Source organism: Polynucleobacter sp. UK-Kesae-W10 (assembly GCF_018881575.1).
Lineage (GTDB): Bacteria > Pseudomonadota > Gammaproteobacteria > Burkholderiales > Burkholderiaceae > Polynucleobacter.
The window spans coordinates 789,394-900,603 of the sequence record NZ_JACVQB010000001.1; the positions used below are offsets into that span (position 1 = coordinate 789,394).

Consider the following 111,210-nt stretch of genomic DNA (forward strand, 5'->3'; position numbering starts at 1 on the left):
CAGGAACATGCTGTCAGCCGTATTGAAGGGCGTTTCCTAGAGCGCGATGAGGATGGTGAATCTTGGTTGTTCACAGGTTTTGAATTAAACCTCTTTCCTGATGAGGCAGAGGGCTACTACTTAAATGTCTCTGCTACCAAGCCTTGTTGGTTTGTGATGTGGCGCCTTGAGGAGGATATCGAGCGATACATTGAGCAGTCATCTCTCCCATTAGCGAGAACTGAATCTACTATTGCGGTGCCTCACCGTATCTGCGTGAGTTACAACGAAGCAGCGCGCTTACTAGATGGTGGTGAATCAGTCGACACTATTCCAATGAGCGAAGAACATGCGTCCTGGTTGCAGGAGTATGTCAATGATCAATACCGACCTGAACCGAAAAAGCGCAACAAACCCGCATCATTCCAAGGTGCCCACCGTCCTGCGGAGGAATGATGGCCGATGGTTTTCTCAGTCGCTGGTCGCGCCGTAAATTAAGCAAAGTCGATCAGGCTATCGAGCCAAGCAAAGAGCGGGAAGAGCTTACCCCTGCCCCACAGGGAGCTGTACCCTCAGCGGAAGATACCCCTCCTGCCGTAACGCTCGAGGATGTTGAAAAGATTGATCGTTTTGCCCCAGATTTTTCTGCTTTTATGCAAGCGGATGTGGATCCTGCCGTTCAGCAAGCGGCACTCAAGAAAATGTTTACCGATCCCCACTTCAATGTGATGGATGGCCTGGATATCTACATTGATGATTACTCCAAGCCCGATCCAATGCCAAAAGGCATGTTAGAGCGCATGGTGCAAAGTGACCTATTGGGCCTTTTCCGTAAAAATACCGATGGGCTTACTGAAGATGACAGAACCCTTGGCTCGAGATCAGCAGCACAAGACGCTACTCGCACGACTTTAGAGGCTCCCGCCCAAACTGATTTAACATCCTCAGCATTGCCATCGGAAGGTCAGTCTGGTGAATCGAATGCGACACCGATAGTGTCAGACAAGCAAAAAACCTAAAAAGGTTGTGAATGAGTCAAAAATTAGTATGTAACTGCAATGGCACCATGCCTTTGGATGCAAAGGCGTTGGGTGTTCCAGTGCATCGCTCTTTGTGTAGACAAGAGGTTGGATCCTTTTTGAAAGCGCTCGATGGGTCGGATGCCTTAGTAGTGGCATGTACACAAGAGGGTGCTTTATTTTCTGAATTGGCAGAGCAATCTGAAAAGCCGTTGGTGGCACCGTTGCGTTTTGTCAATATTCGTGAGGTAGCGGGCTGGACTCAAGAAGCCAAAACTTCTGGCCCTAAGATCGCTGCATTATTAGCTTTGGCTGATGCGCCAGAAGCCGAGCCCGTGCCAGTGGTGAATTATGAAAGCCAGGGCCGTCTTTTAATTGTGGGTCCCGGCAATCAAGCATTGCCTTGGGCAGAAAAATTAAATGCTTCTTTGGATGTATCGGTGCTGTGCACTGAGCCAGGCGACTTGCCTTTGACGCGTGCATATCCGATTTATAGCGGAGTAGTCACTAGGCTAGAGGGTTATCTTGGCAATTTCTCAGTGGATTGGGAATTACAAAATCCAATTGATCCCGAGATGTGTACCCGATGCGGCGCCTGTGTTGAGGTCTGCCCAGAGAATGCCATTGACCTCTCATTTCAAATTGATTTAAACAAATGCAAATCTCATCGATCTTGTGTAACTGCCTGTGCAAGCATTGGCGCTATTGCTTTTGATAGGGCGGATAGAAAGCGCAACGCTGAATTTGATTTGATTTTGGATTTACGGGTTGACCCATCAATGCGCATGAGTCAAACACCGCAAGGTTACTTTGCCCCTGGTAAAGATCCCCTGGAGCAAGCGTTGGCTATCAACCAATTACAAGAGATGGTTGGTGAATTTGAGAAGCCGAAGTATTTTGTCTATAACGAAAAAGTCTGCGCTCATGGGCGAAATGGAAAAGTAGGCTGCAGCTCCTGTATCGATGTTTGCTCTACTGGCGCAATCCAATCGCTATTTAAAAATGGTCAAGGTAGTGTGGAAGTTAACCCCAATCTTTGTATGGGATGTGGAGCATGCGCCACTGTCTGTCCATCGGGTGCGATGCGATATAACTATCCCAACGTGCCGCACCAGGGCAAAGAACTCAAGACTCTAGCGACAGTGTTTGGTGCTGAAGCAAAAAAAATCAATTTAGCATTAGCCCCTAGTTTGCTCTTGCATAGCTTGAAGGCTGGCACCCAAATGCTAGATGCTTTGGGCCGTTCTGCCCATGTGATGCCAAAGCGCTTTGAGGGTTTACCGGCGTTTATGCTGCCTTATGGCATTGAGCATATTGCTTCTACTGGCATTGATTTGTGGCTGGCTGCGCTCAGTTATGGTTTTGCTGAAGTCGTTTTGCTCTTGAGTGGTGATGAAGATCCATCGTATCGTGCTGCTTTAGAGAGTCAGGCAAATTTAGCCAATACGATTTTGCAGGCTTATGGGTTTGACCAAAGGATTCGTTTGATCTTGGCTGACTCTGTAGAGGAATTGGGAGCGGTTTCGCAAGTGATGGGTCAATTACGTCAGCGCGGTGCGCTCAGCCCGCTTTGCCCGCCAGCGAGCTTCGCCTTATCAAATCAAAAGCGTGAAACCTTAGAGGCCGCTCTTGAGCATCTGCAAAAGTATGCCAAGACATCATTACCCGAAACGGGCTTTGCTTTGCCGAAACCTTCATTGCTTGGTGGTCTAGCGATCAATCGAGATGCCTGCACACTTTGTATGTCTTGTGTCAGCAGCTGCCCTGAGGGCGCGCTTTTGGATAATCCGGATGAGCCTATCCTGTCATTTATTGAAAAGCAGTGTGTGCAATGTGGCATCTGTACGCAAACTTGCCCAGAGCAAGCTTTGGCATTGAATCCACGCTTACAAACAGTGGAGCAGCGCAAACAAAAGGTCGTGCTCAATGAGACCCAAGCGTTTCATTGCATCAGCTGTGGAAAGCCATTTGGTACTACCAAAATGATCGATGTGATGATGGCAAAGCTTGGTGCCCATAGCGCATTTGCGGGAGCGGCGATGGATAGATTGAAGATGTGCGGCGATTGCCGTGTAGTAGACATGGTGAAGAAAGAGCTATGAGCGAATTAGGAAATCAGGACGTATCAAACAACCCATCGACGGAAGTAGGGGATGTGGGCCTGCCGGAGGACTTGGCTAGAGCCGATCTCTATGGTTTGATCGCACGTTTTTTTCATCTGCCGCCGGATCAGGAGTTGCTAGATCAAATCGCCGCCACAGCAGACCAGCAGGATGCCGCAGACGAAGCGCCCTTGGCAAAGGTTTGGATGGATGTGGTGGAGGTTGCAAAAAATAACCCTGCCAAGGCTTGGCATGATGAATTTGACTTGAATTTTATTAGTGTGGGCAAGCCCAATGTAGTCCTTAATGGTTCTTTTTATTTGGCAGGCCACCTCAATGAGCGGCCTTTAGTCAATATTCGTAGGGCGCTCGAGGAGTTTGGATTAGAGGCGGCTGAAGAAGTTACCGAAACCGAGGACCATATTTCAGCGCTATGCGAGGTGATGCGCTACCTGATCGCAGGTGATGATGTCGAGGTCTCTAACCTTACAAATCAGAGGGTCTTTTTTAACCAACATATTCGTCCCTGGTACGACGAGTTGTGTGATGCGATTGAGGGCATTCCAGAAATGCACCTCTACCATCCAGTAGCAGCATTAACCCGAGAATTTCTGGCGATCGAAGGCCAAAGTTTTGACATGATTTAATGCTGCATTGCATCAAAAAATTCGATTAGCAGTTCGCCATTACGCCAATATGTCAAAAATGCGATTACGGATTACACTTGACCTTAGTCAAGAATAATTACATAGGAGCATGCTCGTGAGCACTAAATCCAAAGTTGCTATTAGCGAAGAAAATAAGCCATCACGCCGTAAGTTCTTTATTGGTGCAGGCGCTGCCGTTGGCGCAGTTGCTGTGGTGTCGCAAACCTCTGTCGGCAAAGCCGTTATTCAGGAAATTGGCAGCACCGTCAAAGGCAAAGAAGAGGGCAAAACCATCACGGCCCACATGCGTAAGTATTACGAAAGCACCATGCTCTAAAACGGTACCTCATTCTGAATTCATCACTAGTAAATAAATAAAAAACTTTTTCAGGGACAACATATGAGTCTGACTCGTAAATCCAATACCCCACAAAGCAGTCGTACGACATCACGCCTCATTGGCAGTCTATCGCGCGGCTTAAAAGCGGCTGTTCCAACAATGGATCGTCGAACCTTCTTAAAGCGTTCTGGTGTTGGTGTTGGTGCCGGTATTGCTGCTAGTCAACTCAGTTTGGTACAAAAAGCAGTTGCAGAGCCAAGTAAAGCAATGTTGGATGGCAAGGGCAAGATTGAAGTGAAGCGCACTATCTGTACGCATTGCTCGGTAGGTTGTGCGGTCGATGCCACTGTTGAAAATGGCGTGTGGGTTCGTCAGGATCCCGTCTTTGATTCTCCTATCAATATGGGTGCGCACTGCGCCAAAGGTGCTGCCCTGCGCGAGCATGGTCACGGTGACTACCGCTTGCGTTACCCAATGAAATTGGTTGACGGTAAATATCAGCGCATCTCTTGGGATCAGGCATTAACCGAAATCACTGCGCAGATGAAGAGCATTCGTGAGAAATATTCTCCCGATGCGATGTTCTTTATTGGTTCATCAAAACATAACAACGAACAGTCCTACTTACTCCGCAAGTGGGTCTCTTTCTTTGGTACTAACAATACAGACCATCAGGCGCGTATCTGTCACTCAACCACTGTTGCGGGTGTTGCTAACACCTGGGGCTATGGTGCGATGACCAATAGCTACAACGACATGATGAATGCCAAGGCTGCTTTGTACATTGGTTCCAATGCAGCAGAAGCGCATCCAGTTTCTATGTTGATGCTGTTGCATGCAAAAGAAAATGGCTGCAAGGTGATTGTGGTGGATCCACGTTACACCCGAACCGCAGCAAAGTCTGATCAATACGTACGTATTCGCTCTGGTACTGACATTCCTTTCTTGTTTGGTGTTCTGTATCACATCTTTAAAAATGGTTGGGAAGACAAGAAGTACATCAACGATCGCGTTTACGGAATGGATGAGATTCGTAAAGAGGTTATGGAGAAATGGACTCCTGCGGCCGTTGAAGAGGCTTGTGGTGTACCTGAAGCGCAGGTCTATCAAGTGGCCAAAACCATGGCGACAAACAAGCCAAGTACTGTTGTTTGGTGTATGGGTCAAACCCAGCACACAATCGGTAACGCCATGGTACGTGCCTCCTGTATTTTGCAGTTAGCCTTAGGTAACGTTGGCAAGTCCGGCGGTGGTACTAATATTTTCCGTGGCCACGATAACGTTCAAGGCGCTACCGACGTTGGTCCTAATCCTGATTCATTGCCTGGCTATTACGGTCTTGCAGCAGGTTCATGGAAACACTTCGCTACCGTATGGGGTGTTGACTATGACTGGATTAAAGGTCGTTATGCCCCAGACATGATGGAGAAGTCGGGTACAACCGTATCCCGTTGGGTAGATGCCGTTCTAGAGAAGAACGACATGATTGATCAGCAGACGAACGTGAAGGGCTTGTTCTTCTGGGGTCATGCACCAAACTCACAAACCCGCGGCTTAGATATGAAGCGCGCAATGAATAAGCTCGATCTCTTGGTAGTGGTAGATCCATTCCCAAGCGCGACTGCAGCGATGGCTGCGATGCCAGCAGCAGAGGGTGATGCGGTTAATAAAAATCGTAATGTGTACTTATTGCCAGCAACTACACAGTTTGAAACTACTGGTTCTGCAACAGCTTCAAACCGTTCCTTGCAATGGCGCGAAAAAGTCATTGATCCCCTCTTTGAGTCAGTACCAGACCATGTGATCATGCAAGCGTTTGCAGATCGCCTAGGCTTTGGTGAAGAGTTGTCCAAGAACTACAAGATGCTCAACTCGAAGTTTGCTGGTAAGCAATGGCGCGAACCACAAATTGAAGACATCTTGCGTGAAATTAATCGTTCATGCTGGACGATTGGTTATACCGGTCAAACACCTGAGCGTCTAAAAGCGCACATGCGTATGGTCGCCACCTTTGATCCGAAGACCTTGAAGTCTCGTGGTGGTGTGGATCCAGTTACTGGTTACGACACGACTGGCGACTACTATGGCTTGCCTTGGCCTTGCTACGGTACGGCTGCAATCAAACACCCAGGATCGCCCAATCTGTATGACACTAGCAAGAGCGTCATGGAAGGCGGTGGTAACTTCCGTGCCAACTTCGGTGTAGAGCGTGATGGTGTGAGCTTGCTTGCTGCCGATGGATCTCACTCTAAGGGTGCTGCGATTACTACTGGTTATCCAGAGTTTGATCATGTATTTATGAAGAAGCTGGGCTGGTGGGATCAGTTGACCGACGACGAGAAAAAACTCGCTGAGGGCAAGAACTGGAAGACCGACCTATCCGGCGGTATTCAGCGCGTTGTAATGAAAAATGGCTGCCATCCATTTGGTAATGCCAAGGCTCGCGCTATCGTGTGGAACTTCCCGGATCCAATTCCAATTCACCGCGAGGCGCTTTACAGTACTAATGCGCCAATGATGCGTAAGTATCCAACCATTGCGGATAAGAAGAATTTCTGGCGCTTGCCAACCCTGTATAAGACTGTTCAAGATCAAAACTTGAACAATAAGTTATACGAGAAGTTCCCAATCATCCTAACCTCTGGCCGTTTAGTGGAGTATGAGGGTGGTGGTGATGAAACCCGTTCAAATCCATGGCTGGCAGAATTGCAGCAAGAAAACTTTGTGGAGATTAACCCCAAAGCGGCTGCAGATCGCGGCATCAAGAACTGGGATTATGTATGGGTGAAGTCGCCTACAGGTGCCAAGATCAAAGTGCGCGCATTGGTTACGGAGCGTGTTGATCAAGGTACAGCCTTTGTGCCATTCCACTTTGCTGGTTGGTGGCAGGGCGAGAATATTCGCAAGTACTACCCAGAGGGCGCTGCCCCAGTAGTTCAGGGTGAGGCTGTGAATACTGCGACTACTTATGGTTATGACATGGTGACGATGATGCAAGAAACTAAGACCACCATGTGCCAAATCGAAAAATTTGCCTAAGTCAAAAAATAAAGTCAGGAGAACACAATGGCAAGAATGAAATTTATTTGTGACACGGAACGCTGCATTGAGTGCAACGGTTGTGTCACTGCTTGTAAAAACGAAAACGAAGTGCCATGGGGCGTCAATCGCCGTCGCGTTGTCACTGTGAATGACGGCATCATTGGTCAAGAGAAGTCTGTGTCTGTTGCCTGTATGCACTGTACAGATGCCCCTTGTATGGCGGTCTGCCCAGTGGACTGTTTCTACCGTACTGATGAAGGCGTAGTGCTGCATGACAAAGACATTTGCATTGGTTGTGGTTACTGCTCTTTGGCTTGCCCATTCGGTGCGCCACAGTTCTTAAGCAAGGGCGCTTTTGGTACACGCAGCAAGATGGACAAGTGCACCTTCTGTAGTGGTGGTCCAGAAGAGAATGGCAGTGTTGCTGAGTTTGAGAAATATGGCCGCAATCGTTTGGCAGAAGGTAAATTACCGCTTTGCGCAGAGATGTGTTCTACCAAGGCATTGATTGGTGGCGATAGTGATGTCATCTCCAGCATCTTCAATAATCGTGTTGCTACACGTGAGAAGAACGGTAAATATGCTGGCGCCCAAGCGTTTGGTTGGTCCACAGCCTACGGTGGTCCAGGTACAGCTGAGCCAACTCCAACACCTGCTGACAAAATTCCAGGAGCTAAATAATGAAGGCTTTTTTCAAAACGTTGGGTTTCTGTTTTGCAGTGGCTTCTTTGTTGGTAGCATGTTCAGAACCTCCTGAAATTGCCGCTAAAGTTGCTAAGCGTCCTGATGTCGCTCCTTACATGGGTGCTAATAATGGCTTCATGACTAAGGGTTGGACTCCAGGTAATCAGGCTAGTTGGACTGAGTCGATTGATAAGCGTAACCAAGGTCAAAACGAATACAGTCGTATTAAGTGATCACCTAAAAAACAATAAATAAAACGATAACGTTTAAGGATATTTTTATGAAACGATCATTTTCTAAAGCGCTTCGCACCTTGGTGATGGCGGCAGGATTCTCGCTAGCGCTAGCAAGTGGCATGAGTTTTGCAGAGCGTGCACCGATGGCGCCATTGCCATCTCCTAGTGGGGTGGACATTCCGCCTACATCTGTGCCAGCCAATCCCAATGCTTTGGCCAATGGAACTCAAGCGCAGGCCCAACCTGCTAACCCATCTATTTTTACGGTACCGAATAGCGATCCGCAGAACTACGTGAGCATTCCTGATAAACAGGCTGGGGTTTTGATTCAGCGATCAGGTCAAGCATGGCGCGTGTTTCGCAATGGGGTAATCACAGTTTATGGTGGCTGGTTATTGGCTATTGCCTTCTTTGGCATCATCGGCGTGTATGTTGCTAAAGGCTCTATCAAGTTGCACGAGCCAATGTCAGGTGTAAAGATTAAGCGTTTTAGCGCGCTTGACCGCATTGTTCATTGGGTGATGGCATTTAGCTTTTTGGCTTTAGCTTTCACTGGCTTGATGATTTTGTATGGCAAGTATTTTGCAATGCCGTTAATGGGCGGGGTAGCGTACGGCTCCTTCCTGATGGTTTGCAAGAATATCCATAATTTCACTGGCCCATTATTCACTTTGAGCATTGTGATTTTCTTCTTGTTGTTTGTTGGTAAAAATATTCCAGAAAAAGGCGATCTCCAGTGGTTGCTCAGCTTTGGCGGAATGTTTAGCGGCAAGCATGTGCCAGCCGGCTTTTTTAATATGGGTGAAAAATTCTGGTTCTGGTTTGGTATGACCTTCTTAGGTTTGGTCATCTCAGCTTCAGGATTTGTGCTCGATATGATTGTTCCATTTATGGATATGGAGTATCTGCGTGGCACGATGCAGGTTGCTAATATGATTCACGGCAGCGCGGCGATCCTGATGACAACGATGGCGATGGGTCACATTTATATCGGTACGATCGGCATGCAAGGTTCTATTGACGGCATGAAGACTGGCTATGTAGATGCTACTTGGGCTAAAGAGCACCATGAGCTCTGGTATGACAAACTCAATAAATAAGGACAAAGCCATGAAGAAGATCATTGCTTTCGCATTCTGTGTATTTGCATCGGCATCTGCTTTTGCCACTTTGCCACCATTGAGCCCTGAAGCTCAGGCTGCAGCAGATTTGGCTAAGGCAAAAACTGCTTATGGGGATAAGGTTTCTGCTTACCAGCTTTGCCAGGCTCAAAATCGAGTGGCAGACCGCTTTAAGGTTGCTGGAACTGCAGCGCCAGCAGCATGTGTTGCGCCGCCACCTTTTGTGCCACCAGTCGCTGCGGCTCCGGTAGCGCCAGCAGCACCTGCCGCCAAGTAACTACTCTGACAGTAATTCTTGATGAAGGTAGTGTTTAGCTGCTGAAGTTTGGGGATTAGAAAAGAAGGGGCCTACGGGTCCCTTTTCCTTTATTTCTCCATCATCGATAAAGATGATGTACTCAGCTAGCCTTTTTACTTGTGCAAGTTGATGGGAAGAAAAAAGAACATCTGTGCCTTGAGTATTGAAGTCTCGAATAATTTTTTCTACTTGCTCTGTGGCGCCAGGATCTAAATTCGCAGTCGGCTCATCTAACAATACCAAATTCGGCTTTTGTAGGATGGCTCTAGCCAAGCAGAGTTTTTGACGTTCACCAGCAGAGAGTTTTTGTGCTGGGCTGGATGCTAAGTGGCTTAAGCCCACTCGCTCAATAACCCATTCAACATCCTGATTGAGGATACTGCGGTCGGTATCTTGTACAAGGGCTATATTGGCTCTAGCTGTAGCCTTCATCATCGGCGTGTGATGAAGAACCAAGGCGGTTTTGCTGGGGGATGAGTAAGTGATGGTGCCGGTATTGGGCTTAATCAAGCCATCAATTAACTTTAAGAAAGTTGTTTTGCCGGCCCCATTGGGGCCGATACAAGCAGTAGGGCGGTCTGCAGGAATGACGGCGTGTGGAATATTGAGAATAGTCCGGCCATTGCTGGTCACCGTAATGTGATTGAGTTCAATAAATCGCGTAAATGGCATCTTCATATCAACCATAAAGACGCTCCGCAATTTGGCGCACAACAAAGGTAACGATATTGGCTAGCAAAACAATTCCCAGCAAGACGATGCCGAGTGCCAAAGCAAGCGGTAAATCACCTTTGCTAGTTTCGAGCGCAATCGCAGTGGTCATGGTCCGCGTGGAATGATCGATATTACCGCCAACAATCATGACGGCCCCGACTTCTGAAATGGCTCTGGCTAGGCCAGCTAAAACGGCGATAGTCAGGGAGAAGCGACAGTCCCAAATGAGCCACTTATAACGAGAAAGCAAAGGGAGACGCAGGCTTAAAAAGGAATCCCGATGAATTCTCCAGGAGTCCTCGAGAATTTGACGGCTTAGAGCGGCAATTAAGGGGGTTGTAAGCAGGATTTGAGCCACGATCATGCCCTTGACCGTAAATAGCCATCCCCACGCTCCTAGGGGTCCTGAGCGTGATAAGAGTAGATAGACAATCACGCCTACGATCACTGTGGGGACGCCCATTAGGGTATTTAGGGTCACGATGATCCATTTTTTTCCTTGGAATTCTTCGGTGGCCAAAAAAGCGCCAATCGGTAAACCTAGCAAGATTCCCAAAATAAGAGCGCTTAGACTCACCTGGAGGGATACCAGGACTATTCCCAATACGCCAGCATTCAGCTGGGTAAGCAAGGAGATAGCGTCATGAAAGGCAGTCAACATGCTATTGATTCTATCAAGGCGATGGCAAAATGGGGTTTATGACATTTATTGAGCAAATTTAAGACTTATGGCTGAAGTGGTTTGTCTCTGCAATGAGGTGCTCGATGTTGATCTGCGCGAGTATTTAGACGCCCATCCCATCAGCTCTATCGAGGAGTTGCGAGAGCAGGCGTCTATTTGTAATAAGTGCATGCAATGCCAGGAGCTGGTTGAGGCTGAAATTTATCAGGCACGCGTTAGACGTCAGCAAGCCACAGGGCAATATTGATGACGTCTAGCAGGGAAACTCGTTTTACGGTCATGAGTATGAATGTCCATAAAGGTCTTTCGCCTTTACATCGGCATTCAACGATTTATCAATTGCGCCAAAAAATGCGCACTCACCATCCAGACCTACTTTTTTTGCAAGAGTTGCAGCAAGAGCATCGCGGGCGGGTGAGGCGATTTTCTCAATGGCCCCTCACCGAGCTTACGCATTTCCTATCGGAGGATTTTTGGCGCGATTGGCATTATGGAAAGAATGCGGAGTATCCGGATGGCCACCATGGCAACGCCATTCTGTCAAAGCACCCCCTGCAAAAAGGCAATAACTACGACATCTCTGCATATCGTTTCGAAAAGCGGGGTCTGTTGCATAGCGTGATCGAGTTGGGTGATCTCAAGCAATTGGTCCACTGCTTTTGTGTCCATCTGGCATTATTTGAACGTGGCAGAGAGCGCCAATTAGAGGAGATCATTCGCTATATTGGTGAGCTGACCGGGGATGCGCCTACTATTGTGGCGGGCGACTTTAATGATTGGCGTAATCGAGTGAGCGCGCCAATGCGACAGGCTGGCTTTAGTGAAGTATTTGAGATGCTCACGGGTGCTCCAGCAAGAACCTTTCCGAGTATCAAGCCCATCTTGCCGATGGATCGCATTTATATTCGTGGACTCAAAATCCATTCAGCAGAAATTTTGCATGAATGGATGAAATTATCTGATCACCTTGGTATTACTGCTGAATTGGGATTGCTATGAATAACTTGTTAGGATTTTTTATCAATACACAATCTGAGCTCAATTTGAGTCTACTTCTATTGGCTCACTTCTTGCTAGTAACGTATTTTATTGGCGTCATTATTTCCGTGAGAAGGAATGTTGGTGTAGCTTTTGCATGGATATTTATTGTGATGACATTCCCTCTGCTGGGAATTGGCTTATATATTTTGATTGGTGAGCGTCCAGTTGGTAGAGCTTTGACTCGGAAAATTGTTCGCATGAATCGCGAATACGAGAACATTACAAAAATCATGAGGCAGCAATTTATTGGCGACAGAGAGAAGCTGCCTCTTGAGGGTAGGGCCCTCAGTCTCTTGGCGGAATCTAAGAATGGTTCCCCAGTGGTTGCGGGAAATAAGATTGAGTTGCATACAGACTCTTTAAAGATCTTACAAAATTTTGTTGATGAAATTAACCAAGCTAAAAAAAGTCTGCATTTAGAGTTCTATATCTGGGCCTTAGGTGGTGATGCGGATCGAGTGTGCGAGGCCTTGATAGTTGCTGCTCAGCGTGGCGTGGCATGCCGTGTATTGTTGGACTCTTTAGGCAGTAAAGATTGGTTTAAATCCTCTTGGCCTGCGCGTTTTAAGAAGGCGGGCATTCAGGTAACAGAAGCTCTCCCTATTCAGGTAGGCCGCTTTCAGTTCAGGCGCGCTGATTTACGACTACATCGAAAGATATTTGTGATTGATGGCGCTGTGGTTTGGACTGGAAGTATGAATTTGGTAGACCCCCGAACTTTCAAGCAGGACTCTGGCGTAGGTGAATGGGTGGATGCCATGGTACGCATCGAAGGCCCAGTTGCATCCCAGTTTGAGCTCACTTTTTCCTTTGACTGGAGTGTTGATAATCCTAAAATTACCCACTTCAATGATCGCCAGCCACCAGTATCACCCCATGAAGGCGGCGTAATAGCCCAAGAGTTTTCATCAGGCCCGGTATATCGAGACGATATTCTTTATCAAGTGCTGTTGTCTGCGATTATGGATGCGCGTGAAGAGTTAACTATCACTACTCCCTATTTTGGTCCTGACGATGGCTTGCTGCAGGCTTTGATGGCGGCGGCTGCTCGTGGTGTCAAGGTGACCTTGATCGTTCCTAAGCTCAATGACTCCAAATTGGTTGCTTGGAGCAGTAGAAGTTTCTACGGTGATTTACTGAATGCAGGAGTCGGGATTGCAGAGTTTCATGGAGGTCTACTACACACCAAGAGCCTGTTAATTGACAAGAGAATTGCCATTTTTGGCTCGGTTAATTTTGATCAACGCAGTCTGCGTTTGAACTTTGAGATTAGCCTCATTGTTTATAACAATGAATTTTGCTCTAAGCTTGAAAAATTAATTGAATCTTATTTGCAGCAGTCTGATTTTGTTGATCCAAAAGTTTGGGCAAAGCGACCGCGTTGGCATCATTATTTGGAAAATGCTGCGCACTTAACTTCGCCGCTACTTTAGATTGCTCCACTTGCACGCATACTGGTAATTTCAGAATCAGCCATACCAATTTCTCTGAGAATTTGGTCGGTATGTTCGCCAACTGCGGGAATCGCATCCATACGATAGCTATAAGTGCTGTTGAGCCCGGGAGGTAAAAGGGCGGGAATACTACCTTCAGACGTATTCACTTGCGTCCAGCGCTCGCGTGCCTTGAGCTGTTGATGCTCCCAGAGACCCTTCATGTCATTGAGGCGCGCATTAGCAATTTGAGCCTTTTCTAGGCGCGCAATCAGTTGCTCGGTAGTAAGCTTCTGAAAGCAAGCATCAATAATAGCTAGTAGCGCTTCACGCTTTTCATTGCGCTTGAAGTTTTTATCAAAGCGTTCATCTTGCGCTAGGGTAGGACTTTCTAAAACCACCTCGCAGAATTGAACCCACTCCCGCTCATTTTGTAAGCCCAACATCACTGTTCCACCATCACCAGCTTTGAATGGTCCGTAAGGATAGATGGTGGCATGAGAGGCGCCATTACGCGGGGGTGGCTCTGCGCCATTAAAGGCGTAGTACATCGGAAAGCTCATCCATTCGCCTAGCGACTCAAGCATAGACACATCAATGACTGATCCTTTGCCTGTTTTGCCTCTTTGCAAAAGCGCAGCGAGGATATTAGTGTAGGCATACATCCCGGCGGCAATATCAGCGATTGAATTGCCCGCCTTACTTGGGTTTTCAGGAGTGCCAGTGACTGATAAAAACCCGGCCTCACTTTGAATCAGTAAATCGTAGGCTTTCTTGTCCCTGTAGGGACCATTGTTTCCATAACCGGAAATATCACACAGTATTAAGCGAGGATTATCTTTGTGTAGTAGCTCTGCGGTTAAGCCCATCCGTGCAGCTGCGCCGGGAGCGAGATTTTGAACCAAGACATCAGCCGTTTTGAGTAGGGTATTTAATGCATCTAATGCCGCAGGCTGTTTTAAATCCAGCGTCAAGCTTTCCTTTGAGCGATTTACCCAAACAAAGTGGGAAGATAAACCTTTAACCTGTTTGTCGTAGGCTCTAGCGAAGTCTCCACTACCGGGTCGCTCGACTTTAATGACCCTTGCACCAAGATCCGCTAGCTGGCGAGTGCAGAAAGGGGCGGCGATAGCGTGCTCAAGGGAGATAACGGTAATGCCATCTAAAGGGCGAATGCTCATTTTCAATTTCTAGTGGAGGAATCAGAAGGATCTTGGTAAGCCAAGGATATGCTCGGCCACATAAGAATAGATTAGGTTTGTCGAGATCGGTGCCACTTGATAGAGGCGGGTCTCTCTAAATTTACGCTCAACATCATATTCATTGGCGAAACCAAAGCCACCATGAGTTTGCAGGCAAACATTGGCAGCTTCCCAAGAGGCTTTTGCAGCCAAGAATTTCGCCATATTGGCTTCCGGTCCACAAGGCTGATGGTTATCAAAGAGTTCGCATGCTTTGAAGCGCATCAAATTGGCGGCCTCTGTTTCGATGTAGCAATCGGCAATTGGAAACTGAATCCCTTGGTTTTTACCAATCGGGCGATCAAAAACGACACGATCATTGGCGTAGCGTCTAGCGCGATCAATAAACCAGTAGGCATCACCAATACATTCGGCTGCAATGAGTGTACGCTCCGCATTGAGGCCGTCGAGAATGTATTTGAAGCCCTGACCTTCAGTGCCAATCAGGTTTTCCGCGGGGATTTCTAGGTTATCGAAGAATACTTCATTGGTTTCATGGTTGACCATATTGGCAATTGGTCTTACTTCCATGCCTTTGCCGATCGCATCTGCTAGGTTGACGATGAAAATTGACATGCCTTCAGATTTGCGCTGCACTTCACTAATCGGAGTAGTGCGGGCCAATAAAATCATCAGGTCGGAGTGCTGAATGCGTGAGATCCAAACTTTTTGTCCGTTGACAACATACTTATCACCTTTTTTAACGGCGGTAGTTTTGAGTTTGGTGGTATCGGTGCCTGTTGTAGGTTCGGTGACTGCCATACTCTGAAGACGCAATTCTCCCGTAGCAATCTTTGGCAGATACATTTTTTTCTGCGCTTCAGAGCCGTGTCGTAAGAGAGTGCCCATGTTGTACATCTGACCATGACATGAGCCAGAGTTTCCGCCAGAGAAATTGATCTCTTCCATGATGACTGAGGCTTCAGCCAAGCCCAATCCTGAACCACCATATTCTTCGGGAATTAAGGCGGCTAGCCAGCCTGCTTCCGTCATGGCCCTTACGAAAGCTTCTGGATAGTCGCGCTCATGATCAATTTTTTGCCAATAGGCGGAGTCAAAATTGCCGCACAGGTCACGTAAAGCCTCGCGCATATCTTGATATTGATCTGGCTTCGGAATGGGGTGATTCATAGATGTCTCGTTTTAATGGAAAAAGGGCTATTTATTGCCGTACACCCCTTAGTTTAAGCAAGAAATGAATTTCCTGGGAAATGAGAAAAACAGGGCAAAATAGCTCAAATGCGAACGAATACCTCATCTATCAATTCAATCAGGAAAGTTTGCTCATGCAAATCCTAAAACAGCAAATGACTCCTGGAGTGTCTGCCTAGTGGAACACGCGCTGGCACATTTTTTTGATTGGTTTGGTCTGCCTTCGGTAGGTCTGCCTGCGGTCTTTATTAGCGCTTTTGTTTCGGCAACTCTGCTACCGGTAGGCTCTGAGCCAATTCTGTTTGGCTACATCTCCCTTAATCCGCACCTCTATTGGCTGGCAATCGTCGTAGCGACCATTGGTAATACGCTAGGAGGCATGTTGGATTGGTGGCTTGGCCTAATAGCCCGCAGGAGTATGAAGTCGGTTGGCGAGCCCAAAGATGCGCGTCTTAAGAACTGGCTAGAGGCTTGGGGACCCAAGATTTTATTGCTCTCTTGGTTGCCTGGGTTTGGGGATCCCCTCTGCCTTGCTGCGGGATGGTTAAAGTTGGCTTGGCAACCTTGCCTGATCTATATGTTTATCGGCAAACTTTTGCGCTACCTGACGCTCACTTGGCTGTTGACCTTGGTGCCCGATAGCTTTTGGCACCAATTAGGTCACTGGTTGCATCTGATTTAAATACCTTATTACACCGCGCAATACTTTTGTTGAATCTCGTCATTGTTTAATAAGTTTTGGGCGGTGTCATGGAATACGATTTCACCCTGATCCAAAATATAAGCACGGTCAGAAATCTTGAGCGCCTGCTGAACATTTTGCTCTACCAATAAGATAGTTAAGCCTTGCTGCTTTAATTTCGCAAAAAGATCAAACATTTCCTCTACTAGTACCGGCATGATCCCTTCAGAAGGTTCATCCAACAGAATTACTTTAGGCTTTGCAATCATGGCACGAGCAATCGCCAGCATTTGTTGCTCGCCGCCAGACATAGAAGTGCCATCTTGATGCAAGCGCTCTTTGAGTCTTGGGAAGGTTTCTGCAATCTCATCCACTAAGGCGGCCATGTCGCCACGATTCTTCTGAGCAATCACGCCTAACTCAAGATTCTCTTTCACGGTTAGCCCAGGGACGATGCGGCGGTCCTCTGGAACATATGCGAGCCCGAGATGAAAGCGATCATGCGCTGGTAGGTCTAAAAAAGACCTGCCATCGATAGTGGCCTTACCCTGACGCTTTGAGAGGAGACCCATGAGCGAGCGCAGGGTAGTGGTTTTGCCAGCGCCATTGCGACCCATCAAGGTCACAATTTCTCCCTTATTGACCTCTAAAGATACGCCCTGTAGAACGTGGCTACGGTCATACCAGGCATTTAAATTTTCAATATGCAACATAGGTGACTTTCAAATTAACCTTGGCCTAGGTACACGCGACGTACCTCAGCATTATTTTGGATTTCTTCTGGCGTACCTTCAGCCAAGAACTCGCCATGATGAAGAACAATGATGCGTTTGCATAAGCCCATAATGAGTTTCATCTTATGCTCCACTAAAATCACAGTGCGCTCACTGGCCAATGTGCGAATGAGCTCCATCATGACCAAGGTTTCTTCAGGAGACATACCTGCGGTAGGCTCATCAAGTAGCAATAAACTGGGATTGCAGGCTAAGGCCATCGCAATTTCTAAAGCGCGCTGCTGACCATGGGCCAGATCACCCGTTTTCTTATTTCGTAGATGTTCTAAATTGACTCGATGCAACAGCTGGTCGGCAATTTCAATTGGCCCTGGGTAGCTTTGAGCATTACGTAAAAAGTTATAGCGTGCTGTTTCCATTTGAGCAGCTACACGGACATTCTCGTGAACGCTTAATTGCTTAAAGACGTTCGTAATTTGAAAGCTTTTAGAGATGCCGATGCGAGCGAACTCATATTGCTGCATCCCAGTAATATCTTTACCGTTAAAGAGGATCTGTCCACTTGTTGGGGGGAAGGCACCACTTAAAACGTTGAAGAATGTGCTTTTGCCAGCGCCATTGGGACCAATAATTGCCGTTAATGTGCCGGGCATAAAGCTGGTAGAAACGTTTTGTAGTGCCTTGAATTTCCCAAAGCTCTTGCTGACGTTACGCGCCTCTAGAATGGGGGTTGTGCTGACGCTATTCATTATTTGGAATCCTGATTAATTGACAGCTTGCTCAGAATGGTTCCCCAGATACCCTTTGGGAAGAACAATACAAAGAACATAAATACCAAGCCGACTACCGCCATCCAATGTTTTGTAAAGGTTGTCACGACATCTTCGAGATAGAGCATGACAGCTGCACCCACAAAAGGACCAAAGAAGGTGCCCATACCACCCAAAATGCTCATCATGACGGCTTGGCCAGATTGCAAGTAGTGCAAGGAGTCAATTGGCACGATGGATAGGTGTAGGGCACGCAGTGAGCCTGCTAGGCCACAAATGGCTGCTGACAATACAAACACAAGCAACTTTGTTTTTGCGACATCAAAACCACAGGCTGCAGCACGCTTTTCGTTTTCCCGAATCGCCTCCATTACCGCGCCAAGCGGGGAGTTGAGGATGCGTGAAATCAGCCAAATGGCCGCCACTACAAACACCAGAATGATGTAGTACTTCACCAGGGGGTTGAGAAAATCTATTGGGATCCCAAAAATATTGAATGAGTCAACGCGTACGCCGCGTAAACCATTTTCTCCGCCGGTAAAACTTTCTGCTTTGTAGAAGATGTAATACACGATCTGGCCGAGGGCTAAGGTCACCATAGAGAAGTAAATTCCTCGTGTACGGATTGCTAAGAAGCCCATGATCAATCCGCCAATTGCCGCACCCACCACGCCTACTAGAATTGCTGTACCCCAAGGCATGCCATAGTGCACGATGCCAATGCCAGTGAGATAGCCACCAATTCCCAGGAATGCGGCATGACCAAAAGAAAGTAGCCCCATGTAACCAAAGAGCAAATTAAAGCCCATGGCAAAGAGGCCAAAGATCAAAATATTGATTGCTAAAGCCTCATAGGGCATCACAAATGGGAAGATGGCCAAGAAGAGGGCGCTCGCTAAGACGCGATGACGAGCAATGAGTTGAATAAATGAATTCATATAGATTCGGGGCATTAGCCCATCGCCCCCGCTTTACCAAAAAGGCCTTGTGGACGAATTAATAAGACCACTGCCATTAATACAAAAATAGAAAGCTCCGCCAAATCTGGAAAGAAAAGAGAGGTCATGCTGTAAACGACCCCTACCAATAAGCCGGCAATGACAGCGCCGACAGGAGAACCCATTCCGCCAACTACGGTCACCACAAAAGACTCAGCCAGAATCGGAATCCCCATTTCAGGATTGACGGAGCGAGTAGGAGAGGCCAGGATTCCGGAGAGACCCGCAATTGCGCAACCTAAGCCAAATACCAGAAGCCAAACCTTGGCAATATCAACGCCTAACACTTTGACAATTTCTTGATCAGCGGCGCCTGCTTTAATGATTAAGCCATAACGCGTCTTTTGAATTAAATACCAAACGCCAAAAATAATGATGGCAGTAGCGCCAATTAAAAAGAGTCTGTATTTTGGAAAATATCCAAAGCCTACGTTTACCGTTCCACTCAAACCATCTGGAGTGATAGATGGCAAGCCTTCAATACCAAAGGTGATGCGCATGACTTCAATCAAAACATATGACAAGCCAAAGGTCAGTAGTAGCGGGTAATCAAGACCGCGTCCATATAGGGGTCTGACCAAGAAACGCTCGGTCAATAAGCCAAGACATCCAGTCAATACAGGTGTTAGCACTAGGCTAAACCAAAAGTTACCAGTCACGCCCAGGAAGTAAACGCCTAGAAAGGCGCCAACCATAAAGAATGCGCCATGCGCAAAATTCACTACGTTGAGCATGCCAAAAATGAGGCATAAGCCAAGCGCTAGGAGGGCATAAATACTACCTAAGGCAATGCCTGTCAGTAGTTGCATGCATAAAAGTTCGAATGTCAGACCAGTCATAAATGTACTCAGAAAAACTCCCCAAAGCGACTAGCAATGGGGAGTGGTTCAGGGGAAATCGGGTGATCTCCCCTGATTTTTACATTAGGCTTTGTGGCCCAGCTCTGCGCAGGTGCGCATATTTTTCTCAGTAGTAGGTTCAATCGTCAAAATATTGAAGACGTCATACTTATCTTTCATATTCTTAGATTTGGACTCTACGATGATGACAGTTTGAACCGCTTGGTGGTCGCACTTGCGGTAGTACTCAGGACCCTTGTACCAGTCGTACTTTAAGTTCTCCATTGCGGAGACCACTTTCATGGTGTCTGTCGACTTAGCAATCTTGATGGATGCTAATACGCTCTTAATGCCGGCATAACCTAATGCACCGTAGTCTGATGGAACTGAGCCGTTATACATTTTGCGGAACGCATCATTGAAGGTTTTGGCGGTAGGAATACGATCCTCAAGACCCCAGTAATAACCTGTACCACCAAGAATGCCCTCGAAAGCTTCTGGGCCACCCGCTAAGCGAGAGGTATAGAGCAATACAGGCGTAACAATCTTCATGCTCGATTTGAGACCAAAGTCAGTGCATTGCTTGGCTGCATTCACTAAGTCACGTCCAAAGTTACAGAGCACCAAAATATCTGGGTTCAATGCCTTGATGCGTGGCAAGAAGGCAGAGTAATCTGAGGCACCAAGCGGATGACGAATATCTGCCAGGGTAGTTGCACCTAATTCTTTACCGGCACGTTCAAAGGCGCGCACCATTTCATGGCCATAGGCGTAGTCAGCGGTCAAAAAGACAATCTTTTTGCCATAGCGGGGGATGGAGTAACGAGCAACAGCACCAGCAGTCATTGTCGGGTTCAATGATTCGTGGAATGTGTAAACGCTCCAATCTTTTGCTTCATTAATCGCATCAGATTGGCTGATAGAGTTAAAGAGCACTTTACGTTCTTTACATACTGCATTGATAGATAGTTGGGTTGCTGCAGAAAGAGAGCCAACGACAAAGTTCACTTTATCTTTTTCAATCAATTCGAGCGTGCGAGTTGCCGCTTCGCCTGGATTGAGCTTGTCATCGCGTACCAAGAGCTCAGCTTTGCGGCCATTAAAGCCGCCAGCATCATTGAATTCTTTGATGGCAAGTTCCGCAGCTTTCACTTGATCTTGCGCTTCCGCAGAAAAAGGACCTGTTAAAGGAGTTGGGAAACCAATCTTGATCGTATCTGCTTGCGCATTGGCTACGTTCAACCAGAGTGGTGTGCTAGCAGCGGCAGCACCACCAATCAACATCTTTCTTCTTGTTTGATTCGTTACTTTTTGTTTCATGGTTGTCTCCTCCATATAAAACTTTGTTTAAATAAGAATGCTTTTTTGTTTCACAAATCTTAACTGAATGCGCTTGTTAATGTGCGGATTCAGGCACTGCTTTTCCTTGGGCTAAAAGATCACTTAAATCAATCGCAGTTTCAGCCATGACCGTACCGGCATTTCTTTTGAGATTCTCATTGTCTCTTGTGCCTTTGCTGCCCTGAGCTTGCATGTAGCGACCCAAATACTGCGCTCTAGCTACCACCTGCTGGCCGAGAATCAGGCGTTCATCGCTATAGGCTTGCAATGCCTCTGGCGTTGCTCCTAGGGCGGCAATGTGCTTGGCGATCACAATGGCTTCATCACCAGCCTTGGTGACGCCCATACCCACATGGGGTCTGCCTACAAAGGCAGCATCTCCCATGAGGGCGATTCTGCCAAAGACGATTTGCTCAGAGCGGACATCGTAAATTGCCTGCAAGAATGGCATAGCTGTTTTTTCTAGAATTTCTGCGTACTGCGGCGCCAATATTTCTTGAGCAACTTTGCGCATATGCGCAATGTGTTTCCAGGATACTTTTGATGGCGGGATGCCGATAGGGTAATGGTGACCATCATCATCGGTTAATAGGCTAACTAGCTCCTCATGCTCAGAAGCTGGTCGATACCATACGAAGTTGTAGCGACGTTTTCCTGGGCGGGTATCATTGCCGGAGCCCGCAACTGGATAACCTAGCATCTGCTCTCCATTGGGTAAGCAAAAGCCAAAACGATTAAATAATGTGTCTAAGGTGTATTGAGATAAATAAGCCTCATCACAGACGCCACGCCAAGCAATATAACCAGCATATTGAGGCTGAATCTCTGGCGCTACTTGTGCACGCACTCCCGAGCGTATGCCATCAGATGCAATCAGCAATTCCGCTTCAAATTGGCTGCCATCCTCACAGGTGACTTGTACCGATTGCGCATCTTGTTTGACCACTTTGACGCTTTTACCCTGTAAATAGCGCTGGGCTGGAAAGCTTTCTTTCAGCATGTGGTACAGACGACTCCAGGAGGTGAGTACTTGCGGTAACTCCATTTCCCCCAGGCTTTGACCATCAGCACCTAAAGTCACTCGTTGTGTGACGGGTACTCCTAGGGTGTGGTCGACAGTCACTCCAGCAGCTTTTAGGGCTGCAGCTAAGGCATCATGCGTAACAATGCCTGCGCCACGACCATCAAGGGAGCCGGTAGCTTTTTCTAACAGGGTGACGTCATGACCTTGGCGCAGCAAAATATTGGCTGCAAACAGTCCACCCAAAGATCCCCCGACTACTAGTATTTTTGCCATAGGTATTTTCGAATATGTTCTTAAGCCGCTTTGGCGTCTAACGCAGCTTTTTCATCGGCTGGGTAATTGAGCTCAATCACAACACCGTTGGGATCATCAAGGAACACTTGATGAAGCTTTAATACAGGCACAGTGCGTTCCCGATAAGGAATATTCAATTGCTTGAGCAGTGTAATTTTTTCCTCCAATCCCTTCGCAAAAAAGGCAATGTGATCTATTGCACCTGAGCCATGTAGAGAGCTTGGATCACGGTCACCGAGATATTTTTTTAATCCATTGGGATCATTTTTATCAATTGCAATTAAATGCAAGACGGCGTTTGCCCAATCACTGTCATCGCCGTTATAGAGCCACACGCCAGGGAACGGAAACTCTGGGCGGGGGCCTACGGTCAGGCCTAAAACTTTGCTAAAAAATTCTGTAGTTTTTTCAATTTCCAGGCTGCGGATTGAGAAGTGATTGAGGCTAAGGTTAGTCATGGCGGCCTTTGGTGTTAAGCAAATAGGGTTTTGGCGGACTGCAAATAGGATTGCACGCGATCGCGAATAATTTCTTGTTCAGTATCGGGGCTTTCGGCTGCATAGATCGCCTGACCATAGATCCAGCGGCGCATGCCGATATAAAAAATGCCACCATGAAGCCCCATTAAAAATTCCAGCTCACGCTGCGTAGGCTTCGAGCTAGTGGGGCGATCACAGTATTTGCGTGTCTCGCGAATTAGTCTGGGCAGCAAACGCACTCTTAGGAGTTCAAAGAAGCGGTCACTGATAGAGTGGTCACTCAAACCCGAGAAAATCAAAATGCGTACAAAGTCATACGTCAATACGGTATTGGTGTAGTCCAGGTAAAAAGCATTGAACTTTTCTTCTGGCGTAAGCGTCTCATCATCGAGTAATCGCTCCCACTCGGGCTTCCACCGTGATTCGAAAACCTCTTTATAGACTTCCTGAATCAGTGCATCTTTGGTGGGAAAGTAGTGATAGAGCAGAGTATGGGTTACGCCAAGTTCCTTGGTGAGGTTACGTAGCTGTCCATCAATCCCATATTTTGCAAAAAACTGAATAGCCCGATCTAGGATCTGACGCTTCCGCTCGGCAGTATTCATTCTCCTGCGGGCAGGGGTCTGCGCTTGAGCCTGATTTTCGGCCTGATTTGGGCTGGAAATACTATCTTCGCTAAAACGCATGGTTTCTCAGGGTTTATCCGAATTTGGACTTATTGACCAAAAGTTAAATAATGGTACATTGTTGAACAATTGGTAGATAAGACTCTATTCGTACAAACCCGAAGGAAAAGTAATGGAATTAAACGGCGAACAGCTCATAGCGGCTCCAATCCCAGATGTATGGAAGGGATTGAACGATATTGACGTCTTAGCCAAGTCCATTCCAGGCTGCGAAGAGATTAGCCGGGTATCTCCTGAAGAAATCCACGCAAAGGTGATGTTCAAGATTGGGCCTGTACGGGCGCGTTTTGCCGGAAAGCTGCTGCTAAGCGACATCATCCCTGATCAATCCTGCTCAATGGCTTTTGAAGGTTCCGGTGGGGCTGCAGGGTTTGCCAAGGGACGCTCGCGAGTAGAACTAAAAGCTGCAGAAGGCGGCACCTTAATTTCTTATACGACAGAGGCTTCCATTGGTGGAAAGCTAGGACAAATTGGTGGGCGCTTAATTAGTGCGTCAGCTAAAAAAATCGCAGATGACTTTTTTCAAAGGTTTGCAAAAGAATTAGGCGGGGAGACAGTAGCGCTGGAGTCTGGCGCTAACGATGAGTAGTAGGTAGTTAAAAAATAAAAAAATAGCAGTAGAAAAAAAGTAGTGAAGTACTAAAGCAGTAGTAGTGATGTAGTGAATATAAAAAACTATAAAAGCCGCAAAGGCTTATATTAATTAAGCGGTGGAGGAGACTCAATGAAAGCAGCAGCATTTGACTATGTAAAGCCAACAGCATTAAGCGATGCTTTAGCTTTGCTAGAGCAAGGTGGGGACGACGCAAGATTAATTGCTGGCGGCCAAACCCTCCTGGCTACGTTGAATATGCGTTTATCAGAGCCCACAATTTTGATTGACATCACTGATGTGGACGAGCTCAAAGGAATTTCTGTTGTGGGCGACCATCTCAGAATTGGTGCTTTAGTAACACACACTGAAATTGAAGATTCTGAGTTGGTGGCCAAGCATGCTCCGCTGTTAAAAGCAGCGGCACCGCACATTGCACATCGTGCTATTCGAAATTTAGGTACCTGGGGCGGCTCGCTGGCTTATGGCGATCCTGCTGCTGAGTGGCCTGCTTGCAGCCTCACTCTCCAAGCCACCATGGTCATTCAGGGCCCTAGTGGAGAACGCAAAATTGCTGCAAAAGATTTTTTTATTGATCTGTACACCACTTCACTAGAGCCAGATGAAATTCTGGTCGCTACTGAAATTCCATTGGCCGCAAGTAATCAAGTGTTTTATTTCCATGAGCTTGCAAGACGCCATGGCGATTATGCTGTTGCGGGCTTGGCTGCAGTAGCGCAAAAGCAAGGCCATGTTTTAAGCAACTGCGCATTCACTTTTTTCTCTGTGAGCTCCACACCGGTCATGGCAGTTGCTGCACAAAATATCGTTGATGGCCAGCCATTAAATGATGAGTTAATTGTCAAAGCGGTTGAGGCTGCACGTGCTGAAATTGATGCAATTGCTGACATTACTAATAGCGCTGAAGCGAAGACGCATTTAATTGGCGTGCTACTTGAGCGTTGCTTAAAGCATTTAGCTGCCTAATTACTCCAACTGTTCGAGGATTTAAAAATGACTTTGAAGAAAAAAGTATCCATGACCGTGAACGGAGTTGCAGTAAATGCAGAGATTGAGCCGCGCCGTCATCTGGTGGATTTCTTGCGCGAGGATTTGCACCTTAAGGGACCGCACTTAGGTTGTGAGCAGGGCGCTTGCGGCGCTTGTACTGTGAAGGTGGATGGTCAAATTATTCGGGGCTGCTTATTTTTGGCGGTACAGGCCGATGGTTGCATAGTTGAGACGATTGAGGGGCTCACTAAAAGCGGTGCCTTGGCTGATCTCCAGGAATCCTTTTTGCGCCATAACGCGATGCAATGCGGTTTTTGTTCATCTGGCATGTTATTGGCTGCTGCCGAACTCATTGAGACTTCGCCAAAGGCGAGTCGTGAAGAAGTGCGCGAATGGATTTCTGGTAACTACTGTCGCTGTACTGGATACCACTCGATTGTGGATGCAATTGTGGATGTACTAGAAGCCCGCGCTAGAGGTCAAAAAATTAAACCAGTCGTTGCTCACGTTTAAGGGATTAGGGAAACGTATTATGAATAAGCCAAGTGATTTAAAAGGACTCGTTCTCGATCCCGTTACCAATGATCAGCGCTATATCGGTAATAGTGAACCTAGACATGGCGCTCGCCGCTTGCTTGAAGGTCAGGGCACCTACATCGATGATATTCAATTGCCCCGTATGGGACATGTGGTGTATTGGCGCTCCCCAGTAGCGCATATGAAGATTGGCAAAATCCATATTGAGCAAGCCAGCAAGATGCCAGGAGTATTGGCGGTAGTTGATGGTGTGCAAATGGCTAAAATTTGTAAGCCTTGGGTTGCTACCCTAGGGCATTTGACCGGTATGAAATCCGCTCCTCAGCATGCATTAGCGATTGACCGCGCATGCTGGCAGGGTGAGCCCGTCGTAGCTGTCGTGGCCGAGACCAGAGCGCAGGCGGAAGATGCATTGCAGTTGGTAGATGTCGAATGGGAAGAGTTGCCCGCAGTGATTTCCATGGAGTCTGCGTTAGATCCTGCCACGCCATTAATACATCCCGAGCTTGGTGATAATTTGTGCTTTACACGTAGCCTCGATGTCGGCAATGTGGATGAGGCATTTGCCAATGCCGATGTTGTCGCTGAAGCCACTTTTGGATTTGGCCGCCATACAGGCGTTACCCTCGAGCCGCGGTGTCAAATTGCTGATTACAACCCAGGAGAGCGTCGTCTGACGGTGTATCACTCACAGCAAGCGCCACATATGATGCAGGACTTGTACTGCCGTCAGTTTGGGTTTTCTGAATCTGATGTCCATGTGATTTGTAAGGATGTGGGCGGTTCATTTGGTATCAAAGTACATGCTTATCCAGACGACTTTGCGACGGTAGGCTTGTCGATGATGCTCGAGCGCCCAGTCAAGTTCGTGGCAGATCGCTTAGAGTCATTTACGAGCGATATTCATGCGCGCGAACACCGTATCCAGGGGCGTATTGCTGCAAATAAGGCAGGTGATATCCTCGCTTTCGAAATTAAGGATTTAACTGGTATTGGTCCTTATTCCATGTTCCCAAGAACCAGTGCCATTGAGGGCAATCAAGTAGTGAACTTGGTTGGTGGCCCTTATAAGCATCAACATTATCGCGCCCATTTGGATGTCGTTTTTCAGAATAAAACACCAACTTGTCAGTATCGCGGTGTGGGGCACCCAATTGCCTGCGCAGTGACTGAGGGACTGGTTGACTTAGCTGCACAAAAATTGCGGATGGATCCATTGGAATTCCGCAAGCGCAATGTGATTCCAGATGATGCGTATCCATGCTCTGGAATTTCTGGAATCAAATTAGAGGTGCTTTCGCACGAGCAATGTTTGCGCACGATTGAAAAAATGATGGATTACTCCGCTTTGCGCAAAGAGCAGGCTGAGTTGCGTAAAAAAGGAATCTATCGAGGTATTGGTTTTGCAACCCTGATTGAGTTAACCAATCCAAGTCCTGCGTTCTATGGGGTAGGGGGTGCCCGTATTGCCTCTCAAGATGGCGCCTCTGTCCGTTTAGATCCCAGCGGTGTCGTTACTGTTTTGGTGGGTGTTGGTGAGCAAGGCCAGGGTACTGAAGGTATCTACGCCCAAATCGCAGCCGATGCGGTTGGTGTTCCTATCAACCAGGTGCGGATTGTTACTGGAGACACTGACGTTACTCCTTACGGTGGTGGCACTTGGGCTTCTCGTGGTGCAGGTGTGGGTGGTGAGGCGGTATTGCTGGCCTGCCAGGCTTTACATGAAAATATTCTCAAACTTGCTGGTGCAATTTTGAATCGCCCTGTAAATGAATTGTCGATTCATCGTAGTCATGTATTAGATAAAACGACTGGTGAGCAATTGCTGCCCTTTAGCGAAATTGGTCGCATTGGATATTTCCGTACCGATACATTGCCAGCTGGATTCTCTGCTGACTTGATGGTAACTCGCCACTACACGCAAAAAGATTATCCATTTATCTTTACGAATGGTGTGCAGGCTTCTTACGTTGAGGTTGATCCTGATACTGGTTTTGTAAAACTCTTGAAGCACTGGGCTGTTGAAGATTGCGGTCGTGTGATTAACCCTATGTTGGTTGATGAGCAGGTGCGGGGTGCAATCGTTCAAGGTATTGGTGGCGTGTTGTTTGAAGAGTGTCTCTACGATGACAGTGGCCTATTGCGCAATGGCAGTATGGCTGATTACTTGGTGCCTATGGCAAATGAAATGCCAGACATCGAGGTGGCCCACGTGGAAACGCCTACCCAATCCTCCAAGTTAGGCGCCAAGGGTGCTGGTGAGGCTGGTACAGCAGGCGCTCCAGGCGCAGTACAAAATGCTATCAATGATGCGTTGGCGCCATTTAATGCCACTGTATTTGATCAGCCCATTACCTGCGAAAAAATCTTACGGGCCCTCAAGAAAATCTAATTTTCTAGGGTTCCCGCCTACTTTGGTGCAAACCCGGAGTTCGGGTTTGCACATCCTGTAACATCCAGTTTTAGGGCTCTGGCAGGACTCGTCCCGTCACCCCTCTTCGTCAACTTGATACGGTACACATCGATATGTCTTCATTAAAAGGTAAAACAGCGCTTGTTACGGGCTCTACTAGCGGTATTGGTTTGGGTATGGCAATTGCTTTAGCGAAGCAGGGCGCCAATATTATGGTGAATGGTTTTGGTGAAAAAGATGATGCGATTGCCAAGATTAAAGCGTGCGGTGTTGAGGTGGATTATCACGGTGCTGACATGAGTAAGCCCGCTGAGATTGAGGACTTAGTAAAGCAGACTGAGAAGCGCTTTGGCTCATTGGATATTTTGGTTAATAACGCTGGTATTCAATATACGGCCAATATTGAAGAATTCCCGACAGACAAATGGGATGCAATTATTGCGATTAATTTAAGTTCTGCGTTTCACACAACCCATCATGCTTTGCCTGGAATGAAACAGCGTAACTGGGGGCGCATTATTAATATTGCCTCAGTCCATGGCTTAGTGGCATCTACCCAAAAAGCCGCTTATGTAGCCGCCAAGCATGGCATTGTTGGATTAACGAAAGTCACTGCACTTGAAAATGCGCGCACCGGTATTACTTGTAATGCTATCTGCCCGGGCTGGGTGCTCACTCCGCTGGTGCAAAAGCAGGTTGATGCACGTGCTGAGCGCGAAGGCATATCCAATGAAGCTGCTAAGACTGCCTTGGTCTCTGAGAAGCAACCTTCCGGTGAGTTTGTCACCCCAGAGCAGTTGGCTGCATTAGCGGTCTTCCTTTGTGGGCCTGATGCTTCTGAAGTTCGTGGAGTTGCCTGGAATATGGATGGTGGCTGGACTGCCCAGTAAATACAAAGCCGCTATACAAGCGGCCTGTGCATCACTAAATAACCGCTGATGTAGTCTTACTCAGCGGTTATTTTTCTATCGGCAATAATTTTTCCCCACAGCGCAGATTGACTAGCAATATATTTTTGTAAGTCTTCTCTGCTGCCCGGGTTGGGTGTCAGGCCATGCTCCGCTAACTGCGCATTAGTCGCTTTATCTTTCAGCACGGCAACCAGTGCTTTATTCCATTTATCCAAAATCACATCAGGCGTTTTGCCCGGCGCTACAAAGGCATACCAGTTGCTGGCATCAAACCCGGGGTAGCCAGACTCAGCAATCGTGGGCACATTAGGCAGTGTGGGTGCACGTTTTAAGCCTGTAGTTGCAATCGGAATGAGCTTACCGTTTTTAATGTACGGGTCAGCAGTTGCTAAGGCGGAGTAATAAGAAGAAACACGTCCGCCGAGGAGGTCGACCATGGCGGGGCTTCCACCTTTATAAGGCACATGCACCGTATCAATATCTGCACGCACGTTCAGCAATTCTCCTTGCAGATGTGAGGCAGATCCGCTGCCAGTTGAGGCGAAAGTAATCTTGCCAGGATTCTTTTTGGCCAGAGCCACATACTCTTTAAAGTTTTTGACGCCTAATTCGGGAATCACTACCAAAACATTGGGAAAGGTTACGCCCATAGTGAGCGGTGCCAAATCCTTCTGTGGATCATAAGGCAGCTTCATAAGATGGGGAGCAATCGAAAGCGGACCTACTGAGCCAAACAGAATGACAGAGCCATCTGCTGGGGCGTTGGCCGTGTAAGCGTGTGCAATATTTCCACCAGCGCCAGGCTTGTTATCCACAATCACGTTTTGCCCAAGATCTTCACTCAGTTTTTTTGCGATCACTCGGGCAGCGCTATCAGCTGAACCACCTGCTGCAAACCCTACGACGATGGTGATGGTTTTCTTGGGTGGAAATTCTTGTGCATTGACGCTAGAAACAAAGCTCATGCAGCCCAACGCAAGGCAGGCAAAGGCTTTGGCAAAAAGAGGGGTGGGCATAGTCTGTCTCATATTGTTTTATTGATTGATTTTGCATCCCAAAGGGTGCTAAGTCACTATTCTAAGTAAGAATTCTCGATTTTTGGGGGTCTGAACAAAATTAGCAGAATCGTTTATAGTTACATCGCATTCTTATATATAGGAGAACCTTTCATGGCTTCAATTTTGACCTCATTGGGACGCACAGTATTTGCTGGTTTTGTGCTTCTTGTTTTGATTATTTTGGCTTTAGGCGGTAATTTCAGCTCTGCTGAATTGCCATTTGTATTCCGTTGGTTGCACGTGATGTTTGGTGTGATGTGGATTGGCTTGCTCTGGTACTTCAACTTTGTGCAAATTCCTTCCATGCCAAAGATTCCTGATGAGCAAAAGCCAGCCATTGGTAAAGTGATTGCTCCTGCAGCCTTGTTTTGGTTCCGTTGGGCAGCGTTGTTCACTGTATTGACTGGTTTGATTGTGGCTACATTGAATGGTTATGCACATCAAGCATTTACCTTGCAAGCTCCATTCCGCGCAATCGGTTTGGGCATGTGGATCGCTTTAGTGATGGCGTTCAACGTATGGTTCATCATCTGGCCTAACCAGAAGCGTGCACTTGGTATCGTGACTGTCGAAGCCGATGTAAAAGCAAAATCAGCTCGTGTTGCGATGTTGACATCCCGTTTAAACACATTGCTCTCTATCCCAATGTTGTTCTTGATGGTTGCTCAGTCTCATAACACTACTTGGTTTGTGATCGTTTCTTAATCACCTGCTTGTAGTCATGAAAAAGGCCCGCTCTGCGGGCCTTTTTCTTATCTGGCTGGGCCGCAGAGGGCTTAGGCCAAGATGGGGGGCAATTCTTTGGTCAGCGCTCCACGCTGCGTAGTAGCGCTACCCATCAATACAAAGCCAAGCAACTTGCCATCACTCGCTTCAAAGCGGGACTCTAATCCACCGTCTGAAGCAGTGGTTTTCCATTGACCCTCAGCACCTTTTGCTGGTGGCGAAACTACAGTAGCCAAGGCTGGTGTTTTGACCATTACTGGCATTGCAGGATATGTCAATACAGTTGTGGTTCCGGTAAGTGTTGCTGCTAAGGCTCTTGCAGCTTGCATGATGGGCATTACGTAGGGCAGTACTAGACCTTCTACTTCAGCGCAATCACCAAGTGCATAAATATCTTTTGAGCTAGTTTCTAATTCGCGATTGACTTGAATGCCAACATTGCATGCAAGTCCGGCTGCTTTGGCTAAATCCAGTCTTGGTTTTAGTCCTACAGCAGAGAGCACTGCATCGCTAGTAAGCGTAGTGCCATTAGCAAGCGTCAGTGAGAATTGATCGGCATTTCGTTGAACGGATTGCACGGTAGTGCCAAAGTGCCATTTGACTCCAGCAGCGCTTAATTTATTTTGTAGATCAGTAGCCGCAGCCTCTGGGATCAGGCGCCCTAAGGCTTGAGGCGCTAAATCAATCACGTCAACCTCATAACCGCCGATGACGAGATCGTTTGCAAACTCACAGCCGATCAAGCCTGCACCCAAGATGGCTACTTTCTTTTTATCGGCAATGGCATTGCGAAACCGAGCGTAATCTTCTAAGTCATTGACAGTCAACACCTCTTTAGCAGCATCTCCCTGTAGCGGAATCCGAATTTGGTCAGCACCAAGCCCTAAAACTAGTTTTCCATAAAAGATAGTGCCTTTGCTAGTTTGGATAGTGTGTGAGCTCGCATCAATCGCGCTAACATCCGCTTCAGCAACGATATTGATTTCCAGTTGAGCAGCCATGGCATCGGCTGGGGTGGAAACGAGTTGTGCAGCATCTTTCTTGCTCGCAAGGGCAGTAGAGAGCATCGGCTTAGAATAAAAATAGCCAGGCTCTCTTGTTACCAAGGTGATCGGAATGGTTTTATCCAATTTGCGGATTTCGCGGATGACGGTATAACCCGCCAATCCGCTGCCAATAATCACGATGGCGGATGAAGATGTAGTTTGATCCAAGACTAGGCTCCTAAGGATGCATTAATTGCGGTAAGACGTTGTGCTGTAGATGGGGGAAGACTTAGATCTGAACCATTTCAAAGTCAGACTTTGCCACACCACAGTCTGGGCACTCCCAATCTTCTGGGATATCCGCCCAGGCTGTACCTGGAGCGATGCCATCTTCAGGTAAGCCTTTTGCTTCATCATAGATAAAGCCACATACGATACATTGCCATTGTTTCATGTTCATTCCTTGAGTAATAGTTGATAGTGTAAATTCAGTTTCGTTTTATTTCTGGCCGCTTATTGAGCGGCAAATACCTTAGCTTTCTCTAATGCCTGCTTATAGTGATTAGCGTGACGCTCTTCCACATTGGCCAAGGCGGCAAAACGCTTGGCTGCTTTAGCTAAAACCGCTTGGAATTGCTCAGCGTGCTCCTTAGATTCCGCGATCTGCTCATCAATCTCTTGGATGGCTGCAGCATTGCCTTCTTCAACTGCGGTCTTGCGAAATGACGGATACATTTCGGTGTATTCATAGGTTTCGCCCTCAATCGCAATTTCTAAGGCGCGTTGTGGGGTAATGGCATTAGCGGGGTAGAGCAAGTCTAAGTGGCCAAATGCATGCATTACCTCTTGGTCTGCAGTAGCTTCAAAGATTTTTGCTGTTTCTTCGTCACCTGCTGCGCGTGCCAATTTTGCAAAATAACGATATTTAATGTGGGCCATAGACTCACCAGCAAATGCCGATTCCAAGTTTTGGATAGTTTTAATTTCTGGACGTGCCATTTTCAACTCCTTTGATTTCATGATAAAAAGTGTTGGACTTGCGTAAGACTGTTAACTGCTTGTCCAACCATGAAATGGATTGTGGACTTGTTTCTTTAATCAGTCCAATGAATAATTATGCTACTATTAATCAAATTATTCGATAAGGAGCTGTTATGGCTTATTTACCGTCCCTAAGGCAGTTAAGTTACCTCCTGGCGCTAGCAAAAGAGCTCAACTTCACCCGGGCTGCTCAAGCTTGCTTTGTGGGGCAATCGACTCTGAGTGCAGGTCTAAAAGAGCTCGAAGAAGGTCTAGGCATTCAGTTGGTTGAGCGTGATCGTCAAAACGTTTCCATTACCCCTGCTGGCTTGGAGGTGCTCGAGCGCGCCAAGGTCATTTTGACTGCATCAGAAGATTTGGTGGAGTTTGCAGGAGCCTCTGGCAAGCCGATGACAGCCACCATCCGTTTGGGAGTGATCCCAACGATTGCACCTTTTTTATTGCCAACGGTATTGCCAGAAGTTCGCAAACGCTTTCCGGATTTAAAAATTACTTTAAGAGAAGACTTAACTGCCAATTTGCTAGCCAGGCTAGCAGAGCATAAATTGGATTTCGCATTAATTGCATTGCCTTACGATGTGACTGGCCTTCTCGTCGAAGAATTATTTGACGATGAATTTTGGTTGGTGGCACGAGAGGGTGACCCAGCTCTAAAGGGCAAAGAGGTAACCTTGCCCGCCAAAATGGCAGAGCGTTTGCTTTTATTGGAAGAAGGGCACTGCTTGCGCGAGCATAGCTTGCAGGCTTGTAGAAAAGCGGATATCCGCAAGAATGAAGCCATGGAAGCAACCAGCTTGCTCACTTTGCTGCAGATGGTGGAATCAGGTTTTGGTATTGCTTTGCTGCCGAATATGGCAGTCAATAGTAGTCTTCTTAATCATTCTGATCTGGTGGCTAAAGCAATGGCCGCGCCAGCACCCAAAAGAGTGATTGCGCTAGTCGCAAGATCTTCCACTGCGCATCGAGAAGAGTTTGCCGCGCTTGCATCTTGTATTCGTGAGCGCTTTGGGGCAAGCCTCAAAGCAAAGTAAAGAAGCGCATTAAAAGTATGTCAACCATTTCAATCGTTTCACTATCTACTTAGAAAGAATTCCATGTCCGGTAAAGAAATCATGTTCACCCCTGTTCAGTTGGGAGCTATTCAACTCAAAAATCGCTTAGTAATGGCGCCTTTGACAAGAATGCGTGCGGTCGCAGGCGATGTTCCTAATCCTTTGGCACGGATTTACTACGCGCAGCGTGCTAGTGCTGGACTAATTATTTCAGAGGCTACCCAAATTTCTCCGCTGGGTATGGGTTATCCAGCTACCCCAGGTATTTATTCTGCCGAGCAAACTGCAGCCTGGAAAGAGATCGTCGATGCAGTTCACGCAAAAGGCGGCTCTATCGTGGCGCAGTTATGGCATGTGGGCCGCATTTCACATTCATCGCTACATCCCGAGCAGGGCGTGCCAGAGGCACCATCTGCAATTGCTGCTTCGGGCCAAACTTATGGAGCCGACTGGAAATTGCATGACTATGAAACACCTAAGGCGATGAGTCTGGAAGATATTGCCCGCCTACTCAAGGAGTTTGAAGCAGCGGCGCAAAATGCCAAGGCGGCGGGCTTTGATGGTATTGAGATTCACTCGGCCAACGGGTATCTACTGGATCAATTTTTGCAAGATAAAACCAATCAACGCCAGGATCAGTATGGTGGCTCGATTGAGAACCGTTTGCGCTTGTTGGGCGAGGTCATTGAGTCTGTCAGCAAAGTATTCCCAAGTAATCGAGTAGGTGTTCGTCTCTCACCATATGGCACATTTAACGATATGGCTGATAGTGATCCGGTTGCTTTATTCACAGCAGCAATCCATCAATTAAATACCTATGACTTGGCTTACGTTCACATGATTGAACCTCGCTCTACAAGTGCGGGTGGTAATGATCAGGTTAATGAAGCGGCGCCAGTAACCTCAGAAATCTTCCGCAAGGCCTATCAAGGTAAATTTATTACTGCAGGTGGGTACGATCAAGCAATGGGAGAAAAGGTGCTCGAAGAGGGTCTGGCGGACGCAGTCGCATATGGCCGCTTGTATATCTCTAATCCTGATCTTGCAGAGCGTTTTCAGCAAGGCGCCGCTCTTAATCCCTATAACCGGGCTACGTTTTATGGCGGCCAAGAAGTTGGGTATACGGATTACCCAAGCTTATAAAGGTAGCTGCATTTATTGGGCTGCAACTATAAACCCCGCCTCTCAAACGCGGGGTTTATTTTTTATCCTTAGGCCCATCTAGAAGATTGTATTGATTGGCTATTAATAAGATTGCGATCGATGCACATCCAAGAGCAAAAAACTGCCATTGGTGCAAAACTGCGGTGCCTACAACAGTCATTAGGGCGGTCCAGCTGACTACTAGCTTGGCTTTTTTGGAAAGTGGCTTCATCTTGATTGGGATTTTATGAATTCAGAAGGTTTAATTTTATTCAACATCCGGCGCAATGTCTCATCTTTCAAAATATAGTGGTGCCACAAGGCTGCCAGGGCATGTAAGCCAATCAAAAAATATAAGGCGTTGCCTAGCCACTCATGCGCCTCTTTAAATAGCTTCTTGAGTTCGGGGTTCAGAGAAATCCATTGTGGCCACACCCAATTGAGGAAGTGAACTTCCTTTCCACCCGCTTGGAGAAAAATGAACCCCATGATCGGCAGCATTAGCAAGAGCAGGTATAGCAAGTAATGCGCAAGCTTAGCTAGGGCAGTAAGTGTTTGATTCGGATTGATGGGGTGAGGGGTTCCGAATGCCCAGCGCGTTATAAGTCGGACTACCATCACCACAAAGATGATTTGCCCCAATAAACCATGAATCGTTTTGCATAGTTCGCGTGGTTCGCTACCTTTGGGAAATTGCCCTTTGAGTTCAATGACGGCAAATGCCGCAATCAGCAAGGCTACTACTAGCCAGTGGAAGAAGATAGAAGCGGGGTGATAGCGGGGTTGAGTCATACCGTGCAAAGTCAAAAAATGAGATTTGCTTTAAATGATAATGAATCTCATTTACGACAACAAGCCCAAATCGATTTCCCCTTCGCTTGAGGGGGCTTTGACTTAATTGAGTCTGACTTTAGCGCTCAGTTCGCTGGCAAGGCCTCGCTTATCGAGCTGAGAGAGACGTAGTGCTTCAACTTCAAAATCCAATTGCCCAGGATGAAATTCATCATCATTTTGCAGGTGAATGACATAGGTCCAGACTAACTCGCGGCCGCGATTCTTAAATACATCTACAACACGTTTCATGCTTACCGCCTATGTGGTGATGCTCAAGGATTGGTGGAAGACGGGCTACTCGAGCTGATCTTTGGATTTATTGTCTGTTTGAGGGCAATCAGATTTCGCGCTTCAATCCGAATGACACCACTACGAGGGCTATCGATATCTGCAATTAAGAAGAAGGAAACGGAAGTGATGAATGGGAAGATCATGAACAAACCAACATTCTTTTTAAAATTGCGCGCACCAAAGCCTACCAATAAATTGGCGCATAAGGCGATGGCTCCCATTAGTAGCCAAGCAGGGTAGGGAATGCGATTGTGCCAAGCCGCTTGAACATAACCTTGAGAATTTAATACGTCATTCATTCCCGAAATGACTAAAGCCATACTGGGGGTGGTTTGTGTCCGCGCAACTGGGAGAATTTCATTCCAAAGAGCATTCTGCAGCTCATTCGTTTTTTGTGTAATCTCCTGCACTTTTTCAGAGCTTTGTTTGGAGTAATAGAGAATACGTTGATCTAAGTATTGATTCAGTAGATCTTTGGTGCGAGCTGAAATATTGCTGGGAAGTAGATCAGCGCGCAGGTATTCTGTGCCAATAGCATTGGCCTCAGCTTCTTCAAGGGTTTCGCGATTGTCATGGCGATCAATGGCCATCGAAAACGTAAAACCAATGATGAGTGCCAGTAGCGTCAGGGTCGCCGTTTGAATGACGCCCAGATCCTCTGAAGTTTCGGTGTCCTTAGTGCGATAGCGGCTGAGTGCAGCATTGCCAAACCAGACGGCTATAGCAAAGACGACTAGCGAAACTCCAAAGACTAAGACGGGGTGGTTTAGTAGAGCGTGAATTTAAAAAGTTCCTGGATACAAAATATCTTTAGTCACGTTATGAATATCGCGATGACCGGTAAATGCCATAGTGATATCTAACTCATTGTGGATCAACTCGAGGCATTTAGTAACGCCAGCTTCGCCCATGGCGCCTAAGCCATACAAGAAGGGGCGGCCAATCATTGTGCCGCGTGCACCCAGTGCCCAGGCTTTTAAAACATCCTGACCCGAACGAATGCCACCATCCATCCAGACCTCAATATCCTTACCAACGGCATTGACGATTCCAGGGAGCGCTTGAATACTCGATACAGCACCATCTAGTTGGCGACCGCCATGGTTTGAAACGATTAATGCATCTGCGCCTGAGTTGGCAGCAAGGCGAGCATCCTCTTCATCCAAAATGCCTTTAATGATTAGCTTTCCGCCCCAGAGTTTTTTGATCCATTCGACATCGCCCCAATTTAAACCTGGATCAAACTGCTCTGCAGTCCAAGAGGAGAGGGAGGACATATTGCCTACGCCAGTTGCGTGCCCCACAATATTGCGGAAGGTGCGACGTGGTGTCATAGCCATACCAAGGCACCAGCGCGGCTTGGTGGCCATATTGATCATGTTGGCAATCGTCAACTTGGGCGGTGCAGAAAGACCGTTTTTGAGATCTTTGTGACGTTGGCCGAGAATTTGTAAATCCAAAGTCAACACCAGCGCTGAGCATTTCGCTGCTTTTGCGCGCTCAATAAGGCGCTCAATAAATCCTCGATCTTTCATGACGTACAGCTGGAACCAAAATGGCTTAGTAGTTCTTTCTGCCACATCTTCAATAGAGCAGATGCTCATGGTCGACAAGCAAAAGGGTACGCCAAATTTTTCCGCCGCCTTAGCAGCCAAAATTTCTCCATCGGCATGTTGCATGCCGGTTAATCCGGTTGGGGCTAAAGCCACAGGCATAGCAACTTCTTGTCCCACCATTTTGGTTTTGGTGGTGCGATTGGTCATATCAACAGCTACCCGTTGACGCAATTTGATTTTCTGAAAATCCGATTCATTCGCACGATAGGTGGATTCTGTCCATGAGCCAGAGTCGGCGTAGTCATAGAACATCTTTGGAGTGCGTTTTTGGTGGAGAACCCGTAAGTCTTCAATATTGGTGATGATTGGCACAATTCGTCCTTGTTTTCTTGTTCTTTTGACAAGTATTTGTCTATTCAAGCTCTATCTTAGCAATACCGAGCATTTGTTTCTACAATGCTAGGGTATCCCTAATATAGACGCCCTCAAGCTGCCATTCCTCCTGCTCAATGCCTAAGCTCACCCTTGCCACAGTCCTGTATTTGCTCACTGCCACGTTTTTATGGGCCGGCAATGCCATTGCGGGACGTTTACTTGTGGGCAGCGTTTCCCCCATCACCCTAAGTGCGGTGCGCTGGGGTCTGGCTGCACTGCTTCTTTTGCCGTGGGGATGGCGTGTTTTTAAGTTTAGCAGCCCGCTATGGCAAAACAAGCGGCGTTTTTTGCTTCTCGGTTTATTCGGTGTGGGTAGCTATAACGTGCTCTTATATCTAGCGCTACAAACATCGACCGCTATTAATGTGACATTGATTGGCGCAAGCATGCCGATCTGGATGCTGTTCATCGGCGCAGTCTTTTATCAAGTGAAGCCCAATCTATTGCAGTTGATCGGCGCAATCGTGTCATTAGTGGGCGTTGCAATTGTGTTGACACGAGGTGAGTTGAATGCTTTGCTATCCATGCAAATGGTAATGGGTGATTTACTCATCATGTTGGCTACTATTTTGTGGGCTTTTTATAGTTGGATGCTCAGTCGTCCAGGTCCCAGTACTGAGCGCCAATGGCCATGGGCCGATTTCTTGATGGCCCAGGTTATGGTGGGTTTGTTATGGACCGGATTTTTTGATAGCTTTGAAATCGCTACTGGCTCTGCTTACCTAGACCTTAATTGGTGGACCGGCTCACTGATTTTATTTGTTGCGATTGGTCCTTCCCTGATTTCCTACCGCTGTTGGGGGTTGGGTGTGAATGGCGCCGGGCCTACCATCGCCGCTTTCTTTGCAAACTTTATTCCTTTGTTTACTGCGCTTTTATCTGCGGCGATGTTGGGCGAGCCTCCGCGCTTATTTCATGTCACTGCCTTTGCCTTGATTGTTGCTGGAATTTGGATTTCTTCCAGTCAGGGCAAGCCTAAGCAAGCCTGAATTGGCTTTAGGTAAAAGTTCGGAAAAAACAGTAAAGTATTTTCTTTTCCCTTGAAGTCCTAGCCATGGTCGATGTCTTAGTAATTGGTGGTGGTAATGCTGCTTTATGTGCTGCCCTAATGGCTAGGGAAGCTGGCGCTAGCGTTCTTCTCTTGGAGGCATCACCAAAAGAGTGGCGCGGCGGGAACTCAAGCCACACCCGCAATTTACGAGCCATGCATGATGGGCCTCAAGATGTTCTACTGGGTACTTATTCAGAAGATGAGTATTGGGATGATTTGCTCAAGGTGACTGGTGGCCTAACAAATGAAGCGCTAGCGCGACTGGTGATTCGCTCATCGGCCACGTGCCGTTCCTGGATGATGCACCATGGAGTGCATTTTCAAGCTCCTTTATCTGGCACATTGCATTTGTCTCGGACGAACGCCTTTTTTATGGGCGGAGGAAAAGCGCTGGTGAATGCCTATTACCGCAGTGCTGAAAAATTGGGTGTGCAAATTCGTTACAACGCACCAGTAGATAGTCTTGAAATTAAAGACGGCAAATTTATTGCTGCGCATATTGGTAGTGAGCGTATCCAAGCAAAAACTTGTGTGCTTGCTGCAGGTGGATTCGAATCGAATTTGGAATGGTTAAAAGAGGCTTGGGGTCAAAATGATTTAGGCGAATATCCCGCTGATAACTTTTTGATTCGGGGTACTAGATTTAATATGGGCACGCTCTTAAAGTTCATGATTGAGGCAGGGGCAGATTCCATTGGTGATCCTACTCAGGCGCATATGGTGGCGATTGATGCCCGTGCGCCTTTATACGATGGCGGTATCTGTACCCGTATCGACTGCGTATCCTTAGGCGTTATGGTGAATAAGAATGCCAAGCGTTTCTATGATGAGGGTGAAGATTTTTGGCCCAAACGTTATGCCATCTGGGGAAGATTGGTAGCTCAGCAGCCAGGGCAGATCGCCTATTCAATTATTGACTCAAAGGCTTTAGGCCGATTCATGCCACCAGTATTTGCTGGTGAGAAAGCTGATACCCTAGAAGAGTTAGCCGATCAACTGCACCTAGATCGAGCGACTTTCATCAAGACAATTTCAGAATTTAATGACGCTTGTGTGGAAGGCAGTTTTGATCACACGAGTTTGGATGATTGTCATACTGAAGGATTAACTCCTCCAAAGACACACTGGGCAAGAAAAATTGATACTGGACCTTTCTATGCGTATGCAGTTAAGCCGGGCATTACATTTACCTACCTTGGATTAAAGACCGACCAGACTGCGGCAGTGCGTTTTGATAATCAGCCTAGCGAGAATTTATTTGTTGCCGGCGAAATGATGGCTGGTAATGTACTCGGGAAGGGCTATACCGCTGGAATCGGAATGACGATTGGTACTGTCTTTGGAAGAATTGCAGGTGTCAGTGCAGCCAAAGCTGCCTTGAAAGAAGGGGCGGTAGATGCAACAGCTTGAGGCATTAATTGCGGAGGCTTCGCAACTTGGTAATGCAGCTCACGAACAAGAGGTCGCTCGCATTATGCAGATTTGTAATGCTTGTCGCTACTGCGAGGGATTTTGTGCCGTTTTTCCTGCGATGACTAGGCGCATTGCATTCTCTTCAGCAGATATTCATTACTTGGCCAACCTGTGCCATAACTGCGGTGCCTGTTTGCATGCCTGCCAATACGCGCCACCTCATGATTTTGGAGTCAACGTGCCTTTAGCGATGGCGCGGGTGCGTAAAGATACTTATATTGAATTTGCTTGGCCTAAGGCATTGGGAGTGTTATACAAAACAAATGGCATTGCTGTGGCTTTAGGTAGTTCTGTGTCCATCATCGCCTTTTTCTTACTCTCGCTGGCGCTCAATGGCAATCTTCTTATCAGTATTACAGACGGCAATTTCTATGAGATCTTTTCGCACAATACGCTTGCCTATATTTTCGGCGCTGTCTTTGTTTATGCGCTCCTGGCCTTAGGTATTGGTCTTGCACGCTTCTGGCGGGAAATATCCCCAGGACAGTCTTCAGGTGCAGCGGCAGCGGAGGCTGCACACGATGCACTGACGCTCAAGTACTTGGGTGGTGGACATGGAGAGGGTTGCAATAATGCGGACGATGCTTTCTCGCTTTGGCGCAAGCGTTTTCATCACTTCACTTTTTATGGCTTCATGCTGTGCTTTGCTGCGACTAGTGTCGCTACCCTCTATCACTACATGTTGAATTTACATGCGCCTTACGCACTAACCAGTTTGCCGGTATTGCTGGGTACGCTTGGTGGGGTGGGGCTTGTGATTGGCCCAATTGGCTTGCTGTATTTAAATTTGCAAAGAGCGCCTGCGCATGGCGATACTACTCAGCAGCCAATGGATAGAGCATTCATTCTGTTGCTCCTGCTTATTAGCATCTCCGGTTTAGCTTTATTAGCTTATCGGGATACGATGTATATGCCGATATTGCTGGTAGTGCATTTGGGTTTTGTCATGGGGTTCTTTTTGACAATGCCTTATGGCAAGTTTGCACACGGAATCTATCGCAGTGCAGCATTACTCAAAAATGCCATTGAAAAACGGCAAAAAAATACACTCCAGCTGGGCTCAGATTAGGCTTATTCGCTTGTAGACCCCCAAATACATCTTTGCCAGGGGGATTTGAGTCGGATTGCCCAAAAAAGGGCTTAAATCAGTATCATTTAGGGCTAATCACAGAAATCTCTAGGAAATTACTATGCCAGGCTTACTTCCCTACGTTGATCCAGATGGATTGCTAGAGTTCTCAGTCGTTTATACCGACCGCTCTTTGAATCACATGTCTGATGAATTCAAGCGTGTCATGGTGGACATCTCTAGCGTCCTCAAAGATGCTTATAACGCCAATTCTGCTGTCATCGTCCCCGGTAGCGGAACTTTTGGTATGGAAGCAGTCGCGCGTCAATTTGCAAACAAGCAAAAGTGCCTTGTCTTGCGAAATGGTTGGTTCAGTTATCGCTGGACACAAATTTTCGACTTAGATCATATTTCTGGTGATGTGACAGTGATTAAGGGTCGTCAATTAGAGAATGCTGCTCAAGGTGTCTTTGCACCAGCACCGATTGAAGAGGTTGTGGCTTTTATTAAAAAGGAAAAGCCAGCAGTGGTGTTTGCGCCCCATGTAGAAACTTCTGCCGGAATTATCCTGCCAGATGATTACCTTAAAGCTGTTGGCGAGGCGGTACGCTCTGTCAATGGATTATTCGTTTTAGATTGCATTGCCTCTGGCGCAATGTGGGTAGACATGAAGACCTGCAATGTAGATGTATTAATTACCGCACCACAAAAAGGTTGGAGCAGTTCTCCCTGTTGCGCATTAATCGCCTTAGGTGAAAGAGCGCGAGAGCGTATTGATGCAACGCAAAGCAGCAGCTTCTCAATGGATTTGAAAAAGTGGTTGCAAATCATGGAGGCTTACGAAAAAGGCGGCCATGTTTATCACACAACTATGCCTACTGACGCACTCAAAATTTTGCGTAATGTGATGCAAGAAACTCGATCCCTGGGATTTGCCGCTTTAAAAGCAAAACAGATTGAGCTAGGTAGCAAGGTGCGTGCGCTCCTGGAGTCCAAGGGTTATCAATCTGTTTCTGCCAAAGGCTTTCAGGCGCCTGGCGTAGTCGTTAGCTACACCACTGATCCAGATATCCAATCGGGCAAGAAGTTTATTGCTCTGGGGCTCCAAACTGCGGCAGGTGTTCCATTGCAGTGCGATGAAAGACCGGACTTCCGTACTTTCCGCATCGGTCTATTTGGCTTAGAAAAACTGGGCAACGTAGATCGTACAGTGAGCCACTTAGCAGCAGCTTTGGAAAAAATTACCGAGGCAGAAGCGCAGCTTGCTTAAGCTTCTTGGATTGATGTAAAAAAAGGCCATCGCAAGATGGCCTTTTTATTGGTGCCAGTGGAAAGCAACTTAACGCGCCAATGGGTTTGGTGTCGCTTCACCAATTCTATTGAGGGTATTGTTATCGACGTGATGAAACAATTCTGCTTGGTCCTTAATTTTCATCACTGTATCTTGCTCGTATGACCAAGTGTCATTTTCATGGATGCTAACCCGAATCCGAAACTCCACAGTTCTGAAGGCGTAATTTAAAAAGGCATTGGATGAGATCCCTGCGCATGGATCATTTTCTTTTGCAAGTAATTCAAATTCGCGGTCATTGGCCTTGGCATTGCCGGAAGCCATCGTAATCATGCCGCGGGGTAGGGAGAGGGTATGCAGGATATTTCCGGTAGCTGGCTCCCATAGCCAATACCCCACTTGATCATGGTAAGTTTTGATTTGTTCTGGTTTGGTGATATGGGTGTGATATCTCAGGCCATAAAAGAGTTGCGGTCCGTTGGTTTGGGGGTCGATCGGCTGAAGCTCTATGCGCTCAACATAGGCCTGCTTCTTCGGTCCGTCAGCCTTGGGCTTGACATCCAGACCACGAATACCCTCCCAAATTCCAGCCATACCGGTAAGTGGTCCCAGGTTCTTCAGTGTATCGACTGAGTAGCTTTGAGGCTCGGTAAAGATGTCGCTTGGAAACTCGTTCATGGTGAACCTTGTAAAAATGAAGCATTTATTTCAAATTTTTGAGTATTATTAAATTATCCACAAACCTTATTGGAGAACTGCATGATTTCTCGTATTGCACACCTTAGCCTAGCTTCCCTTATTTCAGTAACCCTTGGACTAGGATCAGTCTCCGTGATGGCTGCTGACCCTGCACCTGCACCAGCCCCTGCTCCAGCAGCAGCTCCTGCGGTAGCTCCAGCAGCAGCGCCAACAGATAAGGCGGCTGAAAAGCAAGCGAAGAAAAAAGCAAAGAAAGAAAAGAAAGCTGAGAAAAAAGCCAAGAAGAAGTCTAAGAAAAAGGCTAAAGCTGCAGCAGAAGCCGCTCAGTAATTTTCTTGGGCACTCTTGCCCTCACTACTCAATGAGCTGAGTAGTTTTAGCTTCATCATAATCACCTGATTTTTGCGAGTCGGGTGATTTTTTTCTGGGCCCATCATTGCGCACAAGCAACCACATTGCAGCAATCACCAAAGTCATGCCGCCGATTTGAGTCCAAGTAATGGGTTCTGACAAAATAAAGTAACCCAGAAAAATAGTCGAGACAGGACCCAATATGCCGGCTTGCGCCACTAGAGGTGAGCCAATGCGATTAATTGCAATCATGATCAGGAGCATGGGGATCACGGTGCAAAGTCCAGCATTGAGAAGGCTGAGCCAGTAGATTTGTGGGGTCTGTTCGAAGATGGCGCTGGGATTGTGTAGTGAGGATTGCAGCAAGCTCAATACTGCAGAGGCCGAACTTGCATAGACTACGAGGCGAACACTACCAATGCGCTTAACCATTTCGCCCGAGCCAATCATATAGAGGGCATAACTGCAGGCGCTACCAAATACCAGCAACATTCCAAGCCAAGCATGTAGACCAGTAGAGCTTGCATCTTGAATAAAGACTACGAATACCCCCAAATATCCCACTACTAATGCATACCATTGCATGCGGGAAATACGTTTATCTAAAACAAAATAAGAGATTAGTAAAACAATGGTGGGGGTGAGATATAAAACGATGCGCTCAAGTCCAACTGAAATATATTGGAGCCCGAGAAAATCAATATAGCTAGACAAAAAATAGCCCAAGAAACCGAGGAAAAATAATTTTCCGCGATCTGACCAAGTGATTGGGCTCATGGGCTTGCGACGGGCTTCCCACCAATACACGCTCCAAAACATGGGCAATGCAATGAGCATGCGTAAGGCTAGAAGTGTTTCTGCATTCGCACCATACCCAAAAGCCAGCTTTACCAGAATGGCCTTGCCCGAAAAGAGCATTGCGCCGATGCCAGCCATCAAGATGCCGTACAGATAGCGGCGGTGATGGTGGGCTGAGCTTGGAGATTGCATATGAATTTATATCAGCTTATTTAAGAGGTTTCTCATTTCAAGAATATTTTCTGAGGGCGTTAGGCCGATCGGACCAACCCCTTTGCTGACTAGGCTATCTGCTGCCTGAGCATGTAATTGGACTGCTAGACCCGTTGATTCCCACAGGTTGAGATTGTGGCGCACGCCTTGCGCGCAAATTGCCGCAATACTGCCAGTTAAGACATCACCCATGCCACCAGTACCCATGCCAGGATTGCCTTCTTCACACCGGACGGTGGCATAGCCTGGTCCCGCAATTACAGTATGTTGTCCTTTGAGAACCACAATCGATTGCGTTAGCTCCACCAAAGCGTGGAGAGCGCCTGGGCGATCCGCCTGAATATCGGCAGTAGAAGTTTGCAAAAGTTTAGCTGCCTCTCCCGGGTGGGGAGTGAGCACGGTTTGTGCCGGGAACTGTTGGTTGCGATTCTGAAGGGTGCGCATGAGCTCTTGAGAGTCTGCAATGAGATTGAGAGCATCTGCGTCAATCACGAGCGGTAAATTGGGGTATGTAAGCGTGGCTTTGAGCCAGTCGATTGCTAAAGGAGAACAACCAAGACCCGGTCCGATTGCAATGACGTCGGGTTGATTTTCTTGCAGAGTTGCTACAGCACTTTCTGTTGCTGGACGAATCATGAGCTCAGGCTGCTCTGCGTCCGCGCGAGCGGAAGCGGCATCTAGCATTTCTAAAATAGTCCAGCCCGCACCTAAGTGTAAACAGGCTTTGCCTGCCAATAGCAGTGCACCAGCCATACCTGGAGCGCCGCCAATCAAGATGACCTTACCGGCATTACCCTTGTGTTCATCAGGCTCGCGTTTTAAGCGAGCCGCCAATGCTAGGGCATGAAGAGAGCTTGATGCTGAAGGCATATTCAGAGTATTGTTTTATCCAGTAGGTTCTTAAGCCCATTGTAAGAGAGAGTATGCTCAAAGTATGAAGATTCAGTTCTTAGGGGCAGCGGGTGAGGTAACCGGTTCACGGCATTTGGTGCAGGCCGTCACTTCGGGTTGCACGAGGCATTTCATGGTCGACTATGGAATGTTTCAAGGGGGCCGTGAAGCCACCATGAAAAACCTTGAGCCTTTGCCGATTGCGCCAGGCGAGCTCGATTTTGTTGTCTTGACGCATGCCCACATTGATCACAGCGGCCTATTGCCCCGTTTGTGCGCCCAAGGATTTAAGGGCCCCATTTATTGCACGACTGCTACTTACGAATTACTCAAAATTCTGTTGCCAGACAGCGCCCACTTACAGTTTGCCGATCTGGAGCGGGCTGAGCGAAAAATGAAAATGGGGAAGTGGCATGGAGAAATGCCAGTGGCGCTCTATTCTCGCGAAGAGGTAGAGATGGCTTTGCAGCAGTTTGAGCCGTTGGAGTATGGGCAAGTGCGTGAACTAGGGCCTGGAGTGCAACTTCAGTTTTGTAATGCAGGACATATTTTGGGTTCAGCAATTGCGGTTATTGATATTCAAGAAGATGGTCAGCAACAAAAGCGCTGTGTTTTTTCTGGCGATATTGGCATGAAGGGCAAGGTGTTGATGCCCAACCCAGATTTAATTCCAAAGGCTGACGTTGTAGTGGTGGAGTCAACTTATGGTGATCGTCTGCATCGTAGTTTGAGCGAGACTGAGGCAGAGTTTGTTGGTGTGATTCAAAGTACGATGGCTGCGCAGGGCAATGTCATTATTCCGGCTTTTGCAGTGGGGCGCACACAAGAAATTCTTTTTCTCTTGATTGATTTGGTGAGAAGGGGCTTGTTGCCACATTTGACTATCTGGGTGGACTCACCGATGGCAACAGCAGCAACGCACTTGACGCAGCATTTCTTTTCACAGCTTGACAGCCAATCTCAAGAGACGTTTACCTGGTTTAATAATCATCCGAATGCAGTTGACTTGCGTTTTATTGCGGATGTGGAAGAGTCTAAGGCGCTCAATAAGATCAAGGGTGGCGCAATCATTATTTCGGCAAGTGGCATGTGCGATGCAGGTCGGATCGTGCATCATCTTGCGAATAATCTGCCACGCTCACAGAACGCTATTGTGATTACGGGTTTTCAAGCTTACGGAAGTTTAGGTAGGCGCTTGGTGGATAGGGTGCAGAAGGTGAGGTTGCTCGGTGAGGATGTGGCGGTCAAGGCATCCATCCATACAATCGGCGGTTTATCTGCGCATGCAGATCAAGCGGGTCTATTGGATTGGTTGCGGGGCTTTGAGTCAGCACCAGAGGTTGTGTTTGTCGTTCATGGTGAGCCTGAATCAGCGTCTGTATTAGCGCAGTGTATTCGGGAGGATCTCGGCTGGAAGAATGTCATTCTTCCTGAGCGCTTACATACCTATGAATGTTAGTCGGCGACTTTAGCACCTTGAATATGATGGCGCTGTAACGCTTGAGCTACAAACCCAGACTGCTTGAGTTGTGCAATCACCTCGCTAAGAAAGACGGTGATACCTTCATACTGCGGTCTCGCCTTAGGAGTTCCTATGGCTTGATTGATGACCATAAAGCGGCCAGGAAGCATTCTTAAATCCTGATAACGTTTGGCATCGCTTTCAAGCTGTTGCTTAACACCTGCTGCCACATTGCCTTTGCCAGACATAAAGTCATCTACCACTGCTTGTGAGCTAGCCGCACGCAAAAGTGTGGCATGTTGAATTTCGCGAGTGAGATAGAGGTCGTAAGCGCTGCCTTTGCCAACCACAATTTCATTGCCGCTCATATCGACCTCTTCATTTTTCTTTAATGGCGAATCTGCCTTCACCATATAAGCGCCTTCAATTTGAATATAGGCCGGCGTATAGCTGATATCCGCACCTCTTACTGGATCAATCGCAACAAACACCAAGTCGACATCACCAGACTTCACCGCATCTACAGTAGCACCGGCAGTCTTAAAGGGGATGAGTTTTACTGGTAGCTTGGTGCGCTGACCGATTTCTTGTGCGATGTCAATGGTGACGCCGTGCAGTTGGTGGGTAGTGGCATCTTCATTTGCCAAGATGGGGTTCCCCAAATTGATGCCCACACGCAGAGTGCCTGTTGGGGCAAAAGAGGGGATGAGAGTAGGATCAATGGTTTTCATAATGGAGGGCGTCTGACTAAAACTCAGTTGAGATATCCAGAAAAATGTAAGGCCGATGAAAAGCTTTTGCATGGGATAAAGATAAAAAAACCGCGGCAGGCCGCGGTTTTCATATGCAAATAAAGATTACTTCTTGGCGTCTGCCGCAGGAGCTGCTGCAGGTGCTACAGGAGCAGCTGCTGGAGCATCTTTTTTCGCTTCTTCTACATGGGTTGCTTCAGCGCCATGCTTTTCTCCGCTCATATCCACGTTGCCGTCGCCCTTCAAGAGCAGGTATGCGGTGGCACCAATTAACACTAGTACCATAATGATGATTGAACGATTGCTCATGGATTTTCCTTCGGTTTGGTTGAAATTGCGTCAATCTTAACTCTACTTGGTGTGCTGGTAAATCCTTGATGTCATCTGAAGACAATTCTCTTGGCTAAACTAGGTATTAATACTAATTCTATTGGCTTTAAGCGTAAGATTAAGTAACCGTAATGTAAAGGTCGCAATATGAGCCCTAAGCTCCCCATTAATAATGCACAGACGATTACTGATTTTTTAAAACTTCAGGAACATCAATTATCTGAGCGAGACTCAGAAGACTCTTATAAATTCGCCTTTGATGATGAAGCATTTTTATCCCGCAGAGAAACTATTGGCATTCGATTTGAGTTGGAGTTACTAAAGCCGGAGATTTTGCTCAAGGAGCACGGCATAGACCATACGATTACGGTGTTCGGGTCAACTCGCTTTGTCAGTCGCGAACATGCTAGCGAGCTCGAGCAGAATGCAAAAACACCCCAGGAGTTAGCGGCGGCAAAAAAGGCCATGCTGCATAGCCAGTATTACGAGTCTGCTAGAGAGTTTGGTGAGTTAGTAGCGCGCTATAACGCAACCCAAAAAGATAGTGCAAATAAACTGCATATTTGTACAGGTGGCGGCCCCGGAATTATGGAGGCAGCCAATCGCGGTGCGTTTGAGGCGGGCGATCAAACCATCGGTTTTAATATCAGCCTTCCAAGAGAGCAGCACCCCAATCCCTATATTAGCCCCGGCCTCAGTTTTCGCTTTCATTACTTTGCATTGCGCAAGATGCACTTCATGTTGAGGGCTAGGGCAATCGTTGCTTATCCAGGAGGCTTTGGATCCTTTGATGAACTCTTTGAAGTTCTCACCCTAATGCAGACCAAAAAGGTAGTACAGATTCCAGTTATTTTGGTCGGTAAGCAATTTTGGAATGAAATGGTGAACTTTAGGGAGATGGTGGAGTTTGGGGTAATCGATAAAGAGGACATGCAAATGATTCATTTTGCAGAGACCGCCCAAGAAGCCTGGAAGACGATCCAAGATTGGTATCAATTAGCCTAATATGCATGCCCCCTGTAAAATGAGGGCAATAGGCGATTGTGGGACGCCGCAATTTCCCCGCATTGATAGATAGGCGCCATGCATACCAGTATTGCAACCTCCTTAGATCTTCCTGGATACCTTTTGGGCGGGGCGATGCTCCTTCTCGTCATGGTCTTTCATGGCGTGCTACTCCTGCAAATAGCAAAGCGCTATGAGGTAAAAACCTTTTTGTACTTGGCTGAAAAAAAGTATTCCTCTGTGGCCCTCTGTTTTTACGTTAGTGTGTTTTGTTTATTTCTGACTCACATTGCAGAAATTTTGTTATGGGGCTTTGCGCTCTATGGATTTAAATTGCTACCGCTCCTAAGCCAAAGTATCTTATTTGCTGGCAGTACCTATACTGCGATGGGCTTTATGGAAGATATTTTGCCTGACGGCTGGAAAATGTTGGCAGTCATCATTGCCTTTTCAGGGATGTTCTCATTTGCTTGGACGGCATCTGTCATGATTTCGATGACTAAAAATTTCCGTCAGGCATACACCAAGCTTCATATGAAAAAACTCAATCTATCCTCTGACATCATTGATCGCTTTGAGTAAGGTATGAGTAAAACATGGGATGCCATCATCATCGGTGGCGGTGCAGCCGGTCTATTTTGCGCGGGAGTGGCAGGACAGTTGGGTAAAAAAGTCCTAGTGCTTGATCATGCGCCGGTTTTAGGTGAAAAAATCCGCATTAGCGGTGGAGGGCGCTGTAACTTTACGAATCTGCATAGTAGTCCGGCCAACTTTCTCTCGCTCAACCCCCATTTCGCAAAGAGTGCCTTAGCTCGCTATCCATCTTCAGAATTTATTAAGCTTGTAACAGCGCATGGTATTGCCTATCATGAGAAGCATCAGGGGCAGCTGTTTTGCGATGACTCTGCCAAGCAAATCATTGATCTGTTATTTGCGGAGTGTGCCAAAGGAAAGGTGACAATTCGCAACCCAGTTTCTGTAGAGTCACTGACGCAAAGCGACTCTCATTGGGTTATTCATACCAGCGAGGGTATTGAAAAGACTCAAGCGGTGGTGATGGCTACTGGCGGCTTGCCAGTTCCCGCTATTGGTGCGACTGCCTATGCATTAGATATTGCCAAGCAATTTGATCTCAATGTGATTGAGCCAAGACCTGCCTTGGTGCCGCTCTCTTTTACCGCGGAGACCTTTGGAAATCTGAGCGATCTAGCTGGCTTGAGTGTTCCCGTACGCATTGCCGCAGGCTCAAAAGGTCAGCGATATGGCGCTTGTCGCTTTCAGGAAGATTTGCTGCTGACTCACAAAGGCCTATCTGGACCTGCTGTGCTCCAAGCGAGTAGCTATTGGTCCGAGGGTGAACCACTTCATGTTGATTGGTTGGGTGCGCTCGAGCGACCTGGTGGCTTTAATTGTGATGAACTATTTAATCGTGAAGATAATCGCCTCAAACTTGCCGAGACCATCTTGTCCTCTGTATTTCCTCAGCGCCTAGCAAAGGCGTTTGCTGAGCAACGTAATTTAATTGGTCGTAAGTGGGCAGAGGTTTCCAAAAAAGACCGTCAAGCGCTCAAAGAGCTCATTACCAATTGGTCGGTGAAGCCAGCTGGAACTCTAGGCTGGAAAAAAGCAGAGGTGATGCTCGGCGGCGTTGATACCAAAGATTTGGATGGTCAAACGATGATGTCTCGCAAGCATGCCGGCTTATTTTTTATTGGTGAGTGTGTTGACGTTACTGGTCATTTAGGCGGCCATAATTTTCAGTGGGCCTGGGCTAGCGGGTTTGCTTGCGCGCAGGCCTTATAAAGACAAACTGCGCTACTGAGAAGTTTTCTTTTTTCTGGCGCGAATATTCAGTAGTTCTACGCTAAGCGAGAATGCCATTGCAACATAAACATAGCCCTTGGGGATATGAACGCCCATACCCTCGGCAATGAGCACTACACCAACGACGGTTAGAAATGAGAGTGCTAGCACTTTAATGGATGGATGGTGGTGCACAAAATCGCCGATGGGTTTGGCGGCAATCAGCATGATGAGAACTGAAGCCAGCACGGCCGCAATCATGATGCTGATTTGATCTACCATGCCCACCGCAGTGATTACGCTATCTAGCGAAAAGATGATATCCAGAAGTCCGATTTGCAGTACAGAGCCAACAAATAAAGACAGCATCGATTTTTGATGTGCTCGAGGATCGGTATTGTGATTTAGTTCCTCATCCTCGCCGACCTCCACTTCAACATAGATTTCCTTAGAGGCTTTCCAAATGAGGAAAAAGCCACCAAGCAACAAAATCAAATCTCTACCGCTAATGTCATAAGCGCTCACGGTAAAGAGCGGAGTGGTGAGGCCCATGACCCAAGAGAGGCTGAGCAGCAACATGATGCGCGTTACCAAAGCAAAAATCAGACCAAAGCGCCGTACCTTTTCCCGAATTTCTTCAGGAAGTCGATTTGCAATCACGCTAATAAAAATAATGTTGTCGATACCTAGAATAATTTCGAGGGCAGACAGTGTAAAAAAGGCGATCCATACATTAGGGTCGCTCAAGAATGTCAGTACGCTATCAATCATGATCTATTTCATTTATTTGGCTTTGGGGTAAAGTGTATCCAAGTAGATAAACTAACACCTTATATGTTTAAGTCCATACAAATTATCAGGACATTTGTTCTCAGCATTGCGCTAATGCTGCCCATGGCTTTGGCTTGGAGCGCATATCCTGATAAGCCTATCAAAATTGTCATTGGATTTCCCGCCGGCGGCCCTTTGGATGCGCATATTCGCTTATTAAGCGATAAGTTGCAATCGGCTCTAGGGCAGCCCGTAATTGTTGATTACAAGCCTGGAGCTGGGGGTGCTGTGGGGGCTCAGTTTGTGATGCAATCGCTGGGAGATGGCTATACCTTGCTATTGGCTAATACGGGAACAATGGTCATTAATCCTGCCATCTATACGAAATCACCTTATGACACCCTCAAAGATTTCCAGCCGGTTGCTAGAACTGCTCAACAACCTTTGGCATTAATCATTAATAAAGAGGTTCCCGTTGATACACTAAAAGAATTTGTAGCTTATGCCAAAGCCAATCCTGGAAAGTTGAATTACGGCTCTGCAGGCAATGGCGGTATATCCCATTTAGTTCCTGAAATGCTGAAGAGTGAGACCGGGATTTTTATGGTCCACATCCCCTTCAAGGGAAGTGCCCCAGCCTTTACCGATTTGATCGCTGGTCATGTGCAATTCATGGCTGAGTCTGTGCCTCAGGCTGCAAACTACGCCAAGCAGGGCAAAGTGAAGGCTTTGGCCGTCACTAGTAGCAAGCGGAATCCCGCACTCCCCAATACACCGACAGTAATTGAAACCGGCGTTGCCAATCTAGATGTCGTTGGCTTTTACGGAATTCTTGCTCCTAAAGGAACCCCACCTGAGGTGGTTGGAAAAATAAGCCAGGCATTTAAAGAGACCCTAGATTCTCCTGAGATACAAAAAAGGATGATTGAGCAGGGCGCAGATCCTGCCTATTTAAATGCGGATCAATTTACCAAGTATTTAGCGGCTGAAATGCCGCGCTGGGCTAAAGCAGTGAAACAAGCTGGCGCAAAGTTAGATTAACTTTTAATTCGCCTGGTTTCTCATCCAATCAGCGGTATTGAAGAAGGACTCTTCTAATTGTTTGGCAACATTGCCTTCGATGCCGCATTCCTCAAGCGCTCGGTACATGCATGCCAGCCACTGATTGCGTTCATTTAGACCAATCTTAAAGGGGAGGTGGCGGGCACGGAGCATCGGGTGACCATATTTTGGAGAATAAATATCGGGTCCCCCCATCCAGCCGGTCAGAAAGAATTTGAGCTTTTCACGAGACGTTGCCATATCTTGAGGGTGCATGGCCCGCAACTCCTTAAATTGAGGCTCTAGATCCATCAAATCGTAGAAACGATCCACCAATTCATCGATTTTATCGATGCCCCCAATGGTCTCGTAGATGCTCTTTCTTTCAGTCATATTGTCATTTTAATGCTTTAAATTAGGGGAATTGGCAGTCTGCCAATTTCGGTATAGAGTTGATGGATGGTTTCTTAATCCCTTTATTAATAGGAGCGTAAAAATGGATGCAAAAGATTTGCAAAAGTGGCAACGAGAAAAGGCCAAAGAATTGTTTGATTACTCCCATACCCTTTTAGAGGCCGCCAAAAAATTAAGTGATCACCATTTGGAAGAAGTTGAATGGGGAATGAAAAATGCCTTGGATAGCGCGAAGTCTGCTGCCAAAAATGATTTAGAGAAGCTAAAGAGTCTCCAGGCTGAGGCTGCAAAGGAGGCGACTAAGCGGGCAGCTGCTTATCAAAAGAAGGTTAAGGCTGTTTTAAAAGATCTGAGCGAAGGTGCTGCTGATGAAACTGAGAAGCACCTCGAGAAAGTGCGTAGCTCTTTGGTTACTTGGTTAGAGGATGCCGAAAGCAAGGTGCCGGCTCATGCGGACAAGCTCTCAAAGGTGGTAAATGAGATGTCTGAAACAGGTCAAAAGATGTTTAGAGAAGGGCGTCGTATTGTGAATCAAGTAGCTGAGACAGCTGAAAAAAATATTGATGATTTGGTGAAGAAGTCTTCAGGGGGAAAGAAGAAGGAAGATTAATTTCTGAAACTTCCCTATTAAAAGCCGCCTGCAGTACTGGGCGGTTTTTTATTTCCAGCCTTGCAGCCAGCGCTGACTATCCTTGAGGTCGCGCCAAGCGATCTGGGTAATCTTTTTGCTATACACCGCTTCCATTTCAACAAACTCAATCACTTCATTTGGGGGTTCGGGAAGAATCACCTTGCTCACCAAGAAATGCTTTTGCTTGGCGATGGGTTCTACCGCCGTCCATTTGCTCAGAAGTAATTTTTTGGGGCTGATTCTGTTCATCATTACTGGATTGTTAGAGGGCGGAGCATTGATACTCTTGACCGGCATTTACTAATAATCCTGAGGCTGGAGTAAAGACGGTGTTGGATTGTTCTGTCAATGCTGGGCATTTAATGTCAAAGTAACTCTGGGTTCCCAGGCTGCCACAGTAATTAAGCTTGGCATCCGCAAACTCCATTCGTGCCTTTCGGAGGACCATCGGAATTTTGGCCTCAGCAGCTGAGCTACAGTTCCAGCTGGTATAGACCTCTCGCTCGCAGGCAAGCAGGCCCAGCGAAAGGCATAGGCAAGCCATCAAGCGGATAAAAGAGGGGGTTTTAGTAAGACTCATCCTCTCAAGCATAACGAAGATCCCAAAATCCTGCCCCTGGTCGCCAATTGGATTAATATTTACTCAGATTGTGAAATCAACAACAAAAAGACCCGCAAAGGGTGAAACCTATCATCTAAGGAGACGCTGTGGATACAAATCGTAGAGATGCACTGAAGCTGGGTGCATCAGCCGCCCTAAGTGGCATGATTATTTCAAATGCTATTGCTGCCCCAGAAGGTCAGCCACCTATTGTGGTTGAGCCATTAACTGGTAAAGCAGGTTTTCGGATTGCAAATTATTTACCCAAAATGGGTGCCACCTCAAGATTGGGTTTGGTGACCAATGATGGCTTGGTAGTCGACATTCCTGCTGAAGCAGCTCGTCAAAAAGTACAGCTTTCTTTTGATCCTACTTCCATGATTTCTTTGGCTGGATCTGGCAACAAAGGTTTAGTGGAATTGGCTGCCTTGTTTAAAGGCCGCGGGTCTAACTTGCAAAATGTGAATCAAGTTATTTTGTTGTCACCTATTCCTAAGCCGCAAGCCAATATTTACTGCGTGGGCTGGAATTATCTAGATCACTTTGAAGAGGGCTTGAAGCATCGTGCCGATACGGCGGTCAAAGAGTATCCCAAGGTGCCAGTCTTTTTCTCCAAGGGCACTCAGACAATGAATGGCCCCTTCGATAACATTCCGTACGATGCTGGCATCTCTACCATGATTGATTGGGAAGCAGAGCTAGCAGTTGTGATCGGGAAAAAAGGCAAAAACATTTCCGAAGAAAATGCTATGGATTATGTCTTTGGATACTCAGCCTATAACGACACCACTGCACGTGATATCCAGCAAAAACGCCACTCTGGCCAATGGTTTAAAGGAAAGAGTTTGGATGGTCATGGCCCTATGGGTCCATGGGTAGTTACGGCAGGCGGTGTGAATCTCGATGACACTCGCGTGATCTGTCGTGTCAATGGTGTTGAAAAGCAGAATGCAAGCTATAAGCAAATGTATTTCAAAATCCCAACGATTATTGCTGAGCTATCTCGTGGGCTGACTTTATTGCCAGGTGACATCATTGCTACTGGCACGCCGTCTGGCGTAGGGGCTGGTAGAACGCCTCAAGAGTTTATGAAGCCAGGCGATATTATGGAAACCAATATCACCGGGATTGGCATCCTACGTAACAAGATCACCTAAATATTTAGATGTAACCAACAGGCGCAAGGACTCAAAGAACCCAGAAGTGATGGGTTCCGTCCTTGCCCAATTGCTCTACCAAACCAAACTCCCAATCTAAGTAGGCCTGCATCGCTGCAGGGTCCACGCTGGTGCCTTCATAAGGACGCTTATAGCGATCGAGCGGAGGGGAGGCAAGATGGCTGGGGCCTTTCTCAAGTTTGAGCCCGGCAGCGACCCAAGCGGCATTGCCGCCTTCCAAAACCACTACCTCTGCTTTTGTCAAAGCCTGAAATTCCGAGGCGACAAAGTAACTCAACTCTGCTGGGGTGCTGGTCAGAACATAGCGGTCAACTTGGGGCAGTTTTTGAATCGCATCAACCAGTTGAGAGCGCAGGGCATACCAGCTTCCAGGAATATGACCTTTAACGTAATTGGCATGCGTACTGAAATCCACTGCTATCGTATTGCTATCCGTCTTGAGCCATTGAGAGACGGTGCTAGCATCCGCTGTTCCGATGACGGGCAGATTAGGTAATGGCGCCTTCCATGGACCTGTTTCGCTCAAGTCTGATGCTTGAACTCCATCGAGTACATAGACATCCCATGCCATTTGTGCCAACCAAGAAGCAGGCATATTTGAGCGTACGCCACCACCACTAGGATCAACCAAGACAATGCGTGCACCACGCACAGGTGCCACCATTTCGGTTTCTTGAACCAGTTGCCCGCCTGGCACAGAGCGAAAGCCTGGTAAATGACCTGCCTCATATTCTTCTGGTGTGCGGGTATCAAAAAAGTAGGTAGTGCGCTCAGCTTGGCTTTGCCATTTACCGACATCACTCAGGGAGGCACGCTTGACACCTGCGCGATCAGCCACATTGCGAGCGCGGTTTGCAGCCTCAGTGGTAGTGCTTTCACTCACGTCTTTAAATTTGCGACTTTGACCTTTGTCGAGTTCTTGTCCTGCCAGAGTCCAGCCAATCGTGCCGTTGCGAAGCGCGTTGACTTCATTGGGTATGCCTGCATTAATGAGGGATTGGGTGCCGATAATGCTGCGTGTTCTGCCGGCACAATTGACAATAATTTTGGTTTTAGGATTGGGCGCGAGTTCTGGTAAACGCAAAACTAATTCTGCTCCTGGTACGCTAATGCCAGTGGGAATACTCATGGTGTTGTATTCATCAAATCGCCGCACATCAACCACCACCACATCTTCCTGATCATCCAAGAGTTTTTTGACATCTTGTGCGGAGAGTGAAGGGGTATGACGTTTTGATTCGACCAGTTCGCCAAAGGATTTGCTTGGGACGTTGACGTCTTTAAATAACTCGCCACCCGCAGCCTTCCATCCCTGTACGCCACCATCAAAAACAGAGACATCGCTAAATCCCAGCACACTCAGGCGCTGCGCAGCGTGCTCTGCATAGCCTTCGCCATCATCGAGTGTGACGATCGGGATATTTTTCTTGGGTAACTTGCCGTAAGCATCGATTTCAATCCGGGAGAGCGGTAGATTGGCGGCAAATAGGGGGTGCTCGCGCGCATGGGGATCTTCTTCACGAACGTCTAAAAAAGCAATCTCTTCTTTGTTGAGGAGTTTATTGCGAACAAAGGAATAATCTTTTTTTGGGATGCTCATGCTGTCTCTTTAATCTTTATTTTTAAAATGATGCCATGTGCCAATATTGTATTAGTCTAGTTTGGCACCGGATTTTTTAACCACTTCACTCCAGCGTCCCACTTCTTGATTGATGTAGTTGGCTAATTCAGGGCGCGTCATTTTAGGAACAGTGGCTCCCATAGAGGCCCAACGCTCTTTGATATCAGGGGAGGCAAGGGCGATTTGCACTTCAGCGCTCATTCTATCGACGATCTCCTTGGGCGTGCCCTTGATAGCCCATAACGCATACCAGCTCGATACTATGAAATTGCTAATACCTAATTCTTGGGCGGTAGGTACATTTGGAAAGGCCTCGCTACGTTTATTACTGGCGACTGCAACCGCAATTAATTGGCCGCTTTTGATGAAAGGTGCTGCACCAGCTAAGGTATCAAACATCATATCAACTTGCCCTGCCACTACATCTTGCAGTGCAGGACCTGTACCTCGGTACGGAATGTGAGTAATAAATAATTTGTTTTGCATCTTAAATAATTCACCGGTCAAGTGTTGAGAGGTACCATTACCAGTAGATGCATAGTTATATTTGCCAGGATGTTTGCGAATTTCTTCAATAATCGATTTCAGATCATTCTTGGGGAATTTATTAGGGTTCACAACAATGACATGGGGAACGCTACCAATAATCGCGATAGGCTCGAAGTCTTTTGTAATGTCATAGGAAAGATTGGGGTACATACTTGGCGCGATGGAGTGATGAACAGCGCCAAGCATCCACGTGTATCCATCCGGTGCCATTTTTGCTGCGATGGCTGCGCCTAAGGTGCCACCAGCGCCACCTCGGTTATCCACCACAATCGAGTCGTTTAGTTGAACTGCGAGCTGTTTGGCAAGAGGGCGTCCAAAGGCATCTACTGCACCGCCAGGGGGGAAGGGGTTAATAAAGGTGATGGGCTTGTTGGCGGCAGGCCAGGAGGGTGTTTGCGCAAGTGCAAATGCAGAAATGAGGCTGGCAGCTACTAAAAGAAGGATTTTTCGAATCATTTTTAGGATCTGTTCATATTTTTTGTAATTTAATCATTTTGGCTGATGCGCTGCTTCTAAGAGTTATCCCTGATAAAAAACCCCATTTTTTACAGTTTTTATAGGAATATACTGATTTCGTCGTTGGTATGAATATTTACTTGATTAATGGGAGACAAGATGTCACAACACGATACATTGTTAGCTGCTTTCGAAACATATAAAGCTGAAAACGAAAAGTTTATTGAAAAAGGAATTAAGGCATCTGCAGCACGTGCTCGTAAAGCCTTGCAAGAAATCGCTGGCGCATGCAAAGAGCGTCGTAAAGAAATTACTGCTGCAAAAGAAGCAATGGAAGCTAAGAAGTAATTCTTGCCCCATATGATCAAAAAGCCTAGCCTTACCGCTAGGCTTTTTTCTTTGTTGATTCTAGGTTGCCACTGCAAACAAAGTCAGACGCATAGCCTGATTGCGAATATTCAATAGCGCTTGATATTCAGGGCTATGAGCCCAGGCATTCGCATCCTCCTGACTTGGAAAAGAGAGTTCCACATAGGCGCTAAAGGGTTCGCATGCAAGCTCATTCCAAAACAAGGTATTGATGCTGCCACGGCTGGTAATTTCACCTCGGTAGCCTTCAACCGTTTTCCCAACTTGCGCGCGATATTGCTCAAAAGCCGCCTGGTCGGTCAGATCAATTAATCCAATTACTTTGACTGTCATATCTCTCCGATCTCTTCGCAATATTTTTCAGGCTTCACAATCGAGGTCACCTGAAAAGAGTGTATATCCGCGCTATAGTGATGTCATGAATAAAGAGCAGTTTCTACAAATCTTGCGTCAGTCGGAATATCCAGAGCCTGTAGAGGTGCAGCAAGTGCCCAATGGCCATTTGGATGAGCATACCCATCCATTCTCAGTTCAGGCCTTAGTGATTGATGGTTTTATCGAAATCACCATAGATCGCAAGACAACAAAATACGCTTCAGGCGACGTCTTTGCATTAGCGCTTAATCAAGTACACGCAGAAGCGTATGGACCCCAGGGGGTGCGATATCTTGCATCCCGCAAGCAGTAAATATTCAATAGGGAATGAGGAGCAATATGAAAATTGGATTTGTTGGCTTAGGAAATATGGGTTTACCAATGGCTCTCAATTTATTGAAGGCTGGTCATGAAGTGAGGGGTTTTGATCTAGTACAAAGCCAGTTAGATACTTTTGCGGCGGCGGGTGGGGTCATTGCCTCGAATGCTAATGCATGCGCCCAAGATGCAGATGTCTTTATTAGCATGTTGCCCGCCTCACGCCATGTAGAAGGCTTGTACTTGGGCGAGCAAGGTGTTCTTGCCAGCGCTCATCCCAAGACGCTACTGATTGATTGCTCGACGATTTCACCACAGGTGGCCCAAGCGGTGTCCCAGGCGGCGCAGGCAAAAGGATTTGCTATGGCTGATGCCCCAGTATCTGGGGGAACGGCAGGGGCTCAAGCGGGAACCTTAACGTTCATGGTGGGTGCTCAACCCTCAGTGCTTGACTATATTCGCCCCATCCTGGAAAAGATGGGTAAGAATATTTTTCATGCCGGCGGAAATGGTGCCGGCCAAACAGCCAAGGTATGCAACAACATGCTTTTGGGTATCCAAATGTTGGGCACCTGCGAAGCATTGCGTTTAGGAATTGCTAATGGTTTAGATCCCAAAGTACTCTCTGACATTATGTCGAAGAGTTCAGGTCGTAACTGGGTACTGGAGCTCTACAACCCATGTCCTGGGGTGATGGAGAATGTCCCCGCATCACGAGATTATGCGGGTGGTTTTGGCGTTGATCTGATGCTAAAAGATATGGGTTTAGCAACAGAAAACGCCAAAGACTTAGAGGCAAGTGTGCCACTTGGTGAGTTAGCGCAACAGTTGTATGAAGCGCATAGCAAAGCAGGTTATGGGCAGCTTGATTTCTCAAGCGTATTCAATCTTAAGAAATAAAAAACGCTCAAGAAACGACTAAGGGCTTGCCTTGGCGTTTTCCCATTTGCCCAATCACTCTGGCGCCTATGAAGTGATGTTGATTGAAGATATCGAGCACTTCTTTGACGCTCTCGGGGCTGCAAGAGACAAGCAAGCCACCGCTAGTTTGAGGGTCAGTTAGTAGGGCGCGCTGGGCTGCCGTGAAATTCTCGGGAATAGTGACATCATCACCATAGCTGAGCCAGTTACGCTCAGAGGCGCCAGTGATGATGCCATCTTCCGCCAGAGTTTGCACATTCGAGAGCAAGGGGACCTGGCTCCAATCAATGTGCGCTGTGCAATTAGATCCTCGAGCAAGTTCGAGTGTATGGCCTGCTAAACCAAAGCCTGTTACATCCGTTAAGGCATGCACACCAGCAAGCTTAGCTAAGTCTGGGCCAGCAGCATTAAGCTTGGTTGTGTTGGAAATCATTTCGCGATAGCCGTCAGGGCCTAGTAGATCTTTTTTGAGGGCTGCTGACAAGATGCCTACACCCAATGGTTTTCCAAGAATCAAGACGTCACCGGCTTGAGCGCTAGCATTGCTTTTAACCCGCTTCGGATCAACGATTCCAATGGCAACTAGACCATAAATAGGTTCAACAGAATCAATTGTATGGCCGCCCGCAATCGGAATGCCCGCGCTGCGACAGGCTTCAGCGCCACCCTCCAGAATACGTGCAATGGTTTTATTCGAGAGTACTTTAATTGGCATGCCAACTAAAGCGAGGGCGAACAATGGCGTACCACCCATGGCGTAGATATCACTAATTGCATTGGTTGCCGCAATTTTTCCGAAATCAAATGGGTCATCCACAATCGGCATAAAAAAGTCAGTTGTGGCAACGATGGCCTGGGACTCATTGATTTGATAAACCGCAGCATCATCTGAGGTCTCAATACCAATCAGTAGTTCTTTCGGGAAAGGAAGCTGCGGCACATTTTTCAGGATCTCTGATAGAACGCCCGGCGCAATCTTACAGCCACATCCGCCACCGTGAGAGAGGGAGGTCAAGCGTGGTTCAGTGGTATTTAAGGGGGTATTCATATTCACAGAGTATCAGATTCATGGAGCGCTTATTGGCGCAGGATGGATTCAATCTTCCCTTTGACTTCATCGCTATCCACATTTTCAATTGCGCCAATCCAGATGCCTTCAATCTTGCCCGTTTTGCCAATCAGGAAAGTCGTTGGAATTCCTCGTGCCTTCCAGGACTTATAGATGGTGCTATTGCGGTCCAGTAGAATTTCCATGGCATTTTCTGGCAGACCATTCCCTTTGAGGAATTGGATGATTCGGGGCTTCATCTCTGCAAGGTTTACTGCCAAAACGATCAAACCTTTTGAGCGATAGTTCTCTTGCAATTGAATCAATTCTTCAAATTCTTCTCGGCAAGGTTCGCACCAACTAGCCCAAAAGTTCACCACTAGTACTTTGCCTTTGTAACTAGCAATATCAATGGATTTTCCAGCCAGATTATTGAGTTGTAATGGCGGAGCTTGTGTCAGCCCCACTTGAGAAGCGGGGCGCCATTGAGCATGAGCAGTACTGGCAAAGCAGGCGAGCAAAGAAAAAGCCAGCACAAGAATCACATCTAAGGCTGGCTTTTTGAAGATCATTAAATTTGCTCTAGCAGTTTTTAGAAAAACAACTCTGCTTAACCAATCCGACGACTAGTAATTTTGTATTTGAAGTTATCCGGATCTAATGAATCAAAGCGGCCTTCTGTATTTTCTGCTTGTGGGTACATCAAGAAGGGAATGTCACCTTTATTACCAAGCTTAGAACCGGGCAGGGCGATATCATGATCATAGTTATAGGCCATCCAATTCATTTCCCAGTTTCCAAAGAGGTAATCGCGAATAGCTAACACCTTAGGATCATTTACTGCCAGGCCGCCAGTTTCTTCAAGAATGACTTTGCGAACGTCTGCAGGATCTACTGGGAACCAGCCATAGCCAGCAGCATAGAACTCAGCGCGGCAATGCTGTGCTTTGGTGATATCGCCCGATTTGCCTAGGCTCTTATAACCACGAGCAGAATCGGCAATACGGATGCCGTAGACATCTCGTGCAGGTATGCCAGCTGAACGTGCCAGCGCTACAAATACTGCATTGATATCCGCGCACTTACCGCCTAGGTTATTTGTCTCTAACATGAGCTTCACATCGCCCTGACCGCAGCCACGCGTTTTGGGATCGCGGTGAGTGTTATCAACAACCCAGTTGTAAATTGCTTTCGCTTTTTCAATATCGCTTGCATTAGCAGGAACATTGGCTAGCGCTTCTTGTGATTTTGTTTTAACAATGCCATCTGTTGGCAGATATTTAGTGCTACGAGTCCAAAAGCGTTGCTCTTCTTTGGATAGCTTGAGTGCGGGATTAGCACTTGCAGGTTCGAGGTTACGATTGCAAGTGCTTACCAAGATCGAAACTTTGACTGAGTGGTTGGTTGCAGCTTTATCCCATTTTGTCCAAAGCATGCGCGCTTGTTTATTGGGGGTTTCGTAAACCTGAGTAATTGCTTTTGGGTCGCTCGCTTCAGGTCTGATGGCTAAAGTGCGAAAGTAATTGGTATCGAGCACCAAAGGCAGCGGAATCCAAGTTTCTGCAGTTCCATTAGGGGTGTCTAAGTTGACTTCTGTCACGATTTCGTAGGTAGTCCAGTTGGGTGCAGACTGGGCCAAAGCAGCAGTAATCGGACTCAGCGTAGGAAATGCAAGTGCACCTGCAATGGTTTTAATGACGGAGCGGCGGGATGTTGTCATGGTTGTGCTTTCAGAGATAAAAGAATTGGGGAATATTTTAATCAAGCGCTTAGCGATTAAAGCTTCTTTTAGGCGGAGTGCCGCGCTTGGCAGGGGTCTTTTTCGCTGGGGTTCCGCTAGATCCACCGCTGCTAGGGCGCGGCTTGCGGGATTGCTGGTGCTGCTGGCTGCGCAGTTGTATGGGTTGGGCAACCGCATTGGGATCGGGCTCAAATCCTGCAATCACTTCTTGTGGCAGCTTTTGTTTGATAAGCTTTTCGATATCTCGTAGCATTTGGTGTTCGTCTACACAAACTAAAGAGACGGCAACACCATTGGAACCCGCGCGTCCAGTACGGCCAATGCGATGAACGTAGTCTTCGGAAACATTAGGTAGATCGTAGTTAACGACATGGGGTAACTGATCGATATCAATTCCGCGGGCTGCAATATCAGTAGCTACCAAGGCGGTTAATTTTCCTGCCTTGAAATCGGCCAAGGCTTTTGTACGGGCAGTTTGGCTCTTATTGCCATGAATTGCCATACTACTAATGCCATCTTTTTCGAGTTGCGTCACCAATTTATTGGCGCCATGTTTGGTGCGAGTGAATACCAGCACCTGCTTCCAATCATTGCTCTTAATGAGGTGCGCTAATAAAGGATGTTTTTGATTGCGATCTACTGGGTGAATCAACTGTGCGATAGCTTCATTGGTGCTGTTGCTACGAGCTACCTCAATGAGTTCTGGAGAATTGAGTAGACCATCTGCCAGCGCCTTAATCTCAGTCGAGAAGGTTGCGGAGAATAGAAGGTTCTGGCGTTGCTTGGGTAAAGCAGCCAAGATTTTTTTGATATCACGCAAGAAACCCATATCCAACATGCGGTCTGCTTCATCTAAAACCAGAATCTCAATATCGTTTAGAGAAACACATTTTTGCGACATCAAGTCGAGCAGACGTCCTGGTGTTGCCACCAAGATATCCAGGCCGGCAGCAATTGCTTTAATTTGAGGGTTGGCGCCAACGCCACCAAAGATCACAGCAGACTTTAGTCCGGTGTACTTTCCATAGGTGACTACAGACTCTTGAACCTGAGCAGCTAATTCTCGCGTGGGTGTCAAAATCAAGACGCGTAATAGGCGTTTGGTATTAATGGCTTTGCTGGTGCTAAGGCGCTGTAATATCGGCAGTGTGAAGCCGGCAGTTTTGCCTGTGCCTGTTTGGGCTGCGGCTAATAAGTCTCCGCCTTTGAGAACAGCTGGAATCGATTTCGCTTGAATCGGGGTGGGGCTTGTATAGCCTTCTTCGGAAATTGCACGCAGGATGGACGGGGATAAACCAAGATCAGTAAATAACATAGGGGCCAAAAAAGTATTGACCCGTATTCAATTAAACGACTATCCCGGTCAATGGGGTGAGCTGCCACGATAAAACGTTTGCAGTAAGAGGCTCTATTTTAAGTCATCCACCGAAAACAGCCTATTTCGCGAGATTAGGCGGCATTCCACAGGTTAGGCACAAGCGAATTGGCATAGCCAGAAACAAAAGACTTTTCTGCGCCTGTGACTGGGTCAAATACCGAGCGCTGAATTCTGCCGATATTGCCGCCATACACATGAATGCTAATGGAGGTTTGATCGCTCAGCGCATTTTCAACAACGTGGATGTCATGGGTGGCCGGGGATACGGTTTCTACCTGGCCTGGCAAGCAAATACTTTCTGTGCCAACAGTAAATCCGCCCTCGGGCTTGGGGTAGAAGGGAGTACTTCTCTCTTGACCCCGCAATTGTCCAACCATGCCCCAAACCGTGTGATTATGTACGGGAGTTTTTTGACCAGGACCCCAAACAAAGCTCACGATTGAGAAGCGATCCAATGGGTCTGCATAGAGAAGATATTGTTGGTAGTACTGAGGGTGCGGCTGAGTAAATTCAGTCGGCAACCAATCATCAACCGCAATGAGATTTTTTAGGAGTTGCTTGCCTTTGGTAAAGACAATTGCTTCGCTTGGATTTTGTTCTAGCAATAAGCTTAGCCCTTTAACAAAAGTGAGTAGTTTCCCGTCAGACATGATGCACTCCAATCAGCTTATTGAGACTTTTCAGTAGCAAATAACCACTCAGGCCAGGCTTTAGGCTTCAGGGTGGTGGTGTCAACGCAGACAATATGCAAGACAGCGCTAGCAATCACCTGGAGCTCTTCGCTATCTGGCAGTTTTCTTTGGGCGGTTTGTTTTACGCTAACCTGCGTGCGTCCGCGGTGTTCAATGATTTGATCGATATACAGTACATCATCGAGTCGTCCAGGCTTGTAGAAATTCATCGTGAGTTCACGTACTGGCATCACGATATTAAATTCGTTCAAGAGCTTTGTAGGGCTAAGGCCAATCGCGGCTAGCCACTCTGCGCGACTGCGTTCAAAAATTTCGAGGTAGCGACCATGGTAGACAAAGCCAGCCGCATCGGTATCGGAATAACAAACGCGATGAATGTAAGGAAAATTGCAGTGTGCAAGTGGTGTGGGAGTGGTATTGGTAGACATGATCGATTTAGGCTTACTTCGGTGATATGAGCATCATATTACGATGAGGTATTCCGGCTTCATCATAAACAAGTCCTTGAGCTACAAAACCGTGCTTTTCATAAAAAGGAATCGCGGTGAGTTGTGCATGCAGCACCAGGGTGAATATGCCCTGAGATTTGGCCAGGGAGATCAGCCTAGCCAATATTTTCCCACCTACACCTTGATGGCGAAATGGGCTTAAGACCGCCATTCTGCCAATTTGAGCTTGATGGCGATCGATTATCAGGAGTCTTGCTGTGCCGATGCACTGCTGATCTAGATAGGCCAGGGCATGAATAGCCTTGGGATCAAACTCATCTATCTCAAGCGCTTCGGGCACGCCTTGCCCTTCAATAAATACTGCTTTTCGGACTGAAAAGGCGTCAATCTGCGCTGTTTGCCAGGCTTTCATCAAAATATTCATGATTATTGGACTTCCATGGTGCTTATTTGATTAATTTACCAAATCTAATAATTACTAATGATGCCTTGGGGAAGACCCCAAAATCTACTCAAAAGCGTCGTCTTCCATGGTTACAATGAAATGGTGGCGTCGCTTTTGCGCCCATCTCAATCTTTCACTCAATTAGGAGTTATCTTGAAGAAATCTTTTCTTGCTGGTTTATTCGCAGTTGTTGGCATTACCTGTGCAGCCTCTGCTTTTGCGCAGTTACCTGCAAAAATGTTGCCTTTGGCGGCTGACGTTGTTGTGCTCAGCGCAACAGTAGATTCTGTTGATGCTAAAAAACGTATCGTTGTGCTGAAAGATGCAAACGGCAATCTGATGCAAATGAACGTAGCTAAATCCGTAAATGATTTAGATAAAGTGAAAAAGGGCGATGTATTCTTGGTTGAGCATGCTCAAGCGGTAGCGATTGGTTTAACTGCTGCTGGTAAAGACGCTAAGCCAGGTGTTTCTGGTGTTCGCTCTGTGGTCATTGCAGGCAAAGGTTCTGCTAAGCCATTTGAAGAAACTACTGACACTATTTACGCAACTGTAAAAATCAGCACGATCGATCAAAAAACCCGTATCGTGACCTTCACATTGCCAAGCGGTGAAAAGCAAAAAGTGAAAGTTGATCAAAGCGTTCTCGGTCTTGAGAAATTCAAAGCTGGTGATGACGTGATGGTTGAGTTTGTGGACGACACTGCGATTGGCTTTGCAACGCCTAAGAAGTAATCAGCCTTCCTCAGCAAGAGTGCTGAGAAGCAAACAAAAAGCCCGCAATTGCGGGCTTTTTGTTTATAAAGTCTTAAGGGTAGTTACTTTTTTGCATTCGGAAAGAAGAGCTGTTCACCGCCAATTTGATAGCTGGCAATGACCTCTTGACCGTTTTTAGAAATGAGCCAGTCAATAAATGCTTGTCCCTCAACTTTTTTCACATTCGGAAATTTTGCGGGGTTTACTAGCATTACGCCATATTGATTAAATAATTTTGGGTCACCTTGCACGAGGATGGCTAAGTCACCGCGGTTCTTAAAGCTGAGCCAAGTGCCTCGATCAGCGAGGATATAGCCATTCATTGCTGAAGCAGTATTCAGGGCAGGACCCATGCCAGAACCCGTTTCTTTGTACCAAGTTTGGCTTGGCGGCACTGCAATCCCGGCGCCTTTCCAGTAGCGCAGCTCAGCTGCGTGAGTGCCACTTTTATCGCCGCGAGAAATGAATGGCGCTTGGGAAGCAGCAATTTTCTGTAATGCCACCTGAATATCTTTGCCGCCACCAATCTTGGCGGGATCTGATTTAGGTCCAATCAATACAAAATCGTTGTACATCACCTCATTGCGTTTAGTGGAGTAGCCCTCTTGCACAAACAGCTCTTCCGCTGGTTTGTCATGCACGAATACGACATCAGCATCTCCACGGCGGCCGATATCCAAGGCTTGACCCGTACCCACAGCAACGACTTTGACATCAATACCGGATTTCATCTTAAAGATTGGCAGAATATATCCAAATAAACCAGATTGCTCGGTAGAGGTGGTAGAGGAGACCAAAATACTTTTTTCTTGGGCGGCTACCATTTCGCTATGTATAGTTGAGGCGAAAAGAATGCTTAATAAAATCCTTGAGAATTGCTTTTTCATCATCTTGATCAATTGTATTGATTAAGTGGATATCATCGCATACATTAACATCGCATGAACATGCAACTCATTACAGGTATCCATTCATGAGGCTCTTACGACTATTTTATGTAGTGCTGCTGATGCTATTGGCACATAACGTAATGGCGCAGACTACGATGGTTGCGGTAGCGGCCAATATGAAAGATGCTTTTGGAGAAATCGCCACTGCATTTAAATCTACTGGCAAGCCAGACATGAGGGTGGTATACGGCTCCTCAGGTAACTTCACGGCACAGATTCTCAATGGCGCCCCATTTAATCTTTTGATTGCCGCAGACGAACATTTCCCTCTTCAGTTGTATAAGAATGGCAAAACGATAGATGAGGGTACGGTATATGCGATAGGTAAGTTGGCATTGATTGCTAAGACGACTTCCGGAATTCATTTGCTTGAAAGTCAGACTGAAATTGCCAAGGTAATTGTGAAGGCCAATAAGGTAGCCATTGCTAAACCAGAGTTAGCCCCTTACGGTAGGGCTGCGGTTGAGTATCTCAAAGCAGAGGGTCTATGGGATTTGGCAAAAGATAAGCTTGTCTATGGTGACAACATCGGGGTGGCGACAACTTATGTCATGACTGGTGCAGCAGATATGGGTTTTACGGCTTTGTCTTTGGCTAAGTCTAGTGATGTAGCTAAAGAGACTAGCTATGTCTTGGTTAACCCAAAAAGTTATGAGCCCATCAAACAAAGAATGGTCTTATTAAAAGGTGCGCCACCAGAAGCGGTGGATCTATATCGCTTTATGCAGAGTCCGCAGGCTAAATCCATCCTACAGAAGTACGGCTACGCTACGCCTTAATGCTGGCTTACTTGCATTGCATCAACTGGCGCATTGCTTGTAGCATTTCTTGCGGTGATTTTTCTAGGGCATCGACTACTGCCGCATAGTCTTCTGGTGGGCGGTTCTGACTCAACTTAAATTTACCAAGCATGCTCTGGATATCGATCTCAATGCCCACGATGGCTTTGAGCATCATCTGCACATATTCTTCTGGAGCATCATCAAGCTTCCAATCGGATTGGTAAGTAGGCTCATGAATATTGGTCATTTGCGCTACGTGATTTCTTAACCATTGCGCATCATCAATCAGCTTGATGCTTCCTTGGGCATGCACCACTGCATAGTTCCAAGTAGGTACTACTTTGCCAGTTTCTTTTTTGGAGGGGTACCACGCAGGTGTCACGTAGGCATTGGGGCCATGGAAGATGGCAATGACTTGGTTGTTGGTGCTAGCTGCAATTTTCCTCAGCGGATTCACTCTTGCAATATGACCATAGAGTTTGGTCTTATCGGTACTCAACATGAGGGGCAGATGATTGACCTCGAGACTACCCTCTAGGTTGGCGGTAATGGTGGCTAGAGGGTACTCGCTAATCAGTTGCGCCAGTAGCGCCTGGTCATCTACTGCAAAGTGTTTAGGAAGGTACATTCTCGTGCTCTAGTGAAGGATACCCTCCTATCTTACATCTCTATGTGGGCGCGTAAACCATAAAAATTTACCGGTCCGCGGTCTGCGTTATAGGCCGGATTTGCGATCCGTTGATAGTCTGCAGAAAGAGATATGCCTTTGTATATATTCCAGCTATAGAAGGTTTCAAAGATTTGCTCTTTTTTGTAATTGAGTCTGCCATCTCCAATAAACATGGTCACGCCACCTTGCTGAAGGTAGGTAATCTGCTGTGAGGATATTCCGTTTAGTGCTGCGCCGATGCCAACCGTGTCTTGAGGCCTCCCCCAACTACTGCCTTTGATAGAAAGACCGCCCGATAAAGAATTGCTGATATCGGTAAACGCTTGCGTCTCAGTTTGTCCGTTATTCCAGCTCCATCTAGCGAAGGCTCCTATATCCTCTGTAATTGCTTGTTCACCATTTAGGGCGTAACCCCATTTGGTTTGATAGCCATAGCGAGTGCTGAGGATGTCGGGGGTTGTGCCAGTTTGCTCACCAAAGTTAATAGCATTGGTATAGGTCGATAAAATCCCCCGGTTTTGAAACACCAGGAGACGAGCTTTACCGGGTTGCCCATTGATTGTGTGAATATGCGTGAGCTCTGCGGTATTGCCATATTGCTGGGACAAGTTGTAATCCAGCGCTAAAGCATTGGGCGTCTTGGGCATAGCTAAGCGAGCCAGACGCAACACCCAGGATTCATCGTGATAGTACTCACCGACAAAACCATAGGTATAGCCACGAGAGTTGGCAGCATAGTCATAGGCACCACTGGCCATTAATGACCAGTTCAAAAATTGGGTGCGTGGGTCATGACTATAGGTATTGGCATCAAAAAAATCTAGCGCTGAGAAGGTTCCATAGGTTACGACCAGTCGTCGTTTGTCGACATTGCCTGCTAGCTGATTGGCTACTCCCTCAATATGCTCTTGACCGCCGCCAAAGCCAATGGTTTGGCGCAAGAACATTCTGGCCATGTAATAGATCGGAGGAATTGCTGTGCCTTTTTGCAGCTCGCCATTACTAAAGCCACCCAAGCCGCTTAAACCAGAAAATGGTGTCCCTTCAAACATTTCTGGATTGAGGTAGGCTTCGGCACCTTCCCATAGTCTGGCGCCTAAAAATGCAGTGGCTGAGAAGGTGTAGCTTTTCGAAATGTCTCCATCGGATTTATTTAAAAGACTTTTGTCTCCGTAATAGGGCGAGTTGAAGTTATTTTTAAATTGATTGATGTAAGTGGCTTGACCATGAACGCTCCATTGTTCTGTCTCATCCATTAATGGAAATGGGCTGTTCACAAGAGGGGAGCTGCTTACTGGCGATTCCGCCAGGATGATGGGGGTATCGCTTACGGGGGATTCTGCCAGTGCAGAGGAAAAAGCCCATAAGCTAAACAAGGTCAATAGCAGGACTTTCGGTGGGCATAAATTAGCAGATATACCAAATCCTCTAGAAGTCTTGCGATAGGTCAAAACCGGTTTTTTGATACGTGAGACCATGTTTTTAGGTATAAAAGGCTACTTTGTAAATGAGAACTATTCTCAATTATAGGGTATATAATGAGAATCGTTCCTATTAATTGATAAAAGTGACAATCCTCCATGTATTTGGACCAGGTTGAATTAGATGCCGCATATCGCGTTTGCGCTGTAAACGCACCCAAGGGTGCCCCACAAATTAAGGGGCAACTGGAAGATATTGGCTTTCTTCCGGGTGAGCAGGTCACACTATTGCGTAAGGGCTTGCTAAAGAGGGGTCCCTATTTGGTGCGCGTGGGCGCCTCCACATTTGCATTACGTCAATCCGAGGCGCGCATGATCGCGGTGGAATTAGTGGCGCATGTCTGAATCTACTGTTCATTTTTTTTCGAGCGAGCCACTTGTTGCGCTTTTGGGAAATCCCAATTGCGGCAAAACAGCCCTGTTTAATTTATTAACCGGCAGTCGACAAAAGGTTGCTAATTATTCTGGCGTTACAGTAGAGCGTAAAGAGGGGCGTCTAACACTAGCATCTGGCAAAAATATTCGCGTACTCGATTTGCCTGGCGCATACAGTCTTTATCCACGTTCTCTTGATGAGCGCGTTACGTGCAATGTATTGTTGGGTAGGGCGCAAGGTGAGAAGCGACCCGATTTAGTGCTGTGTGTATTAAGCGCCATGAACCTACGACGCAATCTTCGCCTGGTCTTGGCGGCAAAGCGCTTGGGTTTGCCCTGCGTTGTTGTGTTGAACATGCTCGATATCGCCAAGCGCCAGGGTCTTGAGATTGATACAGCAGCACTCTCGCGTGAATTGGGTCTGCCAGTGCTAACTAGTGTAGGTATTCAGGCTAATGGCGCTGATGGAATCAAGTCTTTTCTTTCTGAGTTAGATTGGCGCAATCTCAGTGCCTTACGCACCGGTACAGGTGATGCGACTTTAGAAAACGTGGCATCCCATATTGCGCATACTGAATCCGATAACGTACAAGTACAGCGTATTTTGCAAAACCTGGGGCTTGATCAAATTATTCCGGACCACTTGAGTGATCGTTTGGACGCAGTATTGCTGCACCCGGTATTTGGCCCCATCATTTTGGTTGCGCTTCTGTTTTGTATTTTTCAAGCGGTTTTTAGTTGGGCTACCTTACCGATGGAGCTCATTAAAACAAGTGTTGAATATCTTGGTGCGCAGATTGCCGAAGTTCTGCCCAATAACTGGCTACGCAGTTTATTGATCAACGGTATTTTGGCTGGACTAGGCGGGGTAGTAATTTTCTTGCCGCAGATTCTCATCCTGTTTTTCTTCATCTTATTGCTTGAGGAGTCAGGTTATCTGCCTCGGGCAGCTTATTTGCTCGATAGGGTCATGGGCTCAGTCGGCCTGTCGGGGCGTTCATTCATTCCTCTGCTATCGAGTTTTGCCTGTGCAATTCCCGGAATCATGGCGACTCGTAGTATCTCCAATGCGCGTGATCGCCTGGTAACGATTTTGATTGCGCCAATGATGACGTGTTCAGCGCGCTTGCCGGTTTATGCTTTGCTAATCTCTGCTTTCATTCCCGAACAAAAGTTATGGGCCAATGTGGATTTGCAGGGACTCGTTTTATTCCTGCTGTATCTAGCAGGTATCTTAGGCGCGATGGCGGTGGCGTGGATACTCAAACGGTTCACGAGCGAGCAGTTCAGAATGAATGCGCTCATGATGGAGTTGCCAAGCTATCATCTGCCTCGCCTTGGAAATCTTGCGATTAGCTTATGGCAACGCGCTGAAATTTTCTTGCGTCGTGTTGGTGGCGTGATCTTGGTAATGACAATTGCTCTCTGGGCGCTATCCAGTTTTCCACTTCCACCAGCTGGAGCTACGGAGCCAGCAATTCAATATAGTTTTGCAGGCATGATTGGTCAGGCATTGGCGCATGTTTTCTCCCCAATTGGCTTTAATTGGCAAATTAGTATTGCTTTAGTTCCTGGCATGGCGGCGCGCGAGGTAGTGGTGAGTTCGCTGGCCACGGTCTATGCTTTATCTAGCTCAAGTGCTGATGCTGCTGACGCCTTAATTCCCTTGATCTCGACGAGCTGGTCATTGGCGACAGCACTTTCTCTGTTGGCGTGGTTTGTTTTTGCGCCTCAGTGTTTATCTACCATCGCAGCTGTCAAGCGTGAAACCGGGGGGTGGAAGATCCCAGTAATCATGCTGAGCTATTTATTTGCTTTGGCCTATATAGCCTCGTTCTTGGTCTACCACCTAGCGCTTTATTTTGGCCTAGGCTGATTCACATTCTCCAATTTTTATGTTGCGGCACGGCATAAAAAAGGTGCAGTAATATCTTTTTGTAGTCTAAAAAACAAATACAAAAGGAGATGTGAATGAGTTCTCGTCGTCAGTTTATGAAAACCGCTTCCGCAGCAGGCGCTGGCTTGGTAGCTGCTTCCACTATGGGCGTTATGCAAGAAGCTTCCGCTCACCAAACATCAGTATGGGGTGGCGAACCCTACACAGGACCCCGTGAAATGGTGCGAAATTGCAAAATCCTTTCCATCATGAATGCCGACGGCACTGAAACTTTAGGGGTTGTGACCTCTAAAGGGGTGATTGATGTTCGAGCAGTGGCCAAGAAGATGAAGATTGCTGCGCCGACTACCCTGGATCAGTTGCTGCAAGAGGGTAATGCAACGGGTTTTAATAAAGTGGTTGCTAGCGCTGATCAATCGGGCGTGCCTTATTTAAAAGAGTCTGATATTACGTTTGGACGCTTATTTAAAAACCCCGGAAAGATTGTTTGTGTAGGTCTGAACTATCGCGCTCACGCTGATGAGGTTGGTATGGCACACCCACGCGTTCCGCCTTTATTTAATAAGTACAACAATAGTCTGGCAGCGCACAACTGCTTGCTGCAGATTCCGCCTCCATCCGTTTCTTATAAGTTAGATTACGAGACTGAGTTGCTGATTGTGGTTGGTAAGCAAATGCGTAATGTTCCAGAATCTGCTGCTCTAGACTATGTCGCGGGCTATTGCACTTCGAATGATTTCTCCTCCCGTGATTTACAGCTCGAGCTGCCAAGTGGACAGTGGATGATCGGTAAAACCTTAGATCAATACGCCCCTATTGGCCCTTATTTCGTAACTGCTGATTTGGTTGGTAATCCCAATAATTTGCAAGTGAAGACCTGGGTTAACGGTGAGCTGCGTCAGAACTCGAATACAGCAGACTTTATTCATAACACCCAAAAGATGTTGTCCTATATCAGCACCTATTGGACATTAGAGCCTGGTGATATTGTCTTTACAGGGACACCACAGGGTGTGATTGCTGGTATGCCAAAAGACAAACAGGTATGGCTTAAGAAGGGTGACAAAGTAGTGAGTTATGTCGAGAAATTGGGCGAGCTGAAGTTTACCTTGGCCTAACAATAACTATCTTGGAAAAAGTAGCGATACAAAAAAGCCACCCTTTTGGGTGGCTTTTTTAATGGTGCGTATTACTGATATTTATTCGGCTATAAAGGTATTTTCTAGTTTACCGATACCACCCATCTCAACCACGACAACATCACCATTGACTAGGTACTTCGGTGGCTTAAATCCAATGCCAACACCTACTGGTGTACCTGTCGCAATCAAATCTCCGGGGTAAAGGGTAATGCCTGCAGAAACAGTAGCGATCATATTGGGAATATTAAAGATCAAATCTTTGGTATTAGAGTTTTGACGCAGTTCGCCATTTACCCAGCATTTCACGGAAATATCTTCTGCATTTACTTCGTCGGCAGTAACAACCCAAGGCCCCATGGGGCAAAAGGTATCAAAACTCTTTCCCAAGAACCATTGCTTATGTCTTTGTTGCCAATCACGCGCAGTGACATCGTTGATGGCGGTATAGCCCCATACATGCTTCATGGCATCTGCTTCACTAATGCCTTTGCCACCCTTGCCAATGACGATGGTTAACTCTGCCTCGTAGTCAATACAGGTAGATACAGCGGTAGGGATGATCACATTGGTGTTAGGGCCAGTCACGGACTCAGGTGGTTTAGTGAAGAAGATTGCGTGACTTGGAATGTCTTCGCCAGGTTTAGCGCTCCCATCAAATCCACTATTGGAAAATTCTTTGGCATGTTCGTGATAGTTCTTACCAACACAGAAAATATTTCTACGAGGTCTTGGCACTGGAGCCAGCAGGCGAGCATCACTGAACGCATGGGTAGCTACTGGCTTTGGTAATTTCCCAGCTAAGTCAGATTTGAGAATGGCAACAATACCTTCCTCACTGACATCTACACCCAAGTCGAGTTCCTGAATGGTTTTACCATCCGCCGATACGATCCCGACGCGAGTCTTCAAAGGTTCTTTAGCTAAAGAAAATGCTGCGTATTTCATGCTTGCTATCTCCGGTACGGGTTAAGACTGTGCTCACCCTTGTTTATTGTGATGATTCTTGTAGTAGGATAAAGAACATAAATAATAACTAAATTACCATTTAGAGACAAAATGAGACAAAAACACCTACTACGCTCTGTGCTGGGATTGATTGGAGCTTGTTTTATAGCGCTCCCTGTTTTTGCACAGACCCCAGAGCCTTGGCCAACGAAGTCCATAACAATGGTTGTCCCCTTTCCGCCAGGTGGGGTTGCTGATGCGGTTGGGCGCCCAGTAGCAGAGGCACTCTCGCGCATTTTGGGACAGCCAGTCATTGTGGAAAACAAGGCGGGGGCAGGCGGCGGTATTGGTATGGCTGCTGTAGCGAGAGCTAAACCGGATGGTTACACCATTCTGATGGCACTTTCCTCTATATCCATTATTCCCGAAGCGGATAAAGTGGTTGGTCGTGAACAATCATTTCAGTTAAGTCAATTAAAACCGATTGCGCGCTTTACAGCTGACCCCACAGTTTTGGTGGTGCGAGCAGATAGCCCTTGGAAAGACTACAAATCATTTGTCGCTGCAATGCGTGCTAATCCCGGTAAATATAACTTTGGCTCCTCTGGTAACTATGGAACGATGCATGTGCCTATGGAGATGTTGAAGTCCTCGGAAAAGTTTTATATGGTGCATATTCCTTACACAGGAGCGGGGCCTGCCATTGTTGGTCTTTTAGGTGGTCAGGTTGATGCAATTGCTACTGGACCATCATCCATCGTTCAGCAACTCAAGGCAGGAAAAGTGCGGGCATTGGCACACTGGGGAGATGGTCGATTGGCGAGCATGCCTGATGTTCCTAGTTTTAAGGAGATGGGTGTCAAGGTTGAGTTCTCGCAGTGGGCCGGCTTATTTGTACCAAGCGCTACTCCTGACTACATTACCAATCGTTTGCGTGAGGCTGCTAAACAGGCGGCAAGTGACGAGCGAGTTCGTTCGGTAATTAATGGAGCGGGCAGTCCGATTCAGTATATGGATGCACCTGAATTTAAAGTCTACTGGGATAAGGAATCTGCGCAGATGGGTGAGGTAGTTCGTAAGATTGGAAAGGTTGAGTAATGAAGCAATGCCTAATTTTTTTCACATTCTTTCTGAGTGCCCTGGCGAGCGCGGCTTCTGTGCAGGAACAGATGGCGCAAAATCCAGCAGTAAAAGCTGCGATTGAAGAGCTGGTCATTGCCAATCATATTTTGTATGATCAAAATGCAGTGGATGGTTACGGGCATATTAGTGTGCGCAACCCTTCTAATCCCAATACCTTTTTTCTAGCTCGTAGCATTGCTCCTTCAGTTGTCACTGTAGATGACATTATGGAGTTTGATATGGATGGCAAGGCCTTGCATGGAGATACCCGCGTTGCTTATGGCGAGCGCTATATTCATAGTGGCATCTTGAAAAATCGACCTGATCTCAATTCAGTGATCCATGGACATGCGCCACCCATATTGCCCTATGGCTTAACGGGCACGACATTAAAGCCGGTGTATCACATGAGCTCCTTCTTGGGTGAGGGTGCTCCGATATTTGAGATTCGTAATGTGGCTAAGCCTAATCCCGATACTGATATGTTTATCAGCAGCGTCGACTTAGGGAATGCTTTATCGCAAAGTCTGGGCCTGCAGTACTTCGTGCTTATGCGGGGACACGGTTATGCTGCGGGGGCTGACTCTATTCGTAAGGCAGTGTTTAGGGCTGTATATGCCATTCAAAATGCCAGTATTCAGGGTGAGGCTATGAAGATGGGGCAGGTGCAATATTTAACCCCCGGTGAGGCTGCGATTGCCCAAGAGACCATCGAAAAAACCATTGGCCGTCCTTGGCAGCTCTGGAGTGAGCGCGTCAAGAAACCTTAGCGATTAATGGGTAAACTCATGCATCATGACGATGCCAGTGACCCCATTCCAGAAAGCCTTACAGAGACTGTTCATTTGTCTCGCTTTAGTCTTGGCGCCGTCAATATCCATGGCTGTTTTGCAGGATGAGATTCAGGTTTATGACAATGAGATCAATGCAAAAGGCGAATCTAGTCTAGAGCTCCACGTCAACAGCACCCCTCGTGGCTTGCAGACGCCAACTTATCCTGGTGAAGTCATGAATAACAATGGCGTGCGCGTTACGCCAGAGCTTGCCTATGGCCTTGGTCACGATCTTGAGGCCGGTTTATACATCTCCTATGTCAACTATGACAACAAGTTCCAGTACGCCGCAACCAAGGTACGTATGAAGTGGCTGCCGATTCGAGAAGATAAGGGCGATGACTTTTTTGCTGGTGTGAATTTTGAAGCTGCAAATGTGCAGCCGCAATTTGAAGAATCACGGTACAACGGAGAGGCGCGCTTCATTATTGGAAAGCATTTTGACGAGTGGTTATTCTCGTTCAACCCGATTATTGACATGCCTCTATCACAGCCGTATGTCCATCAGTCCCCATACTTTTCTACGGCAACTCGCTTATCAAGAGAGATCATTCCTGATTTAGCGGTGGGAGTGGAGTATTACTCGAACTTGAGGCAGATTGGCCAGCCAGTCACTTATCAAAACACGCAACAACTCGGATTTTTGATGGTGTACTACGATGGGGAGCCCATCTCTTTTCAGGCTGGGGTAGGGAAGGGGTTCTCGAATAGTACTGATTCATTAACACTCAAAGCGATATTTTCAATCCCGCTTCCCTAAGCATTACTGGATTACTTTTGCTCGCGCTCTTCTAAGTTTGCACTCTCTTGGGCGCGAATATCAGCGGTATAAAACTTGCCAGTATCAGTGAGGGTGATTTTTTTCAGATAGCCACCTTTATTACCGTTGCGCAAAGGATAGAAATCAACCGAAACTTTATCGCCTGCCTTAATAGAGTTTCGTGTCCAACCCCCAGCGCGAGTGAGATTGCCTGGGCTAGAAACTTCCATAATCCACAGAGCTGGAGTATCGCCATCCTTAAGGGTGCCGGACACAAAAATACCTACGTGCGGGTTAGTCCATTGAACTTCCTTGACCGTGCCAGTAATGGTGACGACCTTATCTCGGTCAAACATCGTAGTGGCATGGTGAGCAAAAGCAATAGCTGCTGTAAATCCCATAATAAAAAATGCTGCCAAGCGAATGAGTTTTTTTAATTTCAAAATAATTGCTCCTTAAATAGTGTCATTACCAATTACTGTGGTGGAATTCGGTTGCCGCCTACGTCATATTGAACCGGCACAAAAATATCATTACCCCGTTGATCTTTACCGGGAGCAAAAGAGCCCTCTAGGCAGACGCCTTCCACAATATCGAACTTGCGAGCACGTTGGCGGAAGTAAATACGAGTAGTTTTCCAAGGTTTCGTTAGAACATTAGGCGCGATGATTTCAATATCGTCGTGCAGTTCATCTTTACCCACCAAATGGATGCGCTCGATGATGCGCATATCGCCATTATTCGGCACGCCTGCCGCTTCGCTAATCGCGATGTAAGCCTGCGGTACTACGCCCACTGTATCAACCACCAATGTATCGCCTTCCCATTTACCAATGGAGTGGCCATGGAAGGTAGGATCTGGATCGTCTGGATGAGCGCGTCCATCGGTATAGATGCGACGTAAGCGATTGCCATCAGACTCCCCCAGTAAGGTGACTCTGCCTGGTGTAAATAGGATTTCCATCGCATTATGCGTAACCAACATCCATGCTGGCATTGCTTCTGGTAGGCAATTGACAAACAGTGGGGGCGGTCTTCCTGCTTTTTCCTCGGCCAGCTGGAATTGAATTAATTCATTGGCGGCAGGGGTCCACGGCGGCATATTGGTTTTAGCTTGTTTATCTTGATCGCTAATCTTTGGATTCCAAACACCGCTCCAATCGGGTAGCTTTCCTAAATTAGTCCAGTCCTTAGCAGTCGGGGGAGGGTTGATAACGGGCTTGGTCGATTGCGCAAGTGTATTTTGCAGCAAGCCAATTCCGAGCCCAGTTGCCATTAGTAGGCAGATGATTTTCCTATTCATTGTCCCCTCTATGTTTTATGAAATTGCTAATACTGGTTCAAGCGTAAAACCAATCCAACGACCGCAAAAAATAATCCCAATCCATAACACCAGGGAGAGGGCTCCAGCTAAGCGTGCTGGTAGTGGCAGTTGCTGGTAGTGATTCCATTGATCCAAATTTTTACCAATAATGAATTGGAAGCACATCATATTGACGCCTGCCAGGCCAAGCAAAATCATTTTTGAGATGAAATAAAAATTCTGGCTATAACTTAAGGCATTAGAGGTAAATAAGATGGCGCCAGTAACAGCTGCCACCAAAAATGCCATCCAGGTAATTGGTAAAAGTTCTTTGCTGATATTGCTAATGGGGCGGTTGATGGCGCGGATACCAATCAAGCGTAGGTCAACCAAGGCAATTGAGCCAAGCACCAGAGTAACAGCGAGGACATGGATCGCCTCTACCCAAGGGAATAAGAGCTCATTTTCACGAATCGTCTGCGCGATTGGATTGCTGTAAATCAAAATAAGGATGTCGTTCATCGTTTTCTTTTTATCTGTTGAGATTTGACATTTAGGCGTAAGCGATCCAGCGACCCGCAGCAACAATACCCATCCACGCTACAAGCGAGAGCATTGCAAGTATGTGGGTTGACTTACCAAGATGCGTAAAAGAGTTGGCCGCCTGACATTTTCTTTGCAGGATGACGGTGATCAGAATGACCGCGATCAGCAAGACCATTTTGATCTGAAATGCAGGATTTGTTAGTGAACGTGCAGGTTCACCCACAATCATGATGCATCCCGTAATAAGGAGTATCGGAAGCGCTAGCCAAACAATATGAGAGTAGCGTTTGCTGACCGTAGCGACAGATTCGTCTTTGCCATGAATACCCAGAATTCTGAAATCAATTAAGAGCGTACTAATGAGTACCGCTGCAATAGCTAGAATATGAACCGATTGCATCGTGGGCACGATCCAGAATTGATCTTGTATGGTTGCATTTAGAGCGGTGTGCTCTAGGTAGTTGCAAAAAGCCAGTAATCCCGTTGTCGCCATAGTTTTTAATAATTATTTAATATTTATCAGATCAGTTTATATTATGCAAATAACTAAAAACTTGACTGGAGACAACAATGACTGGAATTCAGATTCCACTGTGTAAGGCCCTGGGTATTTTTGCTGCAGTCGCAGCATTTTTATCTTGCCCCACGGTGGCTAACGCTGCTGACGTATTCCCATCCAAGCCGATCCGCATTATTGTTACTGCGGCACCTGGAGGAACGACGGATATTGCTTCTCGAGCACTTTCCGATGTATTGGGTAAAGAGCTCAAGCAAACCGTCATTGTGGAGAACCGGGCTGGCGGTGCGGGAATTATTGGTATTCAAGCATTGCTTGCAGCGCCACCGGATGGCTACACCATTGCGATGGGCAATATTGGCCCTAACGCTATTAATTACAGTCTCTACAAAAATCTGCCTTATAAGATGGAAGATATGGAGCCAATCACCATTGTGATTGCGAACCCCAATGTCTTGGTTGTGAATCCTGAGGTGCCCGCCAAGACTGTTGCCGAGTTGGTAGCTTTAGCCAAAGCCAATCCTGGAAAGTATTCTTTTGCATCTTCTGGTCGCGGTCAATCAATTCATATGTCGGGTGAGCTATTTAAGACGCAAGCTGGCATCGATATTATTCACGTGCCTTACAAGGGTGCGGGCCCAGCATTGGCTGATCTCTTAGCTGGGCAAACTAGCATGATGGTTGATAACTTACCCAGCTCAATGCAATACATCAAATCTGGAAAATTACGTGCTTTGGCCGTGACTAGCAAGAACCGTGTTGCTGAATTGCCTGATGTGCCTACCATGATTCAGTCGGGTTACACGAACTTTGAGGTCACTGCATGGTTTGGTTTGTTTGCGCCAGCAGGAACACCAAAGCCAGTGATTGATAAGCTCTATGTCGCCGTGAAAAAGGCTTTAGAAACTCCGGAGATCAAGCAACGCTGGAAAGATCTTGGCGGTTGGGCAGTAGGGGATACGCCAGCGAATACCAAAATCTTTATCGCTGCAGAAAAGAAAAAATGGGAGCAAGTAGCTCAGCAAGCCAAAATTGAAGCCGAGTAATGCTGCAATATTGCCAGTGCGGGAAATGCAGAAATAATTTCCTGGGAGTGATGCGCATGAATCAAGCGCATCACTAGCTTGATTTAATCCGCCTTAATATTGGCGTCTTTAATAACCTTGCTCCACATGCTCAGTTCGCGAGAAATTCGCTTACTAGAATCGGCAGGAGATAGGTAGTTCACATACACCCCGGCTGCCAGCATGCGTTCTTGAACATCGGGGCGCTGCAAAATCATTTTGATGTCATTACTCAATTTATCAATGATGGGTTTTGGCGTGCCGGCCGGAGCTTCGATACCAAACATACTCACTACATCAAAGTTCGGCAAGCCCGTTGCCTCAGTGACCGTAGGCACATCTGGTAGTTGGCTAATCCGCTTGGCGGTCGTTACTGCAAGCGCTCTTAATTGGCCTGCCTGAATAAATTGCAATGCAGCGGGTACCGTCTCTGACATAGTGAGTACTTGACCACCCACTAAATCGGTCATTGCGGGGCCGCTACCTTTGTAGGGAACATGCAGCAAGTCCAGACCCAGTTGATAGCGGAACATTTCCATGGCTAGGCGCTGTGGTGCACCCGCCCCAGAGGAAGCAAAGGTCAGTTTTCCGGGGTTCGCTTTGGCGTAAGCAATGAACTCTTTCATATTCTTCACTGGCACAGAAGGATTAACAACAAAGACCAGTGGCACCACACCTACTACCGCTACAGGTGTGAAATCTTTTTCTAGGTTGTATTTGATGCGATCTTTGTCGAGGTTGGCGTTGATGGCATGTGACGTGAGTGCGCCCATAAGCAGGGTATATCCATCGGCTGGAGATTTGGCAACCATATCCGCGCCAATATTGCCGCTATCGCCAGCCCGATTATCAGGCACCATTTGTTGCCCTAAGGTTTTGGATAGCTCTTGCGCCATAATGCGCCCAATCACATCCGTTGCCCCGCCAGGAGGGTAGGGAATCACTAGGCGAATAGGCTTATCTGGATAGTTTTTGATTGCCGCTGTATTTTGGGCAACGGCAGGGGTGCTCAGGAAGGCGGCACAGAGCGCTACGCCAATCCAAGGGGTTAGTGACTGTCTCATTTTGTATTTTTTTATATTGGGTTGAACTGCAAGTTTCCATTATCTACAGAATTCAGATTCCTGTGCTGGGTCAATGCATTTGGGCTTACTGAACATACAATCTCAGTATGAGCTTAGAACCCCATCAGATTGAGATCATCGGATATTGCGCTGCATTTTTGACTACCGTCGCCTTTTTACCTCAGGCGATTCAGTCCTGGAAAACGCGTGACCTTACCGGGATCTCTCTGGGGATGTATTCCCTGTTTACGGTTGGGGTAGGGCTATGGCTGATTTATGGCCTCATTATCGAGAAATGGCCGTTGATTTTGGCGAACGCCCTGACGTTCGCTTTGGCTCTGAGCATCTTGATATTGAAATTGCGTCATACTGCTAAATAAATCTCAATCCAAATTAGATTGCATTCGTTGAAAGGTAAATCATGAGTTCTGCTTTCGTTATTGATCCTCCAGTACAAGTTTCTTTGCCAGTCACTGGTGATACGCGTCGCTTTGCAGTCAATCGTATTTATTGCGTTGGCCGAAATTATGCGGATCATGCTCGCGAAATGGGGCATGATCCTGATCGTGAGCCACCGTTCTTCTTTATGAAGCCCGCAAATTCGATTGTGACTGATGGTAAAGACATGGCTTACCCAAATTTATCGAATGATGTACATCACGAAATCGAAATGGTTGTCGCCATTGGTAAGGGTGGTGCGAATATCTCTGCAGATAAAGCTTTAGAGCATATTTATGGTTATGGTGTGGGTTTGGATATGACAAGACGCGACCTGCAAGGTGAGGCCAAAAAGATGGGTCGCCCTTGGGATACGGGTAAAGCCTTTGATCAATCTGCCCCTTGCGGTGAGATTACGCCCGTAAGTCAATGTGGCCATCCTCATCAAGGTGCTGTTACGCTCTTAGTGAATGGGGAAGTGCGTCAGTCTGGCGATCTCAATCAATTGATTTGGAACGTGCCAGATACGATTGCTTATCTGTCCACGCTATTTACTTTGGAGCCAGGCGATTTAATTTATTCAGGCACTCCAGCTGGTGTAGGGCCGGTTAAAAAGGGTGATGTGCTCGAGGGCAGTGTTGCTGGATTGAAGAATCTGAAAATTAACATTATTTAAGCTCATCGCACTATTTTCCAGGTAAATCAATAATGAGAGCTCTATTAGTTATTTCGATTTTTTCTGTATTGCTGACTGCTTGCGCGAGCAATGACATTAATGTATCTGGTTCCAATGGTGCTACAGCTCCAGCAAGTCTTTATGCCAATGCCGCTCCCTTGGATTTGCGCCTGAGTAGTTGGCCTTATCCCTATCCAGTAAAAGAATTCAAGACTAGTCTGCAAGGCCAGCAAGCCAGCATGGCCTATATGGATGTACCTGCTAGCGGTAAGCAAAAAGGGGTGGTCCTGCTATTTCATGGCAAGAATTTCTCGAGTGATTATTGGGCACCTACGATTGCTGGCTTGACTAAGGCGGGGTATCGCGTGATTGCCCCCGATCAAATTGGTTTTGGGAAGTCTTCCAAACCAAATGTGGCGTACCACTTTGATGACTTGGCCGCAAATACACAAGCTTTGCTCAAATCCTTGGGTGTGCGAAAGGTTGCAGTGATCGCCAATTCGATGGGTGGAATGGTAGGCATTCGTTTTGCGCGACTCTATCCACAGACAGTTCAAAAATTGGTGCTGGAAAATCCTTTAGGGCTTGAAGATTACAGCAAGGATATTGCTCCACAGCAAAATGATCAGTTGCTCAAGTTAGAGATGGCGCAAACCGAGGCAAGCTATCGTCGCTTCTTGCAGAGCTATTTTCCGAACTGGCAGCCAGCCTATGAGCAGTTTGTAGAGATCTATGTTCGAGTGCAAAAGGGTCCGGACTATCCTGCCTATGCAATGACTTCAGTATTAACTTATCAAATGATTGCAGAACGACCTGTGGTTAATGATCTGCCACAGCTCAACATGCCTGTGTTGTTGGTGATTGGTCAAAAGGATCGCACAGTATTTGGTCGACGTTTTGCGCCACCTGAAGCGGTGAAGTCTTTGGGGAACTTCCCTGAATTGGGTAAGAAAGCGCAGGCCGCCATTCCCAATGCGAAGCTAGTGCCAATTGATAACGTGGGACATGTGCCACACGTTGAGGTGCCCGATGTTTTTGTGACTACAGTAGTGCAGTTCTTAAATCAGTCAAATTAGGAGCCATCATGCCTGTTTACTTAAAGAAAATTTTAGTTTGTATATTTGGACTCTTATTTATTAGTCAGACAGCTCTTGCTTGTACTAGTTTCCAGTTGGTGGCTTCGGATGGATCGCGCGTATATGCGCGGACCATGGAATTTCAGTTTGAACTTTACTCAGACCTTGTCATCATTCCGCAGAATTCTCCATTTGTAGCTACTGGTCCTCATTACCAAAAAGGGGCAACATGGAATAGTAGGTATGGCGTTGTAGGCATGAATGGCTTTGGTAAGCCATTAATTATTGATGGCCTCAATGAAAAGGGCATGGCTGGCGGTATTTTGTATTTTCCGGGGCATGCCGGCTATACCAATCCTGAAAATGTCGATCCTAAAAAAGCCTTGGCTCCATGGGAATTTATGACCTGGGCATTGCAGAATTTCGCTACAGTAGGAGAAATTAAGTCGGCCCTAAATGATGTAGTCATTATCAATATTGAGCAAGCAGACTTAAAAGTAGTTCCTCCTTTGCACTATGTTTTCCACGATGCTGCTGGAGGTGTTCTGGTAGTGGAGCCTATCGGCGGAAAATTAATCGCAACAGATAATCCGTATGGTGTAATGACAAATTCTCCCCCATTTGATTGGCATATAAACAATCTAGGGAATTACGTTAAGCTGAACCCAATGGAGCCAAATCCATTGAAGGTTTATGGTCAAACCGTGAATCCAATTTCTACAGGTGCAGGATTCTTAGGTATGCCTGGAGACAGTACTTCACCGTCTCGGTTTGTGCGCGCCTTAACGTATTCTGCAACAATCACTCCCGCAAAAGGTGCAAACGAAAATGTTCAGATGGCCGAGCATATTCTGCATAACTTTGATATCCCAAAGGGCTCTATTCGTACTACCTTAGATAAGAATGTATTTATGGAATTTACGCAATGGAGCGTCATTTCTGATTTAAATAATCGACGTTTTTACTTCTCTACCTATACTTATCCCAGTTTAAGGATGTTAGATCTCAAGGAGATTGATTTTTCTAAGCCAGGCTTAGTCACAATCCCAATCAATCAAATGCAAAAGGCCTCAAAACTCATTTATTAAAAAGAGTTATTTTCCTCTCCATTTGGGTGGGCGACCATCCAAAAAGGCGTTTACACCTTCTTTAAAGTCTGCACTGTTATAGGTCTCGCGCATCAGGTCGCTGCAATCAGGCAAGTTTTGCTTCAACAATCTTGCTAAGGTAATCTTGCTAGCTTTTTGAGTGATGGGGGCCAAGACGGCCATTTTGTGTGCGAGCTCATCAGCGTATTGCGTAATCTCACCAGCTGGCGCAGTCTGGTAAAGAAATCCAGAAGCCAAGAGCTCAGGCGCTTTAACAAGCTCGCTTGTAAGCAGCATTTTCTTAACCATTGGTATTCCAAGGTGCGCACTGATCCAGGCAAGATTGCTTGGGGATAAGCAGTTGCCAAGGGTGCGGGCTACTGGAATACCAAATCGCGCCTCTGGTGTCGAGATCCTAAAATCACACGCAGTTGCAATCAAGAGTCCACTACCAACGGCGAGACCTTCAATTAAGGCAATGGTAGGTATCGGCAACTCTTGTAATGATTCAAAGATGTGATCAACAGCTACTTCGTACTCCTCATCTTTTTGAAGATCTGCAAATTGTTGAATGTCGCTACCAGATACAAACGCTTTATCGCCAGCACCTCTAAAAATCGCTACTCGTATTTCTGGGTTGATGGCAATGGCGTCGCAAATCTTTTTGAGCTCTTCATACATGGGCCAAGTCATTGCATTGCGCGCAGCAGGATGATTGAAGGTGATGCGGGCAATGGGGCCGTCAATGGTAAGTTCTAGGCAGGGCTGGGTCGCGGAGGTAAGGGGCTGTTTCGTCATGAGCCCATTCTATACAAAACAGCGGGCTCATATGACCATTAAATAGTGCGTATTTTAGGGTTTTTCAGAGACCCAGAGGTCCTGCGCTAGAATGCCGTTATGTATATGTTCCTACCTTTTCTGAGCGCCTTTATCGGACTGATCCTAGTCTGGTTTGAGAAGCGTATTGCGGGCCTGACGGTGTTGGCAATTACTGTTGCCATTCTGATGGTTTGGTTTCGCTTTCATGCAACCAATCATCTCAACATCAGTTTGTAAGACATCGTGAGAAAAAATTCCTTTCCTTCCTTGGCTGAGCTTGGTAACCAATTGGCCTTATTGGCTGTGATTGGTACTTTGTCATACGCATTTGTCGATCAGTTTTATTACGGCGAATTACCATGCCCATTGTGTTTAATGCAGCGGGTTGGTTTTGTCATCATCGGTTTTGCTTTAGTGCTCAACATTCGTTGCGGTGCTCACTCAGCACACTACGGCTGGGGAATTATTGGTGGTTTAGTTGGCATGACGGTGTCATTGCGTCAAGTGCTGCTGCACATTTTGCCGGGCGATAAGGGATTTGGTGCCACCTTCTTGGAGCTGCACTTCTATACTTGGGCTTTTGTAGGTTATATGGGCCTATTGGCGGGCTTGGCGATTTTATTAATGCTGCCTAATAGAGAGGTGCGCTCACGTACGTGGTTCGCGAACTCGCTCATTGTGATTTTTATTCTGATCGTTTTTGTCAATCTCGTCTCTACGCTATTAGAGTGTGGTCTTGGCCCCTGTGCTGATGACCCGGTGAGATACGATGGTTGGCTTTGGTTGCGTTCACGATTTGGTTTTTAAGTGGCTTTACCCAAGGTGGGTTTGGGTCTGCATGTGATGCCATTGTTCAAAGCACTTAAAAATCTATTCCCTGCTTTTCTATTTGTCGCCTCCATTGTGCAGGCGCAGCCAAATACCTCACCTCAATCGAATCCTGCTTGGCCTAAGCAACCTATCCGCATTATTGTGAGCTTTACCCCAGGTGGCGCTCCCGACATCTTGGCGCGTGTTTTAGCGGAGAGTTGGCAGCGCAATTTAGGCGTACCCGTTGTCGTTGAAAATCGCCCTGGCTTTGGTGGCAATATTGGAGCTGATGTGGTTGCCAAGAGTGAGCCTGATGGCTACACCTTATTAATTGGTACAGTGGGTATTCATGCGATTAATGGTGCTCTCTACGACAAAATGTCCTTTGATCCTATTAAGGATTTCACGCCCATTAGTTTTTTAGCGAGCACACCCAATGTCTTGATTGTGAACAAGCGCTTGGGTGTCAGTAACGTGCATGAGCTCATTGAGTTAGCTAAAAATAAACCCAATCAACTCACGTTTGGGTCTTCCGGTATTGGTACTTCCTTGCACATGTCTGGTGAACTGTTTAAGGAAATGGCGGGAGTGCAGATTCGTCATATTCCCTATAAAGGTAGAGCGCAATCTTTGCCCGATTTGGTGAGTGGTCGCATTTCCATGCTCTTTGACAACCTCTCCTCATCCCTACCCTTAATTAAGGCTGGAGAGGTTCAGGCCTTAGCAGTAACCACTCTGAAGCGCTCTCCTGCAGCACCAGAAATTCCTACTATGGCCGAGCAGGGGCTTACCGGGTTTGAGGCAGTAAGCTGGTTTTCTTTAATGGCGCCCGCGAATCTACCCCCCAGCATTCAAAAACGCCTGAATCAAATGACGCAACGAACACTCAATAGCCCAGAGATTAAAAATCGCCTCTTGGCTAGCGGTCTTGAGCCCGCCCCCTCTAGCCCCAAAGACCTGGCAAAGCTGATTCATCAGGAGTCAGTGAAGTGGAGTAGGGTAGTTCAGCAGTCGGGCGCAAAATTAGACCAATAATCTAGCGGAAAGCCCTGATTTTTCTGTCAGCTTTTAGTGTCTTTGAGCGTTAAATACAGTATGAGTAGCGCCTATTTTCTTGATTGAACCCATTTGCTTAAATTTTCAGCATTAAACCTTTCTAAATTCAGCTTAATTCTGGCTGTCATCTTCTTGGTTGGCTGTGCGACGCAGACTCAGCAACTCAAGATGAATGACTCTAAGGAGCAATTTAAAAATGGTGATTTACAAAATACGACTGCAGCTATTCAAGATGCCTTTAAGGATAAAAATACGCTCTATTACTTAGAGCTTGGCGAAGTACAGCGCTTGCAGGGCCCCAAGCAAATTCCGAATAGCACGCAAAATCTTCTGCTTGCCGATGAGCAAGTAGAGCGCTGGGGAATGCAAACCAGTGAAAAACTCCAGCGTTCATTTTCAGATGCCAGTGCTTATGCCCTATCAGAAGGGTTTAGTAGCAACTATGATCCTAAACCTTACGAGATTACCCTCTTAAGTCAAACGTTGGCACTTAACCATCTTGCGCAAGGCAATTGGAATGATGCGATGGTGGAGGCCAAAAAAATGGCTCAACGCGAAAAGATTATTGAGCAGCTGATTCAGACTCGCGTCGCAGCGGTTTCTAAAACCGAGCAAGAACAGCAATCAAATCCGAATACACAAGGATCAACCAGTCGTATTGAGGATATCAATGGATATCCTGTGAATTTACTAGACGACGAGGATACGCGGAGTCTTAAAAACTCCTATCAAAATCCAGCAGCCTATTACTTATCGGGTTTTATTCATGAATCTCAGGGTGAAACCAGCTTGGCGGCCCCAGGCTATCGTTTGGCTATTGAGCTGCGTCCATCGGTCAGCTTTTTCAAAACCAGTATTGCCAAGCTGGAGACCAATGTTGCCAACCGAGGCAAGAAGAGTTTTGCGGACACCTTAATCATTGTTGATACCGGCTATATGCCAAAAATCACGCCTTACCGAATTAGCCAGTCCTTCAATCTTGGAGGCAATTCAAAACTGATTACGCTCACTTTCCCTGTCATTGAAAAGTCTACTGAGCGTTATACGCCTACAGCTATTCAATTGGGAGATCGCACGGCTAATCTTGAGTTGGTTGCCAATATTGATGCCATGGCCAGAAAGAATTTAAAAGATGAGATGCCAAGCTACGTATTGCGGGCCTCTTCGCGCGCCATGGTTTCTTTGGCTGCACAGTTTGCAGCAGATCGAGCGGCACAACAAGCGGCCAACAGAAATAATAAGAACAACCAAAATAATGGCAATGCTGCCATTATTGGGGCGATTGCTTCTATGATTACAGGCTACAGTTTGCAAGCGATTAATGTCACCGATGTGCGGCACTGGTCAACCTTGCCTGCACAGACCTATATGGCTAGAATGGGTTTACCAATTGGTCCAACGACCCTCAAATACACCTTGCCCTCTGGGCTGACCCAAAGCCAAACGGTGAACCTCGTTGGTGGGTACAACTTGGTTTATATCCGCATGTTCCGTAACAAAGCGAGCGTATTGGTTTCGAATGATCCGAATGCATTGCCATCCAAACCGGTTGCGGAAGCGAGCGTTTCAGTACCAAGCACAACTAAAGAGCCCGCTGCTAGCCCGAAGCTAACCAGTGGGAATCCTGAGCCAGTTATCGCCAGTCCCATTTCAGAGCCCACACCCAAGCCAGCTAGCAGTAATATGGAAGGGTCAAAGCCCTATGAAGCACCCTCGCTGTTTGATAGCATTCAGCAGTTATTTAATTAAGCGGTATTGAGAAAGCAACAAAGAAAGACCTTATATGAAACGATATCTTGCGATTCTTCTGGCGGCGATAGTACTGGCGGCTTGTAGCTCGACACCCTCTATGAAAGACATGACCGTGCGGATGGGTGATACAGATAGCATTCAGATTACGGATATGCGTAGCTTGATGCGTAATGGCGTATTAACAGCGCAAGTCACGATTCAAAATGACAGCAAATCTAATTTAGTGGCCTATCGCTTTAAATGGATTGGCAAGAACGGAATGGCTGTTACCGATGAAGAGGCATGGAAGCCCGTGACCATTGGCAAAGGGCAGTCGACCGTTATCATGGGTATTGCACCGACGCCGGATGCCACCGATTTTCGTTTTGAGTTAAACCAATACAAATAATTTAAAGACCAATCATGAAACTACACGCTAAAACTATTCAATTGAGTGCTTTGATGCTATCTGCTGCTTTATTAGCGGCTTGTTCTGGCCCGCAGGTGCGTTATGGCGATGCCAAAGAAGTGGAAACAGTGAATGCCAATTATGGCTCAACAGATTTACAGATGATTGCTGAGTCCATGACTAGGTCATTGTTGCAATCGAAAGCCATCTCAGGCAGCAAAGATGCTCCGATCGTGACCTTAGCTGACGTGAAAAATAAGACTTCAGAATACATTGATACCCGCGTGATTACCGATAAGATTCGCACCCAGCTCGTTAAGAGTGGCCAAGTACGTTTTGCGGTCAGCGTTTCTGAAATGCAAAATCAAACGGATGAATTAAAACGTCAAAACCAGTCTGGGCTCTATAAGAACAGTACTATCGCTAAAACTGGCAATATGCAGGGCGCCCAATACCGTATTGAAGGCTCGATTGCCTCCATCGTGAAGACCAATAAAGACGTGAAAGATGTGTATTACGTATTTAATTTGAATCTGATCAATAACGAGTCTGGTTTATTAGAGTGGGCTGACGAAAAAGAGATTCGTAAGACTGCTACCCGCTAATTGCGGTTCCACTGAAAGAATGAGAGTGTTCTCTATGCGTTTGAATAAGTTTGCTATTCTGAGTTGCGCTAGCGCAAGTTTGATCTTGCTCTCTGGCTGCGCCTCTAAAACCCCTTTAGTAAAGCCGGAATCTGAAATTGTGGGGCAGGTACCTGCTGATCCACCCAAGAATCCGGTGCTCACCGCAGAAACACTCAAAGCGGAATCGAAGTCGATTGCAGTGACGGATATTTACTTCAAAAAAGAAGGTAAGAATCTCACCTATATTGAAGAGACGAGAGTTACATCAGATAACAATACAAGATCTACCATCACACCCAAAACCATTGAGGTCGACGCAGATAAAGCCAATGCCTCAGCATTGACTGGCGGCCCGAATTCTTCGGCGTTTCCAGTGAAGTTTACCAATTTGGCGGATCCAAAGTCCACTGCACCCCTTGTTGAGTCTGCGCCAATACCAGACGCTTCCGGTAATAGCTCTCAAAATTCGCAAAACACCCAAACACAGAAGAAGTCGGGCTACCAATCTAATGTGGAATATGGAGAGTTGCGTTACTTAGCTAATCCGATTCGGGGATTATTAATTAAGTCTGGCTATAAAGTTGTGCAAGCCAAGCCTTCTCCGGCGATGCCAAATCAGGGGGATGAGTACTTTGATATCGTAAAACGCATTAAGGCAGGTGATTTTGGCGATGCCAATTACGTGCTCTATGGTGTCCTCGCAGAAATCTCAGTAACTGATAATGTGGATGACATTCCAGGTACCAAGTCTAGCTCTCAGCAAGTGGCTCTAGAGGTGACCGTAGACTTTAACGTTGTAGATACTCAAAACAACCAAATCGTAGCCTCTTTTGTCGCCTCAGGCGACGGCAAAGCAGTCCGAATCGATGGCAAAGACAATGGCTTTAAAGCGTCGATGGCAAAGTTAATGAAACTCGCTGCGAATGATTTGGCCGAAGATGTGCGCAAGAATCTCGCCTCACAAAATTTCATTACCAATAATCCAGGATCTGATGGTGAGCGCCGGAATCTCAAAAGGCGCCTTGATGATGATGCAACTACTTTGAAGGTATATAAGTAATCGTCAGCAATGACCTCGCCCTTGAACGAAGGGTTTAGACCTCTACCGGCGGATGCGTTTTTTCATAGCGCTCCGCCGTTTTTCTAAAGAGGTAGAGCAGTAAGCAAGCGGCTAAGCCTAGGCTGATGCTGTTGCCAGCCCAAAAACCGTTAGCACCTTGCAAGAAGGCAGGTGTATTGCCCAGTACATTAAAGCCCATCAAATAGCCGCCACCTAGGCCAACACCCCATAAAGAGCCTGCATAGATCACCATAGGCCAAAAAGCAATGCGATAGGCGCGCAGAATAAAAGCGGCAGTTACTTGCAAAGCATCAAAGACTTGATAAAAAGCAATAAATAAAAATAGCGGCACTGAAAATACTTTGACTGCAGCGGGTGGGTCGTATAGATCCAGTAATTGCATGCGAAATACCCACACAGCAATGCCAATGGTGATGCACAGCGTGGTGGTAAAAAAGACGGAGGACCAACCGATCTCTTCTGCGCGCTCAGGTTTTTTTGCGCCAATCGATTGCGATACCAAAGTCATCGTAGCAATGGATAGGGATAGGGGTACCATGTAAATGACAGTGCCCATATTGGCGACAATCTGATGGCCTGCTAAAGCAGTGGTACCCAGACGAGCAATAAATAAAGACATGAAAGTAAATGAAGTTACTTCGATCAAATAGCTAAAGCCAATCGGAGCGCCTAGCTTGAGCAAAGTCCAGATCCGATGCCAGTCCGGTGCGCTAAAACGTTCAAAAATATGAAAAGGTCGATAGAAACGATCAAACAGAACAAAGCCCAAGGTCATGAGCAACCAAGACCAGTTAATGATGACGGTCGCTACTGCACAACCTGGGCCACCCATGCCTTCGATACCTAAGCCGCCATAGATAAAGAGGAGGTTAAGCGGTAGCTTGAGTCCTAAGCCGATGAGCTGAACTACGGTAATCACAGCAGGTCGTGAGACAGCATTGTGCAGTGCCATTAAGACACGCATGCCCATGCTAGCTGGCAGACCCAAAGCAAGGATGTTGAGATAGAGGCGGGCCTTACCTTCAATATCAGGGCTCACACGCGAGATGGCTAAGAGATGATCAGCATTGAGAAGAATGAAACAGCCTAGTACGGTAAGGCCTACTGCAAGCCAGGTTGCTTGACGCACTTCCTCGCCAATGTCGCTAAAACGTTTAGCTCCAAATAGCTGCCCAGCAATTGGAGCAAGCGCAGAGATAACGCCAGTAAGGCCAACATATATGCTGATGAAGATGGCGGAGGCCATTGCCAGCGCAGCCAGATCTTCGGCGGAGTAGCGGGCGGTCATGGCGGTGTCTAGAACACCAAAGGCAATCACCGCTAGCTGGCCGATTAATAGAGGGCCAGCCAGTCTGAGTAGAGCGGGGATGTCCTCGCGCAAGCGCGATAGTTTAAAGTGCAGCACGCATTACTCCGGAACGACTTCGTAAAGGCGTAGGCGTTCGTCGCGGTCTGCTGCGCGACGATCTTCCCAGAGTAGGTGTAGCTTTTTATTATTGAGTTGAGCGTATGCTTTTGCTTCAGATTGATTGTGCGTCAGCATCCATGGACAGTTCGGATCATCACGTAAAGTGAGTTTGGTGAAGTAATCAAATGAAGCAAGCTGCGCCAGGCCAATATTGCTGGTATTGATGCAGCCAGCACCGGAGGGAACTACTTGCGATAGGCGTGCAGAAACCTGGCGATAGGTTTTGGCGTAATTAATCGTTGGCAACCACAGGGTCATTAATAGAACCCACATGAGTGTGGTGCCGGAAGCTGAAATGATGAGGCAGCGCCAGATCTCTTTTGGGGCACGTGAGGTTCTCCAGCGCACAATCGCCAACCACACGCCTGTAATTGCTAGTGCAATGACAAATGCCAAGACATTAAATTGCCCCTCAAAACCGGGGAGTAAGCGAGTGATGTTTGCCGCAGTGGTCTCTGGATAGCCAGTGACTTTGGCTATCCAAATAATCCAAATGGCTAGTGCAATGAGTGTGAAGCTAAATAATGCGAACCAATCAATAAAACTAATGACACTACGCTTGAGAATGGGCAAGCTAAATGCAGCAATGATCGAAAGACTGGGTATCAAAATCATCAAGTCATGCTCATTGGCCTCAAGGCGAAACAGTACATAAATCAAGCTGCCAATAAATAAGCTCAGTGGAATGCAAAGATGCGGTGCGCGCCAAGCGCCAGCTTCCTTCATGCGACCCCAGTGCGCCAAAGAGATCGCAGCGAGAGGCCACACTGGCCAGGCATAAGCCCAAAAGTTCACACTCAAAAAGCCGAGGGATTCTATAGAAGGGGTGGCGCGCATCTCTGGCATATTGCGCCAGCCTTCTTCGGCAATATGGCGCCACTCTACTGGTAAACCTGTGAGATACCAAATGGCAGGCCAAATCGCAAATCCGATGAGGCCGAGTACCGTGCTGGCAAGTGTCCAGCGAAAACGTAATTTCGCGTTACTGGCGATCACAGCAATAATCGTGGAACTCACAATGATTAAGCTCAGACTCAGATTGCTCGAGAGCGCCACAATCGTGATGCCAAAACCGGTCCAGAGGCCGCCTTGCCAGGGTTTATCTAAACCACGGACGGTGCCATACAAGACAATACTGATGCCCATGAGTTGCGCCATCATGGGAGTAGTTTCATGGGCGCGTTGCGCTAAACCTACGCATGCTAAGAAGATTAAGAGTGCACCATCGGCTAGTGTCATGCCGTAGCTCTTGAGGTCTGGCTGACCGCCGACTGCTAAGGCCATTGGTTGCACTTCACGACGACGTCCCAGTAAGTAGGTCGCATACCAAATTGCCAAGGCGGCAGCAAAGAAGCAAATCGCGGAATAAAGACGTGCTGCATTTGCAGCACCAATAAAGCGTCCAAACAAATCAATGAGGGTGGCACCCATCCAGTAAGGCAGTGGGGTGCCTAACGAAAGATCGCGGCCTGCTAGGTGTGGAACAACCCAGTCAATTGAGTTCCCGCGAAACAAGGTCCACATGCCGCCAAAACCAATGGCATCCTCATTCTTCCAGGGGTCTCTAAAGAAAAGGCCAGCAAAACCATAAATCAGAGTCAGCGCAAAAATAATGATGCGTGGAATTGACTTGGTGGCGGCAGCAGTTAGTTTGACCATGAACTCTATTTAAGCAAAATCAAAAATAAAAAAAGGCAGCAAACGCTGCCTTGATTATCTCGCAGAGAAGGGCATTGCCATACCCTGCGAATTTGAGGTGTATTAAGCCTTCTTCTTGGCTGGCTTTTCAGCGGCTTTAGCTTCTGCAGCAGCAGCTTTTTTCTCAGCTGTTTTAGCAGCGCCATCACCAGTAGCTTTAGCAACAGCCTTGCTACCGAATTTCTGACGGAATTTCTCAACACGACCAGCGGTATCCATGATTTTTTGGGTGCCGGTGTAGAAAGGGTGTGATTCAGATGAAGTCTCAATTTTGGCCAATGGATATTCATTGCCATCTTCCCACTTAATGGTTTCTTTAGTAGCCATTGTGGAGCGAGTCTTGAAGCTGAAATTGTTAGAAACGTCAACAAAGACGATTTCACGATATTCGGGGTGAATGCCAGGTTTCATTTTGAGTCCTATTAGCGGGTAGCCGTTTAAGTTAAATCCAACTTCTTAACCTAAATACTTTCCCAGGTTTTAAAAGCAGCTACAGATGTAGCAAAAGCGAAATTATGCCATGAAATCAACAACAAAGCGCCGTCAGGCAAAGCAAAAGGGGCTAAAAAGCCCCTTTTATGCCTAAAAACGACCCCTAGGGGGTCTAAATTAGCCTCCGCGACGCATGAGGTCGAAGAATTCACCATTGTTTTTAGTGGATTTGAGCTTATCTACGATGAAGTTCATTGCCTCGATATCGTCCATATCGGCCAATAACTTGCGCAATACCCAAATCTTCTGAAGATTCTCGGCTTTGACCAAGAGTTCTTCGCGACGGGTGCCTGACTTATTCAGGTTGATTGACGGGTAAACACGACGCTCAGCCAGGCGACGCTCAAGGTGAACTTCCATATTGCCGGTACCTTTGAATTCCTCATAAATGAGGTCATCCATACGGCTACCGGTTTCAATCAGTGCGGTAGCAATGATGGTCAATGAGCCGCCTTCTTCAATATTTCGTGCTGCACCAAAGAAGCGTTTTGGACGTTGCAATGCATTGGCATCCACACCACCAGAGAGTACTTTTCCTGAGGAAGGTACTACGGTGTTGTAGGCGCGGGCTAAACGCGTGATGGAGTCTAGCAAGATGATGACGTCTTTACCCATCTCTACCAAACGTTTTGCTTTTTCAATCACCATCTCGGCAACTTGAACGTGACGCACAGCTGGCTCATCAAAGGTTGAGGCAACAACTTCACCGCGAACGGAGCGTTGCATTTCAGTAACTTCTTCAGGGCGCTCATCTACGAGCAACACAATCAAAATGGCATCTGGATTATTTGCAGAAATCGCATGCGCGATGTGTTGCATCATTACGGTCTTACCAGACTTTGGAGATGCCACGATTAAGCCGCGCTGACCGTAACCAATTGGCGAAATCATATCGATGATGCGGCCGGTGAGATTCTCTTCGGCCTTGATATCACGCTCTAAGCTAATGACGCGGTTCGGGTGGAGCGGTGTTAAGTTTTCGAACATGATGCGGTTCTTGAGGGCCTCTGGAGCCAAACCGTTGATCTTGTCGACCTTTACCAGTGCAAAGTAACGCTCGCCATCCTTCGGGGTGCGAACTTCACCTTCTACGCTGTCACCAGTATGTAAGTTGAAGCGGCGAATCTGCGCAGGAGAGATGTAAATATCATCAGGGGAAGCCATGTAAGAGGCTTCGGGAGAGCGTAAGAATCCAAAACCATCCGGCAATACTTCTAATGTGCCATCGCCAAATACGGTTTCACCAGCCTTTGCACGTTTCTTCAAAATGGCAAACATCAATTCTTGTTTGCGCATCCGTTGTGTATTTTCAATCTCCAAGCCAGCTGCCATTTCGAGCAGAGCGGATACGTGGAGGCCTTTGAGTTCAGTTAATTGCATGTGGTTCTCGGGTGTTGGTAAAGATAAAAATAAATAAAGGGAATGTGTTTTGGGCGTTCGCTGTGCTGAATCAGTTCAGACAGATGTGGAAAAACAGAATTTTTGAATTTGCTAAAGAAGGGGGGATAAATTACTGGGAAGGAGCGCTCTAGAGAAAGCGCTGAACTACTGTTAGATGCAATACTACACTAAAAAATGGGTCTGACAAGTGCTGCAACAGGGTAAAAACCACAGGCTCAAGGGGAGAACCTGTGGTGCAGGACTATTCAGAGATGACTATCAATAAATGCAGTCAACTGAGACTTGGCCAAAGCGCCTACTTTTTGAGCAGCTACAGTGCCATTTTTGAAAAGAATCAGGGTAGGAATGCCGCGGATATTGAACTGGGCAGGTACGCCTTGGTTCTCGTCAACGTTCATTTTGGCAATTTGCAACTTATCGCCGTACTCGCCAGAAAGCTCTTCCAAGATTGGGCCAATCATTTTGCAGGGACCGCACCACTCAGCCCAGAAGTCGAGCAGAACAGGTTTATCAGACTTGAGGACGTCTTGTTCGAAAGAGGCGTCAGTTACATATTTAATGCCGGCACTCATGAAAATTCCTTATTTGGGCTTAATTAGCGAGTTATTTAATTATGGCGTTACAGCGCTTATATTAGCAATAAGCGAAACATTCTGCTCAAAATAGAAAAATTACTTCATTCATGCCCCAGTCTTTCCCTCGGATTTCTGACCAAAAGCAGCCACATGCCTGGGCGATTGCGCCCAACGCTGGGGCGCTCGATGCGTTAGCCGGAGGCATTTGGAATTGTGCAGTGCAAACCCAGCAGCGCCCCTTGGTAGTGCTGAGTACCGCAGGCCCCCTAATCGGGGTGAGATCGGCACTGGAAAAAAATCGACCCAGCGCTCTACCAAGCAATCTTGCTTTCTTGCCTCAAGTGATGAGTTTTGCCGATTGGTTAGAAGTCGCACCAGGCGCCTGGAAGTTTCCTAAAAAGCAAAGTGACCTAGAGAGGTGGATCTCGGTTTATGTCAATTTGCGTAAACACCCGAAGCTCAAATCTTGGTTTAAGGCAGAGAGCGATTCAGGTGCATGGGGTTTAGCAAAAGCCGTGATTGATGCATGCGATATTTTGTCTGAAGCCATCATTCCACAATTGCAAGAACAGCTAAACCAGGTCATTCAGAGTGGTTCACTCGATGTTGATGTGTGGACCAAGCAACTAGAAGTTCTCCTTGAAAAAACTATCGCACTTGCATATCCAGATCTGTCACGAAAAGTAGTAGATCAAGAATCTGAGGTCTTACTCACTTTTTGGCGCTACTTGAGTGGGGCTGGTGATGCCGTCTTTCGTAGGCAGTTTGCTATGGCAGCTCACCTAGAGCAGGCCAAGACTCAGCTACAAAAGCCTAGGCCGCTCATTTGGGTGCAAACCGCCGACCCTAAGCCCATTGAGCGCGAGGTCATGCGCCAGTATCTGGCTGACTACGCCCAATATGCCCCCGTAGTAGAGGTCACTTTAGATTGGCGGTCTGTGGCTTTATGGTCTGAGGCGCTTGGTGGAGAAAGTGAAGCAGGGGAGTTGCTTGATTTAAATGCAGAGCAGTCTGAACAGCTTGCAAACAATATTCGCTTGGCACCATCTTCAAATTGGCATTTGATTTCTGCGAGACGATTTGAAGAATTGGCTTGGGCTGCCACTAAATCGATCGAGACCCACCTTATTGAGGGTAAGAAAAATATTGCACTCGTTGCGCAAGATCGTTTGGTGGCGCGAAGAGTCAGGGCGTTATTAGCGCGCTTGGGCCCAGCCTTAAATATCCGTGATGAAACAGGTTGGAAATTGGATACCACTCGTGCAGCTGCAGCACTCAATAGTTGGTTAGAGCTAATACGTGCCCCCAAGGAGGGACCGACGGCTAGCGCCTTATTGGAGTTTTTGCAGAATCCTTTTCTCGATATCCCTGCGTGTATTCAAAAGACGCCTGAAGTTTGTATTGGTCTGGTGGCGCAATTAGAAGATATTCTGATTGCCAGTCAGGCGAGGTCTGGCTGGGAAACCTTCTACATGGCCGTTGAGCGCGCCAATGATTACGCTGCAAATCATGATTCCATCCCCAATGAGGCACTCTTAAAGTTATTGCAGTTTGTCAGGGAGCGCCACCATGCATGGCAAGAGCTTTCTCTCAATTGCGCTAATGCATACGCGCTCTTACAGCGTGATTTGCAAGACATGGGCATGACTCAGGCTTTAGAAAAAGATGCCGCTGGTAAGCAGCTCTTAGAGGTGATGCATACCTTCGATTTGCAGGGTACCGATTACCAGAGTGTCGGCATGCGTTTGCCCGAGTGGATTAGTTTGATGAAGTCGGTGATGGAAGAAGCATCGTATGAGGAGGCTGGTAAAGAGACTCAAGCGAACTTGAGTATTCTGCCCTTAAGTGCAACGCGCTTCAGAGTGTTTGATGCGGTAGTTGTGGTGGGTTGTGATGAGCAGCATTTACCCGCATTTGCGGAGCCCCCATTATTTTTCTCAGATGCACTCAATCGCTTGCTCAAAGCATCCACGATCAATGCGCAATATATTCAGCAGGCTAGAGACTTTTCCCAGTTATTGATTTCTTGCGCCAGCGTAGATCTGCTGTGGCAGAGCAAGAGTAAAAGCGGCGAACCGCTTAGGCCATCAGCCTGGATACAGCGATTACAAGCGGAGTTACCGCACTGGAAAGCAATGGTGTCTCAGCCTCAGTTGCTCGAAGGCAAAGCAAAACCGCTCCAACAGGCAATGACCACCTTAGATCGCGACTTGCCTTTACCGCTATCGATGAGCCCAAGCGCGTATAAGGCATTACGTGACTGCCCATACAAATACTATGTCCGCAGTGTGTTGGGCTTGCGCGAAGCAAAAGAATTTGAAGACGGCTTTGATGCTTCTCTGGCGGGACAATCGCTCCATGCGTTACTGCGCAACTTCTATCAAGCACTCAAGACCGAAGAGCAACAGCCCGATACCCAAATCACGAGTAACACGCAAGCGCGCCGCTTGTGGATGGAGCGCCAGCTCAATACCATTTCTGAAAAAGAATTTAAGCGCTTGATCGAAGGGGATGGCAGAGTTTTGGGAACGCTGCGGGACTGGCAGAAGCAAATACCAAGTTTTGTCGATTGGCAATTGCAAAGAGAGGCGGATGGCTGGCGCTATCACAATTCTGAGTATCAAGTGGGATTTGATTTGCGCTTTGTCGATGCGCAGGGAGAGAGTCGAGTTATTCGGATTGAAGGGCGGGCCGATCGTTTTGATATCAATACACAAGCAGGTCAGATCGCTGAGGTGATTGATTACAAAAATCAGTCCATCACAAAAATCAAAAAGCGTGCCGAGCATCTGTTAGACGATCCTCAATTGCTGATATACGCCCGTGCTGCTAATGAAAATCCCCAAGGAGCAGGGCTACAGGGTTATGCGGTTCAAAAAGCGGAGTGGGTCTCTCTGAAGGCGGATCTTAAGCGCGACAAAAAACTGCAGCGCGCCTTAGAGATGGATAGTGTTTCTGAACTCATGCCAGCGTTTGATGAGCAGTTGACGCAAGACCTACAACAACTTTGGTCAGGTAAAGCGTTGGTGGCATTTGCGCCTGATGGCGTATGTCAATACTGTGAGGCAAGAGGTATTTGTCGGAAGGGGATGTGGTGATGAAGCAGTTTGATAATGCTATCGCTTGCGATCCCCATCAATCCGTCATTGTGTCGGCATGTGCCGGTAGCGGAAAGACATGGTTATTAGTCGCCCGCATGATTCGTCTCTTATTGGCTGGCGCTAAACCCCATGAAATTCTGGCCTTAACGTTTACGCGCAAAGCAGCGCAAGAGATGCGTGACCGTCTGTATGGTTTGTTACAGGAATTCTCAACCGCTGATGACCTCACGCTGAGTAATGAGTTAGAAAAAAGAGGGCTTAGCGGTGCGGAGGCTCGAGCATTGCTTCCACAAGCAAGATCCCTCTATCTCAAAGTCTTAGCAAGCCCGCAAGGTATCGTGATCGACACTTTTCATGGTTGGTTTGGCAGGTTATTAAACGCAGCGCCTATCTCAGCGGAAGTTCAGCCTGGCTTTAGTTTGCGCGAAGATAGCAAAAGACTATTAGAGGAATGTCTGGATGATTGGTGGGGCGATCTGCCTGCGGATTTGAAAACGCACTATGACGTTCTCTTAAATGAATTGGGCGCGAGTAATACCCAGCAGTTTTTGATGGGTAACTATGGCCTCATGAAACAACGTGGCGCTTGGACTTTCTTTGCTCAGGCATGTAGGGATAAAGGTATTACACCGATTGAACACTTCAAGCAATTTTTACCTAGACTAAATCTCGAAAATCCTTTGCTGCGGATGTGGCATGCACCCAATGCTAGAGCTGATTTTGAGTTTTTGATTCGCTGTTTTGCCCATAGCAGTACTCAAGAGAGTGATTTATTGCCGCGCTTAGTCAATGCACTCGAGTGTATGCAGCGTGGTGGCGATGTGATGGAAGTGGCGAACAATCTGCAGCTCGTGTTTTTAACGGGCGAGGGCGATCCTCGCTCGAATAATAACAAGGCGCTTAGCGCGGTGAAGATGTATTTAAAAGATGAGGGTTTGAGCCATCTAGAGGCTGATCACATTGCCTACAAGCAAGCCTGGGCACAAGCTTTTGTTGAATACTTAGATTGGCAAGCTGAAAAAACCGTATATGAACTAAACCGAGCCTGGTTTGCGATGAGTGAGCGCATGATGGATCATGTCGCTGCGACAAAAGAGGCGATGCGCGTACGCGATTTTGATGACTTGGAAATTGGTGTCAGTAAGTTAATGGCCAGCTCTGCGAATGCTGCCTATCTGCAAGCCCGCTTAGATGCTAAATACAAACATATCTTGATCGATGAGTTTCAGGATACGAATCCTTTGCAATGGCAAATATTGCGCTCTTGGTTTGAGGGCTATGGTGAAGATCAAAACAAACCAAGTGTCTTTATTGTGGGAGATCCGAAGCAGTCCATCTACCGATTCCGAAGGGCAGACCCTCGTTTATTTGCGAGCGCTAAAGACTTCTTAAAAGAGCATCTGAATGCAATAGCGCTCGATCAAGACACAACGCGTCGCAATGCGCCAAAAATTAACTCAGCAGTCAACGCTACTTTTGCCCGCCCCCAGTTACCCCCTAGTTATGAGTTTCATGAGCAATCTACTTTGTGGAAGCCCTTGGCAGAGGGGTGTCCAGCTCAAGCGTATGCAAAAGAGGGTGAGGCCGCCTTATTGCCACTGATTCCTTACGTCAAGGAAGAGTTAGCGCCTCGCATTGGAAACGCTTTTGATGCGCCCATTACCGATGTTAATCAAACTGTTGCTGCTACACAGCGCTACGTCGAAGGTCAGGTAATTAGTCGGTTGATTCATCAAGTGATGGCAACACATCAAGTGATGGATGAGCAAGATGGCAAGATGGTTTGGCGGGCAGCTAGGGCGAGCGACTTTCTGTTGCTGGTCAAGCGCCGTAAATACTTGCCGCAGTTTGAGAGAGCGTTGCGTGAGGCTAATCTAGCCTATGACAGTTCTCGCTTGGGCGGTTTACTCAATACTTTGGAGATTGATGACTTAGTGGCATTGCTAACAGTCTTATTGTCGCCACGACACGATTTGCCTTTAGCGCAAGTCTTAAGAAGCCCCATCTTTGGCTTTACCAATCAGCAGATGCAGCATCTGAGTATTGCTAGGGCGAGCCATCCATACCGCTCTTGGTGGGATGCATTGCAGGATAGTTCCGATGCCTTAACGCAACAGGCAGCGTATTTTTTAGAGCATTGGCGTGTTTTGGCTGAGCGCTTGCCTGTTCATGACTTGTTGGATCAAATCTATCAAGAAAGTAATTTACGTTTTGCTTATGCGATCAGTGCCCCACCTTTAAATCGCGCGCAGATCATAGCCAACCTGGATGCCTTCTTGGAGTTATCACTTAATCAAGATGGTGGTCGTTATCCTAGTTTGAGTCGCTTTATTGATGAGATCAATACGATGCGTCGCGGGGATGATGATGAAACGCCCGATGAGGGTGATGTCGAGGCTGAAGCTGAGCTAGATTTAGCGCAGATCGATGAAGAAAGCGAGATGTCAGAAGAGGATCGCCATCAGCGCGTGCGCCTCATGACGATTCATGGTGCAAAAGGCTTGGAGTCTCCCTTTGTCATCATCTTGGACGCTAACCATACGGTGGGTGCTTCTGATCACTCTGGAGTGCTGCTCGAATGGTCACCAAATGACCGAAGCCCAGCGCATGTATCGATGTATACCAAAGCCAGCCTTACTGCGCCGCGTAGCAGTATTCGCGATGATGAAGAGCTAATTAGTCAGAATGAAAACTGGAACTTACTCTACGTTGCGATGACGCGCGCTAAGCAGGGCCTGTGGATTAGTGGTGTAGCAAAAGAAGCTAGCACGAATAATCCCACTGGCTTAGATCCAAAGTCCTGGTATGCCAGAGTGCAGCTTGGTAATCTGCCGACGATAGAGGCATTACCAGCAATGTCGGAGGATATTGCTAAAGAATCAAATACTCCGGTAGCTAGCACTCAAAGTCCAGATACTTTTAGTATCGAAGACTTTCAAGTGTCATGGGATCCAGCAAAGCGCAATCATGAGCAGCAGCTACTGGAGATCGCGAGTGGTACTTCGGTACAGATCAATCGGGATGAGGTAGAACAAACGCTTGACCCAGAAATTCTGGAAGAGGGTACGCATTTTCATAAGCTCTTAGAATTCTTGACGCCAGACTCAGCTAGTGCGAAAAAACCTCCAATGCCTAGTGAACAGGAGCTCATGCATTGGCTCGGCGTGGATCAATCGCATGCCCAGCAAGTGATCGAGCGTACCAAGACCGTATTAGAAGCCTCAGAGCTCAAACTCTATCTCACCTCCGGCCAATGGCTTGCTGCATGGAATGAGTTGGATATAGCGAGCAAGGATGGCAAGAGCTATCGCATGGACCGTTTGGTAGAGTTGGACGATCATCTGGCCATCATCGACTACAAGCTCACGATTCCAGAGGTGGGCAGTGAGAAGTATGAGCACTACCGTAAGCAACTCCAAAACTATCGGACTGAACTTACCCGAATTCGGCCAGATAAGCCCAATAAGGCTTTCTTGATATCTGCTGAAGGGAAGATGCACCAGATTGGCTAGGCTGGCGATCTTGAATTCCCCTTAAAAGCCCCCATATAGATGGGGAATAGAAAAAATACCTAAACAAGTGATAATAAGAATCGCAGCAAAACATCCCACAAGGAGTCATGATGAAAATGCGTAATTTGCTTCAGTTCTTCGTCGGCGTATTCGCAAGCGTTCTATTGCTGACGAGTAATCTGGCTTTTGCAGAGCCGACATTGCCCGAAGTCTATCAAGCTATTGAGTCAGGGCAATTGGCTAAGGCTGATGCCATGATGCAAGAAGTCCTTAAGAACCACCCTAATAGCGGCAAAGCCCACTACATTGCTTCTGAGTTGTATCTCAAAGAAGGCAAGTTGGATGCCGCTAGAAATGCCTTTGTACAAGCAGAAAACTTAGCGCCAGGATTGCCTTTTGCGCAACCAGAATCCGTACAGCGTTTGCAGGCGCAGTTGCGTGCGGGCACTGTCCCAGCGAATAACATGAACACCAATGCGGGCGCTGGCTCAATCTTCACGAGCCCACTCTTTTGGATTTTGATTGCGATCTTAATTGCCGGGGTGATGTTCTTTCTCAGAAAACGTCCTGATCCAGTGCAGGTCTATAACGCCCCTACAGCAAATGGCCCTTATCCAGGCGCCCCAGGAGGCTATCCTCCTGGATATCCCACTACACCAGCTGGTGGCATGGGTGGTGGACTCATGGGAAGTCTTGCAACCGGTGCCGCATTAGGCGCAGGCATGGTTGCAGGTGAAGCCTTGGCTAGCCATCTCATGGGTGGCGGTAATCATGCCAATCCAGGAAATGTGAACGGTGACTTCAATCAAGTAGGCGGTCAAGTGGATGCCCCGAATTTTGGTGTGAACGATGCTGGCTCTTGGGATGACGGCGGTGGTAGTTCTTGGGATGATGGCGGCGGCGGTGGTTTTATGGATGACGTCTGATTCATTCCTGAATAAATAACTTCATTAGCGTATTTAAAAATATAGAAAGTAATATCACCATGGCAATCTCAATGTATCAAGCATCGATTCCGCAGTTCACCAAGATGCTGACCAATCTTGCGAATATCCTGCAGAAGGGTGAAGCGTTCGCCAAAGCGAAGAACGTCGATGGCGCGGTATTGGTAGGAGATCGCCTTGCCCTCGATATGTTTCCACTCTCTAAGCAGGTACAGATTGCTTGTGATCAAGTCAAAAATGGCATGGCCCGTTTGGCCGGTATTGAGCCGCCGAAGTTTGAGGATCATGAAAGTACTTTTGCAGAGTTGCAAGAACGCATTGCAAAAACAATCGCCTTTGCGCAAAGTATTCAGCCTGCTCAAGTGGATGGCACTGAAACCAAAGAGATCAAGTTCTCGATTAAAGAATGGAACTTTGAATTTATTGGCGAGCAATACTTGTTCGCTTGGATCATGCCTAATTTCTATTTCCATGTGACGACGGCATACAACATCCTGCGTCATAACGGAGTAGAGATTGGTAAGGCCGACTTCTTAGGGGGTTAAAATAGGGCAATGACCTATTTTTCAGAACTCATGGAGACTGCAAGCCCTTGGCTTTTTCGAGCCAGTGTTTATCTCTCTAATGCGTTTCTAGATGACCCTGCAATCTTGGCTTTTGCTTTTTGCTGATCAGCGCTAAAAGTAACAAGGAGCAACAAAGCGCACCGGCAAAAGCAGTCGCACCAAACCACCTTCGGGTGGTTTTTTATTGCCTAAAATTGAGGCAATAAGCGCAAAAGCAACAAAAAAGACCTCATTTTTGCGGTTTTTACATATACTGTATAAACATACAGTATATTAACGACTATGAACCAGCAAATGAGCGAACAAAAAGTGACTCTGAGCCAGGCACCACAAGCCTTGGCAGGATATTTTGCCGCCTATGAGCTCAAGTTACTGAGCCATCGTATTTCTGCTGGATTCCCTAGTCCTGCCGCAGATTACGCTGAGGATGGCCTCGATCTGAATCAGTATCTAGTGCAGAACAAACCCGCTACTTTTATGTTCACCGTCAAAGGGGATTCGATGTTGGGTGCGGGCATTTGTGATGGCGATAAGGTGGTTGTGGATAAAGCCCTGAAGCCTAAACACAAAGATATCGTGGTTGCCGTCGTTAATGGTGAGTACACCATTAAGCGCCTCTATCAATTGCGCGGCCGCATTGAACTTCAGCCAGAGAACCCCAGCTATCAACCGATTACCTTTGCCGAAGGCGGTGAATTGCAAATCTGGGGTGTTGTGGTGGGTGTCGTGCGCAAGTACAGCAATGCCAGTAGCAGATACAGCAAGGGGGGTCAGCGAGATGAATAGCTATTTACCTAGCGCATCAAATACGCCAACTCCATTATTTGCACTAGTCGATGTGAATAATTTTTATGTGTCTTGCGAGCGGGTATTTCAGCCCAAGTTAGAAGAAGTACCGATGGTGGTGCTCTCTAATAACGATGGTTGCGCAGTAGCGCGTAGCGCCGAAGTGAAGGCGCTGGGCGTGAAGATGGGAACTCCTTGGTTTCAGATGGCAGGCCTGGCCAAGAAGCACGGGATTCAAGCCTATTCATCAAACTACACCTTGTATGGCGATATGAGTAATCGCGTGGTGCAGGTACTCAAAACCTTTACGCCTAATCTAGAGGTGTACAGCATCGACGAGAGTTTTTTGCAAATTGAAACGGTATTAAAGCAATACCAAGACACGCTAGAGCTAGGTCAAAGCATCAAGCAGAGCGTGAAAGCCAGTACTGGTCTGCCGGTATGTGTTGGTATTGGTGCCAGCAAGACTTTGGCGAAGTTTGCCAATCACTTGGCTAAAAAACATCAACAGTTTGTTGGCGTTTGTGATGTCAATGCCATGCCTAAATCTGAGCTCTACCAGTGGATGAGTGAAACAGAGGTGGGTGAGGTATGGGGTATTGGCAGGCAAATCACTAAAAAACTCAAAGCGCAAGGTATTCATAGCATCTTTGATCTCTTGCAGGTCTCTCCTCAGGTCATGCGCCAGCAATTCGGCGTAGTGATGGAGCGTCTTTGCTATGAGTTGCGTGGTACCTCATGCCTACAACTGGAAGAGGTAGCGCCAGCGAAACAGCAAATCATCGCCTCCCGTAGTTTTGGCAAGCTTGTTACCAGCCAGGCAGAGCTTGCTGAGTCAGTTGCAACCCATGCAGCGAGGGCCGCGGAGAAGCTCAGAAGTCAACATGGTGTGACGGGTGCGCTGACAGTCTTTATTCAGACCAATCCGTTTAAGCCGCATGAGCCACAACACCATCAGAGCATCACGATGCCATTGTCTGATGCTAGTGATAACACGCTGACATTAACCAATGCAGCACTCGCAGGCCTAAAACAAATCTACCAAACAGGTTTTCGGTACAAGAAGGCTGGTGTCATTCTGAATCTGATTAGCGATAAGCCTACAGTGCAGCAATCCCTGTTTGACGATATCGAATCCAAGGGCAAGTCTGCGCACTTAATGAAGGCCATGGATGAGATTAATAACCGTTTTGGTAACGCCGTCATTAGATCGGCTGCCACTGGCACCAAGCAAGCATGGCAAATGCGCTCAGGCAATAAATCACCCAACTACACCACGCAGTGGGATGAGTTGCCGGTCGTTAGATAAACCCATTAATCAATTTAGTACCCGCAACAACGCATAAAGGAGAAGCAAATGAACACAATCAGCAACTTGATGAATAACTTTAACGGTATCTCATTGGCAGTGATCATGATCCTGTCTTATTGCGCTGTGTTGAAAAACACGAAGCGCGATGAAGGTAATACAAGACAAATCTTCAATCGTAAATATCAGTAATACGGTAGAGGGCAGTAAACAAGCAGTAGGCCTAGAAGGGGAATAAGGAAATCACGGATTCCTTATTCCCTAGTAAAGGCGCTTATTTAGCTTCTAAGGCTTTGCGTAGATACTCAGACACATTGTCTTGGCGTAGCATCCATTGCTTGTAGTCACTGGGAACTTGGCTAATCGGCTCACCCTTGTGCTTGCCAAAAGGCATGATGGTCGGAATTCTGGCCTTCTCAGACATCTCCCAAAGTGCGTCCAAAGAAACTGGATGCAACTGATCAATAATTTTTCCAACAATCTTGGAGCAAATCCAAACGTCCGCTAAAGCACTATGGGCATTGCGTAATTGATCTCTAGCGGTGTCACGCTCAAAGTAATAGAGAAGGGCGCTTTGGGTATGGCTATCGAGTTCGGGCCAAAGGCTGCGTGCAAGGGCCAGGGTACAGATGCGTTTAACCTCAGGCTTACCAATCGCAAGCCAATCAAAATCAATATTGTGGCCAATCAGATATTTAGTGCCAGCAGGCAATCTAAAGGAGCTGCTAGCAGGGCAATTGACCAGCTCTTCATCCAGAATGTGATGTGTAGCAAGAGCGCCTAGGCTAATCGGTTTACCGGGGTTATAACGCTGTACCCAAGGGTTGCCTACTTCAAAGGGATTGAGTGAGGTGAGGTCAAGAGAAGCTGCTTCAATAATGACGGCGTCATTTTTATCGGTGGCTTCTACGTCAAAAATAATGGCTTGGGGCATAAGTAATTTTTCAGTTTGTATGGAGCTATTGTGCCTTGATCATCCATTGGCTTACAGCGAAATCATCTTGCGGCCCTATGAACCAAGATCTCATCGTTCTACGCTCAATCTTTCTATAGAGGAGAGATCAGTCTTGCGAGTATCTATTGAGTGTTCTCATAAGCAGCTCCAACTTTTTCGCATCTCGCTAGATGCACGAACTGTTCTGGTTTTGCTGATTATTTGGTTGATTTGGGGAATTTTCAGGATTCTGAAGATCTTCTGAATCGCTGTTTTTGCTATGGGAAAGGGTGGATGAGCCAAACCCCCGGCACTGGCAGAAATTGGGTTTGGCTGCTTCGTTCCCGACCTGACCAGGTTATCCAACCCACCATGCGGGGAGGCCCATCCAATTCCATTTTAGCTTGTTAGAATGTAAGACATGACAGCACTGGCATTGGCCCGCTCCTGGCGCCCCAAAACATTCTCTGAATTAGTAGGACAAGACCATGTGGTTAAGGCTTTAACCCATGCTCTAGATCAAGGTCGCCTACATCATGCTTGGCTCTTTACGGGTACCCGTGGGGTAGGTAAGACCACGATTGCCCGCATTATGGCCAAAGCACTCAATTGCACCGGAGCTGATGGTTCTGGCAAGATGACTTCAGAGCCGTGCGGAAAATGTCCAGCCTGCATAGAAATTGATGCAGGTCGCTTTGTTGATTACATCGAGATGGACGCTGCTAGCAATCGTGGTGTTGACGATATTGCCGCTCTATTAGAGAAGGCGGCTTATGCACCCAGTAATGGTCGTTACAAGGTTTACATGATTGACGAGGTGCATATGCTCACCAATCATGCCTTTAATGCCATGCTCAAAACATTGGAAGAGCCGCCAGAGCATGTCAAATTTATCCTGGCGACGACTGATCCACAAAAGATACCTGTAACCATTTTGTCTCGTTGCTTGCAGTTCAATCTCAAGCAAATGCCGGTGCCGCTCATTGTTGAACACCTTGAAAAAGTACTCGCCGCAGAAAAAGTGGAATATGAAGTCAATGCATTGCGTGTTCTAGCCAAAGCAGCTCAAGGCTCTATGCGTGACGCGCTATCGCTGACTGATCAAGCGATTGCCTATGCTGCTGGTAAGGTCACAGAAGAGTCTGTACGCGGTATGCTCGGCACTTTAGATGATGCTTATCTCATTCGTATTTTGGATTGCTTAATTGCTAAGGATGGCGCAAGCCTCTTAGCCGTAGCTAATGAAATGGGTGAGCGCAGCATGTCTTTCTCATTGGCATTACAAGATTTATCTAGTCTCTTGCAAAAGATTGCTGCTGCACAAGTAGTTCCCGAATCTGTTTTAGAAGATTGGCCTGAAGCAGCAGAGATTCGCCGCTTAGCGACTCAGCTCTCAAAAGAAGAGGCGCAACTCTTCTATCAAATTACGATTACTAGCCGTCCCGATTTATCACTTGCTCCAGATGAGCAAACCGGTTTTGCCATGACGCTCTTGCGCATGTTGGCTTTTCGTCCGGGCAATGGTGGTGGCGGTAGCGTAGGATCTCCAGCGCCTTCTGCACCTCCAGCGGCAAGTGCTCGCTCTGCAGCTGCTCCAGCCAATCAATCTGCTGCACCTGCCCCAAAGACAGCTCCAGCGGCAACTCAAAGCACTAGTCAAAATACTGCTCCTGCCGCAGCCTCAATAGCACCAAAGGCTGCCGCGCTAGTCGCAAGTGCTGCCGATCGTCCAGATTGGCATGCTTTGATGCGTCAACTACCAGTGCGTGGCCTCGTTCAGCAGTTGGCGTTTCAGACAGAGTTACAAGATTGGAATGATGCGGCAGCTGGTGTGCGCGCCACGATCGTGACCCCAATGCCACAGCTTGCTTCTGAGGCATCGGTAGCTCGTCTCGCGGATGCACTGACAGCCTATTTTGGTAAGCCAGTAAAAATATTAATTGAAAAAGGTGAGGTCGAAGGCAAGACTGTTGCTAAGGTCGATGCTCAGATTCACCAAGAGAAACGAATGAATGCAGAGCAAATGATTGCTGCTGATCCATTTATTCAACAATTAG

General features: G+C 47.1%; 121 protein-coding genes and 1 other RNA gene (2 of these 122 cut by a window edge). 66 read left to right on the forward strand and 56 right to left on the reverse strand.

All coding sequences use genetic code 11. The features are described from left to right. From ICN24_RS04135 to ICN24_RS04180, 10 genes are all read left to right on the forward strand, one after another. A protein-coding gene (locus ICN24_RS04135; RefSeq protein WP_216221532.1) for a DUF3305 domain-containing protein crosses the window boundary here: on the forward strand, positions 1–435 show its 3' portion. The gene continues 105 nt to the left of window position 1, outside the view; 435 of the gene's 540 nt are visible here — the last part of the coding sequence; the start codon falls outside the window, past its left edge; the stop codon is at positions 433–435. Then, entirely contained in the window at positions 435–998 is a 564-nt protein-coding gene (locus tag ICN24_RS04140) for a DUF3306 domain-containing protein (RefSeq protein ID WP_216221533.1), read from the forward strand. The genes ICN24_RS04135 and ICN24_RS04140 overlap by 1 nt, the downstream gene beginning before the upstream one ends. Before the next feature lie 11 nt (positions 999–1,009). Further along, entirely contained in the window at positions 1,010–3,100 is a 2,091-nt protein-coding gene (locus tag ICN24_RS04145) for a 4Fe-4S binding protein (protein WP_216221536.1), read from the forward strand. Continuing rightward, positions 3,097–3,747, forward strand: coding sequence for a molecular chaperone (locus ICN24_RS04150; RefSeq protein WP_216221537.1), 651 nt, complete (start codon positions 3,097–3,099; stop codon positions 3,745–3,747). Before ICN24_RS04145 ends, ICN24_RS04150 begins: the two co-directional genes overlap by 4 nt. 115 nt (positions 3,748–3,862) lie before the next feature. Next, positions 3,863–4,084, forward strand: coding sequence for a hypothetical protein (locus ICN24_RS04155; RefSeq protein ID WP_216221538.1), 222 nt, complete (start codon positions 3,863–3,865; stop codon positions 4,082–4,084). A 63-nt stretch (positions 4,085–4,147) separates the two neighbouring features. Further along, entirely contained in the window at positions 4,148–7,126 is a 2,979-nt protein-coding gene (locus tag ICN24_RS04160; protein WP_216221539.1) for a formate dehydrogenase subunit alpha, read from the forward strand. 27 nt (positions 7,127–7,153) lie between these two features. Further along, positions 7,154–7,810, forward strand: coding sequence for a formate dehydrogenase FDH3 subunit beta (gene fdh3B / locus ICN24_RS04165; RefSeq protein ID WP_216221540.1), 657 nt, complete (start codon positions 7,154–7,156; stop codon positions 7,808–7,810). Further along, positions 7,810–8,046, forward strand: coding sequence for a hypothetical protein (locus ICN24_RS04170; RefSeq protein ID WP_216221541.1), 237 nt, complete (start codon positions 7,810–7,812; stop codon positions 8,044–8,046). Before fdh3B ends, ICN24_RS04170 begins: the two co-directional genes overlap by 1 nt. 47 nt (positions 8,047–8,093) lie before the next feature. Beyond that, the gene (locus ICN24_RS04175; protein WP_216221542.1) at positions 8,094–9,149 is read left to right on the forward strand and encodes a formate dehydrogenase subunit gamma; all 1,056 of its coding nucleotides are present in this window, start codon (positions 8,094–8,096) and stop codon (positions 9,147–9,149) included. Between the two features lie 10 nt (positions 9,150–9,159). Continuing rightward, on the forward strand, positions 9,160–9,447 hold the full coding sequence (locus tag ICN24_RS04180; protein WP_216221543.1) for a hypothetical protein: 288 nt from the start codon (positions 9,160–9,162) through the stop codon (positions 9,445–9,447). Here ICN24_RS04180 and ICN24_RS04185 read toward each other — a convergent pair whose 3' ends face one another. Next, positions 9,448–10,155, reverse strand: coding sequence for an ATP-binding cassette domain-containing protein (locus ICN24_RS04185; protein WP_216221544.1), 708 nt, complete (start codon positions 10,153–10,155; stop codon positions 9,448–9,450). Next, on the reverse strand, positions 10,148–10,843 hold the full coding sequence (locus tag ICN24_RS04190) for an ABC transporter permease (protein ID WP_216221545.1): 696 nt from the start codon (positions 10,841–10,843) through the stop codon (positions 10,148–10,150). Before ICN24_RS04190 ends, ICN24_RS04185 begins: the two co-directional genes overlap by 8 nt. Before the next feature lie 67 nt (positions 10,844–10,910). Between ICN24_RS04190 and ICN24_RS04195 the strand changes: the two genes are divergently transcribed. Genes ICN24_RS04195 through cls form a run of 3 tightly spaced genes read left to right on the forward strand, consistent with a single transcriptional unit; the run spans position 10,911 to position 13,338 of the window. Continuing rightward, the gene (locus ICN24_RS04195) at positions 10,911–11,111 is read left to right on the forward strand and encodes a (2Fe-2S)-binding protein (protein WP_216221546.1); all 201 of its coding nucleotides are present in this window, start codon (positions 10,911–10,913) and stop codon (positions 11,109–11,111) included. Then, on the forward strand, positions 11,111–11,863 hold the full coding sequence (locus ICN24_RS04200; protein ID WP_216221547.1) for an endonuclease/exonuclease/phosphatase family protein: 753 nt from the start codon (positions 11,111–11,113) through the stop codon (positions 11,861–11,863). The genes ICN24_RS04195 and ICN24_RS04200 overlap by 1 nt, the downstream gene beginning before the upstream one ends. Next, complete coding sequence (gene cls / locus ICN24_RS04205; RefSeq protein WP_216221549.1) at positions 11,860–13,338, forward strand: cardiolipin synthase; 1,479 nt, start codon at positions 11,860–11,862, stop codon at positions 13,336–13,338. The genes ICN24_RS04200 and cls overlap by 4 nt, the downstream gene beginning before the upstream one ends. Here the strand turns inward: cls and ICN24_RS04210 are convergent. Further along, a complete protein-coding gene (locus tag ICN24_RS04210) occupies positions 13,335–14,519 on the reverse strand; it encodes a CaiB/BaiF CoA-transferase family protein (RefSeq protein ID WP_216221551.1) in 1,185 nt (394 codons plus the stop codon). The two genes, cls and ICN24_RS04210, sit on opposite strands and share 4 nt — an antisense overlap. A gap of 21 nt (positions 14,520–14,540) precedes the next feature. Next, positions 14,541–15,710, reverse strand: coding sequence for an acyl-CoA dehydrogenase family protein (locus ICN24_RS04215; RefSeq protein ID WP_216221553.1), 1,170 nt, complete (start codon positions 15,708–15,710; stop codon positions 14,541–14,543). A 199-nt stretch (positions 15,711–15,909) separates the two neighbouring features. On the opposite strand from ICN24_RS04215, the gene ICN24_RS04220 reads away from it, so the two are divergent. Further along, positions 15,910–16,413 (forward strand): VTT domain-containing protein, encoded by a 504-nt coding sequence (locus ICN24_RS04220; RefSeq protein ID WP_216221555.1) that lies wholly within the window; start codon positions 15,910–15,912, stop codon positions 16,411–16,413. 8 nt (positions 16,414–16,421) lie between these two features. Here ICN24_RS04220 and ICN24_RS04225 read toward each other — a convergent pair whose 3' ends face one another. The 8 genes from ICN24_RS04225 to ICN24_RS04260 all read right to left on the reverse strand — a co-directional run bounded on the left by ICN24_RS04225 (position 16,422) and on the right by ICN24_RS04260 (position 23,497). After that, positions 16,422–17,126 carry an ABC transporter ATP-binding protein gene (locus tag ICN24_RS04225; RefSeq protein ID WP_216221557.1) on the reverse strand — a complete coding sequence of 235 codons (705 nt, stop codon included), beginning with the start codon at positions 17,124–17,126 and terminating at the stop codon, positions 16,422–16,424. Positions 17,127–17,140: 14 nt separating this feature from the next. Beyond that, the gene (locus ICN24_RS04230; RefSeq protein WP_216221559.1) at positions 17,141–17,896 is read right to left on the reverse strand and encodes an ABC transporter ATP-binding protein; all 756 of its coding nucleotides are present in this window, start codon (positions 17,894–17,896) and stop codon (positions 17,141–17,143) included. Further along, positions 17,896–18,855 (reverse strand): branched-chain amino acid ABC transporter permease, encoded by a 960-nt coding sequence (locus ICN24_RS04235; protein ID WP_255532554.1) that lies wholly within the window; start codon positions 18,853–18,855, stop codon positions 17,896–17,898. Before ICN24_RS04235 ends, ICN24_RS04230 begins: the two co-directional genes overlap by 1 nt. 14 nt (positions 18,856–18,869) lie before the next feature. Next, positions 18,870–19,724 (reverse strand): branched-chain amino acid ABC transporter permease, encoded by an 855-nt coding sequence (locus ICN24_RS04240; RefSeq protein ID WP_255532555.1) that lies wholly within the window; start codon positions 19,722–19,724, stop codon positions 18,870–18,872. A gap of 114 nt (positions 19,725–19,838) precedes the next feature. Further along, positions 19,839–21,074: an ABC transporter substrate-binding protein gene (locus ICN24_RS04245; RefSeq protein ID WP_255532556.1), complete on the reverse strand. Its 1,236-nt coding sequence runs from the start codon at positions 21,072–21,074 to the stop codon at positions 19,839–19,841. A gap of 76 nt (positions 21,075–21,150) precedes the next feature. Next, the gene (locus ICN24_RS04250) at positions 21,151–22,392 is read right to left on the reverse strand and encodes an FAD binding domain-containing protein (protein WP_216221563.1); all 1,242 of its coding nucleotides are present in this window, start codon (positions 22,390–22,392) and stop codon (positions 21,151–21,153) included. Between the two features lie 20 nt (positions 22,393–22,412). Then, a complete protein-coding gene (locus ICN24_RS04255) occupies positions 22,413–22,871 on the reverse strand; it encodes a glyoxalase (RefSeq protein WP_216221565.1) in 459 nt (152 codons plus the stop codon). Between the two features lie 14 nt (positions 22,872–22,885). Continuing rightward, entirely contained in the window at positions 22,886–23,497 is a 612-nt protein-coding gene (locus tag ICN24_RS04260) for a TetR/AcrR family transcriptional regulator (RefSeq protein WP_216221567.1), read from the reverse strand. Positions 23,498–23,690: 193 nt separating this feature from the next. Here ICN24_RS04260 and ICN24_RS04265 point away from each other — a divergent pair, with 193 nt between their 5' ends. The 5 genes from ICN24_RS04265 to ICN24_RS04285 all read left to right on the forward strand — a co-directional run bounded on the left by ICN24_RS04265 (position 23,691) and on the right by ICN24_RS04285 (position 29,021). Beyond that, positions 23,691–24,167 (forward strand): CoxG family protein, encoded by a 477-nt coding sequence (locus ICN24_RS04265; protein ID WP_216221569.1) that lies wholly within the window; start codon positions 23,691–23,693, stop codon positions 24,165–24,167. Positions 24,168–24,302: 135 nt separating this feature from the next. Then, positions 24,303–25,157 carry a xanthine dehydrogenase family protein subunit M gene (locus tag ICN24_RS04270; RefSeq protein ID WP_216221571.1) on the forward strand — a complete coding sequence of 285 codons (855 nt, stop codon included), beginning with the start codon at positions 24,303–24,305 and terminating at the stop codon, positions 25,155–25,157. A 27-nt stretch (positions 25,158–25,184) separates the two neighbouring features. Further along, complete coding sequence (locus ICN24_RS04275) at positions 25,185–25,694, forward strand: (2Fe-2S)-binding protein (protein ID WP_216221573.1); 510 nt, start codon at positions 25,185–25,187, stop codon at positions 25,692–25,694. A gap of 19 nt (positions 25,695–25,713) precedes the next feature. Continuing rightward, positions 25,714–28,110 (forward strand): xanthine dehydrogenase family protein molybdopterin-binding subunit, encoded by a 2,397-nt coding sequence (locus ICN24_RS04280; RefSeq protein WP_216221574.1) that lies wholly within the window; start codon positions 25,714–25,716, stop codon positions 28,108–28,110. 134 nt (positions 28,111–28,244) lie between these two features. Next, complete coding sequence (locus tag ICN24_RS04285) at positions 28,245–29,021, forward strand: 3-hydroxybutyrate dehydrogenase (protein WP_216221576.1); 777 nt, start codon at positions 28,245–28,247, stop codon at positions 29,019–29,021. 56 nt (positions 29,022–29,077) lie between these two features. On the opposite strand, the gene ICN24_RS04290 is transcribed toward ICN24_RS04285, so the two are convergent. Further along, entirely contained in the window at positions 29,078–30,007 is a 930-nt protein-coding gene (locus ICN24_RS04290; RefSeq protein ID WP_255532557.1) for a tripartite tricarboxylate transporter substrate binding protein, read from the reverse strand. Positions 30,008–30,211: 204 nt separating this feature from the next. Between ICN24_RS04290 and ICN24_RS04295 the strand changes: the two genes are divergently transcribed. Beyond that, positions 30,212–30,805 carry a urate hydroxylase PuuD gene (locus ICN24_RS04295; protein ID WP_216221580.1) on the forward strand — a complete coding sequence of 198 codons (594 nt, stop codon included), beginning with the start codon at positions 30,212–30,214 and terminating at the stop codon, positions 30,803–30,805. A 71-nt stretch (positions 30,806–30,876) separates the two neighbouring features. On the opposite strand, the gene ICN24_RS04300 is transcribed toward ICN24_RS04295, so the two are convergent. The 3 genes from ICN24_RS04300 to ICN24_RS04310 form a co-directional block, all read right to left on the reverse strand. Beyond that, positions 30,877–32,040 (reverse strand): NAD(P)/FAD-dependent oxidoreductase, encoded by a 1,164-nt coding sequence (locus tag ICN24_RS04300; RefSeq protein WP_216221582.1) that lies wholly within the window; start codon positions 32,038–32,040, stop codon positions 30,877–30,879. A gap of 61 nt (positions 32,041–32,101) precedes the next feature. Continuing rightward, positions 32,102–32,266: a rubredoxin gene (locus ICN24_RS04305; protein ID WP_114638331.1), complete on the reverse strand. Its 165-nt coding sequence runs from the start codon at positions 32,264–32,266 to the stop codon at positions 32,102–32,104. A 59-nt stretch (positions 32,267–32,325) separates the two neighbouring features. Next, positions 32,326–32,811 carry a rubrerythrin family protein gene (locus ICN24_RS04310; protein WP_216221584.1) on the reverse strand — a complete coding sequence of 162 codons (486 nt, stop codon included), beginning with the start codon at positions 32,809–32,811 and terminating at the stop codon, positions 32,326–32,328. 155 nt (positions 32,812–32,966) lie between these two features. On the opposite strand from ICN24_RS04310, the gene ICN24_RS04315 reads away from it, so the two are divergent. Both ICN24_RS04315 and ICN24_RS04320 read left to right on the forward strand, forming a co-directional pair. Next, the gene (locus ICN24_RS04315) at positions 32,967–33,884 is read left to right on the forward strand and encodes a hydrogen peroxide-inducible genes activator (RefSeq protein ID WP_216221586.1); all 918 of its coding nucleotides are present in this window, start codon (positions 32,967–32,969) and stop codon (positions 33,882–33,884) included. A 63-nt stretch (positions 33,885–33,947) separates the two neighbouring features. Then, positions 33,948–35,048: an alkene reductase gene (locus tag ICN24_RS04320; protein WP_216221588.1), complete on the forward strand. Its 1,101-nt coding sequence runs from the start codon at positions 33,948–33,950 to the stop codon at positions 35,046–35,048. Positions 35,049–35,276: 228 nt separating this feature from the next. Here the strand turns inward: ICN24_RS04320 and ICN24_RS04325 are convergent, their stop codons facing one another. The 4 genes from ICN24_RS04325 to ICN24_RS04340 all read right to left on the reverse strand — a co-directional run bounded on the left by ICN24_RS04325 (position 35,277) and on the right by ICN24_RS04340 (position 38,101). Then, positions 35,277–35,840 carry a cytochrome b gene (locus ICN24_RS04325; protein WP_216221589.1) on the reverse strand — a complete coding sequence of 188 codons (564 nt, stop codon included), beginning with the start codon at positions 35,838–35,840 and terminating at the stop codon, positions 35,277–35,279. A gap of 102 nt (positions 35,841–35,942) precedes the next feature. Next, on the reverse strand, positions 35,943–36,131 hold the full coding sequence (locus ICN24_RS04330; RefSeq protein ID WP_216221590.1) for a hypothetical protein: 189 nt from the start codon (positions 36,129–36,131) through the stop codon (positions 35,943–35,945). A 23-nt stretch (positions 36,132–36,154) separates the two neighbouring features. After that, positions 36,155–36,763 (reverse strand): hypothetical protein, encoded by a 609-nt coding sequence (locus ICN24_RS04335; protein WP_255532558.1) that lies wholly within the window; start codon positions 36,761–36,763, stop codon positions 36,155–36,157. Between the two features lie 192 nt (positions 36,764–36,955). Further along, positions 36,956–38,101: an L-lactate dehydrogenase gene (locus tag ICN24_RS04340; protein WP_216221591.1), complete on the reverse strand. Its 1,146-nt coding sequence runs from the start codon at positions 38,099–38,101 to the stop codon at positions 36,956–36,958. 137 nt (positions 38,102–38,238) lie between these two features. Here ICN24_RS04340 and ICN24_RS04345 point away from each other — a divergent pair, with 137 nt between their 5' ends. From ICN24_RS04345 to ICN24_RS04360, 4 genes are all read left to right on the forward strand, one after another. Continuing rightward, entirely contained in the window at positions 38,239–39,153 is a 915-nt protein-coding gene (locus ICN24_RS04345) for a DMT family transporter (RefSeq protein WP_216221592.1), read from the forward strand. 65 nt (positions 39,154–39,218) lie between these two features. Then, positions 39,219–40,625 carry an FAD-dependent tricarballylate dehydrogenase TcuA gene (gene tcuA / locus ICN24_RS04350; protein WP_216221593.1) on the forward strand — a complete coding sequence of 469 codons (1,407 nt, stop codon included), beginning with the start codon at positions 39,219–39,221 and terminating at the stop codon, positions 40,623–40,625. Beyond that, positions 40,612–41,757 carry a tricarballylate utilization 4Fe-4S protein TcuB gene (tcuB, locus tag ICN24_RS04355; protein WP_216221594.1) on the forward strand — a complete coding sequence of 382 codons (1,146 nt, stop codon included), beginning with the start codon at positions 40,612–40,614 and terminating at the stop codon, positions 41,755–41,757. Before tcuA ends, tcuB begins: the two co-directional genes overlap by 14 nt. Before the next feature lie 121 nt (positions 41,758–41,878). Beyond that, positions 41,879–43,027: an aminotransferase class V-fold PLP-dependent enzyme gene (locus ICN24_RS04360; protein WP_216221595.1), complete on the forward strand. Its 1,149-nt coding sequence runs from the start codon at positions 41,879–41,881 to the stop codon at positions 43,025–43,027. A gap of 69 nt (positions 43,028–43,096) precedes the next feature. Here the strand turns inward: ICN24_RS04360 and ICN24_RS04365 are convergent, their stop codons facing one another. Next, a complete protein-coding gene (locus ICN24_RS04365) occupies positions 43,097–43,726 on the reverse strand; it encodes an FABP family protein (RefSeq protein ID WP_216221597.1) in 630 nt (209 codons plus the stop codon). 81 nt (positions 43,727–43,807) lie between these two features. Here ICN24_RS04365 and ICN24_RS04370 point away from each other — a divergent pair, with 81 nt between their 5' ends. After that, complete coding sequence (locus ICN24_RS04370) at positions 43,808–44,077, forward strand: protein tyrosine phosphatase (protein ID WP_216221599.1); 270 nt, start codon at positions 43,808–43,810, stop codon at positions 44,075–44,077. A 24-nt stretch (positions 44,078–44,101) separates the two neighbouring features. On the opposite strand, the gene ICN24_RS04375 is transcribed toward ICN24_RS04370, so the two are convergent. Both ICN24_RS04375 and ICN24_RS04380 read right to left on the reverse strand, forming a co-directional pair. Then, positions 44,102–45,088: a DMT family transporter gene (locus ICN24_RS04375; protein WP_216221601.1), complete on the reverse strand. Its 987-nt coding sequence runs from the start codon at positions 45,086–45,088 to the stop codon at positions 44,102–44,104. A gap of 6 nt (positions 45,089–45,094) precedes the next feature. Then, complete coding sequence (locus ICN24_RS04380; RefSeq protein WP_216221603.1) at positions 45,095–45,979, reverse strand: NAD(P)H-hydrate dehydratase; 885 nt, start codon at positions 45,977–45,979, stop codon at positions 45,095–45,097. Between the two features lie 64 nt (positions 45,980–46,043). Between ICN24_RS04380 and ICN24_RS04385 the strand changes: the two genes are divergently transcribed. Then, on the forward strand, positions 46,044–47,459 hold the full coding sequence (locus tag ICN24_RS04385) for an MBL fold metallo-hydrolase RNA specificity domain-containing protein (protein ID WP_216221605.1): 1,416 nt from the start codon (positions 46,044–46,046) through the stop codon (positions 47,457–47,459). Here the strand turns inward: ICN24_RS04385 and ICN24_RS04390 are convergent. Next, positions 47,456–48,193, reverse strand: a complete 738-nt coding sequence (locus ICN24_RS04390) for an ABC transporter substrate-binding protein (protein ID WP_216221606.1) — start codon at positions 48,191–48,193, stop codon at positions 47,456–47,458. The genes ICN24_RS04385 and ICN24_RS04390 overlap by 4 nt on opposite strands. A gap of 126 nt (positions 48,194–48,319) precedes the next feature. Beyond that, a complete protein-coding gene (locus ICN24_RS04395) occupies positions 48,320–48,523 on the reverse strand; it encodes a hypothetical protein (RefSeq protein ID WP_215393119.1) in 204 nt (67 codons plus the stop codon). A gap of 168 nt (positions 48,524–48,691) precedes the next feature. On the opposite strand from ICN24_RS04395, the gene ICN24_RS04400 reads away from it, so the two are divergent. The 3 genes from ICN24_RS04400 (at position 48,692) to ICN24_RS04410 (ending at position 51,352) form a co-directional block, all read left to right on the forward strand. After that, positions 48,692–49,549, forward strand: coding sequence for a TIGR00730 family Rossman fold protein (locus ICN24_RS04400; RefSeq protein ID WP_216221608.1), 858 nt, complete (start codon positions 48,692–48,694; stop codon positions 49,547–49,549). A 78-nt stretch (positions 49,550–49,627) separates the two neighbouring features. Then, positions 49,628–50,131 (forward strand): hypothetical protein, encoded by a 504-nt coding sequence (locus tag ICN24_RS04405; RefSeq protein ID WP_216221610.1) that lies wholly within the window; start codon positions 49,628–49,630, stop codon positions 50,129–50,131. Positions 50,132–50,134: 3 nt separating this feature from the next. Further along, a complete protein-coding gene (locus ICN24_RS04410; RefSeq protein WP_216221611.1) occupies positions 50,135–51,352 on the forward strand; it encodes an aminoacetone oxidase family FAD-binding enzyme in 1,218 nt (405 codons plus the stop codon). Positions 51,353–51,364: 12 nt separating this feature from the next. On the opposite strand, the gene ICN24_RS04415 is transcribed toward ICN24_RS04410, so the two are convergent. Next, a complete protein-coding gene (locus ICN24_RS04415) occupies positions 51,365–52,123 on the reverse strand; it encodes a TerC family protein (RefSeq protein ID WP_216221612.1) in 759 nt (252 codons plus the stop codon). 114 nt (positions 52,124–52,237) lie between these two features. On the opposite strand from ICN24_RS04415, the gene ICN24_RS04420 reads away from it, so the two are divergent. Further along, positions 52,238–53,164, forward strand: coding sequence for a tripartite tricarboxylate transporter substrate binding protein (locus tag ICN24_RS04420; RefSeq protein WP_255532559.1), 927 nt, complete (start codon positions 52,238–52,240; stop codon positions 53,162–53,164). Between the two features lie 3 nt (positions 53,165–53,167). Here ICN24_RS04420 and ICN24_RS04425 read toward each other — a convergent pair whose 3' ends face one another. Further along, a complete protein-coding gene (locus ICN24_RS04425; RefSeq protein WP_216221614.1) occupies positions 53,168–53,557 on the reverse strand; it encodes a group II truncated hemoglobin in 390 nt (129 codons plus the stop codon). Positions 53,558–53,660: 103 nt separating this feature from the next. Between ICN24_RS04425 and ICN24_RS04430 the strand changes: the two genes are divergently transcribed. Beyond that, the gene (locus ICN24_RS04430; RefSeq protein WP_216221615.1) at positions 53,661–54,188 is read left to right on the forward strand and encodes a phasin family protein; all 528 of its coding nucleotides are present in this window, start codon (positions 53,661–53,663) and stop codon (positions 54,186–54,188) included. A gap of 48 nt (positions 54,189–54,236) precedes the next feature. On the opposite strand, the gene ICN24_RS04435 is transcribed toward ICN24_RS04430, so the two are convergent. Continuing rightward, positions 54,237–54,461 carry a TIGR02450 family Trp-rich protein gene (locus tag ICN24_RS04435; protein WP_370623100.1) on the reverse strand — a complete coding sequence of 75 codons (225 nt, stop codon included), beginning with the start codon at positions 54,459–54,461 and terminating at the stop codon, positions 54,237–54,239. A gap of 10 nt (positions 54,462–54,471) precedes the next feature. Continuing rightward, positions 54,472–54,789, reverse strand: a complete 318-nt coding sequence (locus ICN24_RS04440) for a hypothetical protein (RefSeq protein WP_216221616.1) — start codon at positions 54,787–54,789, stop codon at positions 54,472–54,474. A gap of 128 nt (positions 54,790–54,917) precedes the next feature. Between ICN24_RS04440 and ICN24_RS04445 the strand changes: the two genes are divergently transcribed. After that, on the forward strand, positions 54,918–55,967 hold the full coding sequence (locus ICN24_RS04445; protein ID WP_216221618.1) for a fumarylacetoacetate hydrolase family protein: 1,050 nt from the start codon (positions 54,918–54,920) through the stop codon (positions 55,965–55,967). A 31-nt stretch (positions 55,968–55,998) separates the two neighbouring features. On the opposite strand, the gene ICN24_RS04450 is transcribed toward ICN24_RS04445, so the two are convergent. Both ICN24_RS04450 and ICN24_RS04455 read right to left on the reverse strand, forming a co-directional pair. Continuing rightward, positions 55,999–57,588 (reverse strand): rhodanese homology domain-containing protein, encoded by a 1,590-nt coding sequence (locus ICN24_RS04450; RefSeq protein ID WP_216221620.1) that lies wholly within the window; start codon positions 57,586–57,588, stop codon positions 55,999–56,001. A gap of 51 nt (positions 57,589–57,639) precedes the next feature. Next, complete coding sequence (locus ICN24_RS04455) at positions 57,640–58,614, reverse strand: tripartite tricarboxylate transporter substrate binding protein (protein ID WP_216221622.1); 975 nt, start codon at positions 58,612–58,614, stop codon at positions 57,640–57,642. A gap of 159 nt (positions 58,615–58,773) precedes the next feature. On the opposite strand from ICN24_RS04455, the gene ICN24_RS04460 reads away from it, so the two are divergent. Then, positions 58,774–58,962 carry a hypothetical protein gene (locus ICN24_RS04460; RefSeq protein ID WP_028819023.1) on the forward strand — a complete coding sequence of 63 codons (189 nt, stop codon included), beginning with the start codon at positions 58,774–58,776 and terminating at the stop codon, positions 58,960–58,962. A gap of 60 nt (positions 58,963–59,022) precedes the next feature. Here ICN24_RS04460 and ICN24_RS04465 read toward each other — a convergent pair whose 3' ends face one another. Beyond that, positions 59,023–59,316: a DUF1330 domain-containing protein gene (locus ICN24_RS04465; protein ID WP_216221623.1), complete on the reverse strand. Its 294-nt coding sequence runs from the start codon at positions 59,314–59,316 to the stop codon at positions 59,023–59,025. An 85-nt stretch (positions 59,317–59,401) separates the two neighbouring features. On the opposite strand from ICN24_RS04465, the gene ICN24_RS04470 reads away from it, so the two are divergent. Both ICN24_RS04470 and mmsB read left to right on the forward strand, forming a co-directional pair. After that, positions 59,402–59,671: a cupin domain-containing protein gene (locus tag ICN24_RS04470; RefSeq protein WP_216221625.1), complete on the forward strand. Its 270-nt coding sequence runs from the start codon at positions 59,402–59,404 to the stop codon at positions 59,669–59,671. A 26-nt stretch (positions 59,672–59,697) separates the two neighbouring features. After that, complete coding sequence (gene mmsB, locus ICN24_RS04475) at positions 59,698–60,576, forward strand: 3-hydroxyisobutyrate dehydrogenase (RefSeq protein ID WP_216221627.1); 879 nt, start codon at positions 59,698–59,700, stop codon at positions 60,574–60,576. A gap of 7 nt (positions 60,577–60,583) precedes the next feature. On the opposite strand, the gene selD is transcribed toward mmsB, so the two are convergent. From selD to ICN24_RS04510, 7 genes are all read right to left on the reverse strand, one after another. Continuing rightward, positions 60,584–61,645 (reverse strand): selenide, water dikinase SelD, encoded by a 1,062-nt coding sequence (gene selD, locus ICN24_RS04480; RefSeq protein WP_216221630.1) that lies wholly within the window; start codon positions 61,643–61,645, stop codon positions 60,584–60,586. Positions 61,646–61,674: 29 nt separating this feature from the next. Further along, entirely contained in the window at positions 61,675–62,217 is a 543-nt protein-coding gene (locus ICN24_RS04485; RefSeq protein WP_216221631.1) for a TlpA disulfide reductase family protein, read from the reverse strand. Between the two features lie 38 nt (positions 62,218–62,255). Beyond that, on the reverse strand, positions 62,256–63,365 hold the full coding sequence (locus tag ICN24_RS04490) for a transglutaminase family protein (protein WP_216221633.1): 1,110 nt from the start codon (positions 63,363–63,365) through the stop codon (positions 62,256–62,258). A gap of 49 nt (positions 63,366–63,414) precedes the next feature. Further along, positions 63,415–64,701 (reverse strand): DEAD/DEAH box helicase, encoded by a 1,287-nt coding sequence (locus ICN24_RS04495; RefSeq protein ID WP_216221635.1) that lies wholly within the window; start codon positions 64,699–64,701, stop codon positions 63,415–63,417. 134 nt (positions 64,702–64,835) lie between these two features. Next, positions 64,836–65,414 carry a hypothetical protein gene (locus tag ICN24_RS04500; RefSeq protein ID WP_216221638.1) on the reverse strand — a complete coding sequence of 193 codons (579 nt, stop codon included), beginning with the start codon at positions 65,412–65,414 and terminating at the stop codon, positions 64,836–64,838. Positions 65,415–65,431: 17 nt separating this feature from the next. After that, the gene (locus tag ICN24_RS04505; protein ID WP_216221640.1) at positions 65,432–65,884 is read right to left on the reverse strand and encodes a YbgC/FadM family acyl-CoA thioesterase; all 453 of its coding nucleotides are present in this window, start codon (positions 65,882–65,884) and stop codon (positions 65,432–65,434) included. A 13-nt stretch (positions 65,885–65,897) separates the two neighbouring features. Next, positions 65,898–66,329, reverse strand: coding sequence for a GNAT family N-acetyltransferase (locus tag ICN24_RS04510; RefSeq protein ID WP_216221642.1), 432 nt, complete (start codon positions 66,327–66,329; stop codon positions 65,898–65,900). A gap of 174 nt (positions 66,330–66,503) precedes the next feature. Between ICN24_RS04510 and ICN24_RS04515 the strand changes: the two genes are divergently transcribed. Then, positions 66,504–67,085 (forward strand): hypothetical protein, encoded by a 582-nt coding sequence (locus ICN24_RS04515; RefSeq protein WP_255532560.1) that lies wholly within the window; start codon positions 66,504–66,506, stop codon positions 67,083–67,085. Positions 67,086–67,168: 83 nt separating this feature from the next. On the opposite strand, the gene ICN24_RS04520 is transcribed toward ICN24_RS04515, so the two are convergent. Beyond that, positions 67,169–67,930 (reverse strand): substrate-binding domain-containing protein, encoded by a 762-nt coding sequence (locus ICN24_RS04520; protein ID WP_255532561.1) that lies wholly within the window; start codon positions 67,928–67,930, stop codon positions 67,169–67,171. Positions 67,931–68,079: 149 nt separating this feature from the next. On the opposite strand from ICN24_RS04520, the gene modA reads away from it, so the two are divergent. Then, a complete protein-coding gene (gene modA, locus ICN24_RS04525) occupies positions 68,080–68,835 on the forward strand; it encodes a molybdate ABC transporter substrate-binding protein (protein ID WP_216221646.1) in 756 nt (251 codons plus the stop codon). Between the two features lie 7 nt (positions 68,836–68,842). Here modA and ICN24_RS04530 read toward each other — a convergent pair whose 3' ends face one another. Beyond that, positions 68,843–69,466 (reverse strand): FMN-binding negative transcriptional regulator, encoded by a 624-nt coding sequence (locus ICN24_RS04530; protein ID WP_216221648.1) that lies wholly within the window; start codon positions 69,464–69,466, stop codon positions 68,843–68,845. A 32-nt stretch (positions 69,467–69,498) separates the two neighbouring features. Next, positions 69,499–70,986, reverse strand: coding sequence for a carbohydrate porin (locus ICN24_RS04535; protein ID WP_255532562.1), 1,488 nt, complete (start codon positions 70,984–70,986; stop codon positions 69,499–69,501). Between the two features lie 102 nt (positions 70,987–71,088). Between ICN24_RS04535 and ICN24_RS04540 the strand changes: the two genes are divergently transcribed. From ICN24_RS04540 to ICN24_RS04550, 3 genes are all read left to right on the forward strand, one after another. Next, positions 71,089–71,334 (forward strand): FeoA family protein, encoded by a 246-nt coding sequence (locus ICN24_RS04540; protein WP_216221650.1) that lies wholly within the window; start codon positions 71,089–71,091, stop codon positions 71,332–71,334. Beyond that, positions 71,327–73,240: a ferrous iron transporter B gene (locus ICN24_RS04545; protein WP_216221652.1), complete on the forward strand. Its 1,914-nt coding sequence runs from the start codon at positions 71,327–71,329 to the stop codon at positions 73,238–73,240. Before ICN24_RS04540 ends, ICN24_RS04545 begins: the two co-directional genes overlap by 8 nt. A gap of 95 nt (positions 73,241–73,335) precedes the next feature. Next, a complete protein-coding gene (locus ICN24_RS04550; protein ID WP_216221653.1) occupies positions 73,336–74,379 on the forward strand; it encodes a fumarylacetoacetate hydrolase family protein in 1,044 nt (347 codons plus the stop codon). Positions 74,380–74,460: 81 nt separating this feature from the next. Here ICN24_RS04550 and ICN24_RS04555 read toward each other — a convergent pair whose 3' ends face one another. After that, complete coding sequence (locus ICN24_RS04555) at positions 74,461–75,348, reverse strand: fumarylacetoacetate hydrolase family protein (protein WP_216221655.1); 888 nt, start codon at positions 75,346–75,348, stop codon at positions 74,461–74,463. A 111-nt stretch (positions 75,349–75,459) separates the two neighbouring features. Here ICN24_RS04555 and ICN24_RS04560 point away from each other — a divergent pair, with 111 nt between their 5' ends. The 4 genes from ICN24_RS04560 to ICN24_RS04570 are packed head-to-tail and all read left to right on the forward strand — an operon-like array spanning position 75,460 to position 78,063. Then, on the forward strand, positions 75,460–76,446 hold the full coding sequence (locus ICN24_RS04560; RefSeq protein ID WP_216221657.1) for a tripartite tricarboxylate transporter substrate binding protein: 987 nt from the start codon (positions 75,460–75,462) through the stop codon (positions 76,444–76,446). Beyond that, complete coding sequence (locus ICN24_RS04565) at positions 76,446–77,240, forward strand: class II aldolase/adducin family protein (RefSeq protein ID WP_216221659.1); 795 nt, start codon at positions 76,446–76,448, stop codon at positions 77,238–77,240. Before ICN24_RS04560 ends, ICN24_RS04565 begins: the two co-directional genes overlap by 1 nt. Before the next feature lie 6 nt (positions 77,241–77,246). Further along, positions 77,247–77,369 carry a hypothetical protein gene (locus ICN24_RS10335; RefSeq protein WP_255532563.1) on the forward strand — a complete coding sequence of 41 codons (123 nt, stop codon included), beginning with the start codon at positions 77,247–77,249 and terminating at the stop codon, positions 77,367–77,369. After that, the gene (locus ICN24_RS04570; protein ID WP_216221660.1) at positions 77,350–78,063 is read left to right on the forward strand and encodes a hypothetical protein; all 714 of its coding nucleotides are present in this window, start codon (positions 77,350–77,352) and stop codon (positions 78,061–78,063) included. Before ICN24_RS10335 ends, ICN24_RS04570 begins: the two co-directional genes overlap by 20 nt. A gap of 11 nt (positions 78,064–78,074) precedes the next feature. Here the strand turns inward: ICN24_RS04570 and ICN24_RS04575 are convergent, their stop codons facing one another. The 4 genes from ICN24_RS04575 to ICN24_RS04590 form a co-directional block, all read right to left on the reverse strand. Further along, positions 78,075–78,506 (reverse strand): DUF6152 family protein, encoded by a 432-nt coding sequence (locus ICN24_RS04575; RefSeq protein WP_216221662.1) that lies wholly within the window; start codon positions 78,504–78,506, stop codon positions 78,075–78,077. Positions 78,507–78,538: 32 nt separating this feature from the next. Next, positions 78,539–79,315, reverse strand: coding sequence for a hypothetical protein (locus ICN24_RS04580; RefSeq protein WP_216221665.1), 777 nt, complete (start codon positions 79,313–79,315; stop codon positions 78,539–78,541). 66 nt (positions 79,316–79,381) lie between these two features. Continuing rightward, the gene (locus ICN24_RS04585; RefSeq protein ID WP_216221667.1) at positions 79,382–79,888 is read right to left on the reverse strand and encodes a DUF6644 family protein; all 507 of its coding nucleotides are present in this window, start codon (positions 79,886–79,888) and stop codon (positions 79,382–79,384) included. Positions 79,889–79,919: 31 nt separating this feature from the next. After that, positions 79,920–80,405 (reverse strand): DUF6644 family protein, encoded by a 486-nt coding sequence (locus ICN24_RS04590; RefSeq protein WP_216221669.1) that lies wholly within the window; start codon positions 80,403–80,405, stop codon positions 79,920–79,922. Between the two features lie 77 nt (positions 80,406–80,482). Here ICN24_RS04590 and ICN24_RS04595 point away from each other — a divergent pair, with 77 nt between their 5' ends. Continuing rightward, entirely contained in the window at positions 80,483–81,475 is a 993-nt protein-coding gene (locus ICN24_RS04595) for a tripartite tricarboxylate transporter substrate binding protein (protein WP_216221671.1), read from the forward strand. An 83-nt stretch (positions 81,476–81,558) separates the two neighbouring features. Here ICN24_RS04595 and ICN24_RS04600 read toward each other — a convergent pair whose 3' ends face one another. Further along, entirely contained in the window at positions 81,559–82,557 is a 999-nt protein-coding gene (locus ICN24_RS04600; RefSeq protein WP_216221673.1) for a tripartite tricarboxylate transporter substrate binding protein, read from the reverse strand. A gap of 107 nt (positions 82,558–82,664) precedes the next feature. Between ICN24_RS04600 and ICN24_RS04605 the strand changes: the two genes are divergently transcribed. Genes ICN24_RS04605 through ICN24_RS04620 form a run of 4 tightly spaced genes read left to right on the forward strand, consistent with a single transcriptional unit; the run spans position 82,665 to position 85,835 of the window. Further along, the gene (locus ICN24_RS04605) at positions 82,665–82,937 is read left to right on the forward strand and encodes a SemiSWEET transporter (RefSeq protein ID WP_216221675.1); all 273 of its coding nucleotides are present in this window, start codon (positions 82,665–82,667) and stop codon (positions 82,935–82,937) included. Positions 82,938–82,978: 41 nt separating this feature from the next. Then, entirely contained in the window at positions 82,979–83,671 is a 693-nt protein-coding gene (locus ICN24_RS04610) for a fumarylacetoacetate hydrolase family protein (RefSeq protein ID WP_216221677.1), read from the forward strand. A 32-nt stretch (positions 83,672–83,703) separates the two neighbouring features. Beyond that, complete coding sequence (locus ICN24_RS04615) at positions 83,704–84,747, forward strand: alpha/beta fold hydrolase (RefSeq protein ID WP_216221679.1); 1,044 nt, start codon at positions 83,704–83,706, stop codon at positions 84,745–84,747. Between the two features lie 8 nt (positions 84,748–84,755). Then, the gene (locus ICN24_RS04620) at positions 84,756–85,835 is read left to right on the forward strand and encodes a linear amide C-N hydrolase (RefSeq protein WP_216221681.1); all 1,080 of its coding nucleotides are present in this window, start codon (positions 84,756–84,758) and stop codon (positions 85,833–85,835) included. A gap of 6 nt (positions 85,836–85,841) precedes the next feature. Here the strand turns inward: ICN24_RS04620 and ICN24_RS04625 are convergent, their stop codons facing one another. After that, positions 85,842–86,633, reverse strand: coding sequence for an enoyl-CoA hydratase/isomerase family protein (locus ICN24_RS04625; RefSeq protein WP_216221683.1), 792 nt, complete (start codon positions 86,631–86,633; stop codon positions 85,842–85,844). A 99-nt stretch (positions 86,634–86,732) separates the two neighbouring features. On the opposite strand from ICN24_RS04625, the gene ICN24_RS04630 reads away from it, so the two are divergent. The 7 genes from ICN24_RS04630 (at position 86,733) to ICN24_RS04660 (ending at position 92,346) form a co-directional block, all read left to right on the forward strand. After that, positions 86,733–86,891, forward strand: a complete 159-nt coding sequence (locus tag ICN24_RS04630) for a DUF5993 family protein (protein ID WP_216221686.1) — start codon at positions 86,733–86,735, stop codon at positions 86,889–86,891. A gap of 6 nt (positions 86,892–86,897) precedes the next feature. After that, positions 86,898–87,461, forward strand: a complete 564-nt coding sequence (locus ICN24_RS04635) for a disulfide bond formation protein B (protein ID WP_216221688.1) — start codon at positions 86,898–86,900, stop codon at positions 87,459–87,461. Further along, a complete protein-coding gene (locus tag ICN24_RS04640) occupies positions 87,462–88,499 on the forward strand; it encodes a Bug family tripartite tricarboxylate transporter substrate binding protein (RefSeq protein WP_370623101.1) in 1,038 nt (345 codons plus the stop codon). It abuts the gene before it with no gap. A 189-nt stretch (positions 88,500–88,688) separates the two neighbouring features. Continuing rightward, positions 88,689–90,269 (forward strand): COG3014 family protein, encoded by a 1,581-nt coding sequence (locus ICN24_RS04645; protein WP_255532564.1) that lies wholly within the window; start codon positions 88,689–88,691, stop codon positions 90,267–90,269. 34 nt (positions 90,270–90,303) lie between these two features. After that, on the forward strand, positions 90,304–90,660 hold the full coding sequence (locus tag ICN24_RS04650; RefSeq protein ID WP_216221692.1) for a YcfL family protein: 357 nt from the start codon (positions 90,304–90,306) through the stop codon (positions 90,658–90,660). A gap of 14 nt (positions 90,661–90,674) precedes the next feature. Beyond that, positions 90,675–91,265 carry a penicillin-binding protein activator LpoB gene (lpoB, locus tag ICN24_RS04655; RefSeq protein ID WP_216221694.1) on the forward strand — a complete coding sequence of 197 codons (591 nt, stop codon included), beginning with the start codon at positions 90,675–90,677 and terminating at the stop codon, positions 91,263–91,265. 34 nt (positions 91,266–91,299) lie between these two features. Then, a complete protein-coding gene (locus tag ICN24_RS04660; protein WP_216221696.1) occupies positions 91,300–92,346 on the forward strand; it encodes a hypothetical protein in 1,047 nt (348 codons plus the stop codon). 34 nt (positions 92,347–92,380) lie between these two features. On the opposite strand, the gene ICN24_RS04665 is transcribed toward ICN24_RS04660, so the two are convergent. From ICN24_RS04665 to trxA, 5 genes are all read right to left on the reverse strand, one after another. Continuing rightward, positions 92,381–93,772, reverse strand: a complete 1,392-nt coding sequence (locus ICN24_RS04665; RefSeq protein ID WP_216221697.1) for an MATE family efflux transporter — start codon at positions 93,770–93,772, stop codon at positions 92,381–92,383. 3 nt (positions 93,773–93,775) lie between these two features. Continuing rightward, the gene (locus ICN24_RS04670; protein WP_216221700.1) at positions 93,776–95,494 is read right to left on the reverse strand and encodes a glycosyltransferase family 39 protein; all 1,719 of its coding nucleotides are present in this window, start codon (positions 95,492–95,494) and stop codon (positions 93,776–93,778) included. Between the two features lie 102 nt (positions 95,495–95,596). Then, positions 95,597–95,944, reverse strand: a complete 348-nt coding sequence (locus ICN24_RS04675; RefSeq protein ID WP_216221701.1) for a type B 50S ribosomal protein L31 — start codon at positions 95,942–95,944, stop codon at positions 95,597–95,599. Positions 95,945–96,142: 198 nt separating this feature from the next. Then, a complete protein-coding gene (gene rho / locus ICN24_RS04680; protein ID WP_216221703.1) occupies positions 96,143–97,405 on the reverse strand; it encodes a transcription termination factor Rho in 1,263 nt (420 codons plus the stop codon). A 266-nt stretch (positions 97,406–97,671) separates the two neighbouring features. Then, positions 97,672–97,998: a thioredoxin TrxA gene (trxA, locus tag ICN24_RS04685; RefSeq protein WP_068948270.1), complete on the reverse strand. Its 327-nt coding sequence runs from the start codon at positions 97,996–97,998 to the stop codon at positions 97,672–97,674. 110 nt (positions 97,999–98,108) lie between these two features. Here trxA and ICN24_RS04690 point away from each other — a divergent pair, with 110 nt between their 5' ends. The 7 genes from ICN24_RS04690 to ICN24_RS04720 all read left to right on the forward strand — a co-directional run bounded on the left by ICN24_RS04690 (position 98,109) and on the right by ICN24_RS04720 (position 108,411). Further along, complete coding sequence (locus ICN24_RS04690) at positions 98,109–101,099, forward strand: PD-(D/E)XK nuclease family protein (RefSeq protein WP_216221705.1); 2,991 nt, start codon at positions 98,109–98,111, stop codon at positions 101,097–101,099. Beyond that, positions 101,099–104,614 (forward strand): exodeoxyribonuclease V subunit beta, encoded by a 3,516-nt coding sequence (locus ICN24_RS04695; RefSeq protein WP_216221707.1) that lies wholly within the window; start codon positions 101,099–101,101, stop codon positions 104,612–104,614. Before ICN24_RS04690 ends, ICN24_RS04695 begins: the two co-directional genes overlap by 1 nt. A 110-nt stretch (positions 104,615–104,724) precedes the next feature. Continuing rightward, complete coding sequence (locus tag ICN24_RS04700) at positions 104,725–105,540, forward strand: tol-pal system YbgF family protein (protein ID WP_216221709.1); 816 nt, start codon at positions 104,725–104,727, stop codon at positions 105,538–105,540. Between the two features lie 59 nt (positions 105,541–105,599). Continuing rightward, entirely contained in the window at positions 105,600–106,103 is a 504-nt protein-coding gene (locus tag ICN24_RS04705; RefSeq protein ID WP_216221710.1) for a DUF1993 family protein, read from the forward strand. Between the two features lie 315 nt (positions 106,104–106,418). Next, positions 106,419–106,910: a LexA family transcriptional regulator gene (locus ICN24_RS04710; RefSeq protein ID WP_255532565.1), complete on the forward strand. Its 492-nt coding sequence runs from the start codon at positions 106,419–106,421 to the stop codon at positions 106,908–106,910. Further along, positions 106,903–108,219: a Y-family DNA polymerase gene (locus tag ICN24_RS04715; RefSeq protein WP_216221714.1), complete on the forward strand. Its 1,317-nt coding sequence runs from the start codon at positions 106,903–106,905 to the stop codon at positions 108,217–108,219. The genes ICN24_RS04710 and ICN24_RS04715 overlap by 8 nt, the downstream gene beginning before the upstream one ends. Before the next feature lie 48 nt (positions 108,220–108,267). Then, on the forward strand, positions 108,268–108,411 hold the full coding sequence (locus tag ICN24_RS04720) for a hypothetical protein (RefSeq protein WP_216221716.1): 144 nt from the start codon (positions 108,268–108,270) through the stop codon (positions 108,409–108,411). An 82-nt stretch (positions 108,412–108,493) separates the two neighbouring features. Here the strand turns inward: ICN24_RS04720 and ICN24_RS04725 are convergent, their stop codons facing one another. Further along, a complete protein-coding gene (locus ICN24_RS04725; protein WP_216221718.1) occupies positions 108,494–109,153 on the reverse strand; it encodes a putative quorum-sensing-regulated virulence factor in 660 nt (219 codons plus the stop codon). Positions 109,154–109,443: 290 nt separating this feature from the next. Next, an RNA gene (gene ffs / locus ICN24_RS04730) (signal recognition particle sRNA small type) lies at positions 109,444–109,542 on the reverse strand. 32 nt (positions 109,543–109,574) lie between these two features. On the opposite strand from ffs, the gene dnaX reads away from it, so the two are divergent. Then, on the forward strand, positions 109,575–111,210 hold the 5' portion of the coding sequence (gene dnaX / locus ICN24_RS04735; protein WP_216221720.1) for a DNA polymerase III subunit gamma/tau. Its footprint extends 50 nt past the window's final position; the window shows 1,636 of its 1,686 coding nt (coding positions 1–1,636); the start codon lies at positions 109,575–109,577; the stop codon falls past the right edge of the window.

Excerpts from the sequence above, each read along its gene's own strand:
- ICN24_RS04140 (WP_216221533.1), top strand. The coding sequence starts at position 435 with ATGGCCGATGGTTTTCTCAGTCGCTGGTCGCGCCGTAAATTAAGCAAA.
- ICN24_RS04145 (WP_216221536.1), top strand. The coding sequence starts at position 1,010 with ATGAGTCAAAAATTAGTATGTAACTGCAATGGCACCATGCCTTTGGAT.
- ICN24_RS04150 (WP_216221537.1), top strand. The coding sequence starts at position 3,097 with ATGAGCGAATTAGGAAATCAGGACGTATCAAACAACCCATCGACGGAA.
- ICN24_RS04160 (WP_216221539.1), top strand. The coding sequence starts at position 4,148 with ATGAGTCTGACTCGTAAATCCAATACCCCACAAAGCAGTCGTACGACA.
- fdh3B (WP_216221540.1), top strand. The coding sequence starts at position 7,154 with ATGGCAAGAATGAAATTTATTTGTGACACGGAACGCTGCATTGAGTGC.
- ICN24_RS04170 (WP_216221541.1), top strand. The coding sequence starts at position 7,810 with ATGAAGGCTTTTTTCAAAACGTTGGGTTTCTGTTTTGCAGTGGCTTCT.
- ICN24_RS04175 (WP_216221542.1), top strand. The coding sequence starts at position 8,094 with ATGAAACGATCATTTTCTAAAGCGCTTCGCACCTTGGTGATGGCGGCA.
- ICN24_RS04180 (WP_216221543.1), top strand. The coding sequence starts at position 9,160 with ATGAAGAAGATCATTGCTTTCGCATTCTGTGTATTTGCATCGGCATCT.
- ICN24_RS04185 (WP_216221544.1), bottom strand. The coding sequence starts at position 10,155 with ATGGTTGATATGAAGATGCCATTTACGCGATTTATTGAACTCAATCAC.
- ICN24_RS04190 (WP_216221545.1), bottom strand. The coding sequence starts at position 10,843 with ATGTTGACTGCCTTTCATGACGCTATCTCCTTGCTTACCCAGCTGAAT.
- ICN24_RS04195 (WP_216221546.1), top strand. The coding sequence starts at position 10,911 with ATGGCTGAAGTGGTTTGTCTCTGCAATGAGGTGCTCGATGTTGATCTG.
- ICN24_RS04200 (WP_216221547.1), top strand. The coding sequence starts at position 11,111 with ATGACGTCTAGCAGGGAAACTCGTTTTACGGTCATGAGTATGAATGTC.
- cls (WP_216221549.1), top strand. The coding sequence starts at position 11,860 with ATGAATAACTTGTTAGGATTTTTTATCAATACACAATCTGAGCTCAAT.
- ICN24_RS04210 (WP_216221551.1), bottom strand. The coding sequence starts at position 14,519 with ATGAGCATTCGCCCTTTAGATGGCATTACCGTTATCTCCCTTGAGCAC.
- ICN24_RS04215 (WP_216221553.1), bottom strand. The coding sequence starts at position 15,710 with ATGAATCACCCCATTCCGAAGCCAGATCAATATCAAGATATGCGCGAG.
- ICN24_RS04225 (WP_216221557.1), bottom strand. The coding sequence starts at position 17,126 with ATGTTGCATATTGAAAATTTAAATGCCTGGTATGACCGTAGCCACGTT.
- ICN24_RS04230 (WP_216221559.1), bottom strand. The coding sequence starts at position 17,896 with ATGAATAGCGTCAGCACAACCCCCATTCTAGAGGCGCGTAACGTCAGC.
- ICN24_RS04235 (WP_255532554.1), bottom strand. The coding sequence starts at position 18,855 with ATGAATTCATTTATTCAACTCATTGCTCGTCATCGCGTCTTAGCGAGC.
- ICN24_RS04240 (WP_255532555.1), bottom strand. The coding sequence starts at position 19,724 with ATGCAACTACTGACAGGCATTGCCTTAGGTAGTATTTATGCCCTCCTA.
- ICN24_RS04245 (WP_255532556.1), bottom strand. The coding sequence starts at position 21,074 with ATGAAACAAAAAGTAACGAATCAAACAAGAAGAAAGATGTTGATTGGT.
- ICN24_RS04250 (WP_216221563.1), bottom strand. The coding sequence starts at position 22,392 with ATGGCAAAAATACTAGTAGTCGGGGGATCTTTGGGTGGACTGTTTGCA.
- ICN24_RS04255 (WP_216221565.1), bottom strand. The coding sequence starts at position 22,871 with ATGACTAACCTTAGCCTCAATCACTTCTCAATCCGCAGCCTGGAAATT.
- ICN24_RS04260 (WP_216221567.1), bottom strand. The coding sequence starts at position 23,497 with ATGAATACTGCCGAGCGGAAGCGTCAGATCCTAGATCGGGCTATTCAG.
- ICN24_RS04265 (WP_216221569.1), top strand. The coding sequence starts at position 23,691 with ATGGAATTAAACGGCGAACAGCTCATAGCGGCTCCAATCCCAGATGTA.
- ICN24_RS04270 (WP_216221571.1), top strand. The coding sequence starts at position 24,303 with ATGAAAGCAGCAGCATTTGACTATGTAAAGCCAACAGCATTAAGCGAT.
- ICN24_RS04275 (WP_216221573.1), top strand. The coding sequence starts at position 25,185 with ATGACTTTGAAGAAAAAAGTATCCATGACCGTGAACGGAGTTGCAGTA.
- ICN24_RS04280 (WP_216221574.1), top strand. The coding sequence starts at position 25,714 with ATGAATAAGCCAAGTGATTTAAAAGGACTCGTTCTCGATCCCGTTACC.
- ICN24_RS04285 (WP_216221576.1), top strand. The coding sequence starts at position 28,245 with ATGTCTTCATTAAAAGGTAAAACAGCGCTTGTTACGGGCTCTACTAGC.
- ICN24_RS04290 (WP_255532557.1), bottom strand. The coding sequence starts at position 30,007 with ATGAGCTTTGTTTCTAGCGTCAATGCACAAGAATTTCCACCCAAGAAA.
- ICN24_RS04295 (WP_216221580.1), top strand. The coding sequence starts at position 30,212 with ATGGCTTCAATTTTGACCTCATTGGGACGCACAGTATTTGCTGGTTTT.
- ICN24_RS04305 (WP_114638331.1), bottom strand. The coding sequence starts at position 32,266 with ATGAAACAATGGCAATGTATCGTATGTGGCTTTATCTATGATGAAGCA.
- ICN24_RS04310 (WP_216221584.1), bottom strand. The coding sequence starts at position 32,811 with ATGGCACGTCCAGAAATTAAAACTATCCAAAACTTGGAATCGGCATTT.
- ICN24_RS04315 (WP_216221586.1), top strand. The coding sequence starts at position 32,967 with ATGGCTTATTTACCGTCCCTAAGGCAGTTAAGTTACCTCCTGGCGCTA.
- ICN24_RS04320 (WP_216221588.1), top strand. The coding sequence starts at position 33,948 with ATGTCCGGTAAAGAAATCATGTTCACCCCTGTTCAGTTGGGAGCTATT.
- ICN24_RS04325 (WP_216221589.1), bottom strand. The coding sequence starts at position 35,840 with ATGACTCAACCCCGCTATCACCCCGCTTCTATCTTCTTCCACTGGCTA.
- ICN24_RS04330 (WP_216221590.1), bottom strand. The coding sequence starts at position 36,131 with ATGAAACGTGTTGTAGATGTATTTAAGAATCGCGGCCGCGAGTTAGTC.
- ICN24_RS04335 (WP_255532558.1), bottom strand. The coding sequence starts at position 36,763 with ATGGCCATTGATCGCCATGACAATCGCGAAACCCTTGAAGAAGCTGAG.
- ICN24_RS04345 (WP_216221592.1), top strand. The coding sequence starts at position 38,239 with ATGCCTAAGCTCACCCTTGCCACAGTCCTGTATTTGCTCACTGCCACG.
- tcuA (WP_216221593.1), top strand. The coding sequence starts at position 39,219 with ATGGTCGATGTCTTAGTAATTGGTGGTGGTAATGCTGCTTTATGTGCT.
- tcuB (WP_216221594.1), top strand. The coding sequence starts at position 40,612 with ATGCAACAGCTTGAGGCATTAATTGCGGAGGCTTCGCAACTTGGTAAT.
- ICN24_RS04360 (WP_216221595.1), top strand. The coding sequence starts at position 41,879 with ATGCCAGGCTTACTTCCCTACGTTGATCCAGATGGATTGCTAGAGTTC.
- ICN24_RS04365 (WP_216221597.1), bottom strand. The coding sequence starts at position 43,726 with ATGAACGAGTTTCCAAGCGACATCTTTACCGAGCCTCAAAGCTACTCA.
- ICN24_RS04370 (WP_216221599.1), top strand. The coding sequence starts at position 43,808 with ATGATTTCTCGTATTGCACACCTTAGCCTAGCTTCCCTTATTTCAGTA.
- ICN24_RS04375 (WP_216221601.1), bottom strand. The coding sequence starts at position 45,088 with ATGCAATCTCCAAGCTCAGCCCACCATCACCGCCGCTATCTGTACGGC.
- ICN24_RS04380 (WP_216221603.1), bottom strand. The coding sequence starts at position 45,979 with ATGCCTTCAGCATCAAGCTCTCTTCATGCCCTAGCATTGGCGGCTCGC.
- ICN24_RS04385 (WP_216221605.1), top strand. The coding sequence starts at position 46,044 with ATGAAGATTCAGTTCTTAGGGGCAGCGGGTGAGGTAACCGGTTCACGG.
- ICN24_RS04390 (WP_216221606.1), bottom strand. The coding sequence starts at position 48,193 with ATGAAAACCATTGATCCTACTCTCATCCCCTCTTTTGCCCCAACAGGC.
- ICN24_RS04395 (WP_215393119.1), bottom strand. The coding sequence starts at position 48,523 with ATGAGCAATCGTTCAATCATCATTATGGTACTAGTGTTAATTGGTGCC.
- ICN24_RS04400 (WP_216221608.1), top strand. The coding sequence starts at position 48,692 with ATGAGCCCTAAGCTCCCCATTAATAATGCACAGACGATTACTGATTTT.
- ICN24_RS04405 (WP_216221610.1), top strand. The coding sequence starts at position 49,628 with ATGCATACCAGTATTGCAACCTCCTTAGATCTTCCTGGATACCTTTTG.
- ICN24_RS04410 (WP_216221611.1), top strand. The coding sequence starts at position 50,135 with ATGAGTAAAACATGGGATGCCATCATCATCGGTGGCGGTGCAGCCGGT.
- ICN24_RS04415 (WP_216221612.1), bottom strand. The coding sequence starts at position 52,123 with ATGATTGATAGCGTACTGACATTCTTGAGCGACCCTAATGTATGGATC.
- ICN24_RS04420 (WP_255532559.1), top strand. The coding sequence starts at position 52,238 with ATGCTGCCCATGGCTTTGGCTTGGAGCGCATATCCTGATAAGCCTATC.
- ICN24_RS04425 (WP_216221614.1), bottom strand. The coding sequence starts at position 53,557 with ATGACTGAAAGAAAGAGCATCTACGAGACCATTGGGGGCATCGATAAA.
- ICN24_RS04430 (WP_216221615.1), top strand. The coding sequence starts at position 53,661 with ATGGATGCAAAAGATTTGCAAAAGTGGCAACGAGAAAAGGCCAAAGAA.
- ICN24_RS04435 (WP_370623100.1), bottom strand. The coding sequence starts at position 54,461 with ATGATGAACAGAATCAGCCCCAAAAAATTACTTCTGAGCAAATGGACG.
- ICN24_RS04440 (WP_216221616.1), bottom strand. The coding sequence starts at position 54,789 with ATGAGTCTTACTAAAACCCCCTCTTTTATCCGCTTGATGGCTTGCCTA.
- ICN24_RS04450 (WP_216221620.1), bottom strand. The coding sequence starts at position 57,588 with ATGAGCATCCCAAAAAAAGATTATTCCTTTGTTCGCAATAAACTCCTC.
- ICN24_RS04455 (WP_216221622.1), bottom strand. The coding sequence starts at position 58,614 with ATGATTCGAAAAATCCTTCTTTTAGTAGCTGCCAGCCTCATTTCTGCA.
- ICN24_RS04460 (WP_028819023.1), top strand. The coding sequence starts at position 58,774 with ATGTCACAACACGATACATTGTTAGCTGCTTTCGAAACATATAAAGCT.
- ICN24_RS04465 (WP_216221623.1), bottom strand. The coding sequence starts at position 59,316 with ATGACAGTCAAAGTAATTGGATTAATTGATCTGACCGACCAGGCGGCT.
- ICN24_RS04470 (WP_216221625.1), top strand. The coding sequence starts at position 59,402 with ATGAATAAAGAGCAGTTTCTACAAATCTTGCGTCAGTCGGAATATCCA.
- mmsB (WP_216221627.1), top strand. The coding sequence starts at position 59,698 with ATGAAAATTGGATTTGTTGGCTTAGGAAATATGGGTTTACCAATGGCT.
- selD (WP_216221630.1), bottom strand. The coding sequence starts at position 61,645 with ATGAATACCCCCTTAAATACCACTGAACCACGCTTGACCTCCCTCTCT.
- ICN24_RS04485 (WP_216221631.1), bottom strand. The coding sequence starts at position 62,217 with ATGATCTTCAAAAAGCCAGCCTTAGATGTGATTCTTGTGCTGGCTTTT.
- ICN24_RS04490 (WP_216221633.1), bottom strand. The coding sequence starts at position 63,365 with ATGACAACATCCCGCCGCTCCGTCATTAAAACCATTGCAGGTGCACTT.
- ICN24_RS04495 (WP_216221635.1), bottom strand. The coding sequence starts at position 64,701 with ATGTTATTTACTGATCTTGGTTTATCCCCGTCCATCCTGCGTGCAATT.
- ICN24_RS04500 (WP_216221638.1), bottom strand. The coding sequence starts at position 65,414 with ATGTCTGACGGGAAACTACTCACTTTTGTTAAAGGGCTAAGCTTATTG.
- ICN24_RS04505 (WP_216221640.1), bottom strand. The coding sequence starts at position 65,884 with ATGTCTACCAATACCACTCCCACACCACTTGCACACTGCAATTTTCCT.
- ICN24_RS04510 (WP_216221642.1), bottom strand. The coding sequence starts at position 66,329 with ATGAATATTTTGATGAAAGCCTGGCAAACAGCGCAGATTGACGCCTTT.
- ICN24_RS04520 (WP_255532561.1), bottom strand. The coding sequence starts at position 67,930 with ATGGTAGCCGCCCAAGAAAAAAGTATTTTGGTCTCCTCTACCACCTCT.
- modA (WP_216221646.1), top strand. The coding sequence starts at position 68,080 with ATGAGGCTCTTACGACTATTTTATGTAGTGCTGCTGATGCTATTGGCA.
- ICN24_RS04530 (WP_216221648.1), bottom strand. The coding sequence starts at position 69,466 with ATGTACCTTCCTAAACACTTTGCAGTAGATGACCAGGCGCTACTGGCG.
- ICN24_RS04535 (WP_255532562.1), bottom strand. The coding sequence starts at position 70,986 with ATGGTCTCACGTATCAAAAAACCGGTTTTGACCTATCGCAAGACTTCT.
- ICN24_RS04540 (WP_216221650.1), top strand. The coding sequence starts at position 71,089 with ATGTATTTGGACCAGGTTGAATTAGATGCCGCATATCGCGTTTGCGCT.
- ICN24_RS04545 (WP_216221652.1), top strand. The coding sequence starts at position 71,327 with ATGTCTGAATCTACTGTTCATTTTTTTTCGAGCGAGCCACTTGTTGCG.
- ICN24_RS04550 (WP_216221653.1), top strand. The coding sequence starts at position 73,336 with ATGAGTTCTCGTCGTCAGTTTATGAAAACCGCTTCCGCAGCAGGCGCT.
- ICN24_RS04555 (WP_216221655.1), bottom strand. The coding sequence starts at position 75,348 with ATGAAATACGCAGCATTTTCTTTAGCTAAAGAACCTTTGAAGACTCGC.
- ICN24_RS04560 (WP_216221657.1), top strand. The coding sequence starts at position 75,460 with ATGAGACAAAAACACCTACTACGCTCTGTGCTGGGATTGATTGGAGCT.
- ICN24_RS04565 (WP_216221659.1), top strand. The coding sequence starts at position 76,446 with ATGAAGCAATGCCTAATTTTTTTCACATTCTTTCTGAGTGCCCTGGCG.
- ICN24_RS10335 (WP_255532563.1), top strand. The coding sequence starts at position 77,247 with ATGGGTAAACTCATGCATCATGACGATGCCAGTGACCCCATTCCAGAA.
- ICN24_RS04570 (WP_216221660.1), top strand. The coding sequence starts at position 77,350 with ATGGCTGTTTTGCAGGATGAGATTCAGGTTTATGACAATGAGATCAAT.
- ICN24_RS04585 (WP_216221667.1), bottom strand. The coding sequence starts at position 79,888 with ATGAACGACATCCTTATTTTGATTTACAGCAATCCAATCGCGCAGACG.
- ICN24_RS04590 (WP_216221669.1), bottom strand. The coding sequence starts at position 80,405 with ATGGCGACAACGGGATTACTGGCTTTTTGCAACTACCTAGAGCACACC.
- ICN24_RS04595 (WP_216221671.1), top strand. The coding sequence starts at position 80,483 with ATGACTGGAATTCAGATTCCACTGTGTAAGGCCCTGGGTATTTTTGCT.
- ICN24_RS04600 (WP_216221673.1), bottom strand. The coding sequence starts at position 82,557 with ATGAGACAGTCACTAACCCCTTGGATTGGCGTAGCGCTCTGTGCCGCC.
- ICN24_RS04605 (WP_216221675.1), top strand. The coding sequence starts at position 82,665 with ATGAGCTTAGAACCCCATCAGATTGAGATCATCGGATATTGCGCTGCA.
- ICN24_RS04610 (WP_216221677.1), top strand. The coding sequence starts at position 82,979 with ATGAGTTCTGCTTTCGTTATTGATCCTCCAGTACAAGTTTCTTTGCCA.
- ICN24_RS04615 (WP_216221679.1), top strand. The coding sequence starts at position 83,704 with ATGAGAGCTCTATTAGTTATTTCGATTTTTTCTGTATTGCTGACTGCT.
- ICN24_RS04620 (WP_216221681.1), top strand. The coding sequence starts at position 84,756 with ATGCCTGTTTACTTAAAGAAAATTTTAGTTTGTATATTTGGACTCTTA.
- ICN24_RS04625 (WP_216221683.1), bottom strand. The coding sequence starts at position 86,633 with ATGACGAAACAGCCCCTTACCTCCGCGACCCAGCCCTGCCTAGAACTT.
- ICN24_RS04630 (WP_216221686.1), top strand. The coding sequence starts at position 86,733 with ATGTATATGTTCCTACCTTTTCTGAGCGCCTTTATCGGACTGATCCTA.
- ICN24_RS04645 (WP_255532564.1), top strand. The coding sequence starts at position 88,689 with ATGAATGACTCTAAGGAGCAATTTAAAAATGGTGATTTACAAAATACG.
- ICN24_RS04650 (WP_216221692.1), top strand. The coding sequence starts at position 90,304 with ATGAAACGATATCTTGCGATTCTTCTGGCGGCGATAGTACTGGCGGCT.
- lpoB (WP_216221694.1), top strand. The coding sequence starts at position 90,675 with ATGAAACTACACGCTAAAACTATTCAATTGAGTGCTTTGATGCTATCT.
- ICN24_RS04660 (WP_216221696.1), top strand. The coding sequence starts at position 91,300 with ATGCGTTTGAATAAGTTTGCTATTCTGAGTTGCGCTAGCGCAAGTTTG.
- ICN24_RS04670 (WP_216221700.1), bottom strand. The coding sequence starts at position 95,494 with ATGGTCAAACTAACTGCTGCCGCCACCAAGTCAATTCCACGCATCATT.
- ICN24_RS04675 (WP_216221701.1), bottom strand. The coding sequence starts at position 95,944 with ATGAAACCTGGCATTCACCCCGAATATCGTGAAATCGTCTTTGTTGAC.
- rho (WP_216221703.1), bottom strand. The coding sequence starts at position 97,405 with ATGCAATTAACTGAACTCAAAGGCCTCCACGTATCCGCTCTGCTCGAA.
- trxA (WP_068948270.1), bottom strand. The coding sequence starts at position 97,998 with ATGAGTGCCGGCATTAAATATGTAACTGACGCCTCTTTCGAACAAGAC.
- ICN24_RS04690 (WP_216221705.1), top strand. The coding sequence starts at position 98,109 with ATGCCCCAGTCTTTCCCTCGGATTTCTGACCAAAAGCAGCCACATGCC.
- ICN24_RS04695 (WP_216221707.1), top strand. The coding sequence starts at position 101,099 with ATGAAGCAGTTTGATAATGCTATCGCTTGCGATCCCCATCAATCCGTC.
- ICN24_RS04700 (WP_216221709.1), top strand. The coding sequence starts at position 104,725 with ATGAAAATGCGTAATTTGCTTCAGTTCTTCGTCGGCGTATTCGCAAGC.
- ICN24_RS04705 (WP_216221710.1), top strand. The coding sequence starts at position 105,600 with ATGGCAATCTCAATGTATCAAGCATCGATTCCGCAGTTCACCAAGATG.
- ICN24_RS04710 (WP_255532565.1), top strand. The coding sequence starts at position 106,419 with ATGAGCGAACAAAAAGTGACTCTGAGCCAGGCACCACAAGCCTTGGCA.
- ICN24_RS04715 (WP_216221714.1), top strand. The coding sequence starts at position 106,903 with ATGAATAGCTATTTACCTAGCGCATCAAATACGCCAACTCCATTATTT.
- ICN24_RS04720 (WP_216221716.1), top strand. The coding sequence starts at position 108,268 with ATGAACACAATCAGCAACTTGATGAATAACTTTAACGGTATCTCATTG.
- ICN24_RS04725 (WP_216221718.1), bottom strand. The coding sequence starts at position 109,153 with ATGCCCCAAGCCATTATTTTTGACGTAGAAGCCACCGATAAAAATGAC.